This is a genomic window from Marinomonas algae, from assembly GCF_047525555.1.
GTDB lineage: Bacteria > Pseudomonadota > Gammaproteobacteria > Pseudomonadales > Marinomonadaceae > Marinomonas.
Genome location: NZ_JBLIXK010000001.1, coordinates 439185 through 554527, shown reverse-complemented (window position 1 = coordinate 554527; position 115343 = coordinate 439185). Strand labels below are relative to the sequence as shown.

The window sequence follows — 115343 nt, the reverse complement described above, 5'->3', positions numbered from 1 at the left end:
TTAATTTTTCTTGGGAACCTCTGACGCCAAAATTAAGTAAGTTGAGCCCTATTTCTGGTTTGAAGCGAATGTTCTCTGCTCAGTCTTTGGTTGAGCTATTAAAGTCGATTGCTAAAGTATCTTTGGTAGGGCTTATCTCAGTAATTGTGCTGAACTATTTCTTGGCTGAAACTTTAGGTTTGACCTTTCAGTCCATTCAACTCGCTATTTCTCATGGTATCGATGTTGTTATTTGGTCGTTTATCTTTGTATCTCTCGCTTTGGTTTTAATAGCTGCTATTGATGTACCTTTTCAGATTTGGTCGCACAAAGAAAAGCTCAAAATGACCAAGCAAGAAGTTAAAGATGAATTCAAACAGCAAGAAGGTGATCCTTTGGTTCGTGGGCGAATACGTCAAATGCAGCGACAAGCGGCAATGAATCGAATGATGGCAGATGTCCCTCAAGCGGATGTAATCATTACCAACCCGACTCACTTTTCTGTTGCACTGAAATACGATCAAGCAGGTGGCGCTGCGCCTAAGCTTCTTGCGAAGGGTGGTGACTTTATTGCATTGAAAATTCGTGAGGTTGGCAATCACTATGATATCCCTGTGATACAATCTCCAGAATTGGCTCGAGCTGTTTATCACCATACAGAAATTGGTGATGAAATCCCCCAAGGGCTTTTTAAAGTAGTGGCTCAATTACTGGCTTATGTATATCAATTGCGTAACTCTCGTATGGGTGCGCCAAGACCTGAGAGCATGCCAAATTTGGATGTGCCGGACGAATTTAAGTGGGATGGCAATTGATCATGCTTTTTTGTTTTTCTATTAGGGATCTAGTGTGAATTTTGACCGTGATCGACTTGCGGGGCAAGTGCAGGGTATTTTTAGTGGAAATCTAGGTATTCCTATTCTGTTGTTGTCGCTTTTGGCGATGATGATTTTGCCTATCCCAGCTTTTTTGTTGGACGTTCTTTTTACCTTTAATATTGCCTTAGCCATCGTTGTGCTTTTGGTTGCAATATACTCGATGCGCCCTCTCGATTTTGCTGTTTTTCCTACGGTTTTGCTGGTTTCAACTTTAATGCGCTTGGCGCTTAATGTGGCGTCAACACGAGTGGTTTTGCTAAATGGTCACGAGGGTGGTGACGCGGCAGGGAAGGTAATCCAAGCCTTCGGTGAAGTGGTTATTGGTGGTAACTATGTTGTTGGTTTCGTTGTTTTTGCCATCTTGATGATTATTAACTTTGCAGTTGTAACGAAAGGTGCGGGACGTATTTCGGAAGTAAGTGCGCGTTTTACTTTGGATGCAATGCCAGGTAAGCAAATGGCGATTGATGCGGATTTAAATGCGGGCATGATTGATGCTGAGCAGGCTAAAGAGCGTCGGATTGAGATCGCTTCTGAAGCCGAGTTTTATGGTTCTATGGATGGTGCCTCCAAATTTGTAAAAGGTGATGCCATTGCCGGTTTATTAATCCTTGGCATTAATATTATTGGTGGCTTGTCCATTGGTATGGCGCAGCATGATCTTTCTTTTGCTGAAGCGATTGAACGTTACTCACTTTTAACCATAGGTGATGGCTTGGTTGCTCAATTGCCTTCTCTTATGTTGTCTACTGCGGCAGCGATAATGGTAACTCGAGTTAATGAAAGTGGGGATATGGGGTCGCAGATTATGCGACAAATGTTTGGCTCATCAAAAGCTTTGTATGTTGCAGCCGGTGTGATGACTATTATGGGTGTTGTACCTGGAATGCCTCACTTGTCTTTTCTTGCTTTGGCTGCTTGCTTAGGTGGCCTTGCGTACTTTATGGAGTATCGCAAGAAGCAGAAGTCTAAACAGAAGCAAAAAACAGGGAGTGCTAATAAGTCTGCTTCAAATAATGCGCCTGCAGAAGTGAAAGATTTAAGTTGGGATGATGTAGCTCCGGTAGATATGCTGGGGTTGGAAGTAGGTTATCGGTTGATCCCTCTGGTTGATAAAAGTCAGGGCGGAGAGCTTTTAGCAAGGATTAAAGGTGTGCGCCGTAAACTGTCTCAGGACTTGGGCTTTTTGGTTCCCAGTGTGCACATCCGAGATAACTTAGATTTAATGCCTAACGCTTATCGAGTTACCTTGATGGGAGTGAGTTTAGCTGAGGCGGAAGTGCATCCGGATAAAGATTTGGCGATTGATCCGGGGCAGGTGTTCGGCACAATTGATGGCGTGCCAGGTAAAGATCCATCATTTGGTTTGGACGCTGTATGGATTGATCTGAAAAAGAGAGACCAAGCGCAAACTTACGGCTACACAGTGGTTGATGTGAGCACAGTGGTAGCAACGCATATTAACCAAATTATGTATAAACATGCCTATGAGCTAATTGGTCATGATGAAGTTCAGCAGTTGTTGAGCTTGTTGAAACAGTACAACCCAAAATTGGCGGAAGAATTGGTTCCAAATACCATTCCGTTGAGCGTTCTTTTGAAAGTGTTGCAGAACTTGTTGATTGAAGGTGTGCCTCTTCGAGATATGCGGACCATCGCGGAATCTATTATGGGAGTACAGCCTAAGACTCAAGATCCTATGATATTGACGGCCGCTGTTCGAACTTCTCTGTCCCGTTTAATTATTCAGACATTGGCTGACGGTATTGAGGAAATTCCAGTCTTAACATTAGAACCTCAGTTGGAAAAAATGTTGATGCAAACGGTGCAGCAAAGTCAGCAGTCTGGTATAAAAAATGAAGAGGCACTTATTTTAGAGCCGCAAATGGCTGAGCAATTACAAAACTCCTTGAAACAGTCAGCTGAGCAGCAAGAGGCAATGGGAAATACGCCGATTCTTATTGTATCTGCTCCAATTAGACCAATGTTGGCGCGATTTATGCGTTACGGTATGGTGAATATGTCTGTGCTTTCATATCAAGAAGTACCAGATCACAAACGTATTACTGTGGTTGGTGTAATTGGGCAATAAGTTTGATGATTTGTCAGATTAATAGTATCTATATTTATTTGAATCTTTCGGGTAAGCTATGGATTTGTAAGAAAAATATACTGGAAGGATTAAGTTATTCATGCAAATTAGGCGGTTTAGAGCTCCTGACATGCGGCAAGCGATACGAAAGGTACGCGATGCTGTAGGTCCTGATGCTGTTATTTTATCGAATCAACGTCTTCCTACCGGAGAGATAGAGATTGTTGCCGCTTTGGATTACGACGGTTCCCTGCCTTCTAGTATGTCCTCCAAACGCCCTGTATCTAATCACTCGCCTGAACGTCGCACGCCAAGCTCTGAATACCTAGAACGCATAGAACAAGCCAAAAAACAGCCTCTCAAAGAAGAAACTGTGTCTGACGATGAAAGTCGGGCTAAGCCTTCTTACCGTTTTGAAATGCCGCCACTATCAGAAGATAAGACAGACCCTAAAGTTGAAGAAGCGCTATCTATTCGCAATGTTGATAGTGAACGACAGATGCGTGAAATGGAGCTGGAACTAAAAAATGTTCGAGCTATGTTAGATCGTCGTCAACAAGAGGAAGATCGAGCGGATGCTAAGGTTGGCTCTGCAGAGACGAAAGCGCGACAGCAGTTACAAGGGTTGGGGTTATCAGACTTTGTTGTTTCTAGGTTAATAGATGATATTGATTTAAAAGGTCGAGAAGATGATTGGAACCGCTTGCTTGCGAATTTAGCAGACTATATTCCTGTACGTTCCAACTCTAGTGAGCTTCGAGGTTGTATTGCCTTTATGGGACCAACAGGTGTGGGTAAAACCACCTCTATTGGTAAAATTGCAGCCCAGCATGTTTTAAAGCATGGTTCTGATGGTGTTGTTTTAATAACAACGGATACTTATCGAATCGCTGCCCATGAGCAATTAAAAACATTTGGTCGTATTTTAAATGTTCCTGTTGAAGTGGTGAGTGAATATTCAGACTTAAATGACGTCTTGGCGAAATATGCGGATTATCCGTTAGTGCTTGTTGATACGGCGGGTATGAATCCGAGAGATTCTAATCTTGAGCGCCAGCTTCTAATGATGAAGCGTGCACGCCAGAATTTGAAGAAGCTTCTAGTTTTGCCTTGTACTAGTCAAAGGCAAGTATTAAAAACAGTCGTTGAAATATATTCTCAAGTTCAACTAGATGGCTGTGTTTTAAGTAAGTTGGATGAGTCAGCTTCTCTTGGAGAAGCGATTAGTGTGGTAATCGAAGAAAGTTTGCCTGTTGTTTATATTGCCGACGGTCAACGTATCCCTGATGATATTGAGCCGGCTCGTGCGCATAATTTAATTAGTCGAGCGGTTTATACAGCTGAACATTATAGTCAGCTATATGGCTCATTAAAATATGGCGGGTAGAAAGGTATGGTAGTTAGTAAAAATATGTTATTACTGAAAGCGCTGCGTCAAACAATGTAGTACAGTTAGTTGACGCAACTAACTTAAATAGTAAAGGTTGCCTAGAATATTTTATGCAGACCAAGAATGGATATAACACATACTCAAAGAAAGCGACGCTCTCAATTGATGCGATTGTTGAGCAGTATGGGTATTTAGTAAAGAAAATAGCTTACCATTTGTTGGCTCGTCTGCCTGATAGTGTTGATGTCGATGATTTGACTCAAGCAGGTATGATGGGGTTGATAGAAGCCTACAAACGCTTTGAGTCAACAAAAGGGGCCAGCTTTGAAACCTACGCAGGTATTCGCATTCGTGGTTCTATGATGGACGAAGTTCGGAAGTCCGATTGGGCCCCTCGTTCTGTTCGTAGAAATGGTAGAGCTGTTACCAACGCTATTAAAGAATTAGAAGCAACTCTTGGGCGCGAAGCTGGTGATACAGAAGTCGCTGCACATATGGGAATAGGGATTGACGAATATCATGAGATGATTCAGTCCTCCATGTCGACCCAATTGTTTAGTTATGAAGAAATGCTGGATTCTGACACGAATAATCTGGAAAGCTCAGAATCCGAATTTGAAAACTCTCCTTATTCACTTGTTGAAGAAGATGGTTTTCAAGATGAATTAGCAAGAGAGATCGAAAATCTTCCAGAAAGAGAAAAATTAGTATTATCTTTATACTACAATGAAGAACTGAATTTAAAAGAAATTGGCGCTGTACTAGGCGTCAGTGAATCAAGAGTTAGTCAAATACATAGCCAAGCGGCTATGAGGTTGCGAGCTCGACTAAGTAATTGGCGAGATTAAATTATGAGTTGTGGAATATTACCTTTGGGGTGTGGAGGTTGCATTGGATAAAAACATGAAAATCCTGATTGTTGATGACTTCTCGACAATGAGACGAATCATTAAAAACTTATTACGGGATTTAGGATTTACCAATACAGTTGAAGCAGATGATGGAACAACAGCACTGCCGATACTTCAAGCTGGGTCTATTGATTTCCTAGTGACGGACTGGAATATGCCAGGTATGACAGGGATTGAATTGCTCCGAGCTGTGAGAGCAGATGAAAAACTGAAAACGATTCCTGTTTTGATGGTAACAGCTGAAGCCAAACGTGACCAAATTATTGCGGCTGCTCAAGCTGGCGTAAATGGTTATGTTGTGAAGCCTTTTACTGCCGTCGCTTTGAAAGAAAAAATTGAGAAAATATTTGAACGAATAGACGCTGCGAAATAGGAATTTTGGATGTCAAATGAATTGGGGTCTGGACTAGTGGAATTTGAAAGCCTAGTTAAAGATGGTGCTATAGAGCTTCAAAAACATATCGAAGTCGGAGACTTTGGTGGTGCAATCAAAATAATCCAAGAGTTAAGTGAAGCTCGACATAATAGCTTTTATAACGAAGTGGGTTTTTTGACGCGAAGTCTTCATGATGCCATTCGCGATTTTCAAGTTGATTCAATGGATTTGGTGTCAGGGGAAGGCGAAGCTACAACGAAAATTACAGACGCTTCAGATCGACTGAACTATGTAATTGAAACAACCAGCGCTGCCGCTAACAAAACCATGGATATGGTGGATGGTAGTGTTCCTGTCGCCAGTGAATTACAAGTCCGCGCTAAAGAGTTGCGTAAAGATTGGGGGCGTCTAATTCAAAGAGATTTGACACCGCAAGAGTTCCGTGATTTGTACAAGCGAATTGATGTGTTTTTAGCATACGCTGATGAAAGCGCAACAACCTTGCATTCAAACCTCAACACGATTCTTCTAGAGCAAGGTTATCAAGATCTAACAGGTCAAGTAATTGCTAGAGTGAATGATTTAATTCGAGATGTAGAAGAAAAACTTGTTCATCTCGTCGCTGTTGCTGGACGCGTTGATAGTATCTCCGGAATTGAACACCAAGAGAAAGAGTCTGGTCACGATGATACTCGTGGTCATGGCCCAGCTATTAATAAACAAAACAACCCAGAAGTATTGAATAGTCAAGACGAAGTAGACGACTTGCTATCAAGTCTTGGTTTCTAGAAGGGGCTGAGGATGAGTTTTGAAGTCGATGAAGAAATTTTACAGGATTTTTTGGTAGAAGCTGGAGAAATCTTAGAGCAGCTTTCTGAACAATTAGTAGATTTGGAACAGAACCCTGATGATAAAGCATTGCTTAATGCAATCTTCCGTGGCTTCCATACGGTAAAGGGTGGTGCAGGATTTCTGCAGTTAACCGCATTAGTTGACTGCTGCCATTACGCTGAAAACGTTTTTGATATCTTAAGAAACGGTCAGCGTAAAATAGACTCTGATTTAATGGATATTGTTTTACAGGCACTTGATGCTGTAAATGAAATGTTCGATACCGTTCGTGCTGGTGGTGAACCGGAGCGAGCGTCCCCAGAATTAATCTCGGCATTAAGTGCGTACGCTACTCCTCCAACGGAAGAAGAGTTGGCAGGCGCGGATGAAAATGACGCCGTTGAAGAGCCAAGTGAGCCTGTTGAGTCCGATGATTCCTCAGCTGATGAAGATCATGACTCTGTCACTTCAGATGAAGATGTTGATATTTCTGATGATGAATTTGAATCTCTACTCGATGCTTTGGGTGGCTCAGATACGTCATCTGATGATGAACCTAAAGCTGATGCAACTGACGATAGCGATGAAATCACAGAAGATGAATTTGATGCACTTCTGAATCAGTTGCACGGTAGCGGTGCTCCTGGTGTTTCTGATGAGCCAGTGGCTGAAGAGAAGTCAGATTCAGCAGAATCAGATGACATTACAGAAGACGAATTCGAAGCTTTATTGGATAAACTTCACGGCGAAACGGGTTCTCCATCTAAAGACATCAAGAAAGACGAAAGCTCAGAACCTTCCTCTGATGTGCCTGCTGGCTCAGGTGATCTAATAACAGAAGATGAATTTGAGTCACTTCTAGATAGTTTACAAAATCAGAAGAAAGAAACTGAGAAAAAAGCAGAAAAGCCTAAAGAGCCAGAGAAGCCGAAAGCTAAGGCAAAACCTGCGCCAGAGAAGCCTGCAGCACCTAAACCAGCTGCTAAGGCGAAGCCTGTAGGAGCTGATGCTGAAGCACCTAAGGAAAAAACTGTTAATGCACCTGTTACACAGGAAGCAACGGTTCGTGTTGATACTAAACGCTTAGATGACATTATGAATATGGTTGGTGAGCTTGTATTGGTTCGTAACCGTCTCGTCCGATTGGGTCTTCAAAGTGAAGATGAGTCGATGGGTAAAGCAGTATCAAACTTGGATGTTGTAACTGGTGACTTGCAAAACGCGGTAATGAAGACGCGAATGCAGCCAATCAAAAAGGTGTTTGGTCGTTTCCCACGAGTGGTTCGAGATCTTGCTCGAAACATGAAGAAAGAAGTAAACCTTGTCTTACGTGGTGAAGACACAGATTTAGATAAAAACCTAGTAGAGGCGTTAGCAGATCCTCTAGTTCACTTGGTGCGAAACTCTGTAGACCATGGTGTTGAAGGGCCAGATGTTCGTGAAGCCAATGGCAAACCTCGAGTTGGAACGGTTATTTTATCTGCTGAGCAAGAAGGTGATCATATTCTGTTGTCTATTGAAGATGATGGAGCTGGTATGGACCCTAACTTCCTCAGAGGAAAGGCGGTTGAAAAGGGCATAATGGATGCTGATGCAGCCGAACGTTTATCAGATGATGAAGCATTTAACTTAATATTTGCGCCAGGATTTTCTACTAAAGTAGAAATTACAGATGTATCTGGTCGTGGTGTTGGGATGGATGTGGTGAAAACCAAAATATCTCAACTAAACGGCACCTTAGATATTAAATCTGTTCTTGGTCAAGGTTCTCGCTTCATTATCAAGGTGCCATTGACGCTTGCAATTATGCCGACGTTAATGGTTACTCTGGAAGATCAAGCTTTTGCTTTCCCTCTTGTTAGTGTGAATGAGATATTCCACTTAAACTTGAAGAAAACCAATATTGTTGATGGTCAGCAAGTTGTTGTGATTCGTGGTAAAACACTACCTATTTTCCATCTTAAGAGCTGGTTAGTTAAAGGCAGCAGTAAGAATGACTTACCGTCGGAAGCTCATGTCGTCGTTGTCCAAGTGGGCATCAATGAGGTTGGTTTTGTGGTTGACCAATTGGTTGGCCAAGAGGAAGTTGTTATAAAACCATTAGGTAAAATGTTGCAAGGTACCGCAGGAATGGCTGGTGCTACAATTACTGGTGATGGTCGTATTGCATTGATTTTGGACGTTCCTAGTATGCTGAAAACTTATGCATCAAGGTAATACGATTTTCGCTTAGGGGATGTTATATGCCTGTAAAGGTACTAGTTGTTGATGACTCAGGTTTTTTTCGACGTCGTCTAGTTGAGATATTTGAAGCAGATCCAAGACTGGTTGTTGTTGGTACGGCGAATAATGGTAAAGAGGCGATAGACAAGGTTCAATCTCTGTCGCCTGATGTAGTAACTATGGATTATGAAATGCCTGTTCTTGATGGCATTGCCGCTGTAGTTAACATCATGAAGCTTAAACCAACGCCAGTGCTGATGTTTTCTTCGCTGACCCATGAAGGAGCCAAAGTTACTTTAGATGCTCTGGAGGCGGGTGCAGTTGATTTTATGCCAAAGAATTTCGAGGATATTTCTCGAGATTCTGCCGTAGTCAAACGAGCGTTGGTTGATAGGGTTCTCGCTGTAGCAAGAACTCGTTTAACGGGCGGTCGTGTATCTGTTGAAGCTCTAGCTCCACGTGAAGCTCCTAAGCCAATTGTAACTGACCGTGGTGTTATCATTCCGCGAGCTAGAAAGCGGGTTAGTTTGGTTGCTATTGGAACCTCTACTGGCGGGCCTATGGCTTTGCAAACCGTGTTGAGCAAGTTGCCTAAAGACTTTTCCGCTCCTCTAGTATTGGTTCAGCATATGCCAGCTGCTTTCACGAGCGCTTTTGCTGACCGATTAAATAATATTTGCCAAATTACCGTTAAAGAAGCTCAAGACGGAGATCGTCTACAAGCAGGTGTTGCATTATTGGCTCCTGGTGGAAAGCAAATGATGGTAGACCCTAGAAATGGTGGGTGTGTACGCATCTTGGATGGGGATGAAAGACTTAATTATAAACCATCTGTCGACGTTACCTTTGGCTCAGCTTCAAAATGTTACCCAGGAAAAGTGTTATCTGTTGTTATGACAGGAATGGGAGCCGATGGTCGAGAGGGGGCTCGTATGCTGAAGAACACAGGTTCTAGAGTTTGGGTTCAAAGCGAAGAATCCTGCGTTATTTATGGCATGCCAATGGCTGTCGAAAAAGCTGGTTTGGCGGACGATATTATAGATCTACAACATATTGGTGAGCGTATTGCACGAGAGGTAAGCTAGTGGATCTGGTTACTTTAGCTGGCTTATTAATCGCTTTTAGTTCGGTCTTTCTTGCTAACTGGTTAGGAGGAGGGGAAATAGTTCTTCTATTAAACCTTCCTTCTGCAATCATTGTTATTGTTGGTAGTATTGGCGCTACACTTATTCAAAGTAGTATTCAGGAAGCCATTCGAGCCTGCGCTCTTTTAAAATGGAGCCTATTCCCCCCCGTTTTTGATTTTAATTCTTCCCGTGCTGCAATCAATAGTTTAGCTCATAAGGCGAGACGACTTTCCTTGTTGGCCTTAGAGTCAGATATAGAAATACTTGGCAGCAATTTTTCTAATCGTGCTTTGCAGATGGTCATAGATGGCGCTGACCCTGAATTACTAGAAGGCCGCCTTAATGATGACGCTACACGTATTTATAATAAGCGTATGAAAAGCATCACCTTCATTGAGTCTATTGGTGGCTACGCACCTACTTTAGGGATTATGGGCTCTGTTCTTGGTTTAATCCAAGCGATGGCAAATCTGGATAGCCCTGAAGCCTTAGGGCATGGTATTGCTGTTGCCTTTGTTTCTACATTGTACGGCCAAGGCTTTGCTAATCTAGTGATTTTCCCTATCGCAAAGAAATTGTCTGGTTATGCTGATCGAGAGCTTCTTTATCATCAGTTATTAATTGATGGTATCTGTGGTATTGCAACAGGCAAACATCCTTATCGATTAGAGTTAGAGCTGAGCACCTATGAGTAATGCTCCAAAACGGAAGTTAAGCGGCCGTAGAGCAGTTGCTAAGGTGACGTCATCACAAGGTGATAACAGAGACCGCTGGATATTATCTTATGCAGACTTTATTACTTTATTGTTTGCTTTCTTTGTGGCCTTATATGCTCTTTCGTCAAAAAATACAGGAGATGAGCCGCGACTGAAGGAAACGTTGCATGGCGTTTTTGAAGCGGTGCAAAAATCCGTTAAGCCTATTAATATTGGTGAGCCTATTGTCGGTGAACCAAAAGATATTGAAGTGGTTGAAACCAAACCGATACCTTCGGCGATTCCGACGATAGAAGAAAGTCATTCCTCTGCTGTTTACTCCCTATTATCTCAAGTTGTTGAAAACCAGTTTTCAGGATTGCATGCTGACGGCCAAATTTCGGTGTCTGAGTCTGCGGATTGGGTAAGTTTGGAGCTTAACTCTGGTTTAGTCTTTGGGCAGGGAGAATACGATTTAACAAATGAAGCTGTGGCCTTGTTGATTTTGGTTGCAAATATCTTGAAAGAATACCCTACCGTTATTTTGGTTGAAGGTAACACAGATGACACACCTGTCAGTTCAAGGAATTTAGTTTCTAATTGGCATTTGTCTAGTTTGCGCTCTGCTTCTGTGGTGGATGAGTTAATTTATCGGGGTGTTAAACCTGAAATGATTGCACCGGTTGGCTTTTCCAGTGAGCATCCAAAAATCGACAATAATAGCGAAGAGGCTCGTCAGCAAAATCGTCGTGTAGTGATACAAATTAGCAAGCAGGACGCTGATAATGTTCATGATTACTTGTTTAAGTAGCCAGTTACTGTATATGATTGCAAAGAATTCGTAAGCAAAATAACAGCATAGGATATCAGGGGAGTCAGAGTGCACATTTGGGCGGTGGCGAATCAAAAAGGTGGTGTGGGAAAAACGACAACAGTTGTTTCCTTGGCAGGTCTATTAGCAGATGCTGGCAACCGTGTATTAATGGTGGATTTAGACCCACATGGATCACTGACGAGCTATTTTCGTTTTGACCCAGACTCCATTGAGCACAGTGCGTATAACCTTTTTCAGACTGCAGGAAAAATACCTGAAGACCTTCCGGCTTCTTTGATTTTGGAAACTGGGCATCCTAATTTATCTTTGTTGCCTGCTTCCACAGCTTTAGCAACGCTAGAGCGCCACGCTCAAGCTCAAGGTGGAATGGGGCTTGTAATCTCAAAAACTCTGGCCATTTTATGGGACGATTATGACTATGTCTTAATTGATAGTCCGCCAGTATTGGGTGTTTTGATGATTAATGCACTAGCCGCTTGTCAGCAACTTGTTATTCCTGTGCAAACTGAGTTTTTGGCGATTAAAGGGTTGGAGCGAATGGTAAGAACGCTCACCATGATCAACCGTGCTAGAAAGCGTCCTGTTCCTTTTTTAATCGTACCTACGTTATTTGATCGACGAACCCAAGCTTCAAATAAAAGCTTGAGAAGTTTAAAAGACACATATGAAGAATTAGTCTGGCATTCAGTCATACCTGTTGACACCAAGTTAAGGGATGCAAGTACTGCCGGCATAGCGCCATCGGCTTTAGATCCGAATGCTCGTGGCATAAAGGCGTATGCGAGTTTGGTGGATTCTTTACTGAAGCCAGCAGGACAGTAATCATTTATGAAAGAAACAAAGAGTAAGGAACAAACGTTAATAGGTCCTCAAGCTGCGGTTCAAAAGTATCTTGATGATTTATTGCATGAAGCGACAACAGAACAGCCACCCATTGAAGTTGATGAGGCTTTGTTAGATCAAGATGTAGATGATGTAACGAATGATGAACCTGCTACAGAGGAGTCTGGTTTAAGTGAAGAGGAGTTGTCCTCTTTAGATGCTTCATTTGAAGAATTTGAAAAAGCGATATCAGAGTCAACAGATGAGTTGCCAGTAGAATTAGAAACGCAAGAGACTATTGAGCCAGAGCCAGAGCCAGAGCCAGAGCCAGAGCCAGAGCCAGAGCCAGAGCCAGAGCCAGAGCCAGAGCCAGAGCCAGAGCCAGAGCCAGAGCCAGAGACAGAGCCAGTTAAAAAAATATCGAAAACAGACCCTTTACCTTGGGCAGTTGGTCGTTTTGAATGCTTACTCTTTTATGTTGGAGGCTTAAAAATGGCCGTTCCACTCATTGAGCTGGGTGGGATTTTTCAAAGTGAAAAAGAGAAATTAACCTCTATCTTTGGGCAGCCGGATTGGTTTATGGGTGTCGCGAATGTTGGTGACTTCAACCTTCGTACTGTGGACACGGCAAGATGGGTAATGCCAAATCATTATGAAGGTGATTTAAAAGAGCAGTTTCATTTTGTGATTCAACTGGATAGATCCAACTGGGGCGTTGCTTGTGAGCGCGTAGCTGAAGCAATAACCTTAGAACCATCCCAAGTAAAATGGCGAAGTGATAGAAGTAAAAGACCTTGGTTAGCCGGTACCGTAATTGATCATATGTGTGCCATACTTGACGTACAGGGTTTTATAGAATTGTTAGAAGATCCAAAAAATGGATTTAAAGGCTCGCTCAAATAATTGTGATGATCAGCTTTTGATCGTGGGAGATGAATAATGTCGACTAGTTTAGCGTTAAAAAGTGAAACTCAATCAGAAGATCCTATGTTGCAATGGGTGACATTTTGCCTAGAGAATGAAATCTATGGTGTAAATGTTATGCAAGTTAAGGAAGTTTTGCGTTACTCTGAAATTGCTCCAGTGCCAGGTGCTCCAAGCTTTGTTTTGGGGATTATTCATTTGCGCGGTACTGTGGTAACTGTCATGGATACTCGCCAGCGCTTTGGTTTAGCTTCTGGTGAAATTACAGACTCAACTCGAATCATGATCTTGGAAGTAGAAGGTCATGTAATTGGTATGTTAGTTGATGCTGTATCTGAAGTGGTTTATTTGCGTCAATCTGAGATAGAAGTGTCTCCGAATGTAGGAAATGAAGAGTCTTCTAAGTTTATTCAAGGCGTTTGCCATAAAAATGATATTTTGTTGATTCTTGTGGATTTGGATAAGCTTCTATCAGAAGATGAATGGTCTGAAGTGAGTTCAATGTAAGTAATAGGGTAGTTGTATTTAATGGAATCTCAATGGTTATTTAACCTTTTACTGACACTTCAATTTGTGTTGCTAATTGCGGTTAGTGTCTGGGCGTTTCGTATGTCTAGACACCTGAAGGCAATGAAGCGTCAGCAGGTTGAGTCGGATCAGAACCAAAAGAAACAGGTGCAAGTACTTGCCTCTGGGTCAATTGGTATGGGGCGACGACTGGTAGCTATTGAGAAGAAATTAAATCTCGCGGTTGAGAAACAGTCAGAAATTTTGTCGAAAGAAGGCAGTGTTTCTTATAATCGAGCTATGGAGCTTTTGGAAATGGGCGCTACGATTGATGATCTAGTGTCTAAGTGTGGGTTGATCCGCGCCGAAGCAGAATTAATTAGCTTGTTGAAGAAAGAATCTCGTCATAAACATAGCTCAGACTACCATTAATAATCCTTCACTTTGTGGGCGAAAGCGATAATTTCAGCAACCGCCAAATAAAGTGACTCTGGAATTTCCTCTCCTAACTCCAAGGTACTTAACATTTCAACGAGCTCAGGGCTTTGGTGTAGCATTACATTGTTTTCCTTTGCTACCTCCATTATTTTTTCTGCTAATAATCCACTTCCTTTTGCGCTGACAATAGGGGCTGTGTTGTAGTCGTATTTTAGCGCGATGGCCTTCTTCATCAGGTTCTCACATCGATTAAAGGTTTATTGTGTGTTTGTAGGCTTTTTTCTGGGTTAGCCAGCTTTGCTTGAAACGTATCCAGCCTTTCGACTTCTATGTCTTTGTCTCGCAATTGTTCCTTCAGTCTAGGCATGTTTTGTTTGAGTTTATGCAGTGTGTCGGCTTCTTCTGCAATGAAAATAATGCTCACTTTGTTGGCTTGTATGCTGGTGCTGGCTTCAAACTTTCCTGTCTCTTCAAAATCAAACTTGAGCTTTACTAGCCAACGCCTTTCTTGTTTTCGTTCTTCTTGATTGCTTGAGTCCTTATGAATTTCTATTTGCACCAGATTCTGAGTAAGGCCATTTCTAATCGGCAGCTCGATATGAAGAGGATAAGTTGGAGAAATTGTTTGGTTATTCTCTGAAAAATTGCGTAATTGAGTGGTGGTAATTCGCTCAATAGCATTTGCGATTTGTTCTGTTGGAACTGTACCAAGCCGTAAAGCGCCAGTGCTTTCTTGAACATCTTTAAGTCGAGTCAAATTGAGCTTTAGGTCTTCTGGAAGTTGCGTTTTGTTGTCTTGTAAAAGTAGAGACTCGCTAAAGGTGCCGCTGGTTTGGATCGCTTGTTTCATGGCTTCTGGCGAAGAAGTAAGGCCTGTGAGCGTTGGCAAACTCTGTACGAGCTGTTTCAGAGCTTGTTGTGTTTGAGTTGGAAGGTTTGGTGCTTCGCTCATGTTACTCAACTGTCTGACTAGCTGAGTCATACCTTCTAAAGACAGTTGCTTCGGTAGGCTCTGTTTTAACGCTTCTTGATGGGAAGAAAGTGAAGCGGCTTCTGCTTTTGGTGGTAATGCTTGCATTTGATTGTTTGTATCAACAAGGACTCGAACAACATCCCCTCGTTTTAACTCGGTTTGGCTTAGAATAGAAAATTCTGTTTTGCCGTCTGTTACCGTAGCAAGGAAGGGAGTATTGCTTGGTGTTATGTTTCCTGATGTCGAGTTTGCGGGTGCTGTATTGCCTTGTGCTACTTGGGAAGGACTAGGAGCTAATGTATTAGCCGATGTCATTTGTGTTGGTTGGGTGTTGGTTTGATTATTCGTTTGTGTGTTTGTTGTTGATGGCGCGATCGGATTAGAGGCGTTCGAACTAGGAGCCTTCGGCTGAGTATTATTTTGTGAATTGCTGGTGACCTGATTCGCAGTTGAAGTGACAGCAACAGGTGTCGATATAACGGTCAGGTTTAACACTCGAGAAGCGAGCACTAAATTTTCTGTACGGCTCGTTTGAGCAGCTTGAGGTTGGTTGGTTTGTGTCGGCAAGCTTTCTTTTGTTGTGGTTAAAGTGGCTTGAAGCGGATTAGTCTTATTGAGTTGAGCACTTTTGATGTCACTAAGGTTAATTGGCGCCCCTGTATTAATTAAAGTAAAAGGCTGCTGTGAGCTGATGGCGTGTAAAAGTTGAACAGGCTTGCCTTGGTGGTTGAGAGTTTCACTGCCTTGAAATTTAATTAAGCTCATATTCTCAATGAACTTGAGTTCATTCGCGAGTTTAGCAAGCGTCCCTGTATGACTTGAAACTGCGCCGTTCATGTTCTGCTTGTCAGAGTTTGCATTGAGCGTTGAACGGATGTCAGAGATCATGTGCTTGCCTACGAGTTCGTTATTTAAGGAAGAATCTCATATAATACGAGAGCTTTAATATTCACTAATGATGTTGATTAATATATCGACCTGAATGGATAAATCTTTTGCAATCTTCTTCTTTTTTAACAATATCAGACCTTTGGATTGAGCGCGGAGAGAGGGATCTTTGTAAAGGCCTTTCGTTCGATGTTCAGTCTGGTGATGTTCTTCGCATCTTAGGTGAGAACGGAACGGGGAAAAGTTCTTTGTTGAAGGTGATTGCTGGCATTTTATCGCCATTAGAGGGCGATATATTTTATAAAGGTCAAGAAGTAACAGAGAAGCGCCAAATCCTACAGGAGAATACCTTATATTTAGGTCATTCGGCAGGTGTGAAAAAAGCCCTTACTGTTGAAGAGAATCTTCGCTGGTATTGCCCAACATCGTCATCTGATGAACTGCATTCAGCATTAAATACATTGGAGTTGTTGGCTTTTTCAGATTCTTCTGTCAGTACCTTGTCCGCAGGTCAAACAAAGCGCGTGGCCTTGTCTCGATTATGGCTCAGTAAACAAAAACTATGGTTGTTGGATGAACCTTTTGCTTCTTTGGATGCCGAAGGTGTGAGCATTTTAGAAAAGCGTATAGCACAACATACAGCATCAGGTGGCGCAGTGATGTTAACAACACACCAAGATTTATTGTCTCTTCAATCTAGAGACATTTGCCTGCCTATATGACGTATTTATCTTTTATCAAAGCCGAAATTTTAGTCTTATGGCGACGTAAGCAAAACGTTTTTAATGCGCTTTTGTTTTTTCTGATGGTTGTCGTTTTGTTTCCTTTGGGGGTTAACCCTTCGGCTGAATTTTTAGCGCCGTCAGCTGATGGGATTGTTTGGTGTGCGACGCTTCTTGCGGTTCTCATGGCAACAGAAAGTATGTTTAAAGAAGATTATGCCGATGGCTCATTAGAACAATTGATTATGAGTGGTTTGTCTTTGCCTTTATTGATGTTGCTTAAAACAACGGCGCAGTGGCTTGTTGTACTTTTACCCTTGTTATTCATGATGCCTCTGTTAGCTGAAATGTTGTATTTGCCAGATGGTGGCTTTTGGGTGCTTATAGCCACTCTGGTGATTGGCTCGCCGAGTTTGTTTTTAATCGGTGCAATTGGTGCCGCTTTAACGGTTTCCTTAAAGCAAGGTGCTATTTTAGTGATGCTTTTGATTTTGCCCTTTTATTTGCCTGTTATCATTTTTGCTACGTCGGCTGTGCGAGCAGCTCAACTAGGCTTGCCTTATTTAGGCTTGTTGGCGATCTTGTTGGCTATTTTCTTATTGTCTTTGGTCATTGCGCCTTTCATGACTGCAATTGCTATAAAAGCGAGTACAAACTAATGAATTGGGCTTGGTTTCATAAACTTGGGTCGCCAAAGTGGTTTTTTCATTGTTCCAAACCTTGGGCGCTACCTTTATTTATTGTTGGCTGCGTTAGCTTGGTGGTTGGTTTGATTTGGGGGCTGGCTTTTGCTCCTGAAGATTATCAGCAAGGTAACAGCTTTCGGATTATTTATATTCACGTTCCTGTCGCTATGTTGGCTCAGTCATGCTATCTCGCTTTGGGCGTTTCTGGGTTGGTTTTCCTTGTTTGGCAAATGAAAATCGCCCCTATCTTTATTAAAGCTGTTGCGCCTATCGGTGCGGTTATGGCGTTAATGGCTTTGGTGTCTGGTGCGATTTGGGGAAAGCCGACTTGGGGAACTTGGTGGGTTTGGGATGCAAGATTGACCTCTGTGCTAGTGCTTTTTTTATTGTATATGGGAATTATTGCATTACAGAATTCATTGGCTGATTTGCTATTAGCCAATAAGGCGGTTGCAGTGTTGAGTGTGGTTGGGTTACTCAATTTACCCATTATCAAATATTCTGTTGAGTGGTGGAATACGCTACATCAAGGCGCGACATTTACATTGACGGAAAAACCAGCGATGCCAGTGGAAATGTGGTTGCCTTTATTGTTCTCCACAATTGGTTTGTATTGTTTGGTTGCTGGGTTGGCATTATGGCGTATGCAGACGGAAATTTTGGCTCGAGAACACAGGTCGCATTGGGTGAAAGAAGAGGTGATGAAACATGGTCTTTGACAGCCTAACCGACTTTTTTGAAATGGGCCGACACGGTGTGTATGTTTGGTCCGTATATGGATTTAGTGTCGTGTCTTTGATTTTTATAACTTGGTCGACTTTATCTAAACGTCGACATGTAAAAAAGACACTGCGTAAACGCTTTCAAAGAGATGAAACTATCTGATGCATCCTGTTAGGAAAAAACGCTTATTAGTCATCCTAATCATTCTTATGTTGCTAGGTGCGGCGGTTGGTTTGGTTATGTATGCGCTTCAACAAAATATAAATCTGTTTTATTCACCTTCTCAGATAGCCGCAGGTGAAGCGCCATACAATGCGAATATCCGTGCAGGTGGAATGGTGGTTGAAGGCAGTGTTGTTCGTCATCCAGAGACTTTAGCGGTTTCTTTTGATGTGACTGATTTTCAACATAAAGTGAAAATCGAGTTTAGCGGTATTTTGCCCGATTTATTTAGGGAAGGTCAGGGCATTGTGGCGCAAGGAAAGCTGAATTCTGATGGTGTATTGGTTGCGACTCAAGTACTGGCAAAACACGATGAGAAATATATGCCGCCAGAAGTCACAGAGGCCTTAGAAAATGCCCAAGGCGAATCATCAAAGACGACGTCGAAAGAATAATTTACTCATTAATTTAGGCTTTATATGCTTCCCGAAATTGGTCAGTTCTCGTTAATACTGTCATTGTTTTTTGCCTGTTCTCTGGCGTTTGTTCCCTTGTTTGGCTACTGGGCTAATAACCGCTTGCTGTTGGAAATGGCCAGACCGCTTACTTTCATCATGTCATTCTGGGTGTTAATTGGCTTTGTTATATTGACTTGGTCTTTTGCCATCGATGATTTTTCTGTCTTGTATGTCAGTCAGAACTCGAATTCTCAATTGCCAATTTGGTACAAGCTGAGTGCTGTTTGGGGTGGCCATGAAGGTTCTTTGCTACTTTGGGCGTTGATTTTAGTTGGTTGGTGTTCTGCCGTTGCTTTAAAAATTAAAACGCTTCCAAAAGACATTGGCCCTATTGTTTTGGCCGTTTTAGGAATAATAAGCACAGGTTTTCTGGCCTTTCTTCTTTTTACTTCTTCTCCTTTTATTCGTTTGTTACCCAATACTCCGGCAGATGGAGGCGACTTAAACCCATTACTACAAGACTTTGGCTTGATTGTTCATCCGCCACTTTTGTATATGGGCTATGTTGGTTTTTCTGTCGCCTTTGCTTTTGCGGTTGCTGCACTTATTACTGGAAACTTGAGTTCCTCTTGGGCTCGCTGGGCAAGACCTTGGACGGCAGCTTCGTGGGCGTTTTTAACGCTTGGTATTACTTTGGGAAGTTGGTGGGCTTACTATGAGCTTGGTTGGGGCGGCTGGTGGTTCTGGGACCCAGTTGAAAATGCGTCTTTCATGCCTTGGCTAGCTGGAACGGCCTTATTGCATTCGTTAGCCGTAACAGAAAAGCGAGGCGTTTTTAAAAGCTGGACGGTTTTACTGGCCATCTTTACTTTTTGTTTGTCTCTGCTAGGTACGTTTTTGGTTCGCTCTGGCGTTTTAACGTCTGTTCATGCCTTCGCTGCTGATCCAACTCGTGGCGTCTTCATTTTGGCCTTATTGTTCTTATTTGTTGGCGGTAGTTTGTTGTTATACGCGATTCGAGCCGCTCAAGTGAGATCGACCGTGTCATTTGGCGTGACAGGTCGAGAGGCTTGGTTGTTGCTGAATAATATTCTACTCACAGTGCTAACTCTGACAGTCTTGCTTGGCACTTTATATCCATTGATTTTTGATGCTTTGGGATTGGGGAAAATATCCGTTGGGGCGCCTTATTTTAATACGGTATTCACTCCTATCGCGTTACTGTTAATTATCTTCATGGCGGTTGGTCCTCTTTCAAAATGGCATCACACCAAAGCCAATGTTTTCCTATGGCCTTGTTTGGTGTCGGCGGCTTTGTCGATTTTGCTGTCTACCATTGTGATCTTTGTTTATGAGCTGAACTTCATTGCTTGGTTGAGTCTGGCAGTTGTTTTCTGGGTTGTCTGTTTATCTTTTGGCGATTGGTTTAGCAAGGTTTCGGCTGGAACCAAAGGCATTATTCCTCGTGCTCGCCAACTACCAAGAAACTACTACGGCATGTTGTTGGCTCATCTTGGCATTGTTGTCTCGCTAGTTGGAATTGTTTTAGTGAGTCTCAATAGCAGCGAGTCTTTATTAAGGCTCTCTCCGGGAGATTCAGCTAATGTTGCTGGTTATGAATTTCGATTTGATGCTTTAGAGCAAGTAAGAGGGCCAAATTATGTTGCTGATAAAGGACATTTTACGGCTTACAAAAATGGCGAACTTGTTGCTGAACTGCATCCTGAAAAGCGTTTATTCACAACGAGGCAGCAAGTTATGACAGAAGCCGCGTTGGACGCTGGCTTTACGCGGGATTTATATATTTCATTAGGCGAAAAACTGGACGGTGCTGCTTGGGGCGTTCGGATTTATGTGAAATCCTTTGTTCGCTGGATATGGTTAGGCGGTTTGATGATGATGGCTGGTGGTTTATTAGCGGCACTGGATAAGCGTTATAAAAGACGAGTAGGTGCGGCCAATGCGTAAAATTTTACTCTTTATTCCGTTTTTCGTATTTTTGATATTGGGCGTCTTCTTCTACCTTCAACTGGGTAAAGACACTCAATATATGCCTTCGGCTTTGATTGGGAAAAAGGTGCCAGATTTTAAGTTGGTTTCATTGGAAACGGATCAACTTCTGACCCAAGAGGATTTACCCAAGCAGGCTTATTTGATTAATTTCTGGGGCACTTGGTGTCCTGCATGTCATGTCGAGCATCCATTCTTGGTAGAACTTGCCGCACAAGGAGTTATCTTAGTGGGCGTGGATTATAAAGATGAGAAAGCGTTGGCTGAACAATGGCTCAGTGAAAAAGGTAATCCATACACAATGATATTGATGGACGAATTGGGACACTTGGGTGTTGATTTAGGCGTGACCGGCGCACCAGAAACCTTTGTTGTGAACCGTTTTGGTGACATTGTATATCGGCATCAAGGTCCCATTACAGCTGAAAACTGGCCAGAGATTCGAGGCTATTTACAATGATTTCACTGAAAGTACTTTTTACATGGCTTGTATTGGCTTTTTCTGTCAGCAGTATGGCAGATGAAATTATGCAATTTAGTTCTGCTTTGAATAAAACGCGCTATCAAAGTTTGATTGAAGAGTTACGTTGCCCGAAATGTCAGAATCAGAATTTAGCAGACTCGGCTTCCGGTATTGCTGTTGATTTACGAGAGCAAGTTCATCAAATGATCGAAAATCGAAAAACAGACCAAGAAATCATCGAATACATGGTCGCTCGCTATGGTGAGTTTGTTCTTTATCGACCACAACAATCTTCTGCGACTTTTTTGCTCTGGTACGGGCCTTTTATTTTACTTGGGTTGGGACTTGTCGCCTTTGCTCTAGTCTTAAGGGCAAACCGAAGAAAACGTGAGGCTTCTTTATGATGGTGGCTTATTTAATTATGTGCGCCATGATGGTGTTGAGCATTTTGTTTCTTTATTACTCAATCACATTAGGTTCTGCTAAGAATGCGAACAAGGCTCAGCAAAATTTTGCCAAGGTACGAAGAGCAGAAATTGCAGAAGAAGTGGACGCCGGCCGATTAACAGAATTGGAGTCGAAGCAGCTTTTAAAAGATATTGAGCTCGAGTCAAATCAAGATTCCACTATGCGATTTTTTTCTTTTGGCAGCGATTCTCGGTTGGCTCATTGGGTCATGTTGCTGATCATTTCCATTGCCGTATTAGGCAGTGTGAGTCTTTATCAGTGGATGGGTTATTCAAAAGAAGTTGCTTTTACACAAGATTTGCAAAACCAGCAACTTACACCAGAAAAAGTAAGCGATTTTCTTCAGTATCGAAGCCGTCGCTACGACCGAGCAGAAGATTGGTATTACGAAGCCACGGACTTTGTCAGTGCGGGAAAGTACAACGAGGCTGTTATCGCTTTTGAAAAAGCATTAGAAAAATTGCCAGAAAGCGCTGAAAACCGAATCAGTTTATTAGTCGAATATGCGCAAACTATTTTTTATGCGAGTGATAATCAAAGCTCAGATAAAATGCGTCGAGTGGTGGATCAAATACTAAATGATGTACCGACAGAAGCCACCGCTTTGGGTTTGAAAGGTGTGTCGGAATTTGATCAGAAGAATTATCTTGGCGCTGTTTTAGCGTGGCAAGAAGCCATTCGTTATAATCCTCGTTCTGCGGAACGTATTGCCTTGATGTCTGCTATAAGCAAAGCTCGTGAAGAAGGAAATATTGGCTATGATCAAGTCGCTCCTATTATTACTGACCAAATTGCGGTCAAAATAGAGTGGGATCCAAGTAACCTTCAATGGCATTCCAATGATGTGTTGTTGGTTTATGCTTTAGCAGAAGGGCAAAAAATGCCAGTAGCGATACAGAGAGTATTTCCTGATGAGCTAGGGCAACCGATTTTGTTAACAAACCTTGATGCTCTGATGCCAACAGCGACCTTGGCGGAAATGGAGCAAGTCGATTTGATAGTGAAATTGTCGAGTGTTAATGACAATGATCTGACAAAAGGACAAATTATCGGTATAAAAGAAGGTTCTGTTATAAATAGTAAAGAGATTATCGTAATCAAGGTGTCCTTATAATTGAATCCTAAGGCGCTTCGTTTGATAATACTGTCAACTTAAATAGATGTAATTCGGAATGTGTAATGGAATTTAGCTTGCGTGAGTGGCTAATCTTGATTGGGGTCGTCATTATTGTCGTTATCCTCATAGATGGATTTCGTCGTTATAAAAAAGGGCAAGAGTTTGCTCAATCAGATGATAGTTATGATGAACTGGAAGACTTGGATGAAGTGACGTCATTTACCCAAGCTCCTACGTCTTATAAAAAAGGTGAATATGATGAGCGTGCAGAAGCGTCTCAGAATCCTATTGTAAATGCCTTTGAAAATGCTCGGAAAACGGCCAATGCGCCTCTGACAGATGTGCCTCATAAAGTGGACTCAGGCCCTGAGTTAGATAGAGATGACGAGCTGCATCTTGATGAACTTGCTTCCTTGGTGCCAGAAAAAGAGTTTGATGGCACAGCCATGGCCGAGCAAGACTATTTAGACGACGGCTTTTATGAGCAAGATGAGCTTGATCTTGATACACCGGCTGAGGCTCAAGGCAGCGCTGGTTATCAGGATGAAGAAGATTATGAGCGTAGCTATTCTGAAGTCGATATTGGTCAGGTAACACCTCAAGGCATTATTGATGACTTGGAAGAAGATGATTTCGACGAAGAAGCCGCACCGACAGAAATTGAAGAAGTCATTGTTATAAATATCTTTGCGCCGGAAGACCAAAACTTTGCTGGTATGGAATTGCTTCAGCTTATTTTGAATTGCGGCATGCGTTATGGCGATATGGATATTTTCCACCGTCATGAAGATGGTTTCGATCGTGGTCGAGTTCAATTTAGCATGGCAAATGCCATTGAGCCGGGCACCTTTGATTTAGAAACCATGGGCGAAGGTGAGTCTCCTGGTGTGAGCTTTTTTATGGGCTTACCAGGGCCTAAAAACAGCATGAAAGCATTTGATTTTATGCTCGAAACAGCCCAAACCCTAGTCAGAAATCTCGGTGGCGAATTATACGACGAGCGTCGAACGCCGATGAGTGAGCAAACAATTGCTCATTGTCGCCAGCGAATACGTGATTTTGAACGTCGCCGACTGATGCGTAACAAACAGTAGAAAACGAGATCTAAGAAGAAATCAGGGCCCTAAGGGGCCTTGATTGTTTTAGACACAAGATTTTGAGTTTACCTAATATATGAGCCAAGAAATAAACATGACGCAACAGCAAATGCTGGACTTGATTCAGCAACTTAATGATTACAGTTATGCCTATCATGTAAAAGATGAGCCAATTGTTCCTGATGCGGAATATGATCGTCTTTATCGCCAACTTCAAGCAATTGAATCAAGTCAGCCAGATTGGATTCAACCAGATTCTCCAACCCAACGCGTTGGTGAAAAGCCTGATAATGGCTTTGCCAATGTTGCTCATACTGTTCCTATGCTGTCTTTGGATAATGCGTTTGATAATGAATCCTTAGCGGACTTTGATCAGCGTATTCGCAAACTGCTTAATGCTGAAAAACTTGTGTATTGCTGCGAGCCAAAATTAGATGGTTTGGCCATTAGCTTGCGTTATGAAGAAGGGCGTTTGGTTCGTGGTGTGACTCGTGGCGATGGTTTGTCAGGTGAAGACATAACATCCAATATTAAAACCCTTTATTCCGTGCCTTTAAAATTACGCACAGACACACCTCCTGCTGTTGTTGAAGTGCGTGGTGAAATTTACATGCCGAAAGACGGCTTTGAAAAATTGAACAAGCTGGCGGCAGAGAAAGGTGACAAAGTCTTCGTAAACCCTCGCAACGCAGCAGCAGGTAGCCTGCGCCAATTAGACCCTAAAATTACCGCGTCGCGACCTTTGGTGATGTGTGCTTATTCTATTGGCTATGTGGAAGGTTGGGAGCAGCCTGAAAGCCATTATGATGGTCTGTTGCAGTTAAGCGAATGGGGCTTCCGTATCAATGACCTTATGCAGCGGGTTGAAGGATCTGAAGGATGTATTGAGTACTATGAAATGCTCAATGAAAAGCGTGCAGACCTGACTTATGACATTGATGGTATTGTTTATAAAGTCGATAAAATTGCACTGCAAAATCAGCTAGGCTTTATTGCTCGTGCGCCTCGATGGGCTATTGCGAGAAAATTCCCCGCTCAAGAAGAAATGACGAAAGTCTTGGGAATTGACTTTCAGGTTGGGCGAACGGGGGCTATTACGCCCGTAGCAAGACTTGAACCTGTTTTTGTCGGTGGTGTAACGGTTTCTAATGCGACATTGCATAATAAAGATGAAATTGCGCGTTTAGGTGTTCAAGTAAACGATTATGTCATTATTCACCGTGCGGGTGATGTGATTCCTAAAGTGGTGCAAGTGGTTGTTGAAAAACGCCCTGAGAACGCTTTTGAAGTAGATTTTCCAAGCACTTGTCCTATCTGTCATTCGGATGTTGAGCAAGTGGAAGGGGAAGCTGTTATTCGCTGTACTGGCGGCTTGGTTTGTGGTGCTCAATTAAAAGAGTCCTTGAAGCATTTTGTATCGCGTAAGGCGATGGATATTGATGGTTTAGGAGACAAATTAATTGAACAGTTAGTAGATCAGGAAATGGTCAAAACGCCTGTTGATATCTTCACCTTGCATGAGAAAAAAGAAGCCCTTTTGAAGATGGAGCGTATGGGGCAGAAGTCCGTAGAAAAGCTACTCAGCTCGATTGAAAGTGCGAAAGCAACTCAGTTTAATCGATTTATATACGCTTTAGGCATTCGTGAAGTGGGTGAAGCAACTGCGCGAGCATTAACCAGCTACTTCAATGAGTTGGAAGATTTGATGGCGGCTGAGCAAGAAGCGCTGGTGGAAGTGGATGATGTGGGTCCGATTGTCGCGCAACACGTCAAAATGTTTTTCGATCAAGAAGCAAATAGAGAAACGATTCATGGCTTGTTAGAAGCCGGTGTAACCTGGGAGAAAAAACAGCAAGCATCACTTGAAGAGCTTCCATTAGCCGGAAAGGTGTATGTAGTGACAGGGTCTCTAAGTCAATTTAGCCGAGACCAAGTCAAAGACAAACTGCTGGCTCTTGGTGCTAAAGTGAGTGGTTCTGTTTCGGCAAAAACAGATTGTTTGGTTGCAGGTGAAAAAGCAGGTTCAAAACTCACTAAGGCGCAATCCCTTAATGTGCCTATTATAGACGAGGCGGGTGTGATTGCTTTGTTACATCAGCATGGAGCACTGTAATGGATACTTTGATTCCTCATGGCTCATTGGAAGCTTCTACACTAGATACCATCTTAGACGATATTGTGTCCCGTGATGGTACAGACTACGGTGAGTATGATTTATCGGTTGAACAGAAGCGTAAACAAGCATTACGGGCTTTAGAAAGCGGTGATGCGTTCTTGCTGTTTGATACGGAGAGTGAAACCATCAAAATGGTTCCAAAGGATGCTTTAAATAATTACGACCTCATGTGAGGTCGTAACTATTTTTTAGCGCAGTGAATAGTCTGTGATTATTTTGAGCTGTCACGCAGGCAATGGTTGATGTTGTGATCCATTTCCAGAGCTGGCTCTTCTTCCGTGTTACGCCCGACGACTTTTGCTGGTACACCCGCTACCGTTGTATGGTGCTCAACTGCTTCTAGCACAACACTTCCGGCACCGATTTTGGCACCAACACCCACTTCGATATTGCCCAGAATTTTCGCACCTGCGCCAATAAGCACACCAGAACGAATCTTAGGATGGCGGTCGCCGTGCTCTTTCCCTGTACCGCCAAGGGTAACGGATTGCAAAATTGAGACATTGTCTTCAATAATGCAAGTTTCACCAACAACAAGACCCGTTGCGTGGTCGAGCATGACGCCGCAGCCAATTGTCGCCGCAGGGTGAATATCCACACTAAACACCATGGACATTTGGCCTTGTAAATATAGAGCTAAACTCTTTCTGTTATTTTTCCATAACCAGTTTGCCACACGGTATGTTTGCAATGCGTGGAAACCTTTAAAAAATAACAAAGGCGTCGTAAGCGTGTCGCAAGCGGCGTCCCTTTCTTTAATTGCTAAAATATCTTGCTCGATGGAGCTGACAATGCCAGAGTTAGTGTCTGCCATGGCTTCTTGGAATACTTCTCGCAAAACCATAGCGGGTATTGATATGCTGTCTAATTTACTGGCGAGCAAAAAGCTTAACGCTGAACACAATGAGTCATGACGTAAAATTGTGGTGTTGAAGTAGCTGGCTAAAATTGGCTCGTCTTGTGCAAGTTTTTCTGCTTCGGCCTGTAGAGATTGCCATAAATTGTTTTGGGTCACGGCATGAGGCATTGTTGTACTCAAGGGGTATTCACCTATATTCGTTCATGTTTAGAATGTAGGTTATAAGGTTAGGGTGAAACATTACAAGGGGCAATGCGAAGATTGCTCAAAAAGATGGAGATAATATGTCTAAAAAGAATGTTGCTGATGCACTGCATATTTTTTATGAACTGAATGCGTCCTTTTCTGATGCTTATTGGGAGACCAATGATATTAGCCAGAAAGATCGTTTGTTTGCGATGAAAAGTACTTTGCAAGATGAGCTAGATGAATTGCACAAATTGAGTTTGCAAGACCATGTTTATCCATATGAGCCAATGAACCCAAATTTGTTGCAGCTCAGTAAAAAGTTGCGTTCCTTGCTGCCTGAGTTAGATAAATACATCTATCGTCAACAAACAGCCAATAAATTAGCAGAGCTTATTCCAAGTGCTTGTGAGTTGTTTGAGTCTTAGAAAGTAAAATCAAAACCTGCATTGAAATGGCTCAATGCAGGTTGATTGGTTACCCTTGGCGACGCTTCAATTCGCGAATGATGAATCGGCTTGGGTGCAGTTTATAACCTACTTCCTGTTCGATAGGCGAAGGTGTGTGGGTAATTAAGCTGGCAATATATTGTCCACTTAATGGCGTTGAAACCAAACCTCTTGAGCCATGACCGATATTCAAATACAGCTGATTCAATGGCTCAGCCATTTCATCCGATTTCCATTTCGCGTTCTTTTGTAAATGCGCATAAGCTTCTTGGCATCTATCTTCAGACATGACAGGGCCAACAATGGGCGTGTAATCTGAGACGGTACAACGAAATGAAGCTCGACCTTCGCAATCCTCTGTTCTGAAAGTGTCATTGGGCGCATTAAGAAGCGTTTCTAAAATAGTCAGATTTCTTTTATGACCTTCTGCTCGCACCTGAGTGTCATCGTCTTTTAAATCGTATGTAGAACCAAAATGTATTAAGCCATTCATTGGTGGTGATACATAGCCGAATTCACACAGCACCTTTTCGATTGCAATCTTGTCGACTGAGATGTTTTTCTCTGAACAAGACTGCTCTGCTTTTTCTAAAGTAAGGCAAGAAACTTGTCCACGAACTGGTTTAATGGGCATGTTCGCTGAGACGTTTAAGGTATTTGTATCGTTAGCGGTACAAAGCACCACATGAGAGAAAAGTGCTTCTTGAGAGCCAGACATAGCTTTCCAGCGGTTTGAGTCTTTTGTGACTTGTTCCAGTTGCTCTAAAGGTGTGTTGAGCTGTACTTTGATATTATCGTGAGACAAAAGAGTACGACACAATTCACCCGGTGCAACCCAGCCGGACAAAGGCAGTAGAATACTGCCTGGTTTTTCATTTGAGGCTTGTAGAACAATCTCTGGGTAGAGCTTTGCTTCTAAAAGCGTCTGGAAACGCTCATTCTCTTTATCATTTTTGGGGATTTGAATAAGTCCACATTGATCCCAAAACGCTCTGTTTTTATCAAGCTTGGCATAGAGTCGAGTTGCGTGTAGATAGCCAGATAAATAAAAGCGATTTAGGAAGGAGTCTTGTGCGGTGAGTTTTGGGTAAAGCATGCCTTGCGGATTGCCTGATGCTGCGCAAGCGATATGACTTCCTTTTTCCCAAACAACCACTTGAACACCTTGCTGAGCCAATGCATAAGCTGTATTGGCTCCAGCTAAACCAGAACCAACCACCAATACTTTAGTCACCTCAGGCGCGGCTTCAGATCGAACATTAAACCAAGCTTCCCCTTGAGACATGCGTTCTGTAATAGGGCGACTGTCCTGTGTTAATTCAGCGACAACCATTTCCCTTTTTTGGCCGAAGCCTTTTACTTTCTTAACATCGAATCCAACTTCTTTTAAGCCTCTGCGGACAATGCCTGCGGCTGTAAAGGTTGAGCAGGTTGTGCCTTGATGACTCAATCTATGAATATGTTGGAAAAGTTTGTTTGTCCACATTTCTGGGTTTTTACTAGGTGCAAAACCATCAAGAAACCAAGCATCTACATCGGCGTTTAGAGCCGCGAAACCTTCTTCAGCTTCGCCAAACCACAGGGTGAGTTGAACTCGGCCTTGCTCAAGCTCAATTCGATGAAAACCATGACAAACCTCAGGATAAGCTTCGACCAATTGCTGACTAAAATCATCGATAGAAGGCCACATTTTTAACGCTGTTTTCAGCGCTTCTTTTGAAAGAGGGTACTTTTCGACAGAAATAAAATGCAGCTGTTTATCCGCTGGAGCAATGTCTAAAAACGCTTGCCATGCGCATAAGAAATTAAGACCTGTGCCAAAGCCTGTTTCTGCAATGACAAAGGCATTTTGCTCCGGTTTTTCCCAGCGTTCAGCCAGTTTGTTTTGTTTTAAAAAAACGTAGCGAGTTTCTTCTAAACCAGATTCTTTATCAAAATACACATCATCAAACTGAGTGGAATGGGGCGCGCCGTCTTCCCCCCAGTTTAATTTTGGTTCTGTGAGTCGGTAACTAGTTAACACGAGTAATACTCTCGATTACAACAGGTGTTCTAGGAACATTTTGGTAAGGCCCAACTGTGGTTGTTGCGGAAGCGGCAATGGCATCGACCACTTCCATTCCAGAAAGAACTTCGCCAAATACGGTATAACCTGCGCCGCCGTTGCGAGCACCATGATTCAAGAAGACATTGTCTACATGGTTAATAAAAAATTGGGATGTTGCGCTGTCTGGGCTTTGAGTGCGGGCCATAGCAAGTGTGCCACGAATATTTGCCAACCCATTATCGCCTTCATAAGCCACAGCTTTGTGTGTTTTCTTACGTTCTAGCTCTTCAGTAAAACCACCACCTTGAATCATAAAACCACGAATAACTCGGTGGAATATGGTGTTTTCATAGAAACCTTCATCTACATAGCGTAGAAAGTTTTCAACGGTTTTTGGTGCTGCTTCATCTTTTAGGTCAACTCGAATCGTTCCTTGGTTGGTTAAGATATCTACTTCGGTTGCTTGTATAGATGAACAAAAAGCGAGTAGGGCAAGGCTAGTAATGATAGATTTGCGCATAGAGTCTTCCTTTATTTAAATGTGTACCCAATATTATTGGGAAATTAATAACTTGTGAATGTGCCGGAGAGAAAGCAAATGCGAACTGCTGCCGTAGAAATTGAGTATTGTACTTTATGTCGCTGGATGTTGCGCGCTGCTTGGTTAGCCCAAGAGCTATTAACGACATTTGATGATGATATTAAGAGTGTGACCTTGCTGCCGACTCAAGGGGGCATTTTTAAAGTACGAGTCAATGGCCAAGAAATTTGGTGCCGCAAAGCGGAAGAAGGTTTTCCCGAAGCGAAAGTATTGAAACAAAGAATGCGCGATGTCATTGATCCTGAAAGAGATCTTGGGCATTCAGATGTGAAAGCCTAGTTTTCATGTTGGATAAAATATAAGAATGAAATGAGCTTCTTAGTCATAAAAAGCTCATTTACTACAGAGCAAGCAATGGCTTAGAAAACTTGCTTGAAGGGTTTTACAGTAACCGTTTGATAAACCCCAGCGGCAACGTATGGGTCGGCATCTGCCCATGCTTTTGCTTCTTCAAGGCTTGGAAATTCAGCAATGACAACACTGCCAGTAAAGCCTGCTTCACCTGGATCGTTAGAATCAATGGCTGGGTTTGGTCCAGCTACGATTAAACGGCCGGCATTTTTCAGTTCTTCTAAACGGGCCAAATGTGCTGGGCGTGCAGATTGACGAGCGGATAAGCTGTTTGGAACGTCTTCACCAATGATAGAGTAAAGCATGTTTATTCCTTTTCTTTGTATGTGGGATGGAAATAAATAATGTGTAACAGAATAAAAGTAACGGCTATATCGAATAGTATTTTCATATAAAAACTATTTTATGTATGCTGATCTAATGATAAACACCATTTCCTTTAAAAAACAGTCTACTTATGCCTGAAGATGCGCGTTATCGAAAAGTCGATTTGCATTCACATTCTAGTCGCTCAGACGGGCGCCTTTCACCTGCTGACTTGGTAAGCCTTGCAGCAGAGCAAGAAGTTTCATTATTCGCACTCACTGATCATGACACATTAGATGGTATTCCTGAGGCGAGTCAAAAAGCGAAAGACCTTGGGATTAGTTTCGTGAATGGTGTTGAGTTATCCACCCAGTGGAAAGGTATTCCTTTGCATATGGTGGCTTTGAACTTTGATCGAGAGGATCCTGCGGTACTGTCGGTTGTTGAGAAAAATCAGCTAATCCGCTTGGATAGAGCTCGACGTATTGCGGATTTACTGGTGAAACAAGGCTTACCCGATTTGTTTGATGAAGCTGTTACTTTAGCGGGAGAAAGCCAACTTGGTCGCCCTCATTTTGCGAGCTTGTTGGTTGAGAAAGGCTTTGTGAAAGATTCAAATAAGGCATTCGACCGCTACCTAGGAAATAAAAAGTTAGGGCAATTACGCGATGTTTGGCCTGAGTTAGAAGACGTTCTTACGACCTTGTCTGGACAGGATATAGAGTTGGTTTTAGCTCATCCTAAGCGTTACCCATTAACTGTGACTAAACTTAAACGACTGCTAGCAGACTTTAAAAAATGGGGCGGGACTGGCATGGAAGTCGCGTCTGGGAATGAGCGTCCAGATAGCGTCCGTTTATTGGAACGCTTATCAGTAGAGTTTGGTTTAAAGGCTTCCGTCGGAAGCGATTACCACGGACCTTTTGGGCCTTGGATGCAGGTCGGAAAATACACGCCAATTCATGGCAGTGAAGTAGATTTAATATGGCAGAATTGGCATTAAATCTATTCGAATTTTGATTTTTATAAGTAGCACCAACGGAGATTGTCTTGAGTCAATTTTTTCAGATACACACAGAAAACCCTCAGGCTCGCTTAGTTAAGCAGGCGGCTGAAGTAATACGCAATGGCGGTGTCATTGCGTATCCGACTGATTGTGGGTATTCGCTGGGGTGTCATTTAGGAGACAAATCAGCGCTGGATCGAATTCGAGCGATTCGACGCTTAGACGATAAACATAATTTCACTCTGGTGTGTCGCGACTTATCTGAAATATCCACTTATGCTCGTTTTGATAACCGCCTGTATCGCTTGTTAAAACACAACACACCAGGGCCTTATACTTTTATTTTTGGGGCAACATCGGAAGTGCCAAGACGATTATTGCACCCTAAAAGAAAAACCATCGGGATTCGAATTCCGGACAATAAAATTGTCGCAGCTTTGCTAGAAGAGTTGGGCGAACCAATCATGAGTTCTTCCCTTATATTACCGGGTGAAACTGAGCCAATGACGGATCCTTATGATATTCGCGATACTTTAGAACATGCGTTAGATTTAGTTATTGATGGTGGTTTCTGTGGCTTATTGCCAACCACTGTTGTGCAGATGGACGCTGATAATATTGAAGTGATTCGTGTCGGTGCAGGAGATCCATCTCCGTTTCAATAAAAATGTTTGATATTCAGCTGTTAAGCCCGATACTCTGTGGCTTATAATGAAACAAACCAGTCATTTATATTATTTAAAACCGGGTTGCTGAGAAGCATTCCCCCAATGAGGTTCGTAATGGACGAAAAGTTACAAAAAGTATTAGCAAGAGCAGGCCAAGGTTCCCGTCGTGAGATGGAGAACCGCATACGAGAAGGTCGCGTTTTAGTCAATGGTGAAGTGGCGACACTCGGTGATCGAGTGAGCTTAACAGATTCCATTACGATAGACGGTTATGCGATTGTTGCTACAGAAGCAGGTGAAAACCGCCGAGTGATTATTTACAACAAACCAGAAGGTGAGGTTTGTACTCGTAAAGATCCAGAAGGCCGACCTACTGTCTTTGATAAGTTGCCTAAATTAAGAGGCGAGCGCTGGATTGCTGTTGGCCGTCTAGATATCAACACCTCTGGTTTGCTCTTGTTCACCACAGACGGTGAATTAGCAAATAGATTGATGCACCCATCCACCGAAATTGACCGCGAATATCTTGTGCGTGTGATGGGGGAAGTGACAGAAGAGCATATTGCTACCTTGAAGAAAGGTGTCACTTTAGAAGATGGTCCTGCGCGCTTTACTGATATTGTTGATGGTGGTGGTGAAGGTATTAACCGTTGGTTTTATGTTTGTGTTATGGAAGGCCGTAACCGCGAAGTTCGTCGTCTTTGGGAATCGCAAGGCGTAAAAGTAAACCGTTTGAAACGCGTACGCTTTGGTCCTATTTTCTTACCTTCTAAAGCAAAAGTAGGGCGTTGGGTTGAAATGGAAGATTCCGAAGTAAGTTCATTGTGTAATATGGTTGATCTTAAAGTAGCTGAATCTAAGCCTAAAACACAACAGCAAAAAATTGAGCTCAAGCGTCATAAAAATAAAGCTACTGCAGGTGGTGCTCGTCGACCAAAAGGGTTTGATTGGCAAAGTACAGATAAGCCAGAATTTAAACCTAAGAAGCCTGGCAAAAGATCTTTTCGTTAACAGGTATTGTTGGAACAGTGAGTGAGAGGAAGTAAAGCATGATCCGATGGATAATTATTACTGTTGTCGTCCTAGTGATAGGGCTGTGTATTTATGTTGGGTTTGCTAACAAAATGCCTAAAGGATTAGGTGTGACAGATGGCTTATTAAAAGCTTGTCCTTCGTCTCCGAACTGCGTTTCAACACAAGCTCCTGTTGACGACAGTACTCATTATGCCGAAGCCATTACTTATAGCGGAGAGCGTAAAGAGGTTCAATTATTGATTGAGTCTCATATGTTGAACCAAGGTGATGCTCATATTGTCAGTAGCTCTTTGGGATATGTTCATTTTGAAGTGAAAAGTAAGCTCATTGGTTATATCGATGATGTTGAATTCTACTTACCTGAAACTGAAAAAGTGATTCATTTCCGCTCAGCATCACGTGTTGGTTATTCTGACCGAGGTGTTAACCGTGACAGAATGGAAAAAATTTATAGCCTTTTAGCTGATTAATTGCATAAAAGTGAATTAATAGTTAAAGCATGGTTTTTCGATGTTAAATTTAAAACGAAAATAACTGGACGAGGATTGTTCATGAGCTTAGACGACCAAACAATTTTGATTGTTGAAGATGATGAGCGCTTAGCGCTTCTTACTCAAGAATACTTGCAGAAAAATGGTTTCAAAGTAGATATTGAACCTGATGGACGTAAAGCGATTTCGCGTATTGTTGCAGAGCAACCTTCGCTTGTGATTCTTGATTTAATGTTGCCTGGTGCTGACGGCTTTACTGTTTGTCGTAGTGTGCGTAACGAATATAAAGGGCCGATCTTAATGTTGACGGCTCGTAGTGACGATGTTGATCAGATCTTAGGTTTGGAAATTGGTGCAGACGATTATGTTTCTAAACCAGCTAAGCCTAGAGTGCTATTAGCACGAGTTCAGTCTTTGTTGCGACGTAGTACACAAGATGTGGATACATCTGCTGTAGCAGCTAAAGAAGAACAGAACTTGGTCTTTGGTCCTTTGACTATTGATAATTCTCGCCGAGAAGCTTGGTTGCTTGAGGAAGAAGTTGAATTAACAAGTGCTGAGTTTGATTTGCTCTGGTTGCTTTCTAGCAACGCTGGGCGAATTCTGAGCCGAGAAGAGATCTTCGGTGAGTTGCGTGGCATTGAATATGACGGTCAAGACCGTTCTGTCGATGTTCGAATCTCTCGAATTCGTTCAAAAATCGGTGATGATCCGATTCACCCTCGTCGAATAAAAACTATTCGAAGCAAAGGGTATTTGTTTGTTAAAGAAGTATAAAAGCGAATGAGAGAAGAGATTTGGCGACTTTACCGACATCTGATTTTAAGCGGTTTTGCTATTGTTGTTTGTTGCTTTGTCGCGATTGAGTTTGCTCACAATGAATTTGCTGACTCAAAAACTGAGCAGTTATTTTATGTTGATGCTGAAATTAGCTCAGCTCTTCTCTTGTCTGGCGTTGCTAAGCAGGTTCCTGAATCTCAATTTGATTGGAACCTGAGCAGTGCTGCTTCGTTACCTTTCCCGAATATTCCGTCTTTGATCGAGACGAAAAAGTGGCTTGCTTCTGATGAGGCAAGCTACAGCGTGTCTTTTCAACAATCTGCTACTCCTGTTTTAACCGGCAATGCTTCGACGTTGAATCCAATGTTTCAATTCAAAACATTATTAGAGCGACTGCTACTAACACCGCAGCTTGAATACTCCGATAAAGTCGCTTTGATTGAAAGTATGTCTAGCTTGTCTATAAACCAATATGATTCCCAAGGTTCTGCGTTGCTTTCTGGGGTTGCTCTGGTACAGGGAACGGCTCAAGAGTACGGTTTTTTGTGGAAGGATGAAAACGCTGAAAAACCAAGCTATATAACGCTGACAAAAACAGATGTTTTTCCGCTTACTTTGGTTGTCGTGGTGATTATCAGTGTTGGTGTTGCCATTATGTTGTTGCTCATTTGGCGTGAGCTGATGGCATTAGATGTAAAGCGCAAAACCTTTGAAAGTATTACTCGACAAATTGCCCGTGGCAGAAGTGGTTTGCCTCAAGGTGTGCCAGATAATAACAGTACTTTAAAAGAGCTAGCTTACTCTTTTGACTCTATGTCGTCTCATATTGAGCGTTTACTGAAAGTTCAGCGCGAGATGATCAACGCCATTTCTCATGAATTAAGAACGCCCATTGCGCGCCTTCGGTTTGGTTTGGAGATGGTGAAAGATGAAGTTGACGATGATGTAGGGCCAACAATTGAAGCCTTGGAAGGCGATGTTGAGGAATTGAATACTCTTGTTGATGAGGTTTTAACTTATGGAAAGTTAGAGGGCGGTTCTTTGGAACTTAACTTTAAAGAGCTTTCTATCAGCCAGCTCATTGACGAAATATTGCAGCATAATCACCTTTTGCTTCAGCATCTTACGGTAAACACAAGCATCGATTCAGCAGACATTGTTGAAGCTGATGAGCATCATATTAGTCGAGCATTACAAAATCTTATTTTGAATGCATCGAAATATGCAGCGAGTACCATCACGGTTTCTTTTTCTCAAGATTCAGAAAGGTGGCAGCTGGATATCGAAGACGACGGTCCAGGTATTCCTTTTGAAGATCGCGATAAAGTCTTTATTCCTTTTCAGCGACTGGATAACAGTCGTACAAGAGCGTCGGGCGGTTATGGCTTAGGTTTGGCGATTGTTCAGCGTATTGCCTTTTGGCATGGTGGCGCGGTATTGATCGATGAGAGTGAATCTGGCGGTGCTAAGTTTAGTTTTATCTGGTCTCGTAATCAGCATCAAAAAACGGTGTCATAATGTATTTTGATGCCGACTTACTTGTTGTAGGAAAGGTTACAGATCAGGCGCTAAAATTCCTTTCAGGTTTTTAAAGCAAGTTTTGGATGCTGTGGAAATCAAATCTTCCATGTAGGCATTATCTCTTTGATCTTTTCTGATCGCTAAGTAGAGTTTGCACCAAACACCTTCTTCACCTAATGATTTGCTAATGACATATTGTCGATTAGTGTATTCCGTCAACGCCCAATTAGGTATACAGCAAACACCGCGCCCACTGGCAACCAGTTGCATCATCATTAGGGTTAATTCGCTGTGGCGGATTTTAGCTGGTGATACATCGGCTGGCTGCAGGAAGTGCTTGAAAATATCAAGTCGTTCAATCTCAACAGGGTAGGTAATGAGCGTTTCTTTTTCAAAGTCTTCAGGGCTGAGATAGTCCTTTTTAGCTAAGGGATGATGGCGTGAGAGTGCTACCTGAGATTCATACTGAAACAAAGGTATGTATTCGATGTTTGGAATATCTTGTGGATCTGATGTAACCACCAAATCTAAATCGCCTCGTGCCAAAGCGGGAAGTGGCATAAAGCCAAAGGCCGTCGATAAATCCAACTCAACATCTGGCCAGTGTTCACGAAAATGATCAATAGTGGGCATAAGCCATTCATAGCAACTGTGGCATTCTATGGCGATATGTAAGCGTCCACTTTCGCCTTCCGCGAAACGTTGTATGTCTCGTTGAGCAGAACGAAAAGACAGGAGAACATCATCGGCCAGCTGTAATAATCTTAAACCAGCACTCGTAAAGCGAACCGGCTTGGTTTTACGAATGAACAGTGGGCACCCTAATTTTTCTTCAAGATCTTTTAACTGATGAGATAAGGCTGACTGAGTCAAATGTACTCGTTCCGCAGCTTCAACCAAACTGCCTGTTTCCCTGAGAGCGGCCAATGTTTTTAAATGTCTAACTTCAATAATGCTCATGATAATTCACAGTTGATGAGTGTTATTCAACACCTAGAGTATAAAAAAGGCCCGTTGAATACTGATTTCAATCGAGCCTAGAATGCTATTAGTGACACAATAGGAATTCAAGTAATGCTTTTTGTGCATGTAGACGATTCTCTGCCTCATCCCAAACCACAGATTCTGGATGATCGATAACATCCGCTGTCACTTCTTCGCCTCGGTGTGCTGGTAAGCAATGCATGAACAGAGCATCTGAATTGGCTTTTGCCATCAACTCAGCATTAACTTGGAAACCATCAAAGTCTTTTAGGCGTTGCTCTTGCTCGTCTTCTTGTCCCATGGACGCAAAAACATCTGTCACGATTAGATCAGCATTAATAGCAGCTTCTGAAGCATCATGAAGAACCGTTACTCTGTCTTTGTGTTCGGCAACAAGCTCTGCATTTGGCTCGTAGCCAACCGGGCAAGCAACAACAAGTTGGAAATCAAGTAATTCGGCGGCATTGATGTAAGAATTACACATGTTATTTCCGTCACCAACCCAGACGACTTTTTTGCCTTCAATTGAACCACGATGCTCTTGATAAGTTTGCATGTCGGCTAATAACTGACAAGGATGGTAATCATCGGTTAATGCGTTAATCACAGGAACAGAAGAGTATTTAGCAAAAGTTTCTACTGTTTCATGATCAAAGGTTCGGATCATCACGGCATCGACCATGCTGGAAATAACTCGTGCACTGTCTTCTACGGGTTCGCCACGACCAAGTTGTGTATCACGAGAAGAAAGAAAAAGTGCATGACCACCAAATTGTGCCATACCTGCTTCAAAAGATACGCGGGTTCGTGTCGATGATTTTTCAAAGATCATTGCCAATACGCGATTTTTAAGCGGCTGGAATAGGGTACCTTCATGGTGAATTTTCTTAAGCTCAGAAGCTCGTGATAATAACTGCTTTAACTCGTCGGAAGATAAATCCTTCAGAGTAAGAAAATGTCTTGGCGACACGCTTGGACTCCTTAATTGTCTTTTTTAAAAGGGAATCAGCCAATTTAATACACTCGGCTACTTGAGTAAAGGGTAATTAACTTGATAAAGCGGGAAGGAAAGCTTCTTTTTGGGGTTGTAAATACACCCTTCGACCCAATAAACTGATGCAAGTTTAATGGGTTTTATTGTCGTTAATTTTGTAACTAGGTGTTGGCACCTTATATCGCCGCATTGAGCTATTGAATTAAAGTGAGCGTAATTGAAAACGAGGTTTTTAACATGAGTAATACAATCGAAACAATTAAAGAGCAAATCAATAACAACGACGTTCTGCTTTATATGAAAGGCAATCCTCGTGCGCCACAGTGTGGTTTTTCTTCACAAGCAGTACAGGCTCTTATGTCTTGTGGTGAACGCTTTGCTTTTGTGAACATTTTGGATAATCCAGATATTCGTGCAGAACTGCCAAAATACGCTAACTGGCCGACTTTCCCTCAACTTTGGGTAAAAGGCGAGTTGGTTGGTGGTTGCGATATTATTGTTGAAATGGCTAATAACGGTGAGCTACAGACTTTAGTAAAAGAAGCTGTGGGCGAATCTGAAGAGTAATATCGGTTCTATAAAACGAAAGGCACATATTGCTTACATCGCAATATGTGCCTTTTTTGTTAGATCTTAGTTTGCGTTATAAATTCGTTTGCGACATCCATTACTTGTCTTCTAAACCAAATATGGCTCGCGTCATGGTGCAGTAATGGGCTCCAGATCATCTTTAGTTCAATTTTAGAAATATTGAAGGGTGGATCTAGAATCACAAAGTCAGGGTTTTTCTTATTGATCATGGCAACTTTTTTAGGAAGTGTGGCGATCAGGTCTTGCTCAAGCGCCAAATGCATGGCCGTATGATAGCTTCGAGTAAAGACTCGAATACTCCGTTTGTGGCCTAATGCTTGTAATGCTTCATCTACCCAACCGAGTTTTTGCACATCATTTGGATCCATGCCAACGCCAATACCAAATCCCGTTTTACTAACCCAAATATGCTGTGCCTGTAGGTAAGCTTCAATATCAAAGTTATTACGCACCGGATTGTTTGAACTCATCATGCAGACAAAGGTGTCGAGCCAGACGCTTTTTTGATGGAAGGATTGAGGGAGTTCTTCAAAGCGATTAATCGCCATGTCTATTTTCCCAGCTTCAACATCATGAAACGTCACGTCGCTTGGTGTCATGATGTCCAACGTTATGCCTGGCGCATATTCCCTAAGGCGGTTGAGCAGTAAAGGTATAACCGTTGAGGTGGCGTAATCACTGGCCATGATTCTAAAAACGCGGGTGCTGACTTTTTCATCGAAGTCGGCTTCTGGCTGTAGTGCTTCTTCAAGGTCGAGTAACACTTTGCGAACAATGGGTTGTAAGCGAAGTGCTTTTTCTGTGGGTTTCATACCTTCACTGGTTCTAACCAGCAATGGATCATTCAATAAATCTCGAAGCCTCTTTAAGCCGTTGCTCATGGCTGGCTGAGTAATATTGAGTTTATTGGCTGAGCGCGTGACGTTGCACTCTCTTAGTAATACATCAAGATAGATGAGCAGGTTAAGGTCGATCTTATTAATATTCATTGTTTAATGGTATTCACGCGCCTTATGAATTGAAGGTATTTACCCTGCCAAAAAGTATAACCCTAAAACACTCATTGCGAAATGAATAGAAGAACCGCTTTTTAAGGCGGTTTCTAACTTTTATCCATTAAATTGTGGATGTATCCGCGGATGTACAGCATAGGTCGATAAAACGCTGAGCATTTTGTGTCAACGCTGTATTTTTGGGCGTAACAATTAACAAATTTCGATTTAAGGCCAGAGGTGTTTTATAAAGTCGAATTAAACCAGAGTTAAGCTCTTGAGATATTGCCATTCGAGACAAACAGCCTAATCCCATTTGGTGAATAACCGCTTGTTTAACCGCTTCCATATGAGCGAGTGATAACACAACGTTGAGTTGAGGAATATGAGACGCGGTTGACTGTTCTAAGATATTTCGTGTGCCTGAACCTGCTTCTCGCATTACCCAACTGGCTTGCTCTAAGTCTTCCCAAGAAAGCTCTTCAGGGCGATCTTCTTGAGCAGAGCCAAAGACAACAAGTTCATCCTTTAGCCAAACTTGAGTCATTAACTCAGCATGCTGACAATAGCCTTCAATAAAGCCTACTTCGGCTTTGCCTGTTAATAGCTGTTGAATAACACTTTGCGTGTTGCCGATGTCTAACGTGAAGCGAATGTTTGGGTGTTGGCGTTTAAACGAGGACATTTGTTTGGGAAGCAAGTAGTTTCCCATACTGACACTGGCGGCAAGGTGAAGTGATCCGCTTAGCTCATCCTCATTGCCCATGCTCTCGATTTGCTCAATCTGACTAAGCACCGCACGAGCCTGTGGCAAAAGATGCCTAGCTTGAGGTGTGATTTGTAGGCGTTTACCATGACGGCGAAAAAGCGGGCGACCTAATAGCGCTTCTAGTTCTCTCAGTGCTTGACTGGCGGCTGGTTGACTAATAGAAACCATCTCCGCGGCTGCGGTGACTGAGCCTGTATGAACAACGGCTTCAAAAATTTGTAATTGTCTAAGTGTAATTCTCATCCCTTTATTGTAGCCCCGTTTCTGTTTTGATGAGTAGTCTAATCTTGCTATAAATTCAATTCGATCAAGGCAAAAAGTGTAGCGTAAAAAATAATATTTAGTTTTTCCCTTAATGGTATGGAAAATGCTTTAATACGCAGTGAAATCTCAGGTAAGACGCTATCCGTCTTGTTGATATGTTCAGACGTAAGTCGACTTCCACAAGAAGTAAATATTACAACTTCTGTTATTAGCCAAAAGCTAATGCAGTCCATGTTAAGGACATGTTATGAAAATTACAAACCGTTGGCTCTCTATCCTAGAGGGTTGTATCCTAGTTGCTCTAGGACTGCATATTTTAAACTCAGCAGGACTCTTGATCAGTGGTACCGCAGGCGCTGGTATGATTTTGCTTAGGCTTACTGATTTGTCTTTTGGACAGCTTTTCTTCCTGTTAAATCTTCCGTTTTACATTCTAGCTTGGTACACCTTGGGTCGAGACTTTACGCTCCGAACCTTTGCTAGCGTTAGCTTGTTATCGATTCTCTCTGAGTTAATGAAATATTACGCAGTCTTGTCCATTCATCCATTGTTGTCGGCGACGCTAGGTGGTTTATTGGTTGGTTTCGGGCTGATTATTTTATTTCGTCATAACACGTCTTTGGGCGGATTAAATATATTGTCAGTTTACTTGGAACGAAAATTCAATATTCATGCGAGTAAAACAACTCTTATTGCTGATATATTTGTTTTGATCGCCGCCATTACCTTCCTTGATTTAACACACTTAGGACTTTCTTTAATTGCATTTGTGCTTTTAAGCTCTGTCGTTGGTCGTTATCACAAACCACCAAAATGGGCCGAAGTTCAAAAAGCCGATGCATAGAATGCGTGCAATGTGCTTTTCTTCGTTTTAAATATGCACTGATTTGTTGCGTTTGAGTTTAATCATAGCCAGATATTAACGGCATTATCTGCATAATATTAAATACTTAACTTAAGTGGATATTGTGTACAGAATGGCGTTAATATTAGTGAGCGTTGTATGTTTATTGCTTGATAATGGTGCTTGATTATAATTACCTGAATAAGCTTGCCCAATCGAGAAATTTGTAAATCAAATGGAAGGGCGTAGCAAAGAATGAAGCAGTCTCCAACAGTATTGATAGTTGATGATGTTCCTGAGAATTTACGTGTTTTAAAAGATGTCATTACGGCGTTAAATTGCCAGATTTCTTTTGCTAATTCGGGAGAAAGAGCCCTTGCTCTTTTGGAAAGAACACAACCTTGCCTGATTTTACTCGATGTTATGATGGGCGGCATTGACGGTTTTGAAACATGCCGCCGCATCCGAAACCATCCAATACATAAAGACGTTCCAATCATTTTTGTCACTGCATTAGCTGATGATATCAACCGTGGCTTTGAGGCTGGTGGAAATGATTACATCAGTAAGCCTATTCGAGTTGAAGAAGTGCGCGCTCGTGTGATGCATCAATTGGAGAAATTTCAATTAGTAAATGAGCTAAAGGAACTGACCACATCATTGGAAGAAAAAGTTCGAGAACGCACGGCCAACCTCAATTTAGCAAACCGTAATTTACGCAAAGAAATAAACGAAAGACGTTATATGCAAGATCGTCTCAAATATCTTGCTCAACACGATTTTGTGACTCAGCTTTATAATCGTGATGCATTGGATGAGCATGTCTCTCATATTATTTCTGAAATCCAATCCCAATCCATAGTTCATACACCTTATTTTGTGTTAATCGATATTAACGAATTTCGACTAATCAACGATTCCTGTGGTTGCATCGCAGGCGATGAATTATTGCATCAGTTTGCCATTTTGATGAGCGAACACATTAGCCCGCAAAGAGATTTTTGTGCTCGTCTTAGTGGTGACAAGTTTGCCATTGCGATTAGCGCGGGAAGTGAAATCGTGTCCTCTTTTTTCCGCCTACTTGAGGAAAGCATAAAAAACTTTGTTTTTGTTTGGGACGAGCGACAGTTTCGAATCAGTTTAACGCAAGTAGCTGTTCCTATTACCGAAGAAATGGTGTCATTCGAGCAGGTTATCATGCTCGCAGATGAAGTCTGTTATTCCAGCAAAAAATCAGGCGTACTTTCTCGGGTTGTTAAAAATGCAAACGACCTTGCTTATGAAGAGCATCGAGGCAACCTTAATTGGGGGCTTCGAATTATTGATGGCCTTGAAAAGGATTTATTTGAGGTACATTTTCAGGAAGTGTTGTCTTTAAATGGTGCTGACACAAATAAAAAAGTTGAAATTCTGGTTCGCCTGAAAGATGAAAATACCGGCAAATTGATTTACCCAAATGATTTTATCAGAGCGGCTGAACGCTTCGGTATTATCTCGAAAATTGACCGATGGGTGATTCATAATACGATGAAGCTTTTTTCTGAACGAGAGAGTTTATGGGAAAGTGTTGATCAAGTTGCCTTAAATGTTTCCGCTTTATCGGTGCGTCAATCCGATTTTGCCCAATTCATCGTAGAACAATTATCGCTATTCCAATTAGATGGGCGTAAGTTCTGCTTTGAAATTACGGAAACGGAAGCGCTGAATAATTTCACAGACACGCGTAACTTTATGTCTCTTCTTCATGAAAGTGGGTGCAGTATCGCATTAGACGATTTCGGAACAGGCTTCTCATCTTTTGCTTACCTAATGGATTTGCCATTCGATTTAATCAAAATAGACGGCATGTTTATTAAAGATATGCATGTTAATGAAATTCATTATGAAATGGTGGATTCCATCGTTAAGTTAGCGAAAATGTTGAAGAAACCTGTGGTGGCGGAATTTGTCGAGAATCAAAATATCGTTAACCAATTGAAAGAGCTTGGCGTTGAGTGGGGGCAAGGTTACCACTTCCATAAACCAGAAAAGCTTTAATTATTGGGTTATCAAACGGAGTTTTGAACATGGGCGATCAGCTATCTACTCTTCTTGGTCTATTGGCAATTATTTTTGCCGTTATAGCGACCTCTCTTATCATTCTACAATTAGTTTTTTTGGTGCGTTTTAAGCAATTGCAACGCCGATACTCAAGAGCAATTTTGGCAACAAATTCTGGTGTTTGGGAGTGGTTTCCAGGCAATAATCGTCTCTATATTTCTTCCGATTTTTTCCTCCGGTTAGGTTTTCGGGAGAAACAAGTTCCTACTCGTCTTAGTGAATGGTTGGAGCTGTTATCTGTAGAAGAGAAGGATATTTTTGAACGCTGGCAAGATGAACTTTTACAGCAGAAAAAAGGCGTAGTTAAGCCAGTCAGACTTAGCATAGAGAACCAAGATAAGGAAAAATATTGGATTGAAATACGAGGCAGTGTGACGCGTGTTGACCGCCTAAATAAAGTGCAAAGCGTTGCTGGTGTCATCGAGGAAGTTAGCCATTTAGTAGCAGCAGAAAACGCCTTGCTTGAAGCGAAAGAAGAGGCGCGACGTAGGGAATTATTGCTAACCTCTTTGATTAATAATATCCCAGATATAATTTGGTCGAAGGACGAGCACGGCAAATACCTCGATTGCAACCAAGCCTTTTTAGAGTTTAATTCGCTGACCTCTCAAGAAGTGAAAGGAAAGTCTGACCAAGAACTGAATTTGGATGGCAAAGGTGATTATTACCAGGAGCAAGATAACCAAGTTCTAAAAACAGGTATTACCTTTCACGAGCAGAATTGGGGGCACTCTCAAGGTGACGAGTCTAGATTGTTTGATATTCACCGAGTGCCAGTGATTGAGCCGAGTATCCATTTTCGTGGGGTTCTTGGTATCGCCAGAGACATTACAGAACACCATCATCTGCTAAAACAACTTAAGTCGTTTAAAAGCTTTGCTGATAACTCAGCTCAAGGCTTTGCAATGGCCTCTTTTTACGACGGTAATATCACCTACTTCAATAAGAAGATGTGTGACTTATTAGGCGTGAATGATGATGTGGATGATAAGTCGCTGAAGCAATTTCATTTCTTAGAGTTCTATCCAGAAACAACGCAGAAATTCCTTCAAAATACTGTCATTCCGTATGTAAAAGAACATGGTGTGTGGGAAGGTGAGTTGGAAGCTCGAAGCCTGGATGGGCGCGTGTTCGCAACCTATGAAACCTACTTTGTACTTCATGATGAAAACGGTCGTGCGACTTCTGTTGGCGATATCATGAATGATATTACAGAACAGAAAAATGTCTCTCAGCAGCTAGAGCAAGCCAAAGAAGCTGCAGAGCAAGCCAATCAGGCAAAAAGCCATTTCTTAGCGAATATGAGCCATGAAATTCGCACCCCATTAAATGCCATTATTGGCTATGCCCAACTGATCGAAGAAGACGACACTTTAAGCGGCGTTTCACGTTCTCGTTTTACCGCTATTGCCAGCGCCGGTGAGCGTTTGTTGGGTCTTATTAATGATATTTTAGACATTGCACGCATAGAATCAGGGCGACTTATTTTGCATGAGCAAAAGGTGAATATCTGCAAAGAAGTCAAACAAATTGGAAAGCTGTTTAGTGGACAAGCTCAAGAGAAAGGTTTGTCGCTCTTTGTTGAATGTCACTTGGAAGATGGTCCTTTAGTTTGGGTTGATCCAGTGAAATTTCAGCAGGTTTTGACGAACTTAATTGGCAATGCCATTAAGTTTACTCAACAGGGTCATGTAAAGGTTGTTGCTTGGGGGGAAGATCAGCAGATTCTTATTGAGATAGAAGATACTGGCCCAGGGATTGAAGACGATTTAGTAGATCATTTATTTACCCCTTTTGTGCAAGGTAAAGCTGGTGATGCGTCTGGTGGTACAGGCCTTGGCATGGCTTTGTCTTTAACATTGGTCAAACTCATGAAAGGCACTTTGTCTGTCGATTCAACACCTGAAGTGGGTACGAAAATACGCATTGCATTGCCTTTGGTCGAAGTCCCTCAAGAGGCGCTCTCAGAAGAGAATGACATTGATATATTGCTAAATATGCGACTCAATAACCCCATTACAGTCTTGGTTGCAGAGGATGATAGTTGGTCGAGAGACATTTTAGTCTCTATTTTAGAAAAAGCGGGCTGTCAGATAATTGAAGCCAACGACGGCGAGCAAGCGATTAAGGCCTTTCAAGCTAATCGGCCAGACTTTGTCATGACAGACATCCGTATGCCGATTAAGACAGGAATCGATTTTCTGAAATTCATTCAAGAGGCTGACCCTTCTCGTTCTATTCCTGTTGTTGCCGTTACGGCATCAACCCTGATTCACGAGCAGCAAGCATTAATCGATGATGGCTTCTGGCAAGTAATCGCAAAGCCATATCGAGCAGAGGAAATTTATAAAGCCTTAGTAACGCATGCCAATGTTGAATTTGTCTCTCTATTTGATAAATCCATCAAAGGGCAGATTGATGAAAGCTTAGACGTCGCAATTGAAAAAGAAAATATAGAGTTATTAAACCTAGCAGTTGAAGAGTGGCAGCCGCTGTTATTAGCAGCGCAAAATGGCGATATAGAGCAAGCGGAAGAGGCTTTTTTATTGATTCAGCAGAAGTTGCCAGCTTTTCATCAGAAGAAGCTTCAGCACGCCATAGCGCAATTTGATTTAGGTTTGGTTGAAGATCTCATCATAGAGTATCAAAGTATGGCGTAACGGTTTTTATATTGGTTTTATTCAATACAACCTGAGGCCTTTGCGTTTGACATAAAAATGGCACAAAGATAAGGTCTATCGAAGTAAAACACAGTAAAAACGCCTATAATAAGGCGTTTTTTTATACCGGCTTTTAAGTGGCTGCTGGCTCATTTAGATAAGCCAAAATGCTCATTTGTCAGTAGACTTTCATCAAGCACAACAACAGGTAACGCCATGACCCCTCTTGCCCATAGTAACTTTCCTTTTACTGCCGTCGCAGGACAAGAGTCGCTTAAGTTAGCTTTGATTTTATGTGCAGTGAATCCTCAAATCGGTGGTGTTTTGATTAGTGGTCCTCGTGGTTCAGCAAAGTCAACTTTAGCTCGTGGTTTGTCTGGTGTAATGCCTGCGTTATTGAATGATGAAGAGCTTGCCCCTTTCGCAACATTGCCGCTTGGCACCAGTGAAGATCGCCTACTTGGTGCTTTGGATTTAGAGCAAGTATTGCAAGATAAACAAGTTGCTTTTAAACCGGGTTTATTAAGCAGAGCCAATGGCGGCGTATTGTATGTGGATGAAGTGAATCTGCTCGCGGATCACCTTGTCGATCAGCTTTTAGATGTTGCGGCGAGTGGTGTAAATCGCGTGGAGCGAGATGGTGTTAGTCACGAACATGAAGCGCGTTTTTTACTGATTGGCACCATGAACCCTGATGAAGGTGAGTTGCGTCCACAACTGCAAGATCGCTTTGGTTTAATGGTTGAGCTGACTAATCAATACAGCCTTGAAGAGCGAGTACAAATTGTTCGACTTCGAGACGAATTTGACCAAGATCCAGAGTCTTTCTGTGAAGCCTTTAAATACAAACAACGTAACTTGAAGAACAGCATTCGTTTGGCGCGTAAAGCTTTGGGTGACATAAGTTGTCCAGATGCATTGCGAATGGAAGTGGCGAAACGTTGTCAGTTAGCAAATATTGATGGCGTGCGTGGCGATATTGTTTGGATTCGAGCTGCTATGGCGCATGCTGCGTGGCGTGGTGCTAAACAGGTAACAATAGATGATATAAAAGCGGTTGAAGAACTGGTTTTGGCTCATCGTCGACAGGCTAAGATACAACCGCCTTCACCACCTTCTCGTCGTCCAGAGATGTCTCGACCTGAAAATAATCAACAGAAAAACAACCAAGAAACGGACAATAACGAATCAGGTGAATTAGAAAGTAGCGAAGGCGATTGGGGAAGCATGGCGCCTCAAACGCTGAAGTCTTCGACGCCGATTCGAGTTAATTTACAAGCGGATGCTCAAGTTCCCTCAACGGCAAAGTCTGTGAGTGAGGTGACGCCGGGAAAGCATAAAGGCAAGCAACAAGGCGGTTATCGTCTTGATGCTTCAGAATCAGGCAAAGGAGTGGATTGGTTTCGTAGTATTATCAACCAACCACAAGAATGGCCACCCAAAACATTAACTCACAAGGCTGCTAAAACAGGCCAAGCAAGATTGCATTTGGTGTTGTTGGACACATCGGCTTCCACCTTAAATCAAGGTGTGTTTGCCAAAGCCAAAGGCGTAATTTTAGACATTGCTAATCGAGCCTATTTAGCCCGTGAGCAGATTGCGATTCTAGGTTTTGGGCAAGATGGCGTTTCTTCGATTTTGCCAAGAGTGCGAGCGCCAAAAGAAATATCTGAGTTGCTGGATAACCTTGGTGCTGGTGGCGGAACACCTTTTCGAGTGGCGATCGAAGAGGCTAGAGATTATTTGGCAAAGCAACACAAAGGAAACGCCGATTTGTACAGCCAAACCTATATTTTGACAGACGGACGAACACAGGCGGATGTGTCGAACCTTAAGCTTTTAGGGCAAACAGTATTGATCGACATAGAAAATGCCACCATTAAACGTGGTCGCGGCCAAGATATTGCTCAGCATTTGGGCGCACATTATATTTCATTAAATTCGCTTTTAGAGACTGTATTATGACTGCTGATAACGGCAACTTGGTTGATAAAGACGCGGTTAGCTGTCCTGCTTTATTTTTGACAGCTCCTGCTTCAAACCAAGGAAAAACTACCATTACGGCTGCTTTGGCGCGTTACTTTACTCAGCAGGGCAAGGTGGTTCGAGTATTTAAAACAGGTCCAGATTATCTTGATCCACAAATTCTTGCTCAGGCGTCTAAACAGCCGGTAGAGCAGTTGGATATTTGGATGGCGGGCGAAGACTACTGCCAAGACAAACTCTATCAAGCAGCGAAAGAAGCGGACTTAATTTTAGTCGAAGGCGCAATGGGCATGTTCGACGGCGATCCTTCTAGTGCTGATTTAGCCGCCCGTTTTGGTATTCCGATGGCGATTGTCATGGACGTAAAAGGCATGGCACAAACTGCTGCAGCGTTGGCGACGGGGTTGGCGAATTTCCGTGATGATGTGCAGGTTGCGGGGCTGATTGCCAACCGTTGTGGTAGTGAGCGCCATGCAGAATTGATTCGAGACGCGCTGCCAGAAAACTTGCCTTTACTAGCTACTTTAAAACGTGATGAAGCCATTATATTGCCAGAACGTCATTTGGGTTTAGTTCAAGCCTCTGAGGTGAAAGACGAATTGGAAGAGCGCTTTGAAGTTGCTGTTGAATGGTTAAAAGAAACCCGTGATACAGGCTTATTGACCTTGCCGAAAGCCGTTTCCTTTGCTCCTGTAAAAGAACTCACTTCAGCTGATGTGACGACAGAAGTACAACAAAGTTTGGTGGGCAAAACCATCGCAGTCGCAAAAGACGCGGCATTTAGTTTTATTTACGATGCAAATCTCATGGCTTTGAAAAGTATGGGAGCAAAAGTCGTCTTTTTCTCCCCATTAAAAGATCCATCTCTACCCGAAGTGGATGCTCTTTGGTTACCGGGCGGTTATCCAGAATTACATGCAAAAGCCTTGTCAGAAAATGTCTCCATGCGCCAATCTATTCAAGACTTTTACCAAGCAGGGAAAAGTATTTTGGCAGAATGTGGCGGCATGCTTTACAGCTTGGAAGACTTAACAGATTTAAACGATACTTGTTATCCCATGTTAGGTATTTTAGAAGGCCAAGGTGCGATGCGAGGCAAGCGTGGTTGCCAAGGAATGCAAACAGCCGTTATTCCACAAGGCGAGATTCGCGGCCATGCTCATCACCGATCACGTAGCGCTAATACACCTGAGCCAGTTGGGCATGGTCGTCGCCAGCGCCATTCTGCTCCTGGCGAAGCGATTTACCAACAAAAAGGCTTAACGGCGAGTTACTTACATTTGTTTTTTCCGTCTAATTTGGAAGTAACAGCCAAACTTTTTCTTGGTGAGAATTTATAGCCATGTGGCCTGAAAGTGCTGAATCGCCCGCACCATTACGCAGTGGTTTAACCACCGGAACCTGCGCAACCGCCTGTTGTGTGGCCGCGGCTCAAGCACTTTTCGCTCAACAACAAAACGCGACAGTCAGCGTGACACTGCCGAAAGGTAAGGTCGTGGATTTACCTATTATTGAGTATCAGCCAATTGATAGCGGCATGAAAACCGCGACCATCAAAGATGCAGGCGATGACCCAGATGCGACTCATGGCGCAACCTTATTTGTCGAACTTCGTTTATCACCAGAACAGGGAATACGATTTCATGCTGCAGAAGGTGTGGGAATTGTGACTCGCACTGGCTTATTGTTAGATGTTGGCGAGCCTGCTATCAATCCCGTGCCACGAAAAATGATGACAGAACATTTAGAAGGTTTTGCTCAGACTTATCAATATCAAGGCGGTTTTGATGTATCTGTTGGCGTGATTAATGGGGAACAAATCGCACAAAAAACCATGAATCCACGCCTAGGTATTTTGGGTGGTTTGTCTATTTTGGGCACCACTGGCATTGTTCGTCCTTTTTCTTGTGCAGCCTACATTGCGTCGATTCATCAAGGCATCGATGTGGCTCGTGCTAATGGCGTCACTCATATTGCAGCAACAACTGGTAACAGCAGTGAAGAGGCAATCAAAAAGCATTATCAGCTTGATGATATGGCTTTGATTGAAATGGGGGATTTTGTTGGTGCTGTGTTAAAGCACATCAAGAAAGTAGAGCAAGACGATTCCAAGCAGCTGATGAAACTTAGTATTTGTGGGGGCTTTGGGAAAATCAGCAAGCTGGCACAACAGCACATGGATTTGAATAGTCGAGCTTCCAGTATTGATTTGAATAGACTCGCACAGCTCGCTGTAACATTGGGTGCGAGCCATGAACTGCAAGATAAAATGATTCAAGCGAACACCAGTGTGGAAGCCTTGTCTTTTGCTCAAGATGCAAATCTTGAATTGGCCGATGCGGTTTGTCAGCAAGCACTAGAATTCGCCAGAAAATACATACCTGATCATATTGAGCTAGAAGTTTGGGCAATTGATCGTAAAGGTTTTTTCGTAGGTAAAGCAGCCGACTTAGCAGGATCTCAAAGATGAAAATTCTATTGCTTGGCGGCACAGCTGACGCTCGACGTTTAGCCGATGCACTTCATCAAGCTGGCACTCTCCAGAATAAGCTGAAAGTCGTTTACAGCTTGGCTGGTCTGGTTCGAGTGCCAAAAGTAGATTGCGAATTGGTGGTGGGCGGTTTTACTCAACTTGGTGGTTTGGCTACCTATTTGCGTGAGAATGGTATTGGCGCAATTCTCGATGTCACTCATCCTTATGCGCAAACCATGAGTACAAAAGCCGTGAATGCGGCAAAGGAAGTCGGCATTCCTTGCTGGCGTTTTCATCGTCCCGCTTGGCAAGCGCAACAAGATGATTTATGGAGCGAATATCAATCCGGTGCTGATTTACTCACGCAACTGGATGGTTTTCGTGTGCCGTTATTAAGTGCAGGTCAGATGAGTGAAGATTTATTAGCGAAAATTACCCAATTGCCAAGTGTTGAACGTGTCGTCTGGCGAACTGCGGTTGCTCCGAAATTTGCTATGCCAGAAGGAATAGAATGGTTAAAAGCCATTGGACCTTTTGCTTTAGAAGACGAACAGCAATTATTACGAGAGCAAGGGATAGACGTTATTGTCAGCAAAAACAGCGGTGGTTCGGCAACCTACTCCAAGCTCGAAGCGGCGCGTGAAATGTCTATTCCTGTGCTACTTCATTGTCGACCAGTATTGCCAGAAGCAGACAGAGAATTCAGTGACACACAAGATTGCTTGCAAGCCTGTTTAGCGGCGTGGGGCAATATTCATTCTAAGAATCAACAAAAAGACAGCCAACAGTGAATCCTTCAGATAAATATCAATACGAAAATAACCCACAAGCTATAGAGCATGACAGTTTTCGACAAATTCGTGCGTTAACCGATTTATCGAATTTGAATCAAGATCAGCAGCAGGTCACTATGCGCGTGGTTCACAGTCTTGGCTTGCCGGATGTGGCGACCCAAGTTCGATTCAGTGCGAACGCAACACAAACAGGGCGAGAGGCTTTGGCAAAAAACTGCGCCATTCTATGTGATGTGGAAATGGTGAAACAGGGTGTGACCAAACGCATGATAGAGCGCGAACCTTTGTGCTTTTTAAACGATCCACGTACGACCGAGTTAGCCAAAAGTAATGGCGAAACCCGATCTATGGCTGCGCTCAGTTTATGGACTGAAAATTTGGAAGGAAGCGTTGTCTTGATCGGTAATGCGCCAACCGCCTTGTTTCGTTTATTGGAAATGATAGAACAAGGCGCGCCAAAACCTGCTTTGATTATCGGCATGCCGGTGGGCTTTGTGGGCGCTGCGGAATCAAAAGACGCACTTTGGCAAGAGCATGAAAAGCTTGGTATAGAATGCATTACTTTATTGGGACGAATGGGTGGCAGTGCCGTGACTTCCGCCAGCTGTAATGCATTATTGCGTTGTAACTTGGGCGAGTATTACTGATTGTGAAGACGATGACAGAACAAAAAGAGTCGCTGAAAATTCATGTTATTGGGTTAGGCGTTAATGCAAAAGCGAACCTTGATGAATCGGCTCAAGCGGCTTTGGCGAGTTTGTCTGAGCAAGATATCGTGTTGGGTTCGCCTCGCCAGCATGACACCATTTCGACTTATTCCCATGTGGGAAAAGTGTGCGATTTACCTAAGCTCAAACAGTTGCAAAGCGATTTCGAAACTTGGCAGCAGCAAGGCGCAAAGCAAGTTGTCGTGCTCGCCTCTGGCGATCCTTTATATTACGGCATTGGCGCTTGGCTGGTTCGGACCTTTTCTAAAGCTCAGCTGAGTTTTTACCCTAATGTTTCTAGTATTCAGGTGGCTTGTCATCGCCTTGGTTTATCTTTGCAAGATGTTCAAGTCGTCAGCCTTCATGGTCGCCCTTTAGTGAGCTTACGCCGTTATTTAAAAGCGCATCAGTCTTTAGTTTTGCTTACGGACCAACACAGTCAACCGCAACATATTGCCCAAGAGTGTGTGAAGGCAGGATTAAATGGAAGCGAGATTATCGTTTGCGAAGCACTAGGTTACGAGCAAGAGCAGGTGCGCAGTTTTACGACGGATGAACTGATAAATAACGAATTCGTTTTTGATCCACTTAATGTCATCCTTGTGAAAACCAGTCAGCAAGTTAGCTTTTATCCGACAGCACCGGGCATTCCAGATGCTGACTTTGTGACGGACAAAGGCGACGGAAAAGGCATGATCACTAAGCGAGAAGTTCGCTTGGCAATTTTGTCTTATATGAACATAGACGATGGTGACACGGTTTGGGACATCGGCGCAGGTTGCGGTGGTGTGAGTGTGGAACTGGCTTATTGGCATCCGCGCAGTCGAGTTGTCGCCATTGAACATCATTCTGAACGTTTAGCTTGTTTAACGGCGAACCAAGAACGTTTCGGTGTTGTGCAGAATTTGTCGATTGTTGCGGGGCGAGCACCTGATGTGCTGGTGGATTTACCGGCTCAAATCGATACACCGAACAAGGTATTTATTGGCGGCAGCGATGGTGAACTCAGTGATTTGATGGCACAAGTCTGGGCACGATTACCTGTTGGCGGTAGCTTGATGGTGAGCGCCGTTACTGAAGATACAAAATTCCAAGTGATACAGTTCGCACAGATTAGAGAAGCCGCCAATGATGCTGACGAACAAAGTTTGCAAGTGTCGGTAGCCAAAGGTGAGCGTTTAGCTGGACAACGACTTTATCGTCCGAGTTTACCCGTGACACTGTTTCATTTTAAAAAGCATTCTGAGAAAGATTTGATAGAGATGAATAAGGACACCGCATAATGAGCGTGACAGAAAAGCAAGCCACCCACGGCCGATTTATTGGCGTAGGTGTTGGCCCCGGTGATCCAGAATTGATTACATTGAAAGCCCTGCGTTTGATTCAAGGCGCCAGTGTGGTGAGCTATCTTGCTAATGATCAAGGTGGCTCCCAAGCAAAAAGCATTGCTAGCGAAGCCTTTGCCGGTGTGACTCATACCCAAAACGAGATTGCCATTGTAATGCCTATGTCGACCGACCGTTCGCTTGCGAATGAGGCTTATGACAATGGTGCAAAAGCCATTGCCAAAGAGCTTGAAGAAGGAAAGGACGTCGTATTCTTGTGCGAAGGCGATCCATTGTTTTTTGGCTCTTTTGCCTATTTATTAGAGCGTCTTGAAGGCGATTTTCAGTGCCAAGTTGTACCTGGCGTGTCATCGATTAATGCGGCGTCTTCAGCCTTGAATCATCCTTTGACGGTATTGAAAGAATCTTTTGCAGTTGTGAGTGGTCGCCATTCAGCACTGCAAATTGATACAGCACTTGAGCAGCATGACAGTGTGGTCATCATGAAAGCAGGGCGAGCGCGCCCGAGAATCTTAACGGCGTTGCGTAAAACCAACCGTATGCAGGATGCTAAGTATCTTGAATATATTGGTCGAGACAACGAACGCATCGTGCAAGACGTATCGACTTTGGAGGACAAAGCCGGCCCTTATTTTTCTCTGTTTGTTGTGACTAAAAGCGAGCGAGGCACACGTTGATTCGCATTATTGCGTTAACGCCAGCTGGCGAGCAATTGGCTAAAAAGCTTCAAGCTCGTTGGTCTAATGGGAACAGTTCTGATGGAAATGGACTTGAGGCGAGTGTGGAATATAAGCCTAAACCTTTTGCCGAGTTCGTTCAGAATGCTTTTCAGCAAGGGGATTGGTTGGTGTTTATTTGCGCCACAGGCATTGTGATGCGAACCCTTGCGCCAGTGCTTCAAGACAAGTATCAAGACCCACCAGTTTTAGTTTTAGATGAAGAAGGTAAGTTCGTGATTCCGCTATTATCGGGTCACGAAGGTGGCGCCAATGAGTGGGGCGCTCAAGTAGCAGACCGGCTTGGCGCGCAATTAGTGATGACTACCGCGAAACCTTATCTGAACCCGATTTATACGCTGGGCATGGGCTGCGAGCGAGATTGTCCATTGGAATTTATTGAAAGTCTGATGTTGGCGGCTCTTGAGCAAAAAGGTCTAACACCAAGCGACATTTATTCTCTAAACAGCATTGATATAAAAGCTGACGAAACTAACTTGATTGCCTTGGCTCAAAAATATCATTGGGACTTCAACACCTACAGCGCCCAAGAGCTTGCCCCAATGGAGTCATTACTCAGCACAAAATCTGACTATATCTTCAAAACAGTAGGCATCTACGGCGTCGCTGAATCCGCTGCTTTGCTTGCAGCACAAAATGAGTCTGGTTCAGAACCTGAGCTAGTATTAAACAAAATCAAAAATGCCAAAGCCACTGTCGCGATTGCGAGAGGGTTTGTTGATACAAAAAAAGAAGCCCCTTGATGGGCTTCTTTAGTTTTTGCTGTTTTCTAAGTTGCTTCTACTCGTTAGAGGATTTTGAATTGGCTTAGAAGGTCTTTTTGGTGAGTGGCGAGTTTTGATAAGCCTTCACTGTCTTTTTCACTTTGATCCGACCCTGTTGCGGCTTGTTCAGACATTTCAGAGATGTCTTGAATGTTTTGCCTGATTTCCTGTGCTACGGCGGATTGTTCTTCTGCTGCTGTGGCAATTTGAGTACTTAAGTCCCGGATTTCTGTCATGTTGCGCTGTAGCTCAGTTAAGGCTGTGCCTACAAGGCGTGCTTCTTCCACACTGGCATTGGCGCTGGTATGACTTTCGTTCATGCTGCCGACTGTCTTGGTGACACCTTCTTGAAGTTGGGTGATGACTCGCTGGATTTCTTCTGTTGAGCTTTGAGTTCGAGTGGCAAGCGTACGAACTTCGTCGGCGACAACGGCAAATCCTCGACCTTGTTCCCCTGCACGTGCGGCTTCAATGGCAGCGTTGAGCGCTAGTAGGTTAGTTTGTTCTGCGATTTGTTCAATCACATCCAAGATGTTACCGATGTCTTTTGAGTATTCATCCAGCTGATTCACAACGACAGTTGATTCTTCGATTCTTGCGAGTAATTGCTCATTCTTTTGTATATTCGCATCCATTTGAGCGCGGCTTTTTGTTGCGCCTTGGTCAACGGATTGAATTTGGTGAAGAATGGTTTCAGAGCTTTTGGCTACCTGTTCCACGGTGGATGTCATCTCATTCATGGAAGAGGCGACTTCTGTTGTACGTTGGTTTTGTGCGCTCATGAGACGTTTAGAATCGCTTGCGAGGCGCACATTATTCGCTGCGGAATCTGCCACTTTATTGGAAGATTGATCAATATCTTTCATAACAGATTGCAGCTTTGAGACAAGTTCGTTTACCCAGCGAGAGAGTTCGCCAAATTCATCTTGTGTGTTTACTTGGCTTCTTTGAGTGAAATCACCGTCGGAAATTTTGCCTAATACGGTCATGACCTCTTTCAATGGTTTTTTTATACTACGACTTACCCATAAAGTGACAAGAACTGCTATGGCAATAGAGATGATCAATACAATGCCGATAATGAGGATGGACAAAGACGCCGCTGTGCTGGCTTCTGCCTTTGCGCTTTCTCCCATGTGCTCTGTTTCAGAAAGCAGTTGTTCTACTTCTGTGTTTATTTTGTCCATGCTGGCGGATAGGTTTTTCGCTAGAACTTCGGACTCTTGTTCTAGGCTCACACTTTCATAATGTTTGGCTATTACACCTTCGTCAGACAAGATGGCAAATTCCAGCTCGTCAATTAGGCTATCGATATTGTCGCTATTGAGGATGGCTTGTTTATCTTTTAATGCTTCAAAAGTGGAAGACATGCTGTCACGCAGAGATTGCATATCTTGTAGGTCTTGTGACTCAAAGTAGTTAACAACAGAGGTTTCTATATTTTGTATGCTGTTTTGTAAGAAGGAAGCGGAAGAGCGAATTTCAAAATCTTCCTCTTCTTGCATGAAGCTTAAGTCTTCTAAGGTAAAGAGAAGAGAGCTTTTAAGGTAGCCTTTTTCTTCTTTTACTAGGAGTTGAGTATCCAGCATTTTTTTATAATTAGAAAATGCCATATCTGTGTATGTGAAAAAACGGTTGGCTTCATTATTGATGTTGCTTAGAGCGCTGCGCATGACATCAAGGTTTTCCAGCTGACTTTCTAGTCTTGCAGAAACCTCAGTGTATTCACTTTTTTGCGTTTGAAAGCGTTGAGATAAGCCTTCTAATGAGTCTGGGGATTTGCTCAGAAGATATTGCAGGACAGCGGAATTCGCTAAACTCAAATCGTCTTTAAGGGCGTGGCTTGTAGAAGTAATATCAGAAACCTTTCCTGTCACGATATCCAGTCTACTTTCTATTTTGCTGACTCCCCAAAAGCCTGAAGCGGCAATTAAAAAGAGTAAGAGTAATAAGACGCTGAAACCGCACAGAATTCGTTGAATAACGGATAATGACATAGTAACTCCATGGCTTTTATTTTTTTATTTGTATTACTAATATTCTATAACAATAGCCGATCGGATTCAGCCTGTCTTATTTAAAATAAAATGCGTTTTCTACTGGTAGTTTTTCTTGGCCTTGGTGACTTTTTCTAAGTAATACTGAGACTCGGAGCGAGGGTGATCGTATCTTAACTTTTGATAAACACTGCTTGCTGAGTTTTGATTAAGCTTTTCCATTGCAACCGTTCTGTCGCTGTCAAAAGTTTTCAATACATTTCCTGTTCCGCCGTTATAAGCGGAGATCATTGAGTATTCCTGGCTGAGTTTATTTGTCACTTTTACAAGGTATCGAGTTTGCAAAATGTACAAATAAGCACTGCCAATATCGATGTTATTTTCTGGTTGAAATAAGGTTTCTTTGGTTGGTTCGTCAGAGCGTTTTTTTACTAGGTTATAAACGTCTTTGCCTGCTGTGGCTGGTACGACTTGCATTAATCCATAAGCATTTGCAGGACTGACAGCATAAGGATTAAAAGAGCTTTCTGTTTCAATAATGCCATAAATAAGCGCTGGATCTAGGTTGTAGCGGTTTGCAGCGGCGATGACATATTCGCTGTATTTTTCTTGGCGAAGGTGTTGGTGTTGTTCCACAAGATTAAATTCAACAGCGTAGACGGTTTTGCCATTTTCTTGGCTTTTCAGCAGTTTATTATTAATTAAATAGTCTGCATAACGTCCCGCTCGCCATGCGTATTGAACGACTTTACCATCGTGATCAATGACTTGAGGATATAAGAAAGGGACACCTTCGGTATTGGGCGCAGAGCTGGAAAAAATGTCTGTTTTGGTTGGGTCAGCCGTTGTTAGTAGTGTTGTAGTTATGGCTTCTTTTAATGACGCTAGCGGATTACTTGAAGCAATGCTTTCAACTCGTACTGAGCCTTGATCAAAGTCTACTACGGTTCTTGCTTGGTAGTCGTTCACGTATTTTACATAGGTTTTTTTGTCTGGCAGAGCGCTGTTGTTTGAGCCCCATCTCTGATTCACTTCTTGGTCAAGGTTTTCATATAAGGCTTTGATAGCTTTGATATCTGAGCGGATAAGCTTGTGTGTGATTTTCGCTTGTTCCGCGACGGCTTTCACATCTTCTATGCTGTCTACACTTTTGATTTGAGTGGAAAGTTGTTCTACGGAGTCAACTGAATCGAAGGATAAAAGGGATTGGCAGCCGGCGAGAAATAAAGAGAGAAAGCTGATGACCGGCAATGTGAGTAATGATGGATGAGTGTGCTTTTGCATCGATTGTTGTACTCAAATTAGAAGATAAATTTTTTAATGGTTCATTTTTAATAAATTATATCAGAGTGATTATTTATAGGGGAAAGAGAGGCAATAAGAAAGTTATCTCTTTGTTTAAGGTTTAGCTACTTTGGTTGCTGAATAGAAGTCAAGCGGTAGCAAAGCATTAAGTATCTTGTATACTCAATGGCTTTGATATTTTGATGCAAAATTTTTAGACGGTTTTAGAGGTTGAAGATGGTTTCATTCATTATTTTTATGGTGTCGTTAGAACTGACGATATTTTTCTTGTTTTCTAGTTGCGTAAAGATAGTTGGTTTACCTCAAAGTCGGTTTCATGCGCATTTATCTTTCTTTAAAACCTGTGGCCTGAATCAAGGGGCATTATTGACTGTAGGAATGTTAGAGCTATTTGGCGCTGCTACTTTATGGTTTCCTAATTATTTGGGGATACTTGGTGTGTTGGCGTTATGTATTACCTCGGCAGGAATCGTCTACGCTCGTATTCAATTCGACACTTGGAAGAACGGCCTTGTGGCAATGACAACCTTTATTTTATCTAGCTGGGTTTTATACGAAAAGTGCTTTGGTGTACTTGCCTGAATTTTAGGTGTGCTTAGAGAGTCAGTAAAAGAAGGTAAATTATAATGCTTTCAATTTAATGGATTCAGTATGCTCTGACTCTTTATAGATTGTATATGACGGAAAGGAATGTGAATGAAAACTTCTAGCTCTTCTATTATAGGCTCGGTTTTAGTGGCTCTCGCTATCATCGCTGTTCTAGTTATCGGTGTGATGATGTTCGGTGCTAAATTGGGTTTGTGGCAGCCAATTGTTGGTTTTGGGTTGGTGCGTAACTATATGAACCCTATTGCTTATGCTGTTTTGGGGCTGGGCATTTTTGGTGTTATTTACTATTTGGTTGTGAAAAGCCGTTGTGGCCTAGGCAAGTCGCTTTTCACTGCTGTTGTTGGTATTGCATTATTAGCACCGACAATCTACGGAAAAATAAACCCACCAGTGCGTGTTCCGCCGATTCATGACATTACGACAGACACGACTAATCCTCCGCTTTTTCAAGTACTTGATGAGTCTCGTGAAGGCGCAAGAAATACTTTGGTTTATGGTGGCCCAGAAGTCGCTGCTTTCCAACAACAAGCCTATCCTGATATTGCTCCGATCTTTTCTGAGAAATCAGCTCAAGCGGCTTTCCAAGAAGCCCTAAGAGTAGCAAAGGAAATGGGGTGGGAAATGGTTGCTGAAGATCAAAATGCATTGCGTTTTGAAGCCAGTGCTAAAACGTCGGTTTATCAGTTTGTCGATGATGTTGTGGTGGTTGTATCGTCTGTAGAAGGGCAAAGCCGCGTGGATATTCGCAGCGTATCGCGAATTGGCCGTAGTGACCGTGGTGTGAATGCTGAGAGAATTCGAACCTTTATCAGCTTATTTAATAAATAGTTTAAATCTCATTATCGAATGCAAAGTATAAAGCTCTATCAGACATGATAGAGCTTTATTTTTATTGGCTTTTAGTAAGCACCGTCACTGTATATCAATTCATAGCTGTGGCTATAAATTTCCAGAATATTACCGAATGGGTCTTCCATGTAAATCATGCGATAAGGTTTTTCGCCAGGATAGTAGTAGCGAGGCTCAGGCATGCGCTTTTTGCCGCCAGCAGCAACAATCTTGTCAGCTAACTCTTCAACATTTGGATCTTGTACACAAAAGTGGAAGATACCTGTTTTCCAATATTCAAAATTGTTTTCTGGGTTTTCTTGGCCTTTAAATTCAAAAATCTCAACACCAATTCTGTCACCTGTTGACAGGTGGGCAATACGGAATTTTTCCCAGCCAGCACCGAATACGTCTGTACACATTTCACCAATGGCACTTTTGTCTTCCGTTATTTCTGTTGGCTTCATGATGAGATACCAACCCATAACTTCTGTATAGAATTTAACAGCGGCTTCTAGGTCTGGTACTGAAATCCCAATATGGGAAAAATTGCGTGGATAAACATTACTCATAATTCATTCCTCTTTTAAAGATGTGGCTAGTTTACAAAGGAGAAGTGATTAAGTTAAATTATCATTTAAAATAGATATGAGTATTTTTTGTAATGATAAATCCTTTTTGGCTACGCACTTTTTGTACCTTGGTTGAAGTTGGTCATTTCACTCGGACGGCAGAAAAGTTAAATATGACGCAATCTGGTGTGAGTCAGCAGGTGCGAAAATTAGAAGAACAAATAGGGACATCTTTGTTATTGCGCCAAGGTAAGCAATTTATGCTGACGGATGCAGGAGATCGGCTTTACCAAGAAGGAAGAGAGCTGCTTAAAGGGTTATCTGAGCTTGAAAAAGGTTTAGGAGAAGACCCTAAATTTGAAGGTGTTGTTAGAGTCGCTTCACCAGGCAGTGTTGGGTTAAAGCTATATCAACAGTTGCTTTTGTTGCAGCAGCGTCATTCTAAATTGATTATTCATTATCGCTTTGCGCCCAACCAAGAAATAGAGAAGTTGGTGGCAGAACATAAGGTTGATCTGGGTTTCATGACGCGTTTATCGAGTCTTAAAGATGTGCACATAAAACCAATAGGGCAAGAGGAATTACTTTTGGTAACGCCGCATACCACTCATGATGCAAGCTGGAATGAGTTGCAGCAGCTTGGTTTTATTGATCATCCTGATGGCGATTATCATGTCAGGCTGTTGATTGGCGCCAATTATCCAGAATTTGAAGAAGGGAAGGTGTTTAAAAGAACAGGTTTTTCCAACCAAATTAGTTTGATTCTTGAACCTGTGGCGATGGGACTCGGTTTTACCGTCTTACCTCGTCATGCTGTTGGCGCTTTTAGCAAACCGAATAGTATTAAAGTTCATCGATTGGCTGAGCCGGTAAGTGAAACCTTGTACTTATGCACCCATAGTCAGAAGCGTATTCCGAATCGCGTAAAAATGGTGATAGAGGAAGCAGAAAAAACATTAAGGTAATTTAAGAAAGAGACCAAAATAGAAACTTGTGTGTCTAGTTTGGTCTATTGGAAAGGCTTTATTTGGTGAGCTTTTGTCGAATAGATGCTTCTATGCCAGAGGCGTCCAAGCCAACGCGTTTTAACATAGCGCTATGGCTAGCATGTTCTTCGTATTGGTCAGGTAAACCTAGATGAAGAACCGGTGCATTAATATTGTTTGCTTGTAAAAACTCGCTGACGGCAGAGCCTGCACCGCCCATAATGGCGTTTTCTTCAACCGTTACTATGAGTTTTGCGTCTCGTTGATCTAACAGGGCTTGCTCATCAAGCGGTTTCACAAAACGCATGTCTATCAATGTAGCGTCTAGATTTTTTGCTGCTTCTAGGGCGTCATAAGTAGGTCGACCAAAGCTGCAGATAACAATACCAGATTGACCTGTATGTAATGTGCGCGATTGGCCAATATTAATGGTTTCTAGATTGTCTTCTAGCTTGATTCCAGGGCCAGTTCCACGCGGATAACGCACTGCTGCAGGCCCTTCATATTGATAACCTGTTTGCAGCATTTTTCGACATTCATCTTCGTCCGATGGTGCCATAACAATCATGTTAGGAATGCAGCGTAAATAGCTCAGATCATAGACGCCAGCATGGGTAGGTCCGTCTTCTCCTACTAAGCCAGCACGATCAATGGCAAATAGTACATCAAGGTTCTGTAAGGCCACATCATGAATCAACTGGTCATAAGCCCGTTGTAAGAAGGTAGAGTAAATTGCCACGACGGGTTTTAATCCATCACACGCCATACCTGCAGCCAAGGTCACTGCGTGCTGCTCTGCAATGGCAACATCAAAATATCGGTCTGGAAAGCGGTCAGCGAAAGCAATTAAGTCGGAGCCTTCTTTCATCGCTGGCGTAATGGCAACCAGCTTATTGTCATGCTCGGCGGCATCACAAACCCATTGCCCAAACACATTGCAATATTTAGGTAAGCTGCTTTTTTCTTGGCTTGGTTTTGGGTCAGGTTCGATCTTATTGATGGCGTGATAGCCAATAGGGTCGCCTTCAGCGGGTTCAAAGCCTTTGCCTTTCTTTGTGATAACGTGAAGAAATTGTGGGCCGGATCGATCTTTTAGATTGGCGATGGTGGTTAATAAATGATCCAAGTCGTGACCGTCGATTGGACCAATGTAGTTGAAGCCCAATTCTTCAAACATCATGCCCGGCGACACCATGCCTTTCATATGTTCTTCAGCTTTTCGAGCCAGCTCCAAAGCAGAAGGCAAACCGGAAAAAACTTTCTGACCGCTTTTGCGAATATGGTCATAAGTCTTGCTGGCCCAGATACGAGCAAAATAGCTAGAAAGCGCACCAACAGGTTTGGATATGGACATTTCGTTATCGTTTAAGATAACGAGCATGTCAGCTTTTGCATCGCCAGCGTGATTAAGTGCTTCGAATGCCATGCCTGCAGACATAGCGCCATCACCAATCACGGCAACCGCTTTACGACCAGTTTTAAGTTGTCGAGCGGCGAGCGACATGCCTAACGCGGCTCCAATAGATGTACTTGAGTGGCCTACACCAAAGGTATCGTATTCACTTTCGTCTCGCTTTGGGAAGCCAGAGATACCATTTTCTTGGCGAATATTCAGGAGCGCTTCACGACGGCCTGTGAGGATTTTATGTGGGTAAGCTTGATGGCCTACATCCCAAACAATGCGGTCTTCTGGTGTGTTATACAGATAATGTAGCGCGACAGTAAGTTCAACCACACCAAGGCCTGCACCAAAGTGACCACCAGTTTGTCCGACGCTGTATAGCATGAATTCTCTTAGTTCACGCACAAGCTGTGGCAGTTGCTCTTTACTCAAAGCACGCAGATCAGCCGGAATATTGGCTTGGTCCAGTAAAGGCGTGTCAGGTCGTGTTGTTGGTATTTCTTCAAACATTGGCACAGGTTAGGTCACACTCTGTTAATTTAAAAACGCGGTTGTTAAAAAGCGGGTAAGTATATCAGTGGTTGCGCCCAATAATATAGTTTGCCAATTCAATTAACGGCTGTGCCGCATCACCAAAAGGTGAAATCGAGGTGACGGCTTGATCATGTAAGCTCTTCGCCAGTTCTTGAGCGCCCTGTAAACCGAGTAATTTAGGGTAAGTGGGTTTGTTGGCATCTTCGTCAGAAAACTGTGTTTTGCCCAATGTGGAGGTGTCGCTGGTGATGTCTATGATGTCATCTTGAACCTGAAAAGCGAGGCCAATTGCATTGGCGTACGTGTCTAATGCGGCAAAGTCTGCGGGCGTTGTCGCTCCTGTGCTGATGGCTCCCATACGGACGCTTGCACGAATGAGAGCGCCGGTTTTATGTTGATGCATTTCTTCTAAAGCCTGAACATCAATATTTTTCCCAACACTGGCAAGGTCGATCATTTGGCCTGTCACCATGCCATGACGTCCAGAAGAGTGCGTTAATTCTTGAATGAGCTGTAGTTGTAGAGCAGCGTTCTTATGCTTGGCTTGGCTCAATAATTCAAAAGCAAAGGTTTGCAGAGCATCACCTGCAAGGATGGCGGTCGCTTCGTCATATTTTATGTGAGAGGTTGGTTTGCCTCTGCGCAAGTCGTCATCGTCCATGGCTGGCAAATCATCATGGATTAAAGAATAAGCGTGAATGGATTCAATCGCCGCGGCGCTGGCGTCTGTCAGGTCGTTTGCATCGCCAAATAATGAAGCGGCGGCATACGTCAGCATAGGACGAACACGTTTGCCGCCATTAAATAGGCTGTACGCCATGGCATCTTGTAAATGCGTCGCGGGTTTGTATTCGTTTAGATGTTGAACAAGATAGCTGTCTACTCGATGGCGAGCGTATTGTGAAAAATCGTCTAAAGTCACGAATTGGTTTCCGGATCAAATGTTTCTAAATGCTCACCATCTTGTTTCTCAAGCAAAATTTGAACTTTTTGTTCTGCTTGGGTGAGGACAGACTGACAGTCTTGGCTCAGTTTAACACCTTTTTCAAAGGCTTTTAGAGACTCTTCAAGAGAAAGTTGATTAGACTCAAGTTGAGTGACGATGTTGTCCAATTCTTTTAGGTTTTCTTCAAAATGGCGGACATTAGTTTTTCGAGACATGGAAGTTACTCTTGATAAAATGACATTTTCTAATGGAAAGATACTCACTTTTTAAGAGAGAGTTAATGAAAATTACAAAAATTACGCAAGAAGATGTCATGGTTAGTGTTTCTTTCGTATAGAATCATATTAATATATTGATCGCATTATAGCTTTTTGTTGGGAGACGTGTGTGGATATCGCAACGTTATTAGGACTTATAGGGTCTTTTGTAGTTGTTGGGGCTGCCATTTTTTTGGGTGGGTCTGCAGGGATGTTTATTGATACCACCTCAATACTTATCGTATTGGTTGGATCAAGTTTGGTTACTTTAATGCAATATCCACTGGGGCAATTTCTTGGTGCTGGTAAAGTTGCAGGTAAAGCTTTCATGTTCAAAAGTGTTCCAATGGACACATTGATTGATGAAATTTACGGATTAGCAGATGAAGCTCGTAAGGGCGGGTTACTGTCTCTAGAGGGAAAAGAAGTTAGCCATCCTTTTTTATCTACTGGTATACAAATGTTAGTAGATGGTCATGATAGTTCTGTTGTTAAAAATCAGCTTAGTAAAGAAATGAGCCAAGCCTACAACCGTCATAGTAGCGGCGCCAAAATCTTTAAAGCTTTTGGTGATGTGGCTCCAGCGATGGGGATGATAGGAACCTTGGTTGGTTTGGTACAAATGTTAGCCAACTTATCGGATCCAAGCTCTATTGGACCTGCCATGGCGATTGCACTTTTAACGACACTGTATGGTGCGATGGTGGCAAACATGGTGTGTCTACCGATTCAAGCCAAACTCAATGCTCGTGCCGAAGAAGAATTAACCTGTCAAAAATTAATATTAGATGCTTTGCTGGCCATTCAATCGGGTCAAAACCCTCGTGTGCTTGATGATGCATTGAAGTCTTATTTGGCGGAAGGGAAGCGAACTGCACGCGAGTAGTGTTAGTTATAAATCATGTTAGTTGTAAGTGGATTCTATAATGAGTGATGAAGAAGAATCAGATTGCCCTGAATGTATAGAGGGTTTACCTGCTTACATGGGAACCTTTGCTGATCTCATGTCGTTATTGCTGTGCTTCTTTGTGCTTCTATTGTCATTCGCAGAAATGGATGTCATCAAGTTCAAACAGTTGGCGGGTTCATTAAAATACGCTTTTGGTGTGCAAAGAGAAGTGGAAGCCGATGCGATTCCTATGGGGACGTCTGTCATCGCTTTGGAATTTAGTCCAGGTCGACCTGAACCAACGCCAATTAATGAGGTTAGACAAAAAGTAGACTCTGTTCCAGAGCATACTTTGGAAGTACTTTGTAAGCCGGATACGGCAGAGCTGAATCAGCAGGAAGATTCTGGGCAGCCTTCAGAGGTCACTTATGTCAATAAATCTCAAGCAGATATAGAACGAGAGCAGAAAATTCAAGAAACAGAAGAAGATGCTCAGCAAATTGCTTCTGTGCTGCGAGAAGAAATTTCGAAAGGTACGGTCGAGATAGAAACTCAAGAAGAAACTATTACGATTCGAATTAAAGATCAGGGTTCTTTTGACTCAGGATCGGCTGAATTAAACTATGATTTCATTCCGGTTATCGACTTAATACGTGATGTATTGGTTGGGATTCAAGGAACGATTTCAGTCGAAGGGCACACAGATAATATACCGATTGATAGTGTTCGATTCCGTTCGAATTGGCAGCTGTCTTCCGCTCGTGCTATCTCAGTTGCGGAAGAGCTTTTTGCTACAGGTCAGCTAGATCAAGGGCGCTTTGCTGTAACAGGCTTTGCAGATACTCGTCCTCTTGTTCCAAATGATACAGTGAGGAATCGAGGGACTAACCGTCGAGTAGAAATTGTGATTAAACAGAATGATCAATCTCGACCAGCTGTACGCCAAAGTCTAGACGACTTGCCGGAAGAAGGTGTGATTGAGTTTGATTTGGAAACCATTGAAGAGTTAAGACCTAATGAAATCTTTTAATCATTGATTCTTCGTAAAAAGGAGCTTTGGCTCCTTTTTTTATGCCTTCTAAGTCATCTTAATAGTTTTAAGGGCTGAGATTTAGGTCATTTTTTGTTATGGTTTGCGAAATTTTTTGAGGAAGACAAGATAATGCGAATAGCAGTGATTGGTGCGTCTGGGCGCATGGGAAAGTATTTGATTACAGCCATTAACGATGCTGAAGGTGCTTCTTTAGGTGCCGCTATTTTGAGACCTGGTAGCAGTTTAGTTGGAGCAGATGCAGGTGAAATCGCAGGTGTCGGCAAATTAGGAGTTGCGGCTGTTGCTAGCTTAGCTGATTGCGTTGATGACTTTGACGTGCTTATTGATTTTACGACGCCTGCGCTGACACTAGAAAATGCTGCGTTTTGTGTGAAGCATCAAAAAGCCATCGTAGTTGGTACAACGGGTTTAAACGATGAAGAAAAAGCATCCTTGAATCAGGCTGCAGCTCATTCTCCTGTGGTTTTTGCGCCAAACATGAGTGTTGGTGTGAATTTGACTCTTAAGCTGCTTGCAACGGCTGCAGAGATTCTAGGCGATGATTACGATGTAGAGATTGTTGAAGCTCATCACCGTCATAAAGTTGATTCACCTTCTGGTACGGCTTTGCGTATGGGCGAAGTGGTTGCGGATGCATTAGGTCGAGATTTAAAAGAATGCGCTGTGTATGGTCGTGAAGGCCAAACAGGAGCTCGCACACAAAAAGAGATTGGCTTTGAAACCATTCGTGCTGGTGATGTTGTGGGTGAGCACACAGTGTGGTTCGCGACAGAAGGTGAGCGTATTGAAATCACTCACAAAGCGAGTAGCCGTATGACATTTGCAAAAGGCGCTGTGCGCGCTGCAAGCTGGCTTGAAGGTAAAACAGCTGGCATGTATGACATGCAAGACGTTCTAGATTTAAAATAAGCTATGACTTTTATTTTGGTCGATAAAGCTTATTGACCGAAATGTTGTGCAGATATAAAAAACCGCATTCATTTTGAAAAGTGAATGCGGTTTTTTTGAGTGCTTTTTAGTGAAAACAAAAGAGCCTAAGTGAATTACTCAGCGCTGTATTCAAGTGTTTCAGCTAAACTTTCAGAACTTAGATCACCCACACATTTACCATTCTCATCCAGAACGGGTAGAGAGTAGTCGGATGTTAATGAGTCAGACAGTGCTTCTTGCAATAGCATATCAGGCATTAGAACAGGTATCTTGGTGACATCTTCAGGCGTGATTCGGCCTTCTGGACGTAGTTTAATGGCTGCTTCCAATTTCTTGCGAGTCAGAATGCCATGGAACCCAGATTCTGTTTGATAAAACGCGTAACCTTGCTTAGGCAGTTTAGTGATCGCTTCTGCTAAGTTATCCGATTTTATAATCGGCACTGACTGCTGCATGATTGTTTTGACTGGTACTGCACGAGCACGGTTTACATCTTTAACAAAAGCTTCAACGTAGTCATCTGCAGGGTTTAGAAGAATATCCACTGGTGTACCAATTTGTGACAATACACCATCGTTTAGAATGGCTATTCGGTCACCAATTCGTAATGCTTCATCCAAATCGTGAGTAATGAAAATAATGGTTTTTTTCAGCTTTTCTTGTAGCTCAAGTAATTGACCTTGCATTTCACTACGAATCAAAGGGTCAAGCGCCGAGAAGGCTTCGTCCATTAGTAGAATTTCGGCATCAGTACAAAGAGCACGAGCCAAGCCAACACGCTGTTGTTGACCGCCTGATAGCTGGCCAGGATATTGTTCTTCGTAACCCGCCAAGCCAACAGTCGCTAGCCATTTTACGGCTTTTTCAGAGCGTTCTTTTTTCGGAACTTTTTGAATTTGTAAACCGTAAGCAACATTTTCCAGAACCGTTCTATGTGGTAAAAGCCCGAAATTTTGGAAAACCATGGACATTTTGTGTCGTCTAAATTCGATTAACTCTTCTTTAGACAGTTTCATAATGTCTTCGCCTTCAACTTTTATTTGACCGGAAGTTGGGTCAATAAGGCGGTTGAAGTGACGAATAAGCGTAGATTTACCAGAGCCTGAAAGCCCCATAATCACGAAGATTTCGCCTTGGTGTACGTCAAGGTTAATGTCTCGTAAACCTACTGTGTGGCCAGTTTCTGCTAGTATGTCTTTTTTGTTTTTACCTGTTTCTAGCATAGGTAAAATACTTTGCTCTTTGGGGCCAAAGATTTTGTATAAACCGTTTATTTCGATGAGAGGACTCGTCGTTTGGTTATCTGTGTTTGTGCTAGTCATGACGATTTCCTAGATGTTTTTGTGAGCGTTTAGCATAAGCCTGAGAGACTCGATCAAAAATAATAGCAAGCGCTACAATGGCCAATCCGTTTAGTAAACCCAAAGTAAAGTATTGGTTGGTAATGGATTTCAAAACAGGTTGCCCTAAGCCTTTTACACCGATCATAGAGGCTACAACCACCATAGCGAGAGCCATCATGATAGTTTGGTTGATACCGGCCATAATGGTTGGCATAGCTAGGGGTAATTGAACACCAAATAATTTCTGGGTATTTGTGGCCCCGAATGATGTTGCTGCTTCCATGATTTCTTTGTCGACTAAACGAATACCTAAGTTGGTTAAGCGAATAACTGGTGGAACAGCATAAATAATAACGGCTATAACACCTGGGATCTTACCAATGCCCAATAGCATAACAACGGGTATTAAGTAGACGAATGCGGGCATGGTCTGCATGATGTCTAATATGGGCGTTATGATGGACTGCATTCTATTTGAACGTGACATCAAAATGCCGGTAGGCACACCAATGACGATTGAGAGTATCGTACAAACGGTAATGACACTTAAAGTACGCATGGTGTCATCCCACATGCCAAATATACCAATGGCAAGTAAAGACGCCAGTACGCCAGTACAAAGCTTCCATGAGCGAGTTGCGCTGTATACAACAGCCAAAATCACACCTATGGTTAACCACCAAGGGGAAGCTAATAATAATTTTTCGAACCAGACTAAAAATGAGAGTAATGGATCAAAAAAGCTTTCAATAAGTTCACCGTAATTACGAGAAAACTCACGATAGGCACCGTCTAGTGTCTTTTTTACGGTGGTGAGATCTTTCCTATCTAATTCTGGGAAGCTAGTAAACCAAGAGCTGTCGGCCATTTTTATTGGAACCTTGTTGTGTATTAGGAAAAGTAAAAAAGCACTATCGACATTTATTTCATGACTCTAGTGCTTTGTCATATAAGTTACTTTTAGTTAAGAGCGGCTTTTATTTTCTCAGCAGCGTCTTTAGTAACCCAAGTAGACCAAATGTCTTCATTATTTTCTAAGAAGTATTCAGCAGCAATGTAACCTTCAGCTTGGTTGTCTTCCATCCAAGCCAACAAAGTGTTCATTTTTGCGTTTGTGAATGAACGTTTTGTTAAGTATTCATATACAGCTGGCTTTTCGCTTGCTAATGCTTCTGTTGTGATCGTATCAACAGGGGAAGGTGGGTACATGCTTGGTTTTGGATCTTCACAGTATTCTTGTGTTAAACAAGTTTGGAAGTGTTCCAAGTTAACGCCAGAACCAAAGTCTACTTTTACCATTTCATATTTACCTAAAACAGCAGTAGGCGCCCAGTAGTAACCTAACCAACCTTCTTTACGCTCATATGCTTTAGCGATAGAGCCAGACAGACCAGCAGATGAACCTGGATCAATTAGGTCAAAGCCACGCTCTTCCATGTTGAATGCTTCGTATAAGTGGCCAGTAGAGATTTGGCAGTTCCAGCCTGCTGGGCAGCTGTACAATGCGCCCAATGAATCATCTTCTGGATGTTTAAACAATTCAGGGTGTTTTAGGATTTCTTCCATAGAAACAAGTTTAGGATTTTCGTCTACTAAGTATTTTGGAATCCAAAAACCTTCTTCACCACCATCTGATAATGATTTACCAGCGAAACGGATACGTTTGTCTGCAGCACCTTTGTTTAATGCTTCGGCCATAGAATTTGACCATAATTCTGGAGCAATATCAGGCTCGCCTCGTTCGATGATTGAAGCACCTGTTGCGTTTGTATCACCAGGAACTAGTTCAACGTCACAGTCATAGCCTTCACTAAGGATGAAGCTATCGATGTTTGCGATTAGCGTTGCTGAGTTCCAAGTCATGTCAGCAATTGTTAGGTCGCCACATTCATTGTTTGCTGCAAAAGCCGAAGATGCTGAAAGCATTACCGTCAGTGCAGAAAGAGTCTTTATATGCATGATTTGGTTCCTTTGGGTATCGTAAAGAGATTGATTTAATTGTAATTACTTTATAGATCTAATATTTATACATCAAATCTAATCGTCTGACAAATCACGAAAAAACGAATAAGGCTTCTTTGAAACCCAGTATTCACAAGGATTTTCATTATAGATCAATAAAAAAAGTAGTTAGATAAGAATGGGTTTTAGGGGGATTTATTGCAAAATAAGGCAAAAAAGTGACGTTTTTAGTATGAAAATCTAAAAAAAGTATCTTCTTTTTTAGACTCCCATACTAATGAATGAGGCTATTGTGATGTCTTTCTTAAGGTTTTGTAATGATTATGCATTAGGGGAATTAATAACGAGCAAAGGTGCTGCATCCAGAGACTCTGCATCCATCATAACCGCAACTCGTTGTAATGAAGATAGGACTTGGGTTTGTTCCCAGTCGTCTAATGATCCAAATTCGTCGATGAATTTTTCATGCAGCAACGGCGGTGCTGTTTTCAGTATGTCTTGTCCTAAACTTGTTAATCGAGCATTAACAATGCGTTTGTCTTTTTGTGCTCTGACGCGTTCTACGAATTTTCTATCTTCCAAGCGATTTAAGATAGTTGTAACGGTCGCCTGACTTAATGAAACGCTGTCTGAAATACGTCTTACAGTTACGTCACCAAGCTCTTCAATAGAGCGCAGCACCATAATTTGTGGAATGGTTAGGCCGCAGGCTTTAACAACGCGCTTTGATTGCAAATCCGTTGCTCGGATAATGCGTCGTAAGTTAACAAGTACATCATGTAGGTGTTGTGAATCAGACATAACGATAAGAGGGTCCAGAAAGTGTTGTAGAAATTGCTTTTCGAAAGCGTTTATCGCGCTAAGTTTAAATCTATTAGAGTTCAAAGTATAGATGGGGTTTTCGGTATTAGAAAGGTCTAGAAGAAAAACTTTGTTATCGTGTGTTTTTCCCCTAGACCAAAAGGGGGTTATGAAAGGTTTTTTAACTCGTCAAAGGCTGCAATAGCAGCCAATCTAGAAGATTTATAATCCACAATAGGTTCTGGGTAATGACATTTGGCTCTTTGCTCTGAACTCGGATTGTGTATTGATTTTGAGTCTAGTTCGGCGAGTTCTGGTACAAAGCGTTTAATGAATTCACCTGTTTTATCGTAAGTTTCAGATTGCCTTGTTGGGTTAAAAACTCGGAAATAAGGTACAGCATCACATCCAGTTGATGCACTCCATTGCCAGCCGCCATTATTCGCTGAAAATTCACCGTCAATCAGCTTGCTCATAAAATACGCTTCGCCTTTTCGCCAATCAGCAAAAAGCAACTTGGTAAAAAAGCTTGCTGTGATCATTCTAAGGCGATTATGCATCCAGCCAGTCTGATTGAGCTGTCTCATGGCGGCATCTACGATAGGGAATCCTGTTCTGCCTTCGCACCATGCGTGAAACTCATCTTGATTGTTGCTCCAACGTAATAGGTTGGTGTCTGGTTTAAAAGGTTGATTCATGGACAGCAAAGGGAAGTGTCCCATTAGCTGACGATAAAAGTCTCGCCATGCCAGTTCTTTTAACCAAATGCTGTCTTGCCAATCCCTTTCTTCTTGGTCACAAGTATAAAGAATAGCTTCTAAACATTGCCTTGGTCCTAAGGCGCCTAATGCGAGATAAGGAGAGATGGTACTGGTAGCAGGCTGTATCGGATAATCTCTGCCATCTTGATAATGGCGCTCTTTATGATGACAAAACTGCCAAAGACGTTGTTTGGCAATGTCTTGGTCTGCTGGCCATAAATCTTCCCTGAACGGTTTGTTCCAATTTAAGTCGAGTAAGATAGGTTCTATCGGTTCGGATTGAGGCTCAGGGGCTGGAAATGGTGTGATGTCTTGTTGAGCTAGCAGCGTAACCCAACGTTTAAAGAAAGGCGTGAAGACTTTAAAGGGTGTGCCTTGTTGGCTTAATACAGCTTGAGGAACAATTAAATCTACAGATTGAATGTGTGTCGCAATATTGTGCTTTTTTAATGCTTCAAAAACGGCTTGGTCTCTTTGTTGCTCATGCACGGGCAAATCATGGTTGAACCAAAGGTGCTTGATGTCATTTTCCAAACAGAATTGCGTTATTTTATCTGGAAGCTGTGAAAATTTTTCGGCATGAATGAGATATAACGGAATGCCAAGTTCAGCCAAAGACTCACTTAGTGTTTGAATCAAACCTGCTCTCAAGCCTGTTTTTGCATCAGATTCGTTATGCTCTTTCCATTGTTGTGGTGTAATTGTAATAACAACAGCCACTTTACCTTGCTTAGAAGCATGGTAAAGCGCTGGATTATCTATGCTACGGAGATCATTCCTTAGCCAAACTAGGTGTTCAATTTTCATTCGATGTCTGAGTCCTGCTATTCGATGTTTTACTAAATAGTGTTGCGAATACCTAATGGCGTTGGGTACGGAGCAAAGTAGCTTTGTTGATTGATGTATTCGCTGCCGTAATGTTTTAAATAATGTTGAAGTAGCGTCATTGGTGTCGCTAGATTCACTTCCCCACGACGATACTGCTCGACCACATTGATAATGTCTTTTCGTACTGAAACATCGACAGCATGTTTCAGATAACCAATCAAATGCATCAATACGTTACAGTGATTTTTACGCTGTGCTGGTTTAGACAATGTGGTCATTAATATTTCAAAGTACGCATCTCTTAATTCACTCACTGGTCTTGGATCGTTCCCAGCAAGTAGACGACCAAGTTGGCGATATACTGGTTGAGAATGCGCCATCACCATGTATTTGTATCGGCTATGGAATGCAATTAGGTCTTTCATTTGAGTTGATTCACCGACACTGTGACGGAAGTCATGGTGGGTAAATACTCGTAGCAAAAAGTTCTCTCTTAACTTTGGATCATTCAGACGGCCATCTTCTTCGATTGGTAAAAGAGGGTAGCGCTTTTGCAACTCTTTAGTGAAAAGGCCGGCACTTCTTTGCATATGAGGATGTCCATTTTCTTGGTACACCTTAATTCGCTCTAAGCCACAGCTCGGTGAGTTTTTCATCACAATGTAGCCATCAAGATGAGAAAGCTTTTCAAGATATGCGTTTGAACTGTCCATAAAAACATCTGAGACATTTTTGTCTGTTTGTTTTGTGAAGACCATTCTAGGGTCTTTTGGATCACCTTCTAAGCGCAATGTTGGGCGAGGTGTACCAAATCCTGCTGCTACTTCTGGGCAAAATTTTTGATACTCAAAATAGTTAGTCAGTACTTTATTGCAATAGTCGGAGTTACTGTGTCCGCCATTAAAACGGACATTGTCTCCTAACAAACAAGCGCTGATTCCAACTGGTATTTTTTGTTCTAGCTGATCTGGTGTATGAAATAATGGCATTTTTATTCTCCAAAAGATGAGTTGTTAACTAAAAATAAACGGATAGTTCAACGGCTGTCTTTTATTGCATTTGTGAGGAAAAAAGCGCTTAAAATGGCACCCTCAGCATCACCTTGAAATAACCAATCGCCAGCCAATCCAACATTGTGTTCGGGGGACCAGGCAAAAGGTTGATTACCTTTGTTTTGTTCAAATCGGCCTAATAACCATCTATGTGGCTCGCCGTGTTTTATCGCTCTTTGTTCTGTATGCTCCGAAAAAGCTTGAAGAAGTGCTTGAGTGATTTGTTTTTTATCAGCATCAAGGTGTTCACTTGTCCACTTTGTATCGGCTTGAATAACCCAGCGATCTACATCATCGCCTTTACGCATAGGCTTATGGTTATCTTTTATCATTCGAGCAATAGGACCTTGATCGAATTCGATCAAAGCATTCAAGTCGCTGCTGCTTGCTTCTAACCACATGGCCCATTGTGACTGATATGTTTTGCTTGCCTGATTTGCTCTTAACAATAGAACGGCTAAATCAGCATGGGTGGCCAATATCATCGCGGCTTGTGGTGCTGGTGCCGTGATGATGATCTTTTTAGCATGAACCACTTTTTGATATTTATCGTCTCTTAGTAACCAAGTCGGTTGATTGTTATCACTGTGAACCTGTTCTATGTGATGGACTCGTGTTTCAGTAATAAATGTCGATTGATTTAGCCAATGGCGAGTAATCACACTCATTTTTGGTACACCAACAAAAGCTTGAGCCTCTGGCTTGCTACATTGTTTCCACGGCGCTGCAATATTTTCTTTTACCAGCTTTTCCAATATTTCTTTTGACTCTGGTTGGTGTGCGTAGATAAAAGGGGTGCCCAGATCACAGCTGATGTCGTCCGCGATTTTTTTGCTGCTTGCTCGGCCACCGCTTCCGCGGCCTTTTTCTATAACACATACCTTATAGCCAGATTCTGATAACAGATGAGCAGATAAACTTCCGGCTAGACCAGCACCAACAATGGCAATATCAAAGATGAGTGCTTCATTCTTGTCTCTTGTCTGTGTGCTCATAATGATATTGCTCCGCTTTCTTTGTTGTCTTTCTTATACAATATAGAAACTTGTACAATAAAAGCAAGTTTATTGTACAAAAAAATATTTGTATAGATTTTGCCTGTTGAATAAGTTTAGGTCACAATGGGTTTTATTGTGTGTATCTCTGTTTTTAGTGTTGATATTTATTGGAAATGAAAATGAGCCAATCAAACCAAAATGAAGAAGTGGCGAATGCCGACGCGTCAGATGTGTTGGATGAATCTCTCGTTTTAGACAGTTCTTCTTACTTTCCTATTAGAGAGCTGTCTTTGAAGACCGGTGTGAACTCCGTCACCTTACGAGCTTGGGAGCGTCGTTATGGCTTGTTGAAACCAAAGCGAACAAAGAAAGGTCATCGCCTTTATGATCAAGGTGATGTGCAGCGTGTGGAAGGAATACTGCGTTGGATTCAGCAAGGTGTTGCAGTGAGCAAGGTGCGTGCTTTGTTAGATCAAGGAACGGCCGTTGAGGGTGTTTCGCCATCAAATGAGTGGTTAGATTGGCAGGCGTCTTTGTTAAAAGCATCACAAGGCTTCCAAGAGGAAAAAATAGAGCAGCTTTATCAGCAAGTGTTTTCGCAATACCCTGCTGATATTGCTGTGCGAGACTGGTTGTTGCCCAGTTTTGAAAAGTTGGGCAAAGGAGCGGCATTAGCATTTTGCGAGTCCGTTATTCTGTCGTGTCTGATTGCGCGAACAAATAATTTTCGATCTCAAGTAAAGCATGCGCCTAAGGTATTGATTACAGGTTTGATGTCTCAGCGAGTGCTTTGGTGTTATATGGCGGCTGCTATGTTGTTAGACAAGGGAATATCTTGTCGAGTTGTGCCAAACGCTCAGCAAGCAGATGACTGGTCTCACCTAGTTGAAGGTGTTGATGCGCAATCTATATTGGTATTTTGCGAAAATGAACAGGCTCCGAAGTCGTTAGACCTCATCTCACAAATGCAGCAATGGGAAAAGCCTGTTACAGCAGTAGGCGCAGGTTTTTGGTTGGCAGCCCATGAACTAAATATAACCATGCAAGGCAGTGTAGAAGTGTATTCCGAAGCGTTGGAAGGGGTAAGCAGTTTTATAAAGCGCATTTAATAAAAAACTATCAGACAAATATTAATAATATATTTTGGTTATTTAATCTTCTCATCTAATATCTTTATTAAATCAAAAGAGGAGATTCAAATGACTAAAACTATTACATTCGCTGTTATGCACTTTTCAATTGCCTTCACTGTGGCTTACTTGATTACAGGAAGCTTTATTGTTGGTGGTTTGGTTGCCATTGTAGAGCCAGCAATCAACACTGTGGCGTTTTACTTCCACGAAGTATTTTGGAATAAATTTCAAAAGCTTAAAGAAGCAAAAGGGCCAAATGCTCAGTCATTTTACTCAGACGCTGAAGCGGCTATTACTAAGACATTTCAATCTGCAGGAGAGAGCTACGCTTTAAGATCTATGTAGGTTTCTTGAGTGATTTGGCATCTTCAAAACACCCACTAAAGAGAACTTTAGTGGGTGATGAAGAACTCAAATTAAGACATAGGGAACAGAAGGAAATATAAAACAATAGCGACAGCAACTGGCGCTGTAAATTTCATCGAAACTTTCCAAAGTTTAAATACTGTGTCCGATAGTTCTAGCTCGTCCTGAGCAAACTTGTCTTTTACTACCCAACCGGCAAACAATGCGATCAAGATGCCGCCTAATGGCAACATGATGTTGGCAGTAATATAGTCTAATAAATCAAATGTGTTCTTACCGAAGAAAGTAACATCGGAGATGACATTGAATGATCCTAGGCAAGCTAAGCCCAACGCCCACACACCAGAACCAAGAAGAATAGACGCGGAAGTACGTTTCATTTCAAACTTTTCAACTAAGAAAGCAACAGTTGGCTCTAATAGAGAAATAGCTGAAGTCCAAGCGGCAATGCCGACTAAGACAAAGAACAATACACCGAATAATTGACCGAAAGGCATTTGTCCGAACGCCACTGGTAAGGACATAAACATCAACCCTGGCCCTGCAGCTGGGTCCATATTGTTGGCAAAAATGATTGGGAAAATAGCCAAACCTGCAACCAAAGCCACAATCGTGTCCAATGCACCGATAGCCAATACTGTCTTACCAATAGAGGCTTTCTTCGTCATGTAAGAGCCGTATGCCATGATGGTTCCCATACCCAAAGATAAGGTAAAGAAAGAGTGGCCTAAAGCAACAAGAACGGCATTCCAAGATAGTTGGCTTACGTCAAAATGGAACATGAAATCAACGCCAGCAGCAAAGCCATCTGTCGTCATTGCATAGCCAAGAAGAATTAATAATAGAACGAACAAAGCTGGCATCATGATGCGAGTTGCTGTCTCGATACCTTTGTTGATACCTGCAGCAACAACAGCGATCGACATAACACTAAAAATAGTGTGCCAGATTAGTAGAGTGGCAGGATCAGAAAGCAATGCACCGAAAGCGGCGCTGGCTTGTTCTGAAGTAACATTGGCCATTTCGCCTGTCAGCATGACTTTTATGTAATGTAGAACCCAGCCTGCGACAACAGAGTAGAAAGAGAAAATAAACACACCTGATAGCATGCCCATCAGACCGATAAGACCCCATTTTTTAGAGCCTTCAGATTCTTCGGCTACATCAACGAGGGCATTGATTGGATTTTTTCGAGCACGACGACCAATAAACACTTCAGCCATCATAATAGGAATACCAACTAATACGATACAAACAAGGTAAACCAAAACGAACGCGCCGCCGCCATTTTCACCTGTGATGTATGGGAACTTCCAAATATTACCTAAACCAACGGCAGAACCCGTCGCTGCCAAAATGAATATCCAACGACTCGCCCAGGAGCCTTGGATAGATGTTTTATTTGTCATAATTATCTCTAAATGATTAAAAAAATAAAAAATATATTGTAGTCAAAGTTTGTTTTGCGACTGCTTTTACACTCTTGTTGCATCAGAAGTAAATGAACGCTTAATAAGCCAAACTTTGAAATCCGGCAGGATTTTCCAAACTTCTGCGTCTATATGCAACAAAAAAAGGCAATTTTGCTTATCTTTCTTTCTCCTCAAAGGCTTATTAATCGTATTTATTGTGTGTTTTTTACTTGCTCTTGATGTGTATATGGTTAGATCTCTAACTATTTTCTAGACGAAATAATATTTTTAGGTATAATGTTTAGACATCAAACTATAGTTTCTGTTGTTTAAAGCAAAGTTTTTAATTTTCTCTTTGTTTATAAATAACTTTTTCTAGTAGTGGATAGATATATAGTTTTCTAAATAATTTGTTTTCTAATGGATGTGGCTATGAATGGCAAAAAAATACTTTTTGATAAACCAAGCGCAATGGATGGAATGGCAGTCCATAAACTGATTGCTTCTTGCCCACCATTGGACACAAATTCTGTTTATTGCAACTTACTACAAGCCAGCCATTTTAGTGAAACTTCTATCATGGCTCGTTTAGAAGATGGTGAGCTAGTTGGCTTTATTTCTGGATACATATTGCCGAATGCTCAAAATACTTTATTTGTTTGGCAGGTTGCTGTGAGCGATCAGATGCGAGGACAAGGGTTAGCTAAGAAGATGTTATCAGCTTTGCTTGAAAGACCTTTTTGTCGTGATGTAACGCATATAGAAACGAGCATTACAGCAGATAACCAAGGATCTTGGGCTTTGTTTAGAAGTTTGACTAATGAGTTAGGCGCCGTATTAGAAAAGTCGGTGATGTTCGATAAAGAACAACATTTCAAAGGACAACATGAGACTGAGCACCTTGCCAAAATCGGCCCTATCCCACGCTAAAAAGCGACATGACTAAGACGTTTTATTTTTCTCTTCTAACACTTTTAACTTAACAGGGTACTTAATATGAAAATTTTTGATGAAATTGAATCCGAAGTTCAATCTTACGCACGTTCTTTTCCGCGAGTTTTCCATAGAGCGCAAGGCGCACATTTATACGATCAAGAGGGCAATAAGTATCTGGACTTTTTGGCTGGTGCAGGGACTCTGAATTACGGGCATAACAACCCAATCCTCAAGGAAAAGCTCATAGAGTACATCTTGGAAGATGGTATTACTCACGGTTTAGATATGCACACCAAAGCCAAAGGTGAGTTTTTGGAAACCTTTAAAAAGCACATTTTAGAGCCTCGTGGCTTTGAGTACATGATGCAGTTTACTGGCCCAACTGGAACCAATGCGGTTGAAGCGGCATTGAAGCTGGCGCGTAACGTCACAGGTCGAGAAAATATCATCAGTTTTACCAATGGCTTTCACGGTTGTAGCTTAGGCGCTTTGTCTGTTACGGGGAACTCGCATCACCGTGGTGCGGCAGGTATGACATTAGGTGCAGGTGTATCGACTGTGCCATTTGATGGCTATTTAGGTGAAGGCATAGAAACCACAGAATATCTGGACAAGGTGCTTACCGATTCTAGTAGTGGTGTTGATTTGCCTGCTGCCGTGATCGTTGAAACAGTCCAAGGTGAGGGCGGCATTAATGTGGCTGGCTTTGAGTGGTTACAGAACCTTGAAGCGGTTTGTAAAAAGCATGGTGTGTTGCTGATTGTGGATGACATCCAAGCTGGTTGTGGTCGCACAGGCACTTTCTTTAGTTTTGAAGGTGCAGGCATTCAGCCTGATATTGTCACTATGTCTAAATCATTAAGTGGTTATGGTTTGCCATTCGCTGTGGTATTGATGCGCCCTGAGCTTGATGAATGGAAACCTGGCGAGCATAACGGTACTTTCCGAGGTAATAACCTTGCGTTTGTGACGGCAAAAGCAGCGATTGAAACCTATTGGAAAGACGATGCCTTCGAGAAAGACATTAAGCGTAAGGGCGATTACATCCATCAGCGTACACAGGCCATAGTCAATGAATTTGGTGAAGGGAATTTCACTGTTCAAGGTCGAGGCATGATGCGTGGTATTAACTGCGTGAGCGGCGAATTAGCCGATAAAATCACAAAGAAATGTTTCCAGAATGGTTTGATGATTGAGACGTCTGGAGCGGATGATCAGGTAGTGAAATTCCTATGTCCTTTGATTATTAAAGATGAAGATTTAGAGCAGGGTATTGATATTTTAGAGCGCGCTATTCGTGATGTATGTGCGAAAGAAGACGATATGCCAGAAGCCAAAAGCTACTTTGATGAAAATTACGATATTGCCGTTTAAAGATTAACGATAAGAACACGTTTGTTAACCAGCAGGCGTGTTTTTTTTAGAACAAAATTAGGAGTGAGACATGTTTGCACGAGACCTAGCTGAATGCGAAAAAACAGAACGCCGAGTGGTTTCTCCCGATGGAAACTGGGAAAGTACTCGACTTTTATTAAAAGAAGACAAGATGGGGTTTTCTTTTCATATTACGACGATTTATGAAGGTAAAGACTTCGACATGCATTATCAAAATCACCTTGAATCTGTGTATTGCATTGAAGGTGAAGGTGAAGTGGAAAGCCGTGAAACTGGACAGAAACATTCGATCAAACCGGGTGTTGTGTATGTTTTAGATAAGCATGATGCCCATACATTAAGAGCGTTTAAAGAGTTGAAATTGGCTTGTGTGTTTAATCCACCAATTACTGGAAAGGAAGTTCATAATGCCGAAGGGGCGTATGAAATTCTAGAATAATAATTTGGACTATTTGAGTGCAATTCATACAAAAGTGCTTAAGTTTTTTGCACTATTATGACACTATAGCGATCATTTTTTATTCTGAGCGAATAACGTACTTTTTCGCTTCTAGGCCTTTTAAGAATTGGGTAAGTAATGGGACAGCACACAGTTGAAAAAATCGGCGGTACGTCTATGAGCGACTACCGTTCGGTTAGAGATAATATCATTTTTAAACCGACTCAAGCGCATAGCATGTATCAGCGAATTTTTGTGGTGTCTGCTTATGCTGGCATGACAGATAAATTGTTGGAACATAAGAAAACAGGCGACGCTGGTGTGTATGCTTTGTTTGCTTATGACCGTCAGCAGAACCATTGGTTGCCAGCATTAGAAGAAGTGCGCGCCGCCATGCTTGAGATCAACCATAGCCTGTTTGATGCGGGCGAGTTACGTGACCAAGCGGATGCTTTTTTACTTGAGCGTTTAAAAGATGCTCAAGAGTGCCTTGAAGACTTGTATCGTCTTTGTCAGCATGGCCATTTCTCAATCAGTGAGCACCTTGCAACAGTACGAGAAATGCTAGCAAGTATTGGTGAAGCTCACAGTGCTTGGAACACGGCGCATTTATTAAAGCGAGACGGCGTGAATGCTGTTTTTGTTGATCTGACTGGCTGGAACAGTCCAAGTCAAATGTCGCTTGATGAGCGCATTGTTGATGCATTTAAAGATGTTGATCTACATAAAGAATTACCTATTGCTACAGGTTATGCTCATAGTGAGACTGGTCTAATGTCAACATTCGACCGTGGCTACAGTGAAATGACTTTTAGCCGTATTGCTGTTTTGACAGAAGCGCGTGAAGCAGTGATCCACAAAGAGTTTCATTTGAGCAGTGCAGACCCACGTTTGGTTGGCGAAGCGAAAGCTGTACCAATCGGTCGTACTAACTATGACGTAGCGGATCAGCTGGCTAACCTTGGGATGGAAGCGATTCACCCTAAAGCCGCTAAAGGTTTGCGTCAGAGTAATATTTCTCTTCGTGTTAAAAATACCTTCGAACCAGACCACACTGGTACTTTAATCACAGGCGATTATGTCAGTGATGCGCCTTGTGTTGAGATCATTGCTGGTTGTCGTGGAGTGTTCGCGGTTGAAATATTTGACCAAGAAATGGCGGGCGATATCGATAAATTTGATATGGCGATTCTTAAAGTACTGAGCCAATTTAATGTCCATATTATTGCTAAAGACATTAACGCTAACACCATTACGCACTATTTAGCGATTAATTTAAAAATCCTAAAGCGTGTTATGCAAGTTTTACAAGAGCGCTTTGAAGGTGCTGAGATCACCCAACGTAAAGTGGCGATTGTGTCAGCGATTGGTAGTGATATGAAGACGACAGGTATGTTGGCTAAAGCTGTAAAAGCAATTGCAGAGCAAGAGGTTAATGTCTTGGCTATGCACCAATCTATGCGTCAAGTAGACATGCAATTTGTCGTTGATGAAGAAGACTATGAAAAAGCGATTTGCAGTTTACACAAAGAGCTTGTCGAGTCTCATAATCATGGACGTGCGATTTGTTTAGCGTCTTAATATAGGCGTTAGAAAATCAAAAAGCCCCAAGTGCATTTGTACTTGGGGCTTTTTTATGTCTGTTACCTTAATAAAGTGCAATTAAGCGTATTCGTTAGATGTTTGGTGTTTAATGGTCAGAGGGATCCTGTAAAAATCAGATCCAGATACGGCTTTGCTGACATAATAGCCTTGACCTAAGTTGCAATGGAAAGACTCAAGCATCTCCCATTGTGATTTTGTCTCTATTCCCTCTGCTAACACTTTTATGTGTAGTTTGTGTGCCATGGCAATAATGGCTTCAATGATTTTTCTATCGTTAATGTCATGCTCCAAATCCATAACAAAGCTACGATCAATTTTAAGCAGACTAACAGGCAGATGTTTAAGTTGTGCAAGCGATGAATAGCCTGTGCCAAAATCATCAATAGCAATACACATCCCCATATTTTTGAAAGTTTGAAGAATACTTTTAGCCAGTTCTAGATCTTCAAGTATCAATGTTTCTGTGATTTCAAAGCCAACAGACGATGCTGACACCTGATACTTTAAAAGTAACTCTTGGACAAATTGAACAAGGTTAGGGTCAGAAATCTGCTTAGAAGATAAATTAATATGCAATAAAATTTCTGGCTGTCCATCACGCTTGCGTTTGGCTTGGTAAGCGATGGCATTTTCTAAAATCCAGTAGCCTAACTCAACGATTTTGCCAGAGCTTTCGGCAAGAGGAATAAAATGGTCTGGAAAAACTAACCCTTTTTCTGGGTGATTCCAGCGAATCAGTGCTTCAGCAGCGCATATTTTATTTGTTTTTAGATCGAACTGAGGTTGGTAATACAGCTCGAATTCGTTTTCTCGTATAGCTTGGTCCAGATCATACTCACTTTGCATTTGTGTGTAGGCATTCATTTTTATGCTTTCGTTGTAAAAAGCATATTGGTTTTTGCCTTCTAGTTTGGCCTGATATAAAGCCATGTCAGAGTTTTGCATTATGGTGACAAGGTCATGCCCGTGCTCTGGGATCATGGCAACGCCAAGTGATGTTGTTAGCGTGAACTTATTGTTATTGATAACAATGGGTTCCTTTATATTGTCTAATATTTTGTTTGCATACTCAGCTGCTTCTTCATAGCTTTGAATATCGTTTAGAATGATTCCGAATTCATCACCACCTAGTCGTATAACTAGGTTAGAGTTGCCTTTTAGAGTGTTGAGACGGTTTGCTACGATAACCAGGATTTGATCTCCGACATCATGTCCAAGGGTATCGTTTATGCGTTTAAAGTTATCTAAATCAAAATAGATAAAAGCAGAGGCCTTTTGGCGCTTTTGAGTCTTATATAAAGCATCAGGTAAATAATTTTGTAAGTAGCGACGGTTTGGTAAGCCAGTTAAAGGGTCTTTGTAAGCAAGCTCTTCTAATTCTTTTGTTTTTTCTTTAACTAAGATTCTGAGGCGCTGAGGTTGTATCAATATTAGATACAATCCAATGGCAATGGTGATGGCCATTAAAAGGCTAATAGAGTAGCCAGTTACATTTCTATTGAATAGCTGCTCTTCCATTGGTTTACTGATGGTAAGCTTCCATTGTCCGGCAGGAATAATAAGGTCAGCAGAGGCTTGCACTTCTGTAAGAGGTTGTTCGGATTTAGACAACATAACTTCTTGGCCAGAAATGATGTTAATTCTCGAAAGATCGTATCTGTAACCTTCATTAATGAGATCTTTGAGTTGAGTTGCTTCAATTAACTTATTGAGATTAATAACAGCGGAAGCGAATCCCCAAAAAATTTCCCTTTGAGTGCCTCTATAAAGATAGACTGGTGCGCGACCTATAACAGCAATGCCACCTTGTACAAGGTTTACAGGTCCAACACTAATGAGTTTACGGTTTTTAATAGCAGATAGGGCTTCTTCTTTATGTTGCGTATTGGATAGGATATTAAGACCAATAGCCGCTTCATTTCCTTCTAAAGGAAATATTTTATTGATAATGGCGTCTTGAGCTAGCTGTAAGCTCTCAATGCCATCAATTGAATTTAAAAGAGTATTTGAATATTCATCAAACCAATAATATTCACCATCATGATGTTCTACTTCATAAGCCAGAATTTGAGTCGCAGTAAAAGCAGTAGATAAACGACGTTCCAAAAAAGCAGCTTGTGAACGAGACAAGCTACTCAATGTGGAAGTCTGTTGGTTGATTGCTGCTTTATTCATTGAATGAGTCCAATACCCACCTAATGCCACAATGCTTATGAAAGCTGTGCATGCAATAAAAGTAGCAAACAACTTTGTTGCTTTTAATTCTTTCAATCAAATTCCCTGCTTTAAGGTTGTTTAAAATTTATACTTAAATGATACCTATAAACCCTGTATTGATATTTCATATTTTGTAAATAGATGTCATGAATGTTAAGAGGGTAAAGGCTTAATGGAAACTTTTGTAAGTGGAGTGAGATGATTGCGAAGTTTAGTAACTTGATTGTTACAAATATGAAGCGCCATAAAACTTTCGTATAGGAAACTGTATTTTATGGCGCTACATAGAAATTATGCGATTGCTAGAAATAAGCCTGTTAGTGCAATAACACCACCAGTAATGCGTGTTGCAATGTTTACTTGTAAACGGGCAATGAGACTACCAAAGCCAAGGCCGATAAGGTGCAATAGAGCGGTCGCAGAAGCAAAGCCGAATGCGTACAAAGCGCCATTTGCATTCAACGGCATTTCCAAACCGTGTGCTGCACCATGGAACAAAGCAAATGAACCAGCTACTAAAGCACAAACTGCCGTTGGGAAGCGAGTGCTGCCAACCAATAAAGCGCCCATCAAGATAACAGATAACAAAATACCTTGTTCAATAAATGGAACCTGTATTCCAGCAACAGCCATACCACCACCAACTAACATAGCGCCAACGAACGCCAAAGGCACGGTAAACAAAGCTCGACCACCAAGACTTGCTGCCCAAATACCAACTGCCAACATAGCCAACAAATGGTCAAGACCACCGATAGGATGCATAAAACCAGTCATGAAGCTGGAAGAGTGTTCGTGACCAGCGTGAGCCAATGCAAGAGTAGGTAAAGCTGCAAATAATGCCGCTAATCCGATTTTAAGCGTATTAAGACGCATGGTTTAATCTCCTAGATAATAATGAGTAATGAAAGCTTGATTATAAAAAAGGCTTTCCTTAAACCACCGCTCTTGCGGCTGGTATGGTCGATGATTCTAACATACCTAAGTTGAGGGTAAATTAAATGATGCCTCCTAGCCGCAGAAAGAGGGTTTGTATTTGATAAACAACTGAATTTTATCTGCTTGGGAGGCGTGGTTATGGTAAGGTTCTGCCTAATAAAAGTAGAGAGAAGGAAAAGGTTGTGGCAGATTCTCAATCTATACAGATCGAAAAATTAGAAAAGCTTCGCACGGCTTGGTTGCCTGCTGTTGAGTTTCTTTTTGGTGAGGCAGTGGCGGAAGCAAAGTTTGATGGCTTTGATGTACTGGATAATATTGCCAAGCCGACAGTGGTATTTGAATACGCTAATGAGCCTTATCGTTATAAGGTTCAAATCCCTGCAAGAAGTTTCACAAATGATGTCATGCTATTGGCAGATGTGATTCAAGAAATGGTCAGAGGTCTTTATCCTCTAGGTTCTGGAGAGCAGAAAGTGCCCGCGCTTTGTGAAGGCGTTGCTGTATTTGGCGCCATTACAGCGATTAAGCAAGTCTTTGGTGAAGGTACAGTCGATTCTTACTTGAATGCTCTACGTGAACAGGCGTTCCCTTACTATGATGCTTTTTCTTATGTTGCCGTGCTGCTAGCAGAAGATCCACAAGCCATTAAAAAGCTAAGAAATGTTCAGCCATTTTTATACAAGGTTGAGCGTGAGGATTTTGAAGCGGCTAGTGTGGAATTAGAGCGAAAAATGAAAGACATACTTTTGCTGTCGTTTCGTGCCTGACAGAAGGCTTTTAAGTCTTAACAATAAATGTAAAATGCCCAGTCACTTGTTTGAGTGACTGGGCATTTTTTTATTTTGGTTGAAGCTCGTGTAACTCTTCACTGAACCAAATTTTGCGCTTAAAGCGAGGGTTCTTAGAAGACATGTCAATTTTATATGGATTCGGCTCCTGAGTATTTGGTAGATCAAGAATATTGCACAACTCTTGAGCTAACCATTTCTCTACTTTCAGAACGACCATTTTCTTACGTAATCTACCTTGCTCATCTCGGTTCAAAATGGTTGGTAGTGTATTCAAGGTTAAGATTTCACCCAAGGCTGGATGTGCCATTCTTTCTCGACCTTCATCACTTGCGTAAAAGTGAGATACAGCAAATACCATGCGTTGCGGGTTAATTTGCTTCAAAAATTGGCAAGATTTAACGACGGTAGAGCCAGTACGAACCATGTCGTCGAATAAGATAATACTTGCGCCATCTAAACCATCAAACGTGTGTTCGCTTTCTTTGTGAAGTGTTATTTCTACTTTACGTTCAGCGGTACGTTCTTTGTCTAGCATGATGAACTTGGCTTTGCTCAAACCAAGGCGGTTAAACATTTCTTTTACGAAATCTCGAGCGCCCTTGTCTGGCGCGCAAAGAACTAAGCCTTCGCCATCTTCGCCGTAATGTAAAATGTCTGAGTTCAGCAAGTAATGAGCGTAAATCTCATAGGGAATGAGGTTGTGGAAGTCCCCTTCAAATACTTCTGTAAAAATCTTCTGTACTGAATCAGAGTGATTGTGAATAGTCATCACAGTGTCCACGCCTGACAATTTCAGCATTTGAGCGTAAAGTTTGGCCGTAAAAGGTTGGCCGTCGAACTTCTTAATATCGTTAATATCTCGTTCGAAACTGGTTTCGCCTAGGCTTTTATGAGGGCCGCGATCTTGTGCGCTGTAGAACAAATCTGGCTCTACTAGAATAACGCGAGCAGCACCATTCTCTTTAGCGGCACGAGCAATAATCAAATTCGCCATTGCCAGTTCTTGACGGCTTTTAATGTGGCTGCCTGTACTAACAATAATGACGGATTTATCTTTTAGCTTACGGCCTATGTTTTCAAAGTCGGCTTCATCTGAAATAAATCGAGGACAGAACTCGGAGTTCATGAATTGCTTCATACTGATTAAATCAGCAATGTCATCGTATTGGCCCATTGCATAAGCAACATCAATAGCGAATGGGTTATCTGAAGAGTTACTAACAACTACGACATTGCTTGACTGACTGGTCGACAAAGTCATTAAAGATCCTTAACGAAGGGGTAGGGGATTTGCGCAGATTTTAATACTTGTTGGCAGTTTTCGATAGGGTTGATTGCATATAAATGACATTTTCATGGCCTATGGCTGGTATGTCGCTTTTCGTTTGCCCGTCTTTTAAAGAATGATTCTTATTTAATCTGGTTTGGTTTTTTCAGACTCAATTTAGCGGTTTCCTAAAAAAGGTATTTTTTACTTCATTGCTAGGAGAGGTTGTTTTCCTCTGCTATCTTTACTCTGTTACGCGGCAGATTTCATAGAGAGCTGTCTCGATTTAAGTTAGATGAGTTAGGTTTTATTGCAATCGCAAGGAATTTTTATATGTTCAAATCTCTCAAGTTGAGAATTTATCTTCTATCATTTGGGCCTTTTTTGTTAATTGCTCTGATCGGTGCCATCACTCAAGTACATACATTAACTAGAGTGAATAATGGTGTTTCTGTTTTAGTTGAAGAAGCGACGATTGAAACAGAAAAAAATCGTTTGGTAACGGTTTTAGATTCAGCTATCAGTATTATCCAGCCAGAGATTAATAAGCCTGGAAAAGAAGGTATGGCTGCAGGCTTAGCTCTGTTAAACACCTATAAGTACGATGGTGGCGAAGGGTATTTATACGCTTACGCGACAGATGGTTTGCGATTGATGCATGGGGCAGGCGGAAAAGTCGATGTTAACTTATATGACTTAAAAGACTCTCAAGGGAATCTGTTAATACAAGACATTATCAATTCCGCAATGAAGGGAGATGGTTTCAGTCAATTTTATTTCCCTAAGCCGGGTGAGACCGAATCAAGTAAAAAATACGGCTACGGTGTTTATGTTCAGAAATGGGATCTTGTGATTGGAACGGGTTTCTACATTGATAGTGCTGAAAAAATTGTGTCTAACATTCAGGACTCTGTAGGTGGAATTCAACAGGAGAGTCAGTGGTTCGCATTTGGCATCTTGGCTGTTGTTTTTGGCGTGTTAACTGCCATTGTACTTTTATCAACGCAAACTGTTTTAGGTCCGTTGGCAACATTGGGTGATGCCGTGAAAAAGCTCGCTGGTGGTCAAGGTGATTTAACGAAAAAATTACCAGCAAGCTCCATCGATATTTTGAATAATATTTCGACAGACTTTAATACTTTTTTAGATAGCATGGCGGTCGATATTAGCTACCTAAAAAGCTCGAGTGATAGCTTGTTGTCGATTTCCACTAAATCGAACGAGCAACGAGAAAAGTTAGCGCAAGTATCTGACCGACAAATTAACGAGACGAATCTGGTCGCAAGTGCTATCGAAGAAATGAAGGCAAACTCTAATGAGATTGCAGGAAATGCTGAATCCACCAAACGCTCTGCAGAAAGTACTGAGCTTGAGATTCAAGAAGTCTTGCAGCAGGTTCAATTGTCGAGCCGTCAATTAGATGAGTTGAGCTCTGTATTGAACACGGTTGAAGAATCTATTCATGTGTTGGGTGGAAATGTTGACGAAATCAATACGGCGTTAGGTGTGATCCAAGGTATTTCTGAACAAACTAACTTACTGGCTCTGAACGCTGCTATTGAAGCCGCAAGAGCGGGTGAGCAAGGTCGAGGCTTCGCGGTTGTTGCGGATGAGGTTCGAGGTTTGGCGCAACGTAGCCAGCAAAGTACGGTTGAAATTAAGGACATTCTAGAGAAGTTACAAGCCAGTGCATTAAAAGCAACAGAAGATATGCATGGCTCTCTTCAGCGCCGTGAAATGGTTGTTGAGGCCATGGCGAAAATCAGTGAAATTATTCATTCCAGCACGGAATCGATTAAGAATCTGACTCAAATGAATGTACAGGTTTCAACAGCGGCTCATCAGCAATCAGAAGTGGCAACAGATATTGCTAAAAACGTTGTGGGCATTGCTGAGCTGGCTGAAAATATTGGACATGAGTCTAATCAAACGGCAGAACAAATGGATCTGTTAGAAGTTCAAGCGAAATCAATTAAAGAAATCAGCGACAAATTTAAAGTGTAAAAGTAAGCTGGTTTAGTTAATGAATAAAAAAAGAGTACCTTTGTGTACTCTTTTTTTATGTTCTATTTATAGGGAGAGAGGTTTTATTTAGACCATTCCAATCGATTACGTCCTTTGTCTTTACCTCTGTAAAGCGCCTTGTCTGCTCGTTTGATTACTTTCAATATCAGGTCATTCTCTTGGCTTGTTTCTGTGAGACCTAGTGTAATAGTCAAGGGTAACTTGAGTGAACTATAAACGCCTTCAGAAACAGTTTGTCTGATATTTTCTGCAATCACTGTTGCTTCAATTTTAGGTGTGTTGGGAAGCACAATAATGAACTCTTCGCCTCCAAATCGAGCGATAATGTCATGCTCTCTGAGGCTTTCTTTGAGTGTGGAAGCAACTTCGACTAAGCAAGCATCTCCCACATCGTGTCCGTGTTCATCATTGATTTGTTTGAAGTAATCCACATCAATTAGCATTAAGCTTAAGGGGGATGTCTCAGAAACCGATTCTAGTGCCTTACCAAAATGCAGTTCTAAACCTCGTCTATTGAGCAGCCCTGTCAGATGATCCTGTAGATTTTCATCTTTCAACTGATCGGTTAATTCAGTGTGTTTTTGCGAGAAAAAACGACCAAAAAACATACTGAAAATAATAGTGATAACTAGCCAAAAACCACGGCTATGAGACTTTTCATAAGTGTATATTCCGTCGCTAAAATCAATAATATGCTCGCTGTAGTAGGTGAACGTTAGGACAATAATAACCAGTAAAAAGCCGATTAATAGAGACTCTATACGGCCGCCCAATAGCGCTGACATGACTGGAATAAGAGGTAAGAAGTAGGCGACTTGGCTATTTACGCCACCAGATATTGCTAAGATGGGCAACAATAGAAATATTGCTGTGACTAAGGCTATGGATATTTCCCACTTTGCAAATTTTTGGGTTCTGATGATGAAGTAAAGTGAGCTTACGATGACTAAGTCGAATCCAGATACCCAGATAAAATAATGATGGATATCAAATAGAAGAGGTCTGATCGTTAGAGAAATAATCAAGGTTGAGATGGTTAGTTCTACAATGCGTAGGAGTAACTTATGATTGAGCTTGTATTGTCTAGAATTAATCATAAATTTTTATCAACCCGCTTTCACTGTGCAGTATCCAATAAGCATTGCGTTAAAGAATGCTTATCAAGATATGCATTTTTAGTATTTCTTATATATTAGTTGTTTTTATCGGATTATATCAGAAGTCTTCACTTTTTCTTCAAGTTGTTGTGCTTCTTAAGTTTGGTTTTCTTGTTGGGTAGAAATGAAATAGAAAGCTGAAATGAGGGCTGTACTTTTTTGGTATGAAAAGTGATGTTGCTCATTGGTGCTGTAATGCACCGCATATCATGACTTTTAATATGGTCTTTTATCTGTTTTTTATTATTTTGTTTCGGTGATATTTGATATGTTTCATTCCATTCAATTTTTAATGGTTTATTTGGAATAAACATGACAGATGTGCAATTGATTGAGCTTGAGTCTCAATGTCGAATATTTCTTGAGTCACTAAATGCATCGGATGCGGCGCACGATTTGAATCATATTCTGCGAGTAGTAAAAGTCGCAAAGCAATTGGCCATAGAAGAGAGGGCTGAGTTAGCCGTAGTCGTCCCTGCCGCTTGGTTGCATGATTGCGTTAACTTACCGAAGAATCATCCGCAGCGCCATTTGGCTTCGCAATTGGCTGGTGATAAGGCGATTGAATTTCTGACGTCTATTGATTACCACTCTGAGTATTATGCTGGGATACATCATGCTATTTGCGCTCATAGTTTTAGTGCACAAATTGCTCCTGAAAGTATTGAGGCAAAGATTGTACAAGATGCAGATCGTTTGGATGCGCTAGGCGCTGTGGGCGTTGCTCGTTGCATGCAAGTGAGTGGCTCATTAAATCGGGCTTTGTATTCTCTTGATGATCCTTTTTGTGAAACAAGAACGCCAGATGATGCAAATTACTCAATTGATCATTTCTATAAAAAGCTATTTAACATCACCGAGACGCTACAAACAGCGTCTGCTCAGCAGGAAGGTAAAAGGCGTGAGGTTTTCATGGGCATTTTTTTGAATGAGTTGTCACGAGAGATTTAAGTTTCTAACTGTCTGATTTTTATATTTAAAAAATTATCTTAGTAAAGCCACAGATTTGATTTGTGCGATGAGAGACTGACCTTTTTCTAGTTTTAATTTGTGCGCAGACAAGGCGGTCACTCTGGCTAAAATGGGTGTGTCTCCAGCTAGGAGGCGTACCATCATCATGTTTGGTTCTAGTGTATCTTCAACCATATCATCCAATGTGACCGATAAACGATTGAGAATGCTGGAGTCATCTTGATTGCTTAAGGAAAGGCTGACATCTCTTGATTGTATCCTGACGCGTAATTGATCACCGATTTGCTCGCTTCCTTTTTTGATCATTAGGGTGTGCTCGCCAAAGCTAAGCCATGAAAGCCCCCATTCATCAGATTGCTGAGTTATCTGACCTGATATAAGGACGCTAGCGTCTTGATGACTGGAGAATGATGTGCCTAATTTGCTTAGTAAGGGCTGTATTTCACCTTCTTCTTGAACTCTGCCTTTCTCTAATACAAGCATATAGTCGGCTAAACGAATGACTTCATCTAAAGAGTGACTGACATAGAGAATTGGGATCTTTGTTTTATGACAAAGGCGCTCTAGATAAGGGAGGATTTCTTGCTTTAGGCGATTGTCTAAAGCGGCTAAGGGCTCGTCCATAAGAAGAAGTTTGGGCTGAATTAATAACGCTCTTGCAATGGCGACACGTTGGCGTTCTCCGCCAGACAGTTGGGCTGGGTATTGGGACAAAATAGGTGCAATTTCCAGTAAATTAACCACTTCATCATAGGTGATGATTGAATGGCTTTTATCTGCTCTTCGAATAGCAAACTGTAGGTTTTCCTTTGCGGTTAGGTGCGGAAAGAGGTTTGCTTCTTGGAAGACGTAACCGATTGGGCGCTTGTATGCAGGCAAGGATGTGTCGCTATTTTGCCAGACGTCATTGTTTAGGCTGATTTGATTCTGTTGGCTTCTTTCCAGTCCTGCAATGCAACGTAGCAATGTGGTTTTGCCAGAACCAGATGGTCCAAAAATCGCAGTGACGCCTGTGTTCGAAAGACAAGTGTCGATTTCCAAAACGAAATTCGAGGCGTGCTGCTGGTGCTTAATTTGGACTTTTAGAGTTTGCTTGTCGTTTGTCATCAGTTCTGGGGTCATAAAATGTTACCTATAACCGATTTACTCTTTTGACGCTTTTGAATGGCGTATAAAAAAGTAAGCACAACAAAGGCAAAAGCGACCATCATGAGAGCCAAACTATGGGCTTGCTCATAAGCGAGAGCTTCGACATGGTCGTAAATTTGTACAGAAATGACTCGCGTTTCTTTTGGAATATTACCGCCTATCATTAAGACCACGCCAAACTCCCCAACAGTATGAGCAAAACCTAAAATAGCCGCACTGATATAACCGGGTTTTGCCAAAGGGAGCACCACAGACAAAAAACAGTCCCAAGGTGATGAGCGCAATGTTGCCGCTGCTTCCAGAGTTTTGTCGCTAATGGCAAGGAAAGCGTTTTGAATCGGCTGAACGACAAAGGGTAAGGAATAGATCATTGAAGCAATCACAAGGCCTGAAAAGCTGAACGGCAAAGGAGAGACTCCTAATGTGCTTAATAGGGTTCCTGCTAGACCTTCTGGGCCTAAAAATAGCAATAAGTAAAAACCCAAAACGGTGGGAGGAAGCACCAAAGGCATGGCAACAATGGCATTAACTGGGCCTTTTAGCCAAGAACCAGTGCGGGCTAACCACCAAGCAATTGGCGTGCTTATGATAATAAGTAAGAAGGTCACCAAGCTAGCGAGCTTTAGTGTTAGCCATATTGCGTCAATGTCTTCTGAGCTAAGCTGCATTTTTGATTAGCCTAATGGTATTGCGTGCTAGGGAACATAGAGTGGTGGATATAACCTTGGTTTAATCGATTGCTCTGTTAGCGTAACCAGACTCAACAATTTTAGCTTGGTTATCCGCACGCATTAAAAATGCCATAAAAGAAGCGGCCAATACAGGTTTTTGTGTTCTTGATAGAATCACAGCTGCTTGATTTATATCTTTATAGAGCGACTTTGGTAATTCGAGTACATACTCTTTGTTGTCGCCTGACAAGACTTGCGACAAGGCAACGAATCCAATATCTGCGTTTTTCGAGTAGGTAAACTGATAGGTTTGTCCTATGTTTTCGCCTAGCACTAATTTGTTTTGGATGTTATCCCAAAGGCTTAAGTTGCGCAGACTTTCTTCTGCCGCTTTTCCATAAGGTGCGAGTCTAGGATTTGCTATTGCGATTCGGCGTGCATTTAATAGTGCTTCTTTCAGGTTATTTGTTGGAATCGGGGCTTGTGACCAAAGAACCAATTGCCCTTTAGCGTAAATCCTTAGGCTGTCTGCAATAGCAAGCTGTTTGGTGATCAGCGCTTGTGGCTTACTTTCATCCGCAGAGAGGAAAATATCGTAAGGCGCATGGTTTTGGATTTGAGCGAAGAGCTTACCTGAAGAACCGAAGGACAAAGTGATGGAATGTCCTGTTTCTTGCTCAAAATCTTGTGCCAGTTGTTTGATTGGCGATATGAAATTGGAGGCAACGGCCAAATGCAAAGAATCCGATAGCGCTTGAGAGGGAAGAATGCTCCCGCCTAAAGAGACAATAAGCGAAAAAGTGAATTTTATTTTTCTTAAAAAAATATGCTTCTTTGAGGTCGCTTTTACTCTCATATTTTAGTCAGCTAGTCTTTTTGAATCATGATATGTGAACTAAGCAAAGAGGAGATAGCATTCACCTTGCTCTATACCTATGGTGGCTTTTTTGAGTTGGCTACCCTGACATGGGCCAGTGATACAAGCGCCATCTTTTGGCGAAAATAGCGCGCCATGATGATGACATTTTAGGTAATCGCCATCTTCGTCCAAGGCTTCTTCTGAAGACCAATTTAATCGTCTGTTTTGATGTGGGCAAAGATTCTCATAGGCAATAATACGACCTTGATGTTTAGTAATAAGGAAGTCGTTCTCTGCTACTTTTATATTTAACGCTTTACCTTCTGGGAGGTTATGCGCGTTAGGAATTAAATGCTTCTTAAACACGTGATGACCGCACTTTTTATAATTAGTTATATTGATCCGTTAAAGAAAATTGCCTTGATTAAAAAGGAAAAAAGCTTCGTTCCTTTTTAATTTTATTACGGATTCTCATTGGTAAAGTTCAGGAAAATGTCAGATGTATAAATTTTCCGTGACGGAAGACTCTAAAGCGCTAAGAAGAATGAGTCAATATGCAAGAATTGAGTTAGTTCTATTTTGTAGATTGCTTGCCTGCTTTAAGCTCCTTATACTTGCAGCCTATGAGCAAAAAAACTCCTGTAAAATCTCCACGAAAGTCTTCTCGTAAGCCTTCCAAACCTAAAAAAAAGACCTCAAAACCTTCGTTACTAAGGAGGATGATTCGTTTCTGTTTCAAATGGGGAATGATTGTCGCCTTAATTGCGAGTATTCCATTTGCCATTTGGGTGTGGTGGTTAAACGATCAAGTTGTGAGTCGTTTCGAAGGGCAAAAATGGCAAGTACCTTCTGAGGTTTACAGTGCGCCAGTTATTCTTAAAAGTGGTGCGCCTTGGAAAAAGCAAGATCTCGAGAACTTGCTAGAAGAAACTGGATATCGTTTTGGACGCAATAGTCAAAAAGTCGGCTGGGCTGCTCGCAGTCAAACCAAAGTCAGTGCGCATTTACGCTCCTATGTGGATCATCTTGGCTTTCATGAAAGCCAACGTCGTATTTTCTCCTTTGATAATGGTCGTTTGGTTATTCAAGCGCTGAATGGTGATCAAATAGAAGAGGCACGTATAGAGCCTCAAAGAATTGGCTTTTTATATGGCGGTAACACAGAAAGCCGTCAAATATTGAAATACGATGAAATACCAGCGCCTTTAATCGATATTCTTATCGCCGTGGAAGACAGAGAGTTTTACCAGCATTGGGGGATTTCTTTAACAGGTATTGCCCGCGCGGTTGTTGTGAACTTAACACACGGCTCTCGTCGCCAAGGTGGTTCTACGCTTACTCAGCAGCTGGTTAAAAACATGTATTTGAGTTCCGAGAGGACTTATACGCGTAAATTAACAGAAGTGGTGATGAGCTTGTTGCTCGAATACCACTATTCCAAAGAAGCGATTATTACCGCTTACATCAATGAAGTGTATTTGGCTCAATTAGGCAGCAGTGCTTTGCATGGTTTTGCAGCCGCCAGTCAGCATTTTTTCGGTCGACCTGTGAATGAATTAAATATCGATGAGTTTGCTCTTCTCGTCGGTATGGTAAAAGGCCCATCGCTTTATAATCCTGAACGCTCTCCAAATCGTGCAAAAGCGAGGCGAAATACAGTGCTCGCTGTTTTGAAAGAGCAGGGGCGCTTAACCAACGCTGATTATAACAGCCTAATCAATCAACCTATCCGTTTGGCTAAGAAACAAAAGTCACGATCTGTTTACGGGGATTATTTGGACCTTGTTGCCATGCAATTGTCCCGTGACTTTGATGAAACGACTTTGGCAACAAAGAATCTGAAAATTTACACAGGTGTTGATATCCGAGCGCAGCGTGAGGCGAGCTTGGCCATGCAGCGTCAAGTAGCGAGCTTAGAAAAACGTGATCCTAAGTTAAAAGGCCTTCAAGGTGCGATGGTGGTGACGGACAGATTGTCTGGCCAAGTGAGAGCGGTTGTTGGTTCAAGCGGTGATTACTACACAGGCTTTAACCGTGCGTTAGGCGCTGTTAGGCCAATAGGCTCATTAGTGAAACCTCCTTTGTATTTAGCCGCCTTGGCAACGGGGCGCTATACCTGGTGGACGCAAGTGGAAGATAAACGATTACGTTTTCAGGTCGGTGGACAAATCTGGGAGCCAGAGAATTATGATCGTAGAACCCATGGCGTGGTTCATCTATATGAAGCTATGGCGAAATCTTATAACTTGGCGACCGTTGCTGTCGCTCAAGATATTGGTTTTGATCGAGTAGGTGACACATTAAGGCAGTTGGGCGTGAAACGTCCATTTACTATGCATCCGGCAACCGCTCTTGGTGCTCTTGAGCTTTCCCCGTTCGAGGTGTCCCGTTTGTATCAGCCGATTGCTTCTCAAGGTAGAAGCAGTGAATTAGGAGTTGTTCTGGCCGTAATGGATCAAAACGATCAGTTAATGAAGCGTTTTAATCAAGATACAGAAGTGCCTTTCACGGATGCTGTTTTAGCTGTCGCGTTAGACGGCATGACAAAAACACCAAAAATTGGAACGGCGCGTGCGGCACAAGCGGTTTTCCCTAACTTGAACTTTGCGGCCAAAACAGGAACCACCAATCAGCAAAAAGACAGTTGGTATGTGGGAATCACAGGCGATTACGCTTCCACTATTTGGCTTGGCGATGATGAAAACGTTCCGTTAAGTATTACCGGGAGCAGCGGCGCTCAGAAAGTGTGGATCGACTTTACCAAGAATGTGAACCCTAGGTCTTTGCCGGACGATTTGCCAAGTGGTGCGGCACGTTTTAATGTGTTGAATGACAAATTTGAGATTGCGGCAGATCGTTGTGATGATAAAACTACGTTGAGTTTTATTTTAGGAACGGAACCGAAAAGCAGCAGTTCTTGCTTGTGGCCTTTTTAATGTTAGGTTGATGTTGTCGAAATAATATTGATTCTTGTCTTTTTAGTTTGTTTCTTATATTAATGGGTAGAGTCAATATTTAATGACAGAACATAGAATATGAAAAAGTCTACAAAAGGGAAGCGTTAGCGTAGTTGTAGCTAAGTTCAGCTATAGGGGAGGGATGACGTAATTGTTTTTATAAATACGCTATTTTTCAGTTAAAAAAGAGTATTTATATTTTATTAGTCGTGCTTTTGGGAATGACATTTTATGTGGTTACGCAAACATCTTGTACTTTTGCTTCTATCGGCGAGTATTTTCAAAATTGAATTGGCATTAGCCGAGAGTCAAATAGCTTCTGACGAGCAGTGTACCTCGCTGACGGCGTCGGGTAACTCAGAATATCCTCCTTTTTTATGGCGTAAAGATCCTTCATCTGATGAGCTATTAGGCGTGAATCGTCTGATCATGGATGAAATTAGCCGCCGCATTCATATTCCTATTAAATTGATGCATGTTGGGCCTTGGTCTCGTGCTCAGACGGAAGTTAAGAATGGTAATGTTGATCTTATGGCGGGGGCTTTTTATACCAATGAGCGCGCCAATTATATGGATTACTTTACGCCTGTAATGCTGCATACAACGAGCGTTGTTTGGCAGCATAAGGACAAGAGATTTCCCTTCAATAAAAAAGAAGACTTAGAAGGAAAATGGGGCGTCACTGTTATTAATAACAGCTTTGGTCAGGAGTTTGATAAATACGCTTTGCGTCATTTGAATATATTAACTGTGGCGAGTTTATCGCAAGCTTTAGAGATGTTGGCTGCTCACCGTGTTGATTATGTTCTTTACGAAAAAAGCCCTGCTATGGCCTATGCGAATCAAATGAAGTTGGCGAATTCGCTTACCTCTGTAGAGCCTTATATCAGCAGTGAAGGCTTGTATTTAACGATTTCAAAGCAGTCATCTTGTAATCAAGGGGCGCTGAAGTACCATATTGCCAGCGCTTTACAGGAAATGAAGCAAGATGGTTTTATGGAGCAAGCATTGCTTGAGGGAATACAAGAATGGGACAACCAAAACGCCACAAATACCTTTATAAACTAGATTGATTTTAGTGTTTACTTTATGAGCTTCTATTTTTGTATTGTTATCCCCGCAACTTGTGGATAACCCTATTAGTGGAACTGTGATAACTTTCGCTAAGCTAGGTATCCTGCCCCTTTGCGTAAGATTGGTTAATTCTTCTTCTCCCTTTGTTTTTTCATATTTTATTTGGCTAACCTAGCTCATATTTTGATCTATAAATGAGGTTTTCATGTTTACGGGTATTGTACAAGGCACAGCAACAGTTCAAACCATTCAGAGTCTTGGGCGTAATAAGCGCTTAGAAGTCACATTTCCTGCCGGCGTCATGTTGGGGCAACAACTGGGAGCGAGTGTTGCTATTAATGGCGTGTGTTTGACTGTTTCTGAAATTGCGCATGATGTGCTTACTTTTGATGTTATTGATACAACATTGGCCTTGACCAATATTGGTCTTTTGCAGACTGGCGATAGCGTTAATTTTGAACGCGCCGCTAAAATGGGTGATGAAGTGGGCGGGCATGTTATGTCTGGTCATATTATGACGACGGTGAGTGTTTCTCGTATCGAAAAAGTAGAAGAGAGTGTTCATATTCGTTTCACCACAGATCGACAAAAAGAAGTGGACGCTCGACGTTATTTATTCAATAAAGGGTATGTTGGCTTGAATGGCTCTAGTCTGACTATCAGTGATATTGGTGATGATTGGATTGAAGTGTCTTTGATACCAGAAACCCTACGATTGACAACCTTTGGCCATCTGTCATTGGGTGACAGAGTGAATTTGGAAATCGACGCTCATACTCAAGCAACGGTGGATACGGTTGAGCGAGTGTTGAAAGAGAAAGGGATCATTCTTCCTTAAGTTTTGCTCTGCTTCTAGCCTTTCTGTAAAGCCCCAAGAATGAAGGGGCTTTTTTACATTTTCTTAAGAACTTTCTAGTCTATCAACTCCTTCGAACTCCCTGTATAATCCCGAAAATTATTTTCACTGTTTTCTTAGTCTTGTCTAAAAGTCGGTACATTTATGGATGCACGGCTTCTTAGAACGACACATTTAGAGTAAAAAATGTCTAATAATCTCAAGCACATACGAAATTTTTCGATCATTGCACACATTGACCATGGTAAATCCACTTTAGCTGACCGTTTTATTCAAACGTGTGAAGGCTTGAGTGAGCGTGAGATGTCGGCTCAGGTTCTTGACTCTATGGATATAGAGCGTGAACGAGGCATTACCATCAAAGCACAAAGTGTGACTTTGGATTATCACGCAAAAGACGGCCAAACTTATCAGTTAAACTTCATCGACACTCCTGGACACGTGGATTTCTCTTATGAGGTGTCTCGTTCACTTGCAGCTTGTGAAGGTGCTTTGCTAGTGGTTGATGCGGCTCAAGGTGTTGAAGCTCAGTCGGTTGCGAACTGTTATACGGCGATCGAGCAAGGTCTTGAGGTTATGCCAGTATTGAACAAGATCGATTTGCCTCAGGCCGAGCCAGAACGTGTTTGTGAAGAGATCGAAGAAATCATTGGTATCGACGCTATGGACGCGGTGACTTGTTCTGCCAAAACAGGTATGGGTGTAGACGATGTATTAGAACGACTAGTTGCTACGATCCCACCACCAGAAGGTGATGTAGATGCACCTTTACAAGCTTTGATTATCGACTCATGGTTTGATAACTACCTTGGTGTTGTGTCTTTGGTGCGAATTAAGCAAGGTACTTTGCGCAAGAAAGATAAGATCTTTATCAAATCCACGAAACAGGTTCACCCTGTTGATATGGCTGGCATATTCACACCAAAACGCAAAGAAACTGGCGTCCTGAAAGCTGGCGAAGTGGGTTATGTTGTTGCTGGTATTAAAGACATTCATGGTGCGCCAGTGGGTGATACTATTACTCATTCTTCTACGCCTGATGTAGAGCAGCTTGCTGGTTTCCAAAAAGTGAAACCTCAGGTGTATGCAGGTTTATTCCCTGTCAGTTCTGATGATTACGAAGATTTCCGTGTCGCTCTTGATAAACTTACTCTGAATGATGCTTCTCTGTTTTTTGAACCAGAAAGCTCAGATGCGTTAGGTTTTGGTTTCCGTTGTGGCTTCTTAGGTATGTTGCACATGGAAATCATACAAGAGCGTCTGGAACGTGAGTACGATTTGGACCTGATTACAACAGCGCCAACGGTAGTGTTTGAAGTTGAGATGAACAATGGCGACGTTATTAACGTTGATAGCCCTTCAAAAATGCCAGACCCTGGCAGTATCAGAGAAATGCGTGAGCCAATTGTTGAAGCTAATATTTTGGTTCCGCAAGAATACCTTGGTAACGTGATTACCTTGTGTGTAGAGAAACGCGGATTGCAAAAAGACATGCAGTACGTAGGCCAACAAGTTCAATTGCGCTATGAATTGCCAATGAATGAAGTGGTTATGGACTTTTTCGATAAGCTTAAATCTTGTAGCCGTGGTTTTGCGTCGTTGGATTACAGCTTTAGTCACTTCAGTCCAGCGCCTTTATGTCGTTTGGATATTCTTATTAATGGTGAGCGAGTTGATGCACTTGCTCTCATTATGCATAAAGATAACGTGCAATATAAAGGCCGTGCTTTATGTGAAAAAATGAAAGACTTAATTCCTCGTCAAATGTTTGATGTAGCTATACAAGGTGCAGTGGGCGCTAAAATCATTTCGCGTACTACAGTAAAAGCCTTACGTAAGAACGTTATTGCCAAGTGTTACGGCGGTGACGTGAGTCGTAAGAAGAAGCTTTTACAGAAGCAGAAAGAAGGTAAAAAGCGAATGAAGCAGGTGGGTAATGTAGAAGTGCCTCAATCTGCTTTCTTAGCCGCTTTACAAATTGATAACTAGACATTAACAGTGACACCGGCACAAGTTTACTTTGTGCCGTGATGGAGAGATGTAATGGGTTTTGATTTCGAACTAATTTTAGCCATCGCTTTTTTGGTGACTGGTGCGGTTTGGGTTTACGATCGAATCGTTTATTTGCCGAAGCGTAAATTGGCATTAGCGGAAATGACACCGGAAGCTCGTAATGCGATTAGTAAAGACGTTAAACAAACACTGGCTCAGACACCTAAGCTTGTAACGGAAGTTAAATCCTACTTTGTTATTATTGCCGTTATTTTTGGTTTGCGTTCTTTCGTGGTGGAGCCTTTTCAGATTCCATCTGGCTCTATGTTGCCGACATTGAAAATAGGTGACTTCATTCTTGTGAATAAATTTGAATACGGTGTCAGGTTGCCTGTACTGAATTCTACAATCATTCCTACCAACGAGCCTGAGCGTGGCGATGTTGTGGTGTTTAAATACCCACAAGACCCAAGCTTGAACTATATTAAACGATTAGTTGGTTTACCTGGTGATAAAGTCGCTTACCGAAATAAAGAGTTAACAGTAAACGGCGAAAAGATCAGTAAGACGCTATTAGCGAAGCTGTCCGTTTCTTTGAACCCAAGCGGAGAGCCGGTTGAAGTGTTTAATGAAACCTTGGGTGATGCACAACACGAGATATACAACAGCTATCGTTTTACGCCTCATGAAGGTGAATGGGTTGTGCCTGAAGGTCATTACTTTGTTATGGGTGATAACAGAGACAATAGTGCTGACAGTCGATTCTGGGGATTTGTACCAGAAGAAAATATGAAAGGTCGTGCTTTTTACGTGTGGCTGCATTGGGATGACTTTTTCAGCATTCCAAGCTTTAAAAACAATGGTTTGATTGAATAAGTATTTTTTGGAGAAATTTTGAGCTCACTGTATCAGAAGTTGAGTCGCCGCATAGGTTACTTTTTTGCGGATCTTGGATTGCTAGAATTAGCACTTACACACCGTAGTTTTGGTGGAAAGAATAACGAGCGCCTTGAGTTTTTAGGTGACTCTATTCTTAATTATGTTATTGCTGAAGACCTTTTTCATCGTTTCCCAAAAGCGAAAGAAGGGGAGCTTAGCCGTTTGCGTGCCTCTTTGGTAAAAGGGGATACGCTAGCTGAATTGGCGCGAGAATTTCAATTGGGCGACTTTTTGAAGCTTGGAGCAGGTGAATTAAAAAGCGGTGGTTTCAGACGCGATTCGATTCTTGCGGATGCAGTAGAAGGCATCATAGGTGCTATTTATCTGGACGCGGGAATGGACGTTTGTCGTCAACATATTTTGGATTGGTATAAAGACCGTCTAGATGCAACGTCATTAAAGATTGTTACAAAAGATGCAAAGACTCGCCTTCAAGAGTATCTGCAAGCACGTAAATATGGTTTGCCTCAGTATGAAGTGGTGAAGATTGCGGGTGAGCCTCATGACCAAACATTTTATGTTAATTGTCAGGTTGAAGCCTACGATGGTGTTATCGAAGGTAAAGGTAATAGCCGAAGAATTGCAGAGCAAAATGCTGCAGCCAAAGCCCTAAAAAAATTGGAAAAGAAAGATGTCTGAGGTTGAAGTTGAGATTACCCATTGTGGGTACATTGCCATTGTAGGGCGTCCTAATGTTGGTAAGTCTACTTTACTGAACCATATTTTAGGTCAAAAGTTATCTATTACTTCACGTAAGCCGCAGACAACACGAGATCAAATTTTAGGTGTAAAAACAGAAGGGCATGTTCAAGCCATCTACGTAGATACGCCCGGATTACACCTAGGCGAAAGCAAAACCATCAACCGCATTATGAATAAAACTGCTGCGGCCGCATTAAAGGATGTGGATGTGGTGTTGTTTGTGATTGATGCAGACCGTTGGACTGAAGAAGATGAGTCTGTTCTTCAGAAGGTAAAAAATGCTCGTTGTCCTGTTATCTTGGTAGTAAACAAAGTCGATCAGTTGGATCAGAAAGAAGACTTATTGCCTCGTTTGGCGAATTTATCTGACCGCATGAACTTTGCTCAAATTGTACCGATTTCAGCGTTACGTAATGATAACTTAGACAAACTAGAGCGATTGGTAGAAAGCTACATACCTGAAGGTACTCAGTTTTACCCAGAAGATCAGATTACCAATCGAAGCTCTCGTTTTTTGGCCGCAGAAATTGTGCGTGAGAAAATCACTCGCCAACTTGGACAAGAAGTGCCTTATGAAGTGGCAGTTCAAATTGAAGAGTTTACTTACGAAGAGTCAGCGATACACATAAGTGCTTTGATTCTTGTCGAACGTAATGGCCAAAAGCGCATTATTATTGGTGAGCGTGGCGAAAAAATTAAACTGATTGGCAAAGAAGCACGCATCGATATGGAGAACTTGTTTCAACATAAAGTCATGCTGAATCTTTGGATCAAGGTGCGAGCTGGTTGGTCTGATGACACTCGTGCATTAGCCAGCTTAGGTTATCAGGAAGAATAATTGCGATGCGCGCTGCTGCGTATGTGATTCATACTCGCCCTTTTCAAGACAGCAAGATCTTGTTGGATGTGCTCACTTACGAGCAAGGGTTAGTACGCGGAGTATGGCGTTTACCAAAAAAAGAGGCTCGGGTGATTCCTGGGCCTTTTTTGTGTTACGAAATGGACTATGTTGGCCGCAGTGACCTGAAAACTGTTAAAAGTTTAGAAGCGGTTAAATCGGCACTTTCTCTTGAAGGTTTGCCTTTGTATGCGGCGCTTTATGCTCATGAATTATTGGTAAAGCTTTTACCGCTTAATTTACCATTGCCAGATGTGTTTACGCTTTATCGGTGGCTGATTGAAAATTTGCACTCAGGAGCGCCCATTGCGCCTTTGTTGCGGCGCTTTGAGGTGGGACTGTTTTCCGAGCTTGGCACGGCGATTGATATGTCTTCTACTGGAAGAGGTGAAGCGATAGAAGCTGGGCAGATGTACCAATTTCATTATAAGTTTGGCCTGCGACCTTATTATGGTGACATACCTAAGCAAACTCCTATGTTGTTTGTCGAGGGGCAGGTGGCATTGAATTATCATGCTGGCCAGTGGACAGACAAACAAGTGTTGAGTCTCGCGAAAGAGTTACATCGCAACTGGCTTGACGGCCTGTTGAATGGAAAGCCGATCGCATCTAGGCGTTTATTACCTCAACAGCCTTTTCAAGGTGAACGTCATTTAGGCGTCCCCATCTTTCGTTCTCTATGAGCGCTTTTGATCTTTAAAGGAGTGTCAGTTTGATTATTGGTATTGGAACAGATTTGGTGGATATTGCTCGAATTGCTCAATCTGTTGAGCGTTTGGGAGAGCGTTTTATTGACCGTATTTTAACAGAAGAGGAAAAGCAGCGTTGGTCAGACATTCAACATGCAGACCAAGCGAATGCCTTTGTTGCCAAACGCTTCGCGGCAAAAGAAGCAGCGGTAAAAGCATTAGGTACAGGTATAGGTTCAGGTGTTAGTTTTCAGCATTTTTCTGTCAGTAATTTACCTTCAGGCCAGCCTGTTTTGACGGTTGATGACAGTATTCTTTCCCGTTTTGATTTCCCTGTTACTTGGCATTTGAGTCTGACGGATGAGAAAGCCTATGCTCAAGCGTTTGTGATATTAGAATCTAAAGGTTGAGGCCAAGCAATGAGTTTGCGATGGCTGACCAGTTCTTCTATCGCTTCCATGAAATCTTCAACAACGCCTTCTACTTCTTCTAGTCCTAATTCCTTTAAGTGTGTTTCTAAAAAGCCTGCATGGCGCGCTAAGTTAATCGTTCCTGTATATTTTGATGCGCCATGTATTCGATGGATCACTTCAATCAGCTTATCGGTGTCTTGGTTTTCTAGGTGATGTTTGATGAGTTTTTTCTCGGCGTCCAATGAATCGGCCAGCATATCGAACATTTCTTTTGCGATGTCTGCTCTGCCATCCACAATATTAAGAGCCTTCTCTAGCGAGAAGATGTTCTGCATTTTTTCATCGACTTGATCTTGGAATGAGTCTGTATTGGTGTGCCATGTTTCAATGGTGTTGAGTAAGATTTCTTCGTCAACTGGTTTGGTTAAATAGGCATTCATACCGCTAGCAAGGATTTGCTGTTGTTCTGAGCCTAATGCGTGAGCGGTTAAAGCGATAATCGGCGTGTCTTTATAGCTTTCTAAAAGGCGTAACTGTTGAGTGGTTTCCATGCCGTCCATTTCTGGCATTTGAATGTCCATGAAAATAATGTCGTATTTATCCTGTGTTGCCATTTCGATAGCTTGATGGCCACTGTAAGCAAGTGATACTTCCAATCCTTTTGGAGTGAGCCAATGTTTTAGTAGTTGAAGGTTAATTGGGCTGTCGTCCACAGCCAGAACCTTTATGCCTTCCAGTTTCTCCATTTGCACTTCTGGAGCAGGTGCTTCTATAAGGACTGTGTGATCCACATTTTGCAGTACAGTATATAGCCTGCTTTGGCTGACAGGTTTGAGCAAAATGTCTTTGCAGACATCTTTTAAGTCTGTGTAATGGGAGATTTGGCCTGGTGGTTGAATCATCAAGATACAAGGAATGTTGTGTTGTTGAGACGCATAAAGGATTAACTCTTTTGCCTCTGCAATGCTTTGGGTGTCTGGTGTGACACTTAATAAAATGGCGTCAGTTTCATTGTGCTGTTTGTTGATGAGAGCAATGACTTGTTCTAAATCTGAGCAAGAAGAGCAGCCCACACCAATGTCTTGAAGGTGTTTGTTGATATAGCCGCGATAAGTCGCACTAGGTTCTAATAAAATGACATGACGGTTCAGTGGTTCGTAAGTGTTTTTGGCTTTGGGTGATATCTTTAAGCGCAAGGTAAAGCGGAATGTAGAGCCTATTCTTGGGTCGCTACTGACTTCGATTCTTCCATTCATCTGCTCTACAAGTTTTTTCGTAATGACCAATCCCAAGCCTGTGCCACCAAATTGTCGAGTGGTGCTCGTGTCTATCTGAGAAAATGGTTTGAATAAGCGGTTTATTTTTTGCTCAGGTATGCCTATTCCAGTATCAATGACTTGAAAGGACAGTGTCATATTGTCTTCGTGTTCAGACAACAGGGATACTTTCGTGCGAATAGACCCTTGGTGAGTAAATTTGATGGCGTTACCAATGAGGTTCGTCAGAATCTGGCGGACTCGTACGCTGTCACCGATAAACCATTCTGGTACGTTTTGACCGAACTCAGGTACAAGATCAATGTGTTTTTCTTTGGAAAGTAGGTTGATACTAAGTGTTTGATATACTTCATCAATTAGGGATTTTAGATTGAAATGGTTACTTTCTAAGCTCAGTTTTCCGGCTTCAATTTTTGAGAAGTCTAAAATGTCTCCAATAATTGCGAGCAGGCTGTTGGTTGATTGTTGAATGGTATCCACATACAGCTTTTGTTGGGGCTCTCTAATTTCTTTCTGTAGTGTCTTTGTGTAGCCCAAAATAGCATTGAGAGGGGTGCGTACTTCATGGCTGATATTCGCCAGAAACTGGGATTTTAAACGGTTGGATTCGATGGCTTCACGGTTGGCAATATGAAGTTGAGCGCTTTTTTCTTCCATACTGTCCATGCTGCGACGTATGTCTTCCGTGGCTTGATCTATACCTGTAATCAGCTCTTCTGTGTGGTTTTCTAAGCGTTCGGTTAAATCTAATAAATCTTTTTGAAGGTCGCTGTATTCAGCGGGGAGCTTCATCAATTTAACTGTAGAAAACTGCCCTTTGACTAATCGGTTTAAGGCGCTAGAAAGCTTATTGATTGGCTGAGATAGTTTTCTTGAAATTCGAAAAGCGCCTACTGCCATGAGAACGTTGTAGGCGATCAAGATAAAGATAACGATGCTCGCATACTGGTATTTTTTGATTTGAGCAACGGATTTACTTGCTTCAATTCTCACCCAGCCGATTAAGTTGCGCTGATTTTGGGAGTCAAAAAGAGCCGCTTGAGAAGGGAAGGCGCTGTCTAGAGTGTTATTGGAGTAGTAAATCTGTCTGATGGATTCTAGATGTTCGCCGTATTCGGTTATGCGATCAGCTTCGACTGCAAACGTATTGTCTTGCAAGCTGGGCGGCTTGCCTAGTTCGGCGATGATTTGCTGTTCACTGTCGAATATTTGAACGCTACTTATGTCTTCATGACTTAAGGCGCTTTGTAGGATTCTATGAATCATTCTTTCATCGGAAAAAACGATGGCGTATTCACTGGTGGTGGCAACCTGTTCTGTTATGTGTTCAGTGCGTTCGTATAAACTTTTATCTAAGTCACTAAAGCGTGAGGAGAGCAGGAAGAAGCAGGCAAGTAATGAGACAACAAACGCAGGCGTGAACAGAGCCCAAAATAGTTTGTTGCTTACACTTAGTTGAACCGATAATTTCATAATATCAAGAATCTGTTTGATGAATTAATCACAGGTGTTTGTATGAAGACTAACCGCACCAAGATAGAGAAAACCGTGATATTCATGTTTTTTATCTTAAATACGAATTAAACACTAAGTTTATAACGCTTTCTTATTGTACTGTTTGGCGTAAGTGTTTTTAAATAGGTAGCATGTGTTAAGTGTCATTCCCTATGTCATCAATGTCAATGAAGTTTTTTTATGATCGAATATCCTACTATCGAGTCCTTAATCGGACAGACTCCTTTGGTTCGTTTGCAGCGCATTAACCCGAACCCAAGCAATACCATTCTTTTAAAGTTGGAAGGGCAAAACCCAGCAGGCTCAGTAAAAGATCGACCCGCTTTGAATATGATTCATCAAGCTGAATTGCGTGGCGACATTAAGCCTGGAGACAGCTTGATTGAGGCTACAAGCGGAAACACAGGGATTGCTCTGGCAATGGTGGCTGCGATTAAAGGCTATAAAATGCATTTGATTATGCCTGACAATATGAGTCAGGAGCGCAAATCAGCGATGTCGGCTTATGGCGCGATTTTGCATTTGGTTAGCAAAGAAGAAGGCATGGAACGAGCGAGAGATCTTGCCCAAGAAATGCAAGACCAAGGCGTTGGTATTGTATTGAATCAGTTTGCGAACCAAGACAACCCTAACGCTCATTACCTGACCACGGGCCCTGAAATTTGGCAACAAACACAAGGCACAGTGACGCACTTTGTTAGCTCTATGGGAACTACAGGCACCATCATGGGGGTTTCAAAGTATCTTAAAGAGCAAAATAAAGACATTCAAATTGTCGGTCTACAACCGCAAGATGGCGCCAGCATCCCAGGTATTCGTCGTTGGAATAAGGATTATTTGCCAGCTATTTTTGATGAAACTCGTGTTGATACTGTGATGGACGTTGCTCAAAGCGATGCGGAAATAACCATGCGCCGTTTAGCGACAGAAGAAGGGGTTTTCTGTGGCGTATCTTCTGGTGGCTCTGTCGCTATGGCGCTGGCGTTATCAGAGAAAGTAAATAATGCGGTTATTGTTGCGATTATATGCGATCGAGGCGATAGATATTTATCAACAGGTGTTTTCGAATCAAAGAGTTAACTTGCTTTGCCCTCAACCTTAAGGAATGAATTGAGGGCAACTTTAAGCATGTTGATCTACAGACAGATGCGATAGAATGTCCCGCAATAAATCGTAACCTCTGAAAAAGAGAGTCTCCTTTGAGAAGAAGAACACATTCGCGCCGCCAACCAAAAGCCCAGCCAATTGGGCCACTCCAAACCTTTCATATTGATGGTTTAACCCATGAAGCCAAAGGCGTTGCTCGTTTGGATGGTAAGGTCGTTTTTGTTGACGGCGCTTTACCAGGTGAAGCGGTGAGTGCTCAAATCACAAAAACAGGTCGCCACTTTGACGAGGCTAGATTATCGGAAGTAATTGAACCTAGCCAATACAGAATAGACCCTGCTTGTCAGCATTTCTCCGAATGTGGTGGATGCAGTTTTCAACATTTGTCTTGGCAAGAACAGGTTTCTGCTAAATCTACTTGGCTTAAAGGCCAGCTGCGAAATGTTGTATCTGATGAAGATATGCATATTTTGGCGGATAAAGGCGAGGGTTATAGACGCCGTGCAAGAATCGCCATCGATTATAAAAGTGGTGGGTTAGGGTTTCGCGGCAAAGCTTCGAAAGAAATCATTTCCATTGAACAATGTGTTGTTCTCACAGAGCCTTTACAGGCTGTATTTACTTCATTGAAAGCGGCTTTATCTAATGACGAATTGGTAAGATCGCTAGGCCATATCGAGTTATTAGAAGACTCAAAAGGTGTGTCGGTATTGTTTCGGCTCACGTCTGCAATTGCTGACTCGTTGACAGTTCAATGGCAAAACTGGGCAAAATCGGAAGAGATTGTTTTACATTGGCAAGCACCAAAAGAGAGCAAAGCGCGCGTTGAATTAGAAGACATGCGTTATTATGATTTAGATAGCATGCGCTTTAATTATCATCCTCAAGACTTTATTCAAGTGAATACGATGATGAACCAGAAAATGGTAGCGCAAGCGATAGAGTGGCTTAATCCTACTCAAGAAGATGTAATTTTAGACCTGTTCTGTGGTGTGGGAAATTTCTCTTTGCCTTTAGCGAAACGAGCTCAATCTGTGATTGGCGTTGAAGTACAAGAAACTATGGTACAAGCGGCGCAGAACAATGCAGCGCTTAATGGCTTGGATAATGTGTCATTTGTTGCAGCGGATTTAACCCAGCCGATCGCTAAAAAGTTTATTAAAGATAAGGTGACAAAAATTTTATTGGACCCGCCTCGTGCCGGTGCCTTTGAATTTTTAGATACGATAATAAAAATTAAACCAATGCAAATATTGTATGTTTCTTGCAATGCTTCCACTTTAGCGAGAGATGCAGAATACTTAGTTACGAAGGGATATCGTGTATTACGTGTTAGTTTAATGGATATGTTTCCTCAGACCTCGCACGTTGAGACGATGATGTTACTGCAAAGAAAGAAGTAATTCGAAGGGCGGATACATGGTTACGGTAAGAAAAGATCACCCTGTTTTAGATGATGGTAATGTAGATATTGATGCTTGGATGGGACATTTTTCCCATTTAATTGATGACAGTACACGAGTGCCGTTGCGCATGGCTTGTGAGTTAGCTCGTCAAGCTGAGTCACAATCCTCTCGACCTTCATATTGGGGGCCACAGGCAAGCACTTTCCGCGCAGGTCTTGAGATGGTTGAAATCCTCTCTGGTTTTCGTGCTGATCAAGATTCCTTAGTCGCTGCCGCTTTATATCGTGCCGTGCGAGAAGACCAACTTCCTTTAACTCGAGTGACAGAAATGTTTGGCCGTAAGGTGGCTTCTCTTGTTGAAGGCGTTATACGCATGGGGGAAGTGTCTAAAAACCTAACTGCAGATACAGCTGCAGAAGTCCTTGGCAGCAGTGAAAATCAATTAGAATCTTTACGTAAAATGCTTGTGTCGATTATTGATGATGTGCGTGTTGTGCTCATCAAATTGGCAGAGCGTGCCTGTGCCATCAAAGAAGCAAAGCATCAAGATGAAGAGCGCCGAGTCGCCGTTGCATTAGAAGTTCAGAGTGTTTATGCGCCTTTGGCTCACCGCTTGGGCATCGGTCATATTAAATGGGAACTTGAAGACCTTTCTTTCCGCTACCTTTACCCTTCTGATTACAAACGCATTGCTTCTTGGTTAGATGAAAAACGCTTAGATCGTCAGCAGTACATAGATGACGTGATCAATATGTTAGATGAGCGTTTAAAAGGCATTAATATTCATGCGGACCTAATGGGGCGCGCAAAGCATATTTACAGTATTTGGCGCAAAATGAAGCGTAAAAATATCGGCTTCGATGAAGTGTACGATGTGCGGGCTGTGCGTATTTTGGTCGATGAACCAATGCAATGTTATGGGGTTTTAGGGGTTGTTCATAACCTATGGCGTCCTATCCCACAAGAATTTGACGACTACATTAGTAATCCGAAAACCAATGGTTATCAATCGTTACACACTGCTGTCGTCGGGCCACAAGGTCGAGCGTTGGAGATTCAAATTCGTACCCACAAAATGCATGAAGACGCCGAACTTGGCGTGTGTGCTCATTGGAAATATAAAGGGACGGATTTAAGCTCCAACAGCAGCAGTTACGAAGAGAAGCTACAGTGGCTACGAACCATCTTGGATTTCCATGAAGTTCAGAATGATTTAGAGTCTTTGTCTGAGCAGGTTCGCAGCGACATTGAGCAAGATCGCATTTACGTTTTTACTCCAGATGGCCATGTAGTGGATTTACCTGTCAATTCGACACCAGTGGATTTTGCGTATCGAGTCCATACTGAGATCGGTCACCGTTGTCGCGGCGCCAAGGTGAATGGCAAGATCATTACCTTGGTTACTCATCTTAAAACAGGCGACAAGGTTGAAATCTTAACGACTAAAGAAGGCGGGCCAAGTCGAGATTGGTTGCACCCAACTTTAGGTTATGTTCAAACAAGCCGTGCCAGAGCCAATATTCAAAACTGGTTTAGAAAAGAAGACAGAGAGAAAAACCTAGAAGCAGGTAAGTTGTTACTAGACAAGCAACTGAAACGACTTGGCATAGATGACAGTCGTATTGATTTCCAAAAAATTGCTTCTCGTTTTAGCTTCTCAAGTGCTAGCGATGTGTTTGTTTCCTTGGGTGCGGGTGATATTCAATTGGCTCGCGTGCTTAGAGCAATTGATGAGCTCTATGGCATTGATGGCGATGTTGCGCCAGTTCGCCCGATTCGATTGAAGAAAAGCCTTCATAAGTCTTCGGATAATGATATACACATTCTAGGTGTCGGTAAGTTACTGACCCACATGGCAAAATGTTGTACGCCAATACCCGGTGACGATGTGATCGGATACATTACTCAAGGGCGAGGCGTTTCAGTACATCGTCAAGACTGTATCAATATTGTTCAGCTTGGTTTGGATGAGCCAGAACGTATTGTGAACGTGAGCTGGGGCGAAGAGTTAGACAATCAGTACCCTGTTAATATTCAGGTGGAAGCTTATGATAGAACAGGCCTGTTGAATGACATCACAAGCTTGTTGGCGAATGAAAAGGTTAATTTGCTCTCGATGAATACATTGTCAACCAAAGAGAGCCATACAGCCCAAATTCGATTCACCATCGAAGTCAGTGAGCTAAGTGCTTTAAGCCGCTTGTTGCATCGTATTAACCAATTACCTAACGTATTGAATGTGTTTAGAGAGAGGGATTTTTGAGCGACGCACTTGCACGACTTCAGCATTTGATGGCTTGTCTTAGAGATCCTGAATTTGGTTGTGATTGGGATAAAAAGCAGAACTACAAAAGTCTGGCACCTTATACATTAGAAGAAGCGTATGAGGTGTTGGACGCCATAGAAAGAGAAGACTTTGACCACCTCAAAGAAGAATTGGGCGACCTATTGTTCCAAGTGATTTTTTATGGGCAAATAGGCAAAGAAGAGGGGCGATTTACCTTCGACGATATTGCGGATGCGATTACTCAAAAAATGGTAAGACGCCATCCTCATATTTTTCCTGATGGCGATATATCGCGTTTTGGTGAGAAAACAACATTAACTGAGCAAGAAATTACACAGCAATGGCAAGAAATTAAAGCCCAAGAAAAGCTGCAATCACCAAACAAAAACGTTTCAAGCTCAATGTTGGATGATATTCCGGCTTCCATGCCTGCTTTAATGCAAGCGGTTAAAATACAGAAAAAAGTGGCTGGTTTTGGTTTTGATTGGCCGAATATAGCGCCTGTCTTTGAGAAAATTCGCGAAGAATTGGATGAGCTAGAAGAAGCCATCCGAGAAAATGATAAACCACATACGGAAGAAGAAATGGGTGATGTGTTGTTTGCTGTCAGCAACTTAGCACGACACCTTAATGTTTCACCCGATGTAGCATTAAACAAAACGAATGTTAAATTCCGCCGCCGTTTTGGCAGAATAGAAGACATCGTGTCCACACAGAATAAAAATTTAACGGACTTTTCTTTGGAAGAATTAGACCGTTATTGGGAGCAAGCTAAAAGCGAAGGTTTATAGACTTGCTTATCGTACTATGTACAGGAAATACTTTAATTACAGGCATTATCAGTACTGTTTAGGAGAGTGAAGTGAGTGATCGACAAGCGTCATTACGTGAGAATGTTAGGTTGCTGGGAGATTGTCTTGGCGAGAGCATGAGCAATCACCTAGGTGAAGACTTCCTGAAAAAAGTAGAAAACATTCGAATGCTGTCTAAAGATGGACGTCAATCAGGTGATTCCGCAGCCCTAATTGAAGCGTTAGAAGCATTAGACGATGAAGAAATTGTGCCTGTTGCTAGGGCGTTTAACCAATTTTTAAACTTATCCAACATTGCTGAGCAATACCACCGCGTTCACCGACGCAGAACCAATGAAAGTTTAGGGGTTTATCAGAACCCAATAGGCGATTTGCTCAAACGACTTTCTGATAAAAATTTCACACCAGAGCAAATGCTCGAATCGTTAAAATCTCAATCCATTGAATTGGTTTTAACGGCACACCCTACCGAAGTTGTGCGTCGTTCCTTGATCCGTAAATACGATAATATTTCAAGCGAACTGGAAGCATTAGACAAAGACAATATTTTGCCTTTGGAAGAAACAAAGCATATTCGTCGTCTTAAAGAAATCATTACTCAAGCTTGGCACACAGATGAAATCCGTGAAGAGCGACCAACGCCGGTAGATGAAGCGAAATGGGGCTTTGCTGTTATTGAACAGTCTTTATGGCAGGCGGTTCCACGTTTCTTCAGACAGCTTGATGAGCAATTTAGTGCCGTCTCAAAAAATAATTTACCTCTCGATTTAGCGCCTATTCGTTTTGCAACTTGGATGGGCGGCGACAGAGACGGTAACCCAAATGTGACCCATAAAGTGACCAAAGAAGTGGCTTTATTGGCGCGTTGGATGGCAGCGGATCTTTACATTAAAGACTTGGCAGTATTGCGGGCTGAATTCTCCATGACTCAGTGCAACGATGCATTGCGTGCACGAGTGGGTGACAGTACTCAGCCGTATCGTGAAGTGATTCGTCACCTAGAAAATAAAATGATAGCAACCAAGAACTGGGCGAAAGCGTGCCTAGATGGACAACCTGTTGCTGATGACGATATTTTCCTTGATATTCAGGAAGTAGTGGATGATTTAACTCTATGCTATCAATCTCTTTTAGATTGTGGCATGAAGGTAATTGCTAACGGCTCATTGTTAGATTTGATTCGTTGTGCCGCGACTTTCGGTGCTACTTTGGTCCGACTTGATGTTCGCCAAGACGCTGGACGTCATATTGATGCTTTATCTGCGATCACTCGCCATTATGGTTTGGGTGATTATGCGGAATGGGATGAAATGTCTCGTCAGGCTTTCTTGCTAACAGAATTGAACTCTAAACGCCCATTGTTGCCGATGGATTGGTCTACGACCGACGACGTGAAAGAGGTGCTTGATACTTTCAAGATGATTGCTCAAGGTCAGCAAAACTCTTTCGGTTCTTACGTGATTTCTATGGCAAGTTCGCCGTCTGATGTGTTGGCGGTTGCGCTTTTGCTAAAAGAGTCTGGCGTCACTTTCCCTATGCGCATTGTACCTTTATTCGAGACTTTGGCGGATTTAGACAATGCAGAGCCGACTATTGAACAGTTGTTCTCGATTCCTTGGTACAAGTCTTATATTAACGGTCATCAAGAAGTTATGATCGGCTATTCAGACTCAGCAAAAGATGCGGGTCAGATTGCAGCAACATGGGGTCAATACCGAGCGCAAGAAGCGTTGACTAAACTTTGTAAAAAGCATGA

General features: G+C 42.2%; 108 protein-coding genes (2 of these 108 cut by a window edge). 75 read left to right on the top strand and 33 right to left on the bottom strand.

What is annotated here, in order from left to right; translation table 11 throughout:
- The 14 genes from flhB to ACMUMQ_RS02535 all read left to right on the top strand — a co-directional run.
- On the top strand, positions 1-794 hold the 3' portion of the coding sequence (gene flhB, locus ACMUMQ_RS02600) for a flagellar biosynthesis protein FlhB (protein WP_414680474.1). The gene continues 343 nt to the left of window position 1, outside the view; only the last 794 of its 1137 coding nucleotides appear in the window; its start codon lies off the left edge, out of view; its stop codon occupies positions 792-794.
- A 34-nt stretch (positions 795-828) separates the two neighbouring features.
- The gene (flhA, locus tag ACMUMQ_RS02595; RefSeq protein WP_414680473.1) at positions 829-2949 is read left to right on the top strand and encodes a flagellar biosynthesis protein FlhA; all 2121 of its coding nucleotides are present in this window, start codon (positions 829-831) and stop codon (positions 2947-2949) included.
- 100 nt (positions 2950-3049) lie between these two features.
- Positions 3050-4336 carry a flagellar biosynthesis GTPase FlhF gene (gene flhF, locus ACMUMQ_RS02590; RefSeq protein ID WP_414680472.1) on the top strand — a complete coding sequence of 429 codons (1287 nt, stop codon included), beginning with the start codon at positions 3050-3052 and terminating at the stop codon, positions 4334-4336.
- Between the two features lie 113 nt (positions 4337-4449).
- A complete protein-coding gene (locus ACMUMQ_RS02585; RefSeq protein WP_414680471.1) occupies positions 4450-5187 on the top strand; it encodes an RNA polymerase sigma factor FliA in 738 nt (245 codons plus the stop codon).
- 55 nt (positions 5188-5242) lie between these two features.
- Positions 5243-5623, top strand: coding sequence for a chemotaxis response regulator CheY (locus ACMUMQ_RS02580; protein WP_207923232.1), 381 nt, complete (start codon positions 5243-5245; stop codon positions 5621-5623).
- Positions 5624-5632: 9 nt separating this feature from the next.
- The gene (locus tag ACMUMQ_RS02575) at positions 5633-6415 is read left to right on the top strand and encodes a protein phosphatase CheZ (protein WP_414680470.1); all 783 of its coding nucleotides are present in this window, start codon (positions 5633-5635) and stop codon (positions 6413-6415) included.
- A gap of 12 nt (positions 6416-6427) precedes the next feature.
- The gene (locus ACMUMQ_RS02570) at positions 6428-8674 is read left to right on the top strand and encodes a chemotaxis protein CheA (RefSeq protein ID WP_414680469.1); all 2247 of its coding nucleotides are present in this window, start codon (positions 6428-6430) and stop codon (positions 8672-8674) included.
- Positions 8675-8700: 26 nt separating this feature from the next.
- Positions 8701-9765: a protein-glutamate methylesterase/protein-glutamine glutaminase gene (cheB, locus tag ACMUMQ_RS02565; RefSeq protein WP_414680468.1), complete on the top strand. Its 1065-nt coding sequence runs from the start codon at positions 8701-8703 to the stop codon at positions 9763-9765.
- Entirely contained in the window at positions 9765-10502 is a 738-nt protein-coding gene (locus ACMUMQ_RS02560; RefSeq protein WP_414680467.1) for a flagellar motor protein, read from the top strand. The genes cheB and ACMUMQ_RS02560 overlap by 1 nt, the downstream gene beginning before the upstream one ends.
- Positions 10495-11313 carry an OmpA family protein gene (locus ACMUMQ_RS02555; protein WP_414680466.1) on the top strand — a complete coding sequence of 273 codons (819 nt, stop codon included), beginning with the start codon at positions 10495-10497 and terminating at the stop codon, positions 11311-11313. Before ACMUMQ_RS02560 ends, ACMUMQ_RS02555 begins: the two co-directional genes overlap by 8 nt.
- Positions 11314-11382: 69 nt before the next feature.
- Entirely contained in the window at positions 11383-12159 is a 777-nt protein-coding gene (locus ACMUMQ_RS02550; RefSeq protein WP_317003051.1) for a ParA family protein, read from the top strand.
- A gap of 6 nt (positions 12160-12165) precedes the next feature.
- Positions 12166-13062: a chemotaxis protein CheW gene (locus tag ACMUMQ_RS02545; RefSeq protein WP_414680465.1), complete on the top strand. Its 897-nt coding sequence runs from the start codon at positions 12166-12168 to the stop codon at positions 13060-13062.
- Positions 13063-13098: 36 nt separating this feature from the next.
- The gene (locus ACMUMQ_RS02540; RefSeq protein WP_317003053.1) at positions 13099-13590 is read left to right on the top strand and encodes a chemotaxis protein CheW; all 492 of its coding nucleotides are present in this window, start codon (positions 13099-13101) and stop codon (positions 13588-13590) included.
- A gap of 21 nt (positions 13591-13611) precedes the next feature.
- Positions 13612-14022 carry a DUF2802 domain-containing protein gene (locus ACMUMQ_RS02535; protein ID WP_317003054.1) on the top strand — a complete coding sequence of 137 codons (411 nt, stop codon included), beginning with the start codon at positions 13612-13614 and terminating at the stop codon, positions 14020-14022.
- Here the strand turns inward: ACMUMQ_RS02535 and ACMUMQ_RS02530 are convergent.
- Together ACMUMQ_RS02530 and ACMUMQ_RS02525 are read right to left on the bottom strand one after the other, a co-directional pair.
- Positions 14019-14261, bottom strand: a complete 243-nt coding sequence (locus tag ACMUMQ_RS02530; RefSeq protein ID WP_414680464.1) for an EscU/YscU/HrcU family type III secretion system export apparatus switch protein — start codon at positions 14259-14261, stop codon at positions 14019-14021. The two genes, ACMUMQ_RS02535 and ACMUMQ_RS02530, sit on opposite strands and share 4 nt — an antisense overlap.
- Positions 14261-15889 (bottom strand): flagellar hook-length control protein FliK, encoded by a 1629-nt coding sequence (locus tag ACMUMQ_RS02525; protein ID WP_414680463.1) that lies wholly within the window; start codon positions 15887-15889, stop codon positions 14261-14263. Before ACMUMQ_RS02525 ends, ACMUMQ_RS02530 begins: the two co-directional genes overlap by 1 nt.
- Positions 15890-15996: 107 nt before the next feature.
- Between ACMUMQ_RS02525 and ccmA the strand changes: the two genes are divergently transcribed.
- The 12 genes from ccmA (at position 15997) to ACMUMQ_RS02465 (ending at position 26144) form a co-directional block, all read left to right on the top strand.
- A complete protein-coding gene (gene ccmA / locus ACMUMQ_RS02520) occupies positions 15997-16611 on the top strand; it encodes a cytochrome c biogenesis heme-transporting ATPase CcmA (protein WP_414680462.1) in 615 nt (204 codons plus the stop codon).
- On the top strand, positions 16608-17270 hold the full coding sequence (ccmB, locus tag ACMUMQ_RS02515) for a heme exporter protein CcmB (protein ID WP_414680461.1): 663 nt from the start codon (positions 16608-16610) through the stop codon (positions 17268-17270). The genes ccmA and ccmB overlap by 4 nt, the downstream gene beginning before the upstream one ends.
- Positions 17270-18016, top strand: coding sequence for a heme ABC transporter permease (locus ACMUMQ_RS02510; RefSeq protein WP_414680460.1), 747 nt, complete (start codon positions 17270-17272; stop codon positions 18014-18016). Before ccmB ends, ACMUMQ_RS02510 begins: the two co-directional genes overlap by 1 nt.
- Complete coding sequence (gene ccmD / locus ACMUMQ_RS02505) at positions 18006-18182, top strand: heme exporter protein CcmD (RefSeq protein ID WP_414680459.1); 177 nt, start codon at positions 18006-18008, stop codon at positions 18180-18182. Before ACMUMQ_RS02510 ends, ccmD begins: the two co-directional genes overlap by 11 nt.
- Positions 18182-18637 carry a cytochrome c maturation protein CcmE gene (ccmE, locus tag ACMUMQ_RS02500; RefSeq protein WP_317003059.1) on the top strand — a complete coding sequence of 152 codons (456 nt, stop codon included), beginning with the start codon at positions 18182-18184 and terminating at the stop codon, positions 18635-18637. The genes ccmD and ccmE overlap by 1 nt, the downstream gene beginning before the upstream one ends.
- A gap of 24 nt (positions 18638-18661) precedes the next feature.
- On the top strand, positions 18662-20608 hold the full coding sequence (locus tag ACMUMQ_RS02495; protein ID WP_414680458.1) for a heme lyase CcmF/NrfE family subunit: 1947 nt from the start codon (positions 18662-18664) through the stop codon (positions 20606-20608).
- Positions 20601-21110, top strand: coding sequence for a DsbE family thiol:disulfide interchange protein (locus ACMUMQ_RS02490; protein WP_414680457.1), 510 nt, complete (start codon positions 20601-20603; stop codon positions 21108-21110). The genes ACMUMQ_RS02495 and ACMUMQ_RS02490 overlap by 8 nt, the downstream gene beginning before the upstream one ends.
- Positions 21107-21517 carry a cytochrome c-type biogenesis protein gene (locus ACMUMQ_RS02485; RefSeq protein WP_414680456.1) on the top strand — a complete coding sequence of 137 codons (411 nt, stop codon included), beginning with the start codon at positions 21107-21109 and terminating at the stop codon, positions 21515-21517. Before ACMUMQ_RS02490 ends, ACMUMQ_RS02485 begins: the two co-directional genes overlap by 4 nt.
- A complete protein-coding gene (locus ACMUMQ_RS02480) occupies positions 21514-22695 on the top strand; it encodes a tetratricopeptide repeat protein (protein WP_414680455.1) in 1182 nt (393 codons plus the stop codon). The genes ACMUMQ_RS02485 and ACMUMQ_RS02480 overlap by 4 nt, the downstream gene beginning before the upstream one ends.
- Positions 22696-22760: 65 nt before the next feature.
- On the top strand, positions 22761-23792 hold the full coding sequence (gene zipA / locus ACMUMQ_RS02475; RefSeq protein WP_414680454.1) for a cell division protein ZipA: 1032 nt from the start codon (positions 22761-22763) through the stop codon (positions 23790-23792).
- A gap of 97 nt (positions 23793-23889) precedes the next feature.
- The gene (gene ligA / locus ACMUMQ_RS02470; protein WP_414680453.1) at positions 23890-25908 is read left to right on the top strand and encodes an NAD-dependent DNA ligase LigA; all 2019 of its coding nucleotides are present in this window, start codon (positions 23890-23892) and stop codon (positions 25906-25908) included.
- Positions 25908-26144, top strand: coding sequence for a YheU family protein (locus ACMUMQ_RS02465; RefSeq protein ID WP_414680452.1), 237 nt, complete (start codon positions 25908-25910; stop codon positions 26142-26144). Before ligA ends, ACMUMQ_RS02465 begins: the two co-directional genes overlap by 1 nt.
- A 38-nt stretch (positions 26145-26182) precedes the next feature.
- Here ACMUMQ_RS02465 and cysE read toward each other — a convergent pair whose 3' ends face one another.
- Positions 26183-26998, bottom strand: a complete 816-nt coding sequence (gene cysE / locus ACMUMQ_RS02460) for a serine O-acetyltransferase (RefSeq protein ID WP_317005958.1) — start codon at positions 26996-26998, stop codon at positions 26183-26185.
- A 116-nt stretch (positions 26999-27114) separates the two neighbouring features.
- On the opposite strand from cysE, the gene ACMUMQ_RS02455 reads away from it, so the two are divergent.
- The gene (locus ACMUMQ_RS02455) at positions 27115-27444 is read left to right on the top strand and encodes a hypothetical protein (protein WP_414680451.1); all 330 of its coding nucleotides are present in this window, start codon (positions 27115-27117) and stop codon (positions 27442-27444) included.
- Between the two features lie 49 nt (positions 27445-27493).
- On the opposite strand, the gene mnmC is transcribed toward ACMUMQ_RS02455, so the two are convergent.
- On the bottom strand, positions 27494-29488 hold the full coding sequence (gene mnmC, locus ACMUMQ_RS02450; RefSeq protein WP_414680450.1) for a bifunctional tRNA (5-methylaminomethyl-2-thiouridine)(34)-methyltransferase MnmC2/FAD-dependent 5-carboxymethylaminomethyl-2-thiouridine(34) oxidoreductase MnmC1: 1995 nt from the start codon (positions 29486-29488) through the stop codon (positions 27494-27496).
- Positions 29478-30032: a peptidylprolyl isomerase gene (locus ACMUMQ_RS02445; RefSeq protein ID WP_414680449.1), complete on the bottom strand. Its 555-nt coding sequence runs from the start codon at positions 30030-30032 to the stop codon at positions 29478-29480. The genes mnmC and ACMUMQ_RS02445 overlap by 11 nt, the downstream gene beginning before the upstream one ends.
- 78 nt (positions 30033-30110) lie before the next feature.
- On the opposite strand from ACMUMQ_RS02445, the gene ACMUMQ_RS02440 reads away from it, so the two are divergent.
- Positions 30111-30392: an Rdx family protein gene (locus tag ACMUMQ_RS02440; RefSeq protein ID WP_317003071.1), complete on the top strand. Its 282-nt coding sequence runs from the start codon at positions 30111-30113 to the stop codon at positions 30390-30392.
- An 80-nt stretch (positions 30393-30472) separates the two neighbouring features.
- On the opposite strand, the gene ACMUMQ_RS02435 is transcribed toward ACMUMQ_RS02440, so the two are convergent.
- Positions 30473-30769: a YciI family protein gene (locus tag ACMUMQ_RS02435; protein WP_414680448.1), complete on the bottom strand. Its 297-nt coding sequence runs from the start codon at positions 30767-30769 to the stop codon at positions 30473-30475.
- A 152-nt stretch (positions 30770-30921) separates the two neighbouring features.
- Between ACMUMQ_RS02435 and ACMUMQ_RS02430 the strand changes: the two genes are divergently transcribed.
- From ACMUMQ_RS02430 to ACMUMQ_RS02405, 6 genes are all read left to right on the top strand, one after another.
- Positions 30922-31773 (top strand): PHP domain-containing protein, encoded by an 852-nt coding sequence (locus ACMUMQ_RS02430; RefSeq protein ID WP_414680447.1) that lies wholly within the window; start codon positions 30922-30924, stop codon positions 31771-31773.
- Between the two features lie 47 nt (positions 31774-31820).
- Positions 31821-32441: an L-threonylcarbamoyladenylate synthase gene (locus tag ACMUMQ_RS02425; protein ID WP_414680446.1), complete on the top strand. Its 621-nt coding sequence runs from the start codon at positions 31821-31823 to the stop codon at positions 32439-32441.
- A 117-nt stretch (positions 32442-32558) separates the two neighbouring features.
- Positions 32559-33455 carry a 23S rRNA pseudouridine(2605) synthase RluB gene (gene rluB, locus ACMUMQ_RS02420; RefSeq protein WP_347983037.1) on the top strand — a complete coding sequence of 299 codons (897 nt, stop codon included), beginning with the start codon at positions 32559-32561 and terminating at the stop codon, positions 33453-33455.
- Between the two features lie 38 nt (positions 33456-33493).
- Positions 33494-33949 (top strand): DUF1499 domain-containing protein, encoded by a 456-nt coding sequence (locus ACMUMQ_RS02415; RefSeq protein WP_414680445.1) that lies wholly within the window; start codon positions 33494-33496, stop codon positions 33947-33949.
- An 81-nt stretch (positions 33950-34030) separates the two neighbouring features.
- Complete coding sequence (locus ACMUMQ_RS02410; RefSeq protein ID WP_414680444.1) at positions 34031-34747, top strand: response regulator; 717 nt, start codon at positions 34031-34033, stop codon at positions 34745-34747.
- 6 nt (positions 34748-34753) lie between these two features.
- Positions 34754-36268, top strand: coding sequence for an ATP-binding protein (locus ACMUMQ_RS02405; protein WP_414680443.1), 1515 nt, complete (start codon positions 34754-34756; stop codon positions 36266-36268).
- 36 nt (positions 36269-36304) lie between these two features.
- Here the strand turns inward: ACMUMQ_RS02405 and ACMUMQ_RS02400 are convergent, their stop codons facing one another.
- Positions 36305-37231: a LysR family transcriptional regulator gene (locus ACMUMQ_RS02400; RefSeq protein WP_473503966.1), complete on the bottom strand. Its 927-nt coding sequence runs from the start codon at positions 37229-37231 to the stop codon at positions 36305-36307.
- Between the two features lie 88 nt (positions 37232-37319).
- Positions 37320-38225: an ornithine carbamoyltransferase gene (gene argF / locus ACMUMQ_RS02395; protein WP_317003081.1), complete on the bottom strand. Its 906-nt coding sequence runs from the start codon at positions 38223-38225 to the stop codon at positions 37320-37322.
- Between the two features lie 261 nt (positions 38226-38486).
- Here argF and grxD point away from each other — a divergent pair, with 261 nt between their 5' ends.
- Entirely contained in the window at positions 38487-38816 is a 330-nt protein-coding gene (grxD, locus tag ACMUMQ_RS02390; RefSeq protein WP_317003082.1) for a Grx4 family monothiol glutaredoxin, read from the top strand.
- A 59-nt stretch (positions 38817-38875) separates the two neighbouring features.
- Here the strand turns inward: grxD and ACMUMQ_RS02385 are convergent, their stop codons facing one another.
- Complete coding sequence (locus tag ACMUMQ_RS02385) at positions 38876-39829, bottom strand: LysR family transcriptional regulator (protein ID WP_414680442.1); 954 nt, start codon at positions 39827-39829, stop codon at positions 38876-38878.
- A 127-nt stretch (positions 39830-39956) separates the two neighbouring features.
- Positions 39957-40844, bottom strand: coding sequence for a LysR substrate-binding domain-containing protein (locus ACMUMQ_RS02380; RefSeq protein WP_414680441.1), 888 nt, complete (start codon positions 40842-40844; stop codon positions 39957-39959).
- Between the two features lie 268 nt (positions 40845-41112).
- On the opposite strand from ACMUMQ_RS02380, the gene ACMUMQ_RS02375 reads away from it, so the two are divergent.
- The 11 genes from ACMUMQ_RS02375 to ACMUMQ_RS02325 all read left to right on the top strand — a co-directional run bounded on the left by ACMUMQ_RS02375 (position 41113) and on the right by ACMUMQ_RS02325 (position 55255).
- Positions 41113-41709, top strand: a complete 597-nt coding sequence (locus ACMUMQ_RS02375; RefSeq protein WP_414680440.1) for a YitT family protein — start codon at positions 41113-41115, stop codon at positions 41707-41709.
- Positions 41710-41964: 255 nt separating this feature from the next.
- Positions 41965-43746: a two-component system response regulator gene (locus tag ACMUMQ_RS02370; protein WP_414680439.1), complete on the top strand. Its 1782-nt coding sequence runs from the start codon at positions 41965-41967 to the stop codon at positions 43744-43746.
- 29 nt (positions 43747-43775) lie between these two features.
- Positions 43776-46469 (top strand): hybrid sensor histidine kinase/response regulator, encoded by a 2694-nt coding sequence (locus tag ACMUMQ_RS02365; RefSeq protein ID WP_414680438.1) that lies wholly within the window; start codon positions 43776-43778, stop codon positions 46467-46469.
- A gap of 216 nt (positions 46470-46685) precedes the next feature.
- Positions 46686-48434, top strand: coding sequence for an ATP-binding protein (locus ACMUMQ_RS02360; protein ID WP_414680437.1), 1749 nt, complete (start codon positions 46686-46688; stop codon positions 48432-48434).
- Complete coding sequence (locus ACMUMQ_RS02355) at positions 48431-49795, top strand: cobyrinic acid a,c-diamide synthase CobB (RefSeq protein WP_414680436.1); 1365 nt, start codon at positions 48431-48433, stop codon at positions 49793-49795. Before ACMUMQ_RS02360 ends, ACMUMQ_RS02355 begins: the two co-directional genes overlap by 4 nt.
- 2 nt (positions 49796-49797) lie before the next feature.
- On the top strand, positions 49798-50925 hold the full coding sequence (locus ACMUMQ_RS02350) for a cobalt-precorrin-5B (C(1))-methyltransferase (RefSeq protein WP_414680435.1): 1128 nt from the start codon (positions 49798-49800) through the stop codon (positions 50923-50925).
- The gene (locus ACMUMQ_RS02345) at positions 50922-51719 is read left to right on the top strand and encodes a precorrin-6A/cobalt-precorrin-6A reductase (RefSeq protein ID WP_414680434.1); all 798 of its coding nucleotides are present in this window, start codon (positions 50922-50924) and stop codon (positions 51717-51719) included. Before ACMUMQ_RS02350 ends, ACMUMQ_RS02345 begins: the two co-directional genes overlap by 4 nt.
- Positions 51716-52369: a precorrin-8X methylmutase gene (locus ACMUMQ_RS02340; RefSeq protein WP_414680433.1), complete on the top strand. Its 654-nt coding sequence runs from the start codon at positions 51716-51718 to the stop codon at positions 52367-52369. The genes ACMUMQ_RS02345 and ACMUMQ_RS02340 overlap by 4 nt, the downstream gene beginning before the upstream one ends.
- Before the next feature lie 11 nt (positions 52370-52380).
- Positions 52381-53712 carry a precorrin-6y C5,15-methyltransferase (decarboxylating) subunit CbiE gene (cbiE, locus tag ACMUMQ_RS02335; RefSeq protein ID WP_414680432.1) on the top strand — a complete coding sequence of 444 codons (1332 nt, stop codon included), beginning with the start codon at positions 52381-52383 and terminating at the stop codon, positions 53710-53712.
- Positions 53712-54452 carry a precorrin-2 C(20)-methyltransferase gene (gene cobI, locus ACMUMQ_RS02330; protein ID WP_414680431.1) on the top strand — a complete coding sequence of 247 codons (741 nt, stop codon included), beginning with the start codon at positions 53712-53714 and terminating at the stop codon, positions 54450-54452. The genes cbiE and cobI overlap by 1 nt, the downstream gene beginning before the upstream one ends.
- Positions 54449-55255, top strand: coding sequence for a cobalt-precorrin 5A hydrolase (locus ACMUMQ_RS02325; protein WP_414680430.1), 807 nt, complete (start codon positions 54449-54451; stop codon positions 55253-55255). Before cobI ends, ACMUMQ_RS02325 begins: the two co-directional genes overlap by 4 nt.
- A gap of 44 nt (positions 55256-55299) precedes the next feature.
- Here the strand turns inward: ACMUMQ_RS02325 and ACMUMQ_RS02320 are convergent, their stop codons facing one another.
- Positions 55300-57273 (bottom strand): methyl-accepting chemotaxis protein, encoded by a 1974-nt coding sequence (locus ACMUMQ_RS02320; protein WP_414680429.1) that lies wholly within the window; start codon positions 57271-57273, stop codon positions 55300-55302.
- A 99-nt stretch (positions 57274-57372) separates the two neighbouring features.
- Positions 57373-58557 (bottom strand): murein transglycosylase domain-containing protein, encoded by a 1185-nt coding sequence (locus ACMUMQ_RS02315; protein WP_414680428.1) that lies wholly within the window; start codon positions 58555-58557, stop codon positions 57373-57375.
- Positions 58558-58794: 237 nt separating this feature from the next.
- Here ACMUMQ_RS02315 and ACMUMQ_RS02310 point away from each other — a divergent pair, with 237 nt between their 5' ends.
- Both ACMUMQ_RS02310 and ACMUMQ_RS02305 read left to right on the top strand, forming a co-directional pair.
- Complete coding sequence (locus ACMUMQ_RS02310) at positions 58795-59160, top strand: DoxX family protein (RefSeq protein WP_414680427.1); 366 nt, start codon at positions 58795-58797, stop codon at positions 59158-59160.
- A 114-nt stretch (positions 59161-59274) separates the two neighbouring features.
- Positions 59275-60015, top strand: coding sequence for a DUF1499 domain-containing protein (locus tag ACMUMQ_RS02305; protein WP_414680426.1), 741 nt, complete (start codon positions 59275-59277; stop codon positions 60013-60015).
- Between the two features lie 71 nt (positions 60016-60086).
- On the opposite strand, the gene ACMUMQ_RS02300 is transcribed toward ACMUMQ_RS02305, so the two are convergent.
- Entirely contained in the window at positions 60087-60587 is a 501-nt protein-coding gene (locus ACMUMQ_RS02300; protein ID WP_317003097.1) for a lactoylglutathione lyase family protein, read from the bottom strand.
- A gap of 92 nt (positions 60588-60679) precedes the next feature.
- On the opposite strand from ACMUMQ_RS02300, the gene ACMUMQ_RS02295 reads away from it, so the two are divergent.
- Positions 60680-61552, top strand: coding sequence for a LysR family transcriptional regulator (locus ACMUMQ_RS02295; RefSeq protein WP_414680425.1), 873 nt, complete (start codon positions 60680-60682; stop codon positions 61550-61552).
- 58 nt (positions 61553-61610) lie between these two features.
- Here the strand turns inward: ACMUMQ_RS02295 and dxs are convergent, their stop codons facing one another.
- From dxs to ACMUMQ_RS02280, 3 genes are all read right to left on the bottom strand, one after another.
- Positions 61611-63485 (bottom strand): 1-deoxy-D-xylulose-5-phosphate synthase, encoded by a 1875-nt coding sequence (gene dxs, locus ACMUMQ_RS02290; protein ID WP_414680781.1) that lies wholly within the window; start codon positions 63483-63485, stop codon positions 61611-61613.
- Between the two features lie 64 nt (positions 63486-63549).
- Positions 63550-64431: a polyprenyl synthetase family protein gene (locus ACMUMQ_RS02285; RefSeq protein ID WP_414680424.1), complete on the bottom strand. Its 882-nt coding sequence runs from the start codon at positions 64429-64431 to the stop codon at positions 63550-63552.
- Positions 64428-64670: an exodeoxyribonuclease VII small subunit gene (locus ACMUMQ_RS02280; RefSeq protein ID WP_317003100.1), complete on the bottom strand. Its 243-nt coding sequence runs from the start codon at positions 64668-64670 to the stop codon at positions 64428-64430. The genes ACMUMQ_RS02285 and ACMUMQ_RS02280 overlap by 4 nt, the downstream gene beginning before the upstream one ends.
- Before the next feature lie 172 nt (positions 64671-64842).
- Here ACMUMQ_RS02280 and pomA point away from each other — a divergent pair, with 172 nt between their 5' ends.
- The 3 genes from pomA (at position 64843) to dapB (ending at position 67564) form a co-directional block, all read left to right on the top strand.
- The gene (gene pomA, locus ACMUMQ_RS02275; protein WP_414680423.1) at positions 64843-65598 is read left to right on the top strand and encodes a flagellar motor protein PomA; all 756 of its coding nucleotides are present in this window, start codon (positions 64843-64845) and stop codon (positions 65596-65598) included.
- Positions 65599-65638: 40 nt separating this feature from the next.
- A complete protein-coding gene (locus ACMUMQ_RS02270; protein ID WP_414680422.1) occupies positions 65639-66631 on the top strand; it encodes a flagellar motor protein MotB in 993 nt (330 codons plus the stop codon).
- 132 nt (positions 66632-66763) lie between these two features.
- Positions 66764-67564: a 4-hydroxy-tetrahydrodipicolinate reductase gene (gene dapB, locus ACMUMQ_RS02265; protein WP_414680421.1), complete on the top strand. Its 801-nt coding sequence runs from the start codon at positions 66764-66766 to the stop codon at positions 67562-67564.
- 134 nt (positions 67565-67698) lie between these two features.
- Here dapB and ACMUMQ_RS02260 read toward each other — a convergent pair whose 3' ends face one another.
- The 7 genes from ACMUMQ_RS02260 to ACMUMQ_RS02230 form a co-directional block, all read right to left on the bottom strand.
- Complete coding sequence (locus ACMUMQ_RS02260) at positions 67699-68907, bottom strand: quaternary amine ABC transporter ATP-binding protein (RefSeq protein WP_414680420.1); 1209 nt, start codon at positions 68905-68907, stop codon at positions 67699-67701.
- The gene (locus tag ACMUMQ_RS02255) at positions 68900-69796 is read right to left on the bottom strand and encodes an ABC transporter permease (RefSeq protein WP_414680419.1); all 897 of its coding nucleotides are present in this window, start codon (positions 69794-69796) and stop codon (positions 68900-68902) included. The genes ACMUMQ_RS02260 and ACMUMQ_RS02255 overlap by 8 nt, the downstream gene beginning before the upstream one ends.
- Before the next feature lie 92 nt (positions 69797-69888).
- Positions 69889-70887 carry an ABC transporter substrate-binding protein gene (locus ACMUMQ_RS02250; RefSeq protein WP_414680418.1) on the bottom strand — a complete coding sequence of 333 codons (999 nt, stop codon included), beginning with the start codon at positions 70885-70887 and terminating at the stop codon, positions 69889-69891.
- 324 nt (positions 70888-71211) lie between these two features.
- Entirely contained in the window at positions 71212-71691 is a 480-nt protein-coding gene (locus ACMUMQ_RS02245) for a MarR family winged helix-turn-helix transcriptional regulator (RefSeq protein ID WP_414680417.1), read from the bottom strand.
- 167 nt (positions 71692-71858) lie between these two features.
- On the bottom strand, positions 71859-73259 hold the full coding sequence (phrB, locus tag ACMUMQ_RS02240; protein ID WP_414680416.1) for a deoxyribodipyrimidine photo-lyase: 1401 nt from the start codon (positions 73257-73259) through the stop codon (positions 71859-71861).
- A 32-nt stretch (positions 73260-73291) separates the two neighbouring features.
- Complete coding sequence (locus ACMUMQ_RS02235) at positions 73292-74269, bottom strand: YbgA family protein (protein ID WP_414680415.1); 978 nt, start codon at positions 74267-74269, stop codon at positions 73292-73294.
- Positions 74270-74316: 47 nt separating this feature from the next.
- Positions 74317-75327, bottom strand: coding sequence for an NAD(P)/FAD-dependent oxidoreductase (locus ACMUMQ_RS02230; RefSeq protein ID WP_414680414.1), 1011 nt, complete (start codon positions 75325-75327; stop codon positions 74317-74319).
- Positions 75328-75509: 182 nt separating this feature from the next.
- Here ACMUMQ_RS02230 and ACMUMQ_RS02225 point away from each other — a divergent pair, with 182 nt between their 5' ends.
- Both ACMUMQ_RS02225 and ACMUMQ_RS02220 read left to right on the top strand, forming a co-directional pair.
- On the top strand, positions 75510-76439 hold the full coding sequence (locus ACMUMQ_RS02225) for a MerR family transcriptional regulator (RefSeq protein WP_414680413.1): 930 nt from the start codon (positions 75510-75512) through the stop codon (positions 76437-76439).
- A 90-nt stretch (positions 76440-76529) separates the two neighbouring features.
- Entirely contained in the window at positions 76530-76808 is a 279-nt protein-coding gene (locus tag ACMUMQ_RS02220; protein WP_414680412.1) for a DUF2061 domain-containing protein, read from the top strand.
- A 71-nt stretch (positions 76809-76879) separates the two neighbouring features.
- On the opposite strand, the gene ACMUMQ_RS02215 is transcribed toward ACMUMQ_RS02220, so the two are convergent.
- A complete protein-coding gene (locus tag ACMUMQ_RS02215; protein ID WP_414680411.1) occupies positions 76880-78238 on the bottom strand; it encodes a sodium-dependent transporter in 1359 nt (452 codons plus the stop codon).
- Between the two features lie 435 nt (positions 78239-78673).
- Between ACMUMQ_RS02215 and ectA the strand changes: the two genes are divergently transcribed.
- The 4 genes from ectA (at position 78674) to ACMUMQ_RS02195 (ending at position 82592) form a co-directional block, all read left to right on the top strand.
- Entirely contained in the window at positions 78674-79171 is a 498-nt protein-coding gene (ectA, locus tag ACMUMQ_RS02210) for a diaminobutyrate acetyltransferase (RefSeq protein WP_414680410.1), read from the top strand.
- Positions 79172-79237: 66 nt separating this feature from the next.
- A complete protein-coding gene (gene ectB / locus ACMUMQ_RS02205) occupies positions 79238-80551 on the top strand; it encodes a diaminobutyrate--2-oxoglutarate transaminase (protein WP_414680409.1) in 1314 nt (437 codons plus the stop codon).
- Positions 80552-80621: 70 nt separating this feature from the next.
- A complete protein-coding gene (locus ACMUMQ_RS02200) occupies positions 80622-81011 on the top strand; it encodes an ectoine synthase (RefSeq protein WP_317003117.1) in 390 nt (129 codons plus the stop codon).
- A 138-nt stretch (positions 81012-81149) separates the two neighbouring features.
- Positions 81150-82592, top strand: a complete 1443-nt coding sequence (locus tag ACMUMQ_RS02195) for an aspartate kinase (RefSeq protein WP_414680408.1) — start codon at positions 81150-81152, stop codon at positions 82590-82592.
- Positions 82593-82673: 81 nt separating this feature from the next.
- Here the strand turns inward: ACMUMQ_RS02195 and ACMUMQ_RS02190 are convergent, their stop codons facing one another.
- Both ACMUMQ_RS02190 and ACMUMQ_RS02185 read right to left on the bottom strand, forming a co-directional pair.
- Positions 82674-84887: a bifunctional diguanylate cyclase/phosphodiesterase gene (locus ACMUMQ_RS02190; RefSeq protein ID WP_414680407.1), complete on the bottom strand. Its 2214-nt coding sequence runs from the start codon at positions 84885-84887 to the stop codon at positions 82674-82676.
- A gap of 237 nt (positions 84888-85124) precedes the next feature.
- Complete coding sequence (locus ACMUMQ_RS02185; RefSeq protein WP_414680406.1) at positions 85125-85709, bottom strand: HupE/UreJ family protein; 585 nt, start codon at positions 85707-85709, stop codon at positions 85125-85127.
- 245 nt (positions 85710-85954) lie between these two features.
- On the opposite strand from ACMUMQ_RS02185, the gene ACMUMQ_RS02180 reads away from it, so the two are divergent.
- On the top strand, positions 85955-86539 hold the full coding sequence (locus ACMUMQ_RS02180; protein WP_414680405.1) for a hypothetical protein: 585 nt from the start codon (positions 85955-85957) through the stop codon (positions 86537-86539).
- Positions 86540-86609: 70 nt separating this feature from the next.
- Here the strand turns inward: ACMUMQ_RS02180 and ACMUMQ_RS02175 are convergent, their stop codons facing one another.
- A complete protein-coding gene (locus ACMUMQ_RS02175) occupies positions 86610-87824 on the bottom strand; it encodes a phosphoribosyltransferase family protein (RefSeq protein ID WP_414680404.1) in 1215 nt (404 codons plus the stop codon).
- 339 nt (positions 87825-88163) lie between these two features.
- Here ACMUMQ_RS02175 and ACMUMQ_RS02170 point away from each other — a divergent pair, with 339 nt between their 5' ends.
- Complete coding sequence (locus ACMUMQ_RS02170) at positions 88164-89834, top strand: methyl-accepting chemotaxis protein (protein ID WP_414680403.1); 1671 nt, start codon at positions 88164-88166, stop codon at positions 89832-89834.
- Positions 89835-89917: 83 nt separating this feature from the next.
- Here ACMUMQ_RS02170 and ACMUMQ_RS02165 read toward each other — a convergent pair whose 3' ends face one another.
- Positions 89918-90952 carry a GGDEF domain-containing protein gene (locus ACMUMQ_RS02165; protein ID WP_414680402.1) on the bottom strand — a complete coding sequence of 345 codons (1035 nt, stop codon included), beginning with the start codon at positions 90950-90952 and terminating at the stop codon, positions 89918-89920.
- Positions 90953-91324: 372 nt separating this feature from the next.
- Between ACMUMQ_RS02165 and ACMUMQ_RS02160 the strand changes: the two genes are divergently transcribed.
- Positions 91325-91963 carry an HD domain-containing protein gene (locus ACMUMQ_RS02160; RefSeq protein ID WP_414680401.1) on the top strand — a complete coding sequence of 213 codons (639 nt, stop codon included), beginning with the start codon at positions 91325-91327 and terminating at the stop codon, positions 91961-91963.
- A 33-nt stretch (positions 91964-91996) separates the two neighbouring features.
- On the opposite strand, the gene modC is transcribed toward ACMUMQ_RS02160, so the two are convergent.
- The 4 genes from modC to ACMUMQ_RS02140 all read right to left on the bottom strand — a co-directional run bounded on the left by modC (position 91997) and on the right by ACMUMQ_RS02140 (position 95029).
- Positions 91997-93106 carry a molybdenum ABC transporter ATP-binding protein gene (modC, locus tag ACMUMQ_RS02155; RefSeq protein ID WP_414680400.1) on the bottom strand — a complete coding sequence of 370 codons (1110 nt, stop codon included), beginning with the start codon at positions 93104-93106 and terminating at the stop codon, positions 91997-91999.
- A complete protein-coding gene (modB, locus tag ACMUMQ_RS02150) occupies positions 93103-93801 on the bottom strand; it encodes a molybdate ABC transporter permease subunit (protein ID WP_414680399.1) in 699 nt (232 codons plus the stop codon). Before modB ends, modC begins: the two co-directional genes overlap by 4 nt.
- A 61-nt stretch (positions 93802-93862) precedes the next feature.
- Entirely contained in the window at positions 93863-94660 is a 798-nt protein-coding gene (gene modA / locus ACMUMQ_RS02145) for a molybdate ABC transporter substrate-binding protein (protein ID WP_414680398.1), read from the bottom strand.
- A 39-nt stretch (positions 94661-94699) separates the two neighbouring features.
- Positions 94700-95029 (bottom strand): Rieske (2Fe-2S) protein, encoded by a 330-nt coding sequence (locus ACMUMQ_RS02140; protein ID WP_414680397.1) that lies wholly within the window; start codon positions 95027-95029, stop codon positions 94700-94702.
- 353 nt (positions 95030-95382) lie between these two features.
- Here ACMUMQ_RS02140 and ACMUMQ_RS02135 point away from each other — a divergent pair, with 353 nt between their 5' ends.
- From ACMUMQ_RS02135 to acpS, 9 genes are all read left to right on the top strand, one after another.
- The gene (locus ACMUMQ_RS02135; RefSeq protein ID WP_414680396.1) at positions 95383-97599 is read left to right on the top strand and encodes a transglycosylase domain-containing protein; all 2217 of its coding nucleotides are present in this window, start codon (positions 95383-95385) and stop codon (positions 97597-97599) included.
- A gap of 252 nt (positions 97600-97851) precedes the next feature.
- Positions 97852-98688: a substrate-binding periplasmic protein gene (locus ACMUMQ_RS02130; protein WP_414680395.1), complete on the top strand. Its 837-nt coding sequence runs from the start codon at positions 97852-97854 to the stop codon at positions 98686-98688.
- A gap of 211 nt (positions 98689-98899) precedes the next feature.
- Complete coding sequence (locus ACMUMQ_RS02125) at positions 98900-99532, top strand: riboflavin synthase subunit alpha (RefSeq protein ID WP_414680394.1); 633 nt, start codon at positions 98900-98902, stop codon at positions 99530-99532.
- A 204-nt stretch (positions 99533-99736) separates the two neighbouring features.
- Complete coding sequence (lepA, locus tag ACMUMQ_RS02120; protein ID WP_414680393.1) at positions 99737-101539, top strand: translation elongation factor 4; 1803 nt, start codon at positions 99737-99739, stop codon at positions 101537-101539.
- A 54-nt stretch (positions 101540-101593) separates the two neighbouring features.
- Positions 101594-102418: a signal peptidase I gene (gene lepB, locus ACMUMQ_RS02115; protein ID WP_414680392.1), complete on the top strand. Its 825-nt coding sequence runs from the start codon at positions 101594-101596 to the stop codon at positions 102416-102418.
- Positions 102419-102436: 18 nt separating this feature from the next.
- A complete protein-coding gene (gene rnc, locus ACMUMQ_RS02110; protein WP_414680391.1) occupies positions 102437-103120 on the top strand; it encodes a ribonuclease III in 684 nt (227 codons plus the stop codon).
- The gene (gene era / locus ACMUMQ_RS02105) at positions 103113-104021 is read left to right on the top strand and encodes a GTPase Era (RefSeq protein ID WP_414680390.1); all 909 of its coding nucleotides are present in this window, start codon (positions 103113-103115) and stop codon (positions 104019-104021) included. The genes rnc and era overlap by 8 nt, the downstream gene beginning before the upstream one ends.
- 5 nt (positions 104022-104026) lie before the next feature.
- Positions 104027-104764 (top strand): DNA repair protein RecO, encoded by a 738-nt coding sequence (gene recO / locus ACMUMQ_RS02100; RefSeq protein WP_414680389.1) that lies wholly within the window; start codon positions 104027-104029, stop codon positions 104762-104764.
- 29 nt (positions 104765-104793) lie between these two features.
- Positions 104794-105180, top strand: coding sequence for a holo-ACP synthase (gene acpS, locus ACMUMQ_RS02095; protein ID WP_414680388.1), 387 nt, complete (start codon positions 104794-104796; stop codon positions 105178-105180).
- Here the strand turns inward: acpS and ACMUMQ_RS02090 are convergent.
- Positions 105147-107933: a response regulator gene (locus tag ACMUMQ_RS02090; protein ID WP_414680387.1), complete on the bottom strand. Its 2787-nt coding sequence runs from the start codon at positions 107931-107933 to the stop codon at positions 105147-105149. The two genes, acpS and ACMUMQ_RS02090, sit on opposite strands and share 34 nt — an antisense overlap.
- A gap of 222 nt (positions 107934-108155) precedes the next feature.
- Between ACMUMQ_RS02090 and cysM the strand changes: the two genes are divergently transcribed.
- From cysM to ppc, 5 genes are all read left to right on the top strand, one after another.
- On the top strand, positions 108156-109055 hold the full coding sequence (gene cysM / locus ACMUMQ_RS02085) for a cysteine synthase CysM (RefSeq protein ID WP_414680386.1): 900 nt from the start codon (positions 108156-108158) through the stop codon (positions 109053-109055).
- Between the two features lie 119 nt (positions 109056-109174).
- Complete coding sequence (gene rlmD, locus ACMUMQ_RS02080) at positions 109175-110485, top strand: 23S rRNA (uracil(1939)-C(5))-methyltransferase RlmD (RefSeq protein ID WP_414680385.1); 1311 nt, start codon at positions 109175-109177, stop codon at positions 110483-110485.
- 16 nt (positions 110486-110501) lie between these two features.
- On the top strand, positions 110502-112751 hold the full coding sequence (gene relA, locus ACMUMQ_RS02075; RefSeq protein WP_414680384.1) for a GTP diphosphokinase: 2250 nt from the start codon (positions 110502-110504) through the stop codon (positions 112749-112751).
- Positions 112748-113566: a nucleoside triphosphate pyrophosphohydrolase gene (mazG, locus tag ACMUMQ_RS02070; RefSeq protein ID WP_414680383.1), complete on the top strand. Its 819-nt coding sequence runs from the start codon at positions 112748-112750 to the stop codon at positions 113564-113566. The genes relA and mazG overlap by 4 nt, the downstream gene beginning before the upstream one ends.
- A gap of 71 nt (positions 113567-113637) precedes the next feature.
- Positions 113638-115343, top strand: the 5' portion of a protein-coding gene (gene ppc, locus ACMUMQ_RS02065) for a phosphoenolpyruvate carboxylase (protein ID WP_414680382.1). It continues 922 nt past the right edge of the window; only the first 1706 of its 2628 coding nucleotides appear in the window; it begins with the start codon at positions 113638-113640; its stop codon lies off the right edge, out of view.

What these genes read in the sequence shown, in the direction of transcription:
- flhF (WP_414680472.1), top strand. Translation starts at nt 3,050, where the DNA reads ATGCAAATTAGGCGGTTTAGAGCTCCTGACATGCGGCAAGCGATACGA.
- ACMUMQ_RS02585 (WP_414680471.1), top strand. Translation starts at nt 4,450, where the DNA reads ATGCAGACCAAGAATGGATATAACACATACTCAAAGAAAGCGACGCTC.
- ACMUMQ_RS02580 (WP_207923232.1), top strand. Translation starts at nt 5,243, where the DNA reads ATGAAAATCCTGATTGTTGATGACTTCTCGACAATGAGACGAATCATT.
- ACMUMQ_RS02575 (WP_414680470.1), top strand. Translation starts at nt 5,633, where the DNA reads ATGTCAAATGAATTGGGGTCTGGACTAGTGGAATTTGAAAGCCTAGTT.
- ACMUMQ_RS02570 (WP_414680469.1), top strand. Translation starts at nt 6,428, where the DNA reads ATGAGTTTTGAAGTCGATGAAGAAATTTTACAGGATTTTTTGGTAGAA.
- cheB (WP_414680468.1), top strand. Translation starts at nt 8,701, where the DNA reads ATGCCTGTAAAGGTACTAGTTGTTGATGACTCAGGTTTTTTTCGACGT.
- ACMUMQ_RS02555 (WP_414680466.1), top strand. Translation starts at nt 10,495, where the DNA reads ATGAGTAATGCTCCAAAACGGAAGTTAAGCGGCCGTAGAGCAGTTGCT.
- ACMUMQ_RS02545 (WP_414680465.1), top strand. Translation starts at nt 12,166, where the DNA reads ATGAAAGAAACAAAGAGTAAGGAACAAACGTTAATAGGTCCTCAAGCT.
- ACMUMQ_RS02540 (WP_317003053.1), top strand. Translation starts at nt 13,099, where the DNA reads ATGTCGACTAGTTTAGCGTTAAAAAGTGAAACTCAATCAGAAGATCCT.
- ACMUMQ_RS02535 (WP_317003054.1), top strand. Translation starts at nt 13,612, where the DNA reads ATGGAATCTCAATGGTTATTTAACCTTTTACTGACACTTCAATTTGTG.
- ACMUMQ_RS02530 (WP_414680464.1), bottom strand. Translation starts at nt 14,261, where the DNA reads ATGAAGAAGGCCATCGCGCTAAAATACGACTACAACACAGCCCCTATT.
- ACMUMQ_RS02525 (WP_414680463.1), bottom strand. Translation starts at nt 15,889, where the DNA reads ATGATCTCTGACATCCGTTCAACGCTCAATGCAAACTCTGACAAGCAG.
- ccmB (WP_414680461.1), top strand. Translation starts at nt 16,608, where the DNA reads ATGACGTATTTATCTTTTATCAAAGCCGAAATTTTAGTCTTATGGCGA.
- ACMUMQ_RS02510 (WP_414680460.1), top strand. Translation starts at nt 17,270, where the DNA reads ATGAATTGGGCTTGGTTTCATAAACTTGGGTCGCCAAAGTGGTTTTTT.
- ccmD (WP_414680459.1), top strand. Translation starts at nt 18,006, where the DNA reads ATGGTCTTTGACAGCCTAACCGACTTTTTTGAAATGGGCCGACACGGT.
- ccmE (WP_317003059.1), top strand. Translation starts at nt 18,182, where the DNA reads ATGCATCCTGTTAGGAAAAAACGCTTATTAGTCATCCTAATCATTCTT.
- ACMUMQ_RS02495 (WP_414680458.1), top strand. Translation starts at nt 18,662, where the DNA reads ATGCTTCCCGAAATTGGTCAGTTCTCGTTAATACTGTCATTGTTTTTT.
- ACMUMQ_RS02490 (WP_414680457.1), top strand. Translation starts at nt 20,601, where the DNA reads ATGCGTAAAATTTTACTCTTTATTCCGTTTTTCGTATTTTTGATATTG.
- ACMUMQ_RS02485 (WP_414680456.1), top strand. Translation starts at nt 21,107, where the DNA reads ATGATTTCACTGAAAGTACTTTTTACATGGCTTGTATTGGCTTTTTCT.
- ACMUMQ_RS02480 (WP_414680455.1), top strand. Translation starts at nt 21,514, where the DNA reads ATGATGGTGGCTTATTTAATTATGTGCGCCATGATGGTGTTGAGCATT.
- zipA (WP_414680454.1), top strand. Translation starts at nt 22,761, where the DNA reads ATGGAATTTAGCTTGCGTGAGTGGCTAATCTTGATTGGGGTCGTCATT.
- ligA (WP_414680453.1), top strand. Translation starts at nt 23,890, where the DNA reads ATGACGCAACAGCAAATGCTGGACTTGATTCAGCAACTTAATGATTAC.
- ACMUMQ_RS02465 (WP_414680452.1), top strand. Translation starts at nt 25,908, where the DNA reads ATGGATACTTTGATTCCTCATGGCTCATTGGAAGCTTCTACACTAGAT.
- cysE (WP_317005958.1), bottom strand. Translation starts at nt 26,998, where the DNA reads ATGCCTCATGCCGTGACCCAAAACAATTTATGGCAATCTCTACAGGCC.
- ACMUMQ_RS02455 (WP_414680451.1), top strand. Translation starts at nt 27,115, where the DNA reads ATGTCTAAAAAGAATGTTGCTGATGCACTGCATATTTTTTATGAACTG.
- ACMUMQ_RS02445 (WP_414680449.1), bottom strand. Translation starts at nt 30,032, where the DNA reads ATGCGCAAATCTATCATTACTAGCCTTGCCCTACTCGCTTTTTGTTCA.
- ACMUMQ_RS02440 (WP_317003071.1), top strand. Translation starts at nt 30,111, where the DNA reads ATGCGAACTGCTGCCGTAGAAATTGAGTATTGTACTTTATGTCGCTGG.
- ACMUMQ_RS02435 (WP_414680448.1), bottom strand. Translation starts at nt 30,769, where the DNA reads ATGCTTTACTCTATCATTGGTGAAGACGTTCCAAACAGCTTATCCGCT.
- ACMUMQ_RS02430 (WP_414680447.1), top strand. Translation starts at nt 30,922, where the DNA reads ATGCCTGAAGATGCGCGTTATCGAAAAGTCGATTTGCATTCACATTCT.
- rluB (WP_347983037.1), top strand. Translation starts at nt 32,559, where the DNA reads ATGGACGAAAAGTTACAAAAAGTATTAGCAAGAGCAGGCCAAGGTTCC.
- ACMUMQ_RS02415 (WP_414680445.1), top strand. Translation starts at nt 33,494, where the DNA reads ATGATCCGATGGATAATTATTACTGTTGTCGTCCTAGTGATAGGGCTG.
- ACMUMQ_RS02410 (WP_414680444.1), top strand. Translation starts at nt 34,031, where the DNA reads ATGAGCTTAGACGACCAAACAATTTTGATTGTTGAAGATGATGAGCGC.
- ACMUMQ_RS02405 (WP_414680443.1), top strand. Translation starts at nt 34,754, where the DNA reads ATGAGAGAAGAGATTTGGCGACTTTACCGACATCTGATTTTAAGCGGT.
- ACMUMQ_RS02400 (WP_473503966.1), bottom strand. Translation starts at nt 37,231, where the DNA reads ATGAGCATTATTGAAGTTAGACATTTAAAAACATTGGCCGCTCTCAGG.
- grxD (WP_317003082.1), top strand. Translation starts at nt 38,487, where the DNA reads ATGAGTAATACAATCGAAACAATTAAAGAGCAAATCAATAACAACGAC.
- ACMUMQ_RS02385 (WP_414680442.1), bottom strand. Translation starts at nt 39,829, where the DNA reads ATGAATATTAATAAGATCGACCTTAACCTGCTCATCTATCTTGATGTA.
- ACMUMQ_RS02380 (WP_414680441.1), bottom strand. Translation starts at nt 40,844, where the DNA reads ATGAGAATTACACTTAGACAATTACAAATTTTTGAAGCCGTTGTTCAT.
- ACMUMQ_RS02375 (WP_414680440.1), top strand. Translation starts at nt 41,113, where the DNA reads ATGAAAATTACAAACCGTTGGCTCTCTATCCTAGAGGGTTGTATCCTA.
- ACMUMQ_RS02370 (WP_414680439.1), top strand. Translation starts at nt 41,965, where the DNA reads ATGAAGCAGTCTCCAACAGTATTGATAGTTGATGATGTTCCTGAGAAT.
- ACMUMQ_RS02365 (WP_414680438.1), top strand. Translation starts at nt 43,776, where the DNA reads ATGGGCGATCAGCTATCTACTCTTCTTGGTCTATTGGCAATTATTTTT.
- ACMUMQ_RS02360 (WP_414680437.1), top strand. Translation starts at nt 46,686, where the DNA reads ATGACCCCTCTTGCCCATAGTAACTTTCCTTTTACTGCCGTCGCAGGA.
- ACMUMQ_RS02355 (WP_414680436.1), top strand. Translation starts at nt 48,431, where the DNA reads ATGACTGCTGATAACGGCAACTTGGTTGATAAAGACGCGGTTAGCTGT.
- ACMUMQ_RS02350 (WP_414680435.1), top strand. Translation starts at nt 49,798, where the DNA reads ATGTGGCCTGAAAGTGCTGAATCGCCCGCACCATTACGCAGTGGTTTA.
- ACMUMQ_RS02345 (WP_414680434.1), top strand. Translation starts at nt 50,922, where the DNA reads ATGAAAATTCTATTGCTTGGCGGCACAGCTGACGCTCGACGTTTAGCC.
- cbiE (WP_414680432.1), top strand. Translation starts at nt 52,381, where the DNA reads ATGACAGAACAAAAAGAGTCGCTGAAAATTCATGTTATTGGGTTAGGC.
- cobI (WP_414680431.1), top strand. Translation starts at nt 53,712, where the DNA reads ATGAGCGTGACAGAAAAGCAAGCCACCCACGGCCGATTTATTGGCGTA.
- ACMUMQ_RS02320 (WP_414680429.1), bottom strand. Translation starts at nt 57,273, where the DNA reads ATGTCATTATCCGTTATTCAACGAATTCTGTGCGGTTTCAGCGTCTTA.
- ACMUMQ_RS02315 (WP_414680428.1), bottom strand. Translation starts at nt 58,557, where the DNA reads ATGCAAAAGCACACTCATCCATCATTACTCACATTGCCGGTCATCAGC.
- ACMUMQ_RS02310 (WP_414680427.1), top strand. Translation starts at nt 58,795, where the DNA reads ATGGTTTCATTCATTATTTTTATGGTGTCGTTAGAACTGACGATATTT.
- ACMUMQ_RS02305 (WP_414680426.1), top strand. Translation starts at nt 59,275, where the DNA reads ATGAAAACTTCTAGCTCTTCTATTATAGGCTCGGTTTTAGTGGCTCTC.
- ACMUMQ_RS02300 (WP_317003097.1), bottom strand. Translation starts at nt 60,587, where the DNA reads ATGAGTAATGTTTATCCACGCAATTTTTCCCATATTGGGATTTCAGTA.
- ACMUMQ_RS02295 (WP_414680425.1), top strand. Translation starts at nt 60,680, where the DNA reads ATGATAAATCCTTTTTGGCTACGCACTTTTTGTACCTTGGTTGAAGTT.
- dxs (WP_414680781.1), bottom strand. Translation starts at nt 63,485, where the DNA reads ATGTTTGAAGAAATACCAACAACACGACCTGACACGCCTTTACTGGAC.
- ACMUMQ_RS02280 (WP_317003100.1), bottom strand. Translation starts at nt 64,670, where the DNA reads ATGTCTCGAAAAACTAATGTCCGCCATTTTGAAGAAAACCTAAAAGAA.
- ACMUMQ_RS02270 (WP_414680422.1), top strand. Translation starts at nt 65,639, where the DNA reads ATGAGTGATGAAGAAGAATCAGATTGCCCTGAATGTATAGAGGGTTTA.
- dapB (WP_414680421.1), top strand. Translation starts at nt 66,764, where the DNA reads ATGCGAATAGCAGTGATTGGTGCGTCTGGGCGCATGGGAAAGTATTTG.
- ACMUMQ_RS02260 (WP_414680420.1), bottom strand. Translation starts at nt 68,907, where the DNA reads ATGACTAGCACAAACACAGATAACCAAACGACGAGTCCTCTCATCGAA.
- ACMUMQ_RS02255 (WP_414680419.1), bottom strand. Translation starts at nt 69,796, where the DNA reads ATGGCCGACAGCTCTTGGTTTACTAGCTTCCCAGAATTAGATAGGAAA.
- ACMUMQ_RS02250 (WP_414680418.1), bottom strand. Translation starts at nt 70,887, where the DNA reads ATGCATATAAAGACTCTTTCTGCACTGACGGTAATGCTTTCAGCATCT.
- ACMUMQ_RS02245 (WP_414680417.1), bottom strand. Translation starts at nt 71,691, where the DNA reads ATGTCTGATTCACAACACCTACATGATGTACTTGTTAACTTACGACGC.
- phrB (WP_414680416.1), bottom strand. Translation starts at nt 73,259, where the DNA reads ATGAAAATTGAACACCTAGTTTGGCTAAGGAATGATCTCCGTAGCATA.
- ACMUMQ_RS02235 (WP_414680415.1), bottom strand. Translation starts at nt 74,269, where the DNA reads ATGCCATTATTTCATACACCAGATCAGCTAGAACAAAAAATACCAGTT.
- ACMUMQ_RS02230 (WP_414680414.1), bottom strand. Translation starts at nt 75,327, where the DNA reads ATGAGCACACAGACAAGAGACAAGAATGAAGCACTCATCTTTGATATT.
- ACMUMQ_RS02225 (WP_414680413.1), top strand. Translation starts at nt 75,510, where the DNA reads ATGAGCCAATCAAACCAAAATGAAGAAGTGGCGAATGCCGACGCGTCA.
- ACMUMQ_RS02220 (WP_414680412.1), top strand. Translation starts at nt 76,530, where the DNA reads ATGACTAAAACTATTACATTCGCTGTTATGCACTTTTCAATTGCCTTC.
- ACMUMQ_RS02215 (WP_414680411.1), bottom strand. Translation starts at nt 78,238, where the DNA reads ATGACAAATAAAACATCTATCCAAGGCTCCTGGGCGAGTCGTTGGATA.
- ectA (WP_414680410.1), top strand. Translation starts at nt 78,674, where the DNA reads ATGAATGGCAAAAAAATACTTTTTGATAAACCAAGCGCAATGGATGGA.
- ectB (WP_414680409.1), top strand. Translation starts at nt 79,238, where the DNA reads ATGAAAATTTTTGATGAAATTGAATCCGAAGTTCAATCTTACGCACGT.
- ACMUMQ_RS02200 (WP_317003117.1), top strand. Translation starts at nt 80,622, where the DNA reads ATGTTTGCACGAGACCTAGCTGAATGCGAAAAAACAGAACGCCGAGTG.
- ACMUMQ_RS02195 (WP_414680408.1), top strand. Translation starts at nt 81,150, where the DNA reads ATGGGACAGCACACAGTTGAAAAAATCGGCGGTACGTCTATGAGCGAC.
- ACMUMQ_RS02185 (WP_414680406.1), bottom strand. Translation starts at nt 85,709, where the DNA reads ATGCGTCTTAATACGCTTAAAATCGGATTAGCGGCATTATTTGCAGCT.
- ACMUMQ_RS02175 (WP_414680404.1), bottom strand. Translation starts at nt 87,824, where the DNA reads ATGACTTTGTCGACCAGTCAGTCAAGCAATGTCGTAGTTGTTAGTAAC.
- ACMUMQ_RS02170 (WP_414680403.1), top strand. Translation starts at nt 88,164, where the DNA reads ATGTTCAAATCTCTCAAGTTGAGAATTTATCTTCTATCATTTGGGCCT.
- ACMUMQ_RS02165 (WP_414680402.1), bottom strand. Translation starts at nt 90,952, where the DNA reads ATGATTAATTCTAGACAATACAAGCTCAATCATAAGTTACTCCTACGC.
- ACMUMQ_RS02160 (WP_414680401.1), top strand. Translation starts at nt 91,325, where the DNA reads ATGACAGATGTGCAATTGATTGAGCTTGAGTCTCAATGTCGAATATTT.
- modC (WP_414680400.1), bottom strand. Translation starts at nt 93,106, where the DNA reads ATGACCCCAGAACTGATGACAAACGACAAGCAAACTCTAAAAGTCCAA.
- modB (WP_414680399.1), bottom strand. Translation starts at nt 93,801, where the DNA reads ATGCAGCTTAGCTCAGAAGACATTGACGCAATATGGCTAACACTAAAG.
- modA (WP_414680398.1), bottom strand. Translation starts at nt 94,660, where the DNA reads ATGAGAGTAAAAGCGACCTCAAAGAAGCATATTTTTTTAAGAAAAATA.
- ACMUMQ_RS02135 (WP_414680396.1), top strand. Translation starts at nt 95,383, where the DNA reads ATGATTCGTTTCTGTTTCAAATGGGGAATGATTGTCGCCTTAATTGCG.
- ACMUMQ_RS02130 (WP_414680395.1), top strand. Translation starts at nt 97,852, where the DNA reads ATGTGGTTACGCAAACATCTTGTACTTTTGCTTCTATCGGCGAGTATT.
- ACMUMQ_RS02125 (WP_414680394.1), top strand. Translation starts at nt 98,900, where the DNA reads ATGTTTACGGGTATTGTACAAGGCACAGCAACAGTTCAAACCATTCAG.
- lepA (WP_414680393.1), top strand. Translation starts at nt 99,737, where the DNA reads ATGTCTAATAATCTCAAGCACATACGAAATTTTTCGATCATTGCACAC.
- lepB (WP_414680392.1), top strand. Translation starts at nt 101,594, where the DNA reads ATGGGTTTTGATTTCGAACTAATTTTAGCCATCGCTTTTTTGGTGACT.
- era (WP_414680390.1), top strand. Translation starts at nt 103,113, where the DNA reads ATGTCTGAGGTTGAAGTTGAGATTACCCATTGTGGGTACATTGCCATT.
- recO (WP_414680389.1), top strand. Translation starts at nt 104,027, where the DNA reads ATGCGCGCTGCTGCGTATGTGATTCATACTCGCCCTTTTCAAGACAGC.
- ACMUMQ_RS02090 (WP_414680387.1), bottom strand. Translation starts at nt 107,933, where the DNA reads ATGAAATTATCGGTTCAACTAAGTGTAAGCAACAAACTATTTTGGGCT.
- cysM (WP_414680386.1), top strand. Translation starts at nt 108,156, where the DNA reads ATGATCGAATATCCTACTATCGAGTCCTTAATCGGACAGACTCCTTTG.
- relA (WP_414680384.1), top strand. Translation starts at nt 110,502, where the DNA reads ATGGTTACGGTAAGAAAAGATCACCCTGTTTTAGATGATGGTAATGTA.